The 109,214-nt window shown below is 67.5% G+C and carries 124 protein-coding genes and 1 pseudogene (1 of these 125 running past the window's edge); 54 read left to right on the top strand and 71 right to left on the bottom strand.

Annotated features, from left to right (window positions below):
- The 18 genes from Q0D93_RS05800 to Q0D93_RS05715 form a co-directional block, all read right to left on the bottom strand.
- On the bottom strand, nt 1-609 hold the 5' portion of the coding sequence (locus tag Q0D93_RS05800; RefSeq protein ID WP_294392007.1) for a hypothetical protein. The gene continues 291 nt to the left of window position 1, outside the view; the window shows 609 of its 900 coding nt (coding positions 1-609); its start codon is at nt 607-609; its stop codon lies beyond the left edge, outside the window.
- Nucleotides 606-3,629 carry a hypothetical protein gene (locus tag Q0D93_RS05795; RefSeq protein ID WP_294392006.1) on the bottom strand — a complete coding sequence of 1,008 codons (3,024 nt, stop codon included), beginning with the start codon at nt 3,627-3,629 and terminating at the stop codon, nt 606-608. Before Q0D93_RS05795 ends, Q0D93_RS05800 begins: the two co-directional genes overlap by 4 nt.
- Before the next feature lie 139 nt (nt 3,630-3,768).
- Nucleotides 3,769-4,278 carry a hypothetical protein gene (locus tag Q0D93_RS05790; RefSeq protein ID WP_294392005.1) on the bottom strand — a complete coding sequence of 170 codons (510 nt, stop codon included), beginning with the start codon at nt 4,276-4,278 and terminating at the stop codon, nt 3,769-3,771.
- A 67-nt stretch (nt 4,279-4,345) separates the two neighbouring features.
- On the bottom strand, nt 4,346-4,813 hold the full coding sequence (locus Q0D93_RS05785; RefSeq protein ID WP_294392004.1) for a hypothetical protein: 468 nt from the start codon (nt 4,811-4,813) through the stop codon (nt 4,346-4,348).
- Complete coding sequence (locus tag Q0D93_RS05780) at nt 4,777-5,187, bottom strand: hypothetical protein (RefSeq protein WP_294392003.1); 411 nt, start codon at nt 5,185-5,187, stop codon at nt 4,777-4,779. The genes Q0D93_RS05785 and Q0D93_RS05780 overlap by 37 nt, the downstream gene beginning before the upstream one ends.
- 133 nt (nt 5,188-5,320) lie before the next feature.
- Nucleotides 5,321-5,776, bottom strand: a complete 456-nt coding sequence (locus tag Q0D93_RS05775; RefSeq protein ID WP_294392002.1) for a hypothetical protein — start codon at nt 5,774-5,776, stop codon at nt 5,321-5,323.
- A gap of 58 nt (nt 5,777-5,834) precedes the next feature.
- Nucleotides 5,835-6,059, bottom strand: coding sequence for a hypothetical protein (locus tag Q0D93_RS05770; RefSeq protein ID WP_294392001.1), 225 nt, complete (start codon nt 6,057-6,059; stop codon nt 5,835-5,837).
- Nucleotides 6,060-6,075: 16 nt separating this feature from the next.
- Nucleotides 6,076-6,498: a hypothetical protein gene (locus Q0D93_RS05765; RefSeq protein ID WP_294392000.1), complete on the bottom strand. Its 423-nt coding sequence runs from the start codon at nt 6,496-6,498 to the stop codon at nt 6,076-6,078.
- Nucleotides 6,495-7,016 (bottom strand): HK97 gp10 family phage protein, encoded by a 522-nt coding sequence (locus tag Q0D93_RS05760; RefSeq protein ID WP_294391999.1) that lies wholly within the window; start codon nt 7,014-7,016, stop codon nt 6,495-6,497. Before Q0D93_RS05760 ends, Q0D93_RS05765 begins: the two co-directional genes overlap by 4 nt.
- Nucleotides 7,016-7,372: a head-tail adaptor protein gene (locus Q0D93_RS05755; RefSeq protein WP_294391998.1), complete on the bottom strand. Its 357-nt coding sequence runs from the start codon at nt 7,370-7,372 to the stop codon at nt 7,016-7,018. Before Q0D93_RS05755 ends, Q0D93_RS05760 begins: the two co-directional genes overlap by 1 nt.
- Nucleotides 7,372-8,481 (bottom strand): bifunctional DNA primase/polymerase, encoded by a 1,110-nt coding sequence (locus tag Q0D93_RS05750; RefSeq protein ID WP_294391997.1) that lies wholly within the window; start codon nt 8,479-8,481, stop codon nt 7,372-7,374. Before Q0D93_RS05750 ends, Q0D93_RS05755 begins: the two co-directional genes overlap by 1 nt.
- 55 nt (nt 8,482-8,536) lie before the next feature.
- Entirely contained in the window at nt 8,537-9,010 is a 474-nt protein-coding gene (gene ssb / locus Q0D93_RS05745; protein ID WP_294391996.1) for a single-stranded DNA-binding protein, read from the bottom strand.
- Nucleotides 9,007-9,519, bottom strand: coding sequence for a hypothetical protein (locus tag Q0D93_RS05740; protein ID WP_294391995.1), 513 nt, complete (start codon nt 9,517-9,519; stop codon nt 9,007-9,009). Before Q0D93_RS05740 ends, ssb begins: the two co-directional genes overlap by 4 nt.
- Nucleotides 9,516-9,905, bottom strand: coding sequence for a hypothetical protein (locus Q0D93_RS05735; RefSeq protein WP_294391994.1), 390 nt, complete (start codon nt 9,903-9,905; stop codon nt 9,516-9,518). Before Q0D93_RS05735 ends, Q0D93_RS05740 begins: the two co-directional genes overlap by 4 nt.
- 12 nt (nt 9,906-9,917) lie before the next feature.
- Entirely contained in the window at nt 9,918-11,021 is a 1,104-nt protein-coding gene (gene dnaN, locus Q0D93_RS05730; RefSeq protein ID WP_294391993.1) for a DNA polymerase III subunit beta, read from the bottom strand.
- A complete protein-coding gene (locus Q0D93_RS05725; RefSeq protein WP_294391992.1) occupies nt 11,018-11,575 on the bottom strand; it encodes a hypothetical protein in 558 nt (185 codons plus the stop codon). The genes dnaN and Q0D93_RS05725 overlap by 4 nt, the downstream gene beginning before the upstream one ends.
- The gene (locus tag Q0D93_RS05720; RefSeq protein ID WP_294391991.1) at nt 11,575-12,045 is read right to left on the bottom strand and encodes an XRE family transcriptional regulator; all 471 of its coding nucleotides are present in this window, start codon (nt 12,043-12,045) and stop codon (nt 11,575-11,577) included. The genes Q0D93_RS05725 and Q0D93_RS05720 overlap by 1 nt, the downstream gene beginning before the upstream one ends.
- On the bottom strand, nt 12,042-12,275 hold the full coding sequence (locus Q0D93_RS05715; protein ID WP_294391990.1) for a hypothetical protein: 234 nt from the start codon (nt 12,273-12,275) through the stop codon (nt 12,042-12,044). The genes Q0D93_RS05720 and Q0D93_RS05715 overlap by 4 nt, the downstream gene beginning before the upstream one ends.
- A gap of 93 nt (nt 12,276-12,368) precedes the next feature.
- Here Q0D93_RS05715 and Q0D93_RS05710 point away from each other — a divergent pair, with 93 nt between their 5' ends.
- The 3 genes from Q0D93_RS05710 (at nt 12,369) to Q0D93_RS05700 (ending at nt 14,226) form a co-directional block, all read left to right on the top strand.
- Nucleotides 12,369-12,938: an XRE family transcriptional regulator gene (locus Q0D93_RS05710; RefSeq protein ID WP_294391989.1), complete on the top strand. Its 570-nt coding sequence runs from the start codon at nt 12,369-12,371 to the stop codon at nt 12,936-12,938.
- Between the two features lie 425 nt (nt 12,939-13,363).
- On the top strand, nt 13,364-14,035 hold the full coding sequence (locus tag Q0D93_RS05705; RefSeq protein ID WP_294391988.1) for a hypothetical protein: 672 nt from the start codon (nt 13,364-13,366) through the stop codon (nt 14,033-14,035).
- The gene (locus tag Q0D93_RS05700) at nt 14,035-14,226 is read left to right on the top strand and encodes a hypothetical protein (RefSeq protein ID WP_294391987.1); all 192 of its coding nucleotides are present in this window, start codon (nt 14,035-14,037) and stop codon (nt 14,224-14,226) included. Before Q0D93_RS05705 ends, Q0D93_RS05700 begins: the two co-directional genes overlap by 1 nt.
- A gap of 14 nt (nt 14,227-14,240) precedes the next feature.
- Here the strand turns inward: Q0D93_RS05700 and Q0D93_RS05695 are convergent, their stop codons facing one another.
- Nucleotides 14,241-14,513: a hypothetical protein gene (locus Q0D93_RS05695; RefSeq protein ID WP_294391986.1), complete on the bottom strand. Its 273-nt coding sequence runs from the start codon at nt 14,511-14,513 to the stop codon at nt 14,241-14,243.
- Between the two features lie 533 nt (nt 14,514-15,046).
- Here Q0D93_RS05695 and Q0D93_RS05690 point away from each other — a divergent pair.
- The 4 genes and pseudogenes from Q0D93_RS05690 to Q0D93_RS05680 all read left to right on the top strand — a co-directional run bounded on the left by Q0D93_RS05690 (nt 15,047) and on the right by Q0D93_RS05680 (nt 17,257).
- Nucleotides 15,047-15,619 carry a hypothetical protein gene (locus Q0D93_RS05690; RefSeq protein WP_294391985.1) on the top strand — a complete coding sequence of 191 codons (573 nt, stop codon included), beginning with the start codon at nt 15,047-15,049 and terminating at the stop codon, nt 15,617-15,619.
- 59 nt (nt 15,620-15,678) lie between these two features.
- Nucleotides 15,679-15,987 (top strand): hypothetical protein, encoded by a 309-nt coding sequence (locus Q0D93_RS05685; RefSeq protein WP_294391984.1) that lies wholly within the window; start codon nt 15,679-15,681, stop codon nt 15,985-15,987.
- Nucleotides 15,984-16,136: pseudogene (locus tag Q0D93_RS14860) on the top strand (helix-turn-helix domain-containing protein); the annotation flags it as partial. The gene Q0D93_RS05685 and the pseudogene Q0D93_RS14860, both read left to right, overlap by 4 nt.
- Nucleotides 16,137-16,165: 29 nt before the next feature.
- Complete coding sequence (locus tag Q0D93_RS05680; protein WP_294391983.1) at nt 16,166-17,257, top strand: site-specific integrase; 1,092 nt, start codon at nt 16,166-16,168, stop codon at nt 17,255-17,257.
- A 310-nt stretch (nt 17,258-17,567) separates the two neighbouring features.
- Here the strand turns inward: Q0D93_RS05680 and Q0D93_RS05675 are convergent, their stop codons facing one another.
- Nucleotides 17,568-18,479: a MarR family winged helix-turn-helix transcriptional regulator gene (locus tag Q0D93_RS05675; RefSeq protein WP_294391982.1), complete on the bottom strand. Its 912-nt coding sequence runs from the start codon at nt 18,477-18,479 to the stop codon at nt 17,568-17,570.
- 175 nt (nt 18,480-18,654) lie between these two features.
- Between Q0D93_RS05675 and Q0D93_RS05670 the strand changes: the two genes are divergently transcribed.
- Nucleotides 18,655-19,215: a hemerythrin domain-containing protein gene (locus tag Q0D93_RS05670; RefSeq protein WP_294391981.1), complete on the top strand. Its 561-nt coding sequence runs from the start codon at nt 18,655-18,657 to the stop codon at nt 19,213-19,215.
- Nucleotides 19,216-19,264: 49 nt separating this feature from the next.
- On the opposite strand, the gene Q0D93_RS05665 is transcribed toward Q0D93_RS05670, so the two are convergent.
- The gene (locus Q0D93_RS05665; protein WP_294391980.1) at nt 19,265-19,399 is read right to left on the bottom strand and encodes an aa3-type cytochrome c oxidase subunit IV; all 135 of its coding nucleotides are present in this window, start codon (nt 19,397-19,399) and stop codon (nt 19,265-19,267) included.
- 268 nt (nt 19,400-19,667) lie between these two features.
- On the opposite strand from Q0D93_RS05665, the gene Q0D93_RS05660 reads away from it, so the two are divergent.
- The 3 genes from Q0D93_RS05660 to Q0D93_RS05650 all read left to right on the top strand — a co-directional run bounded on the left by Q0D93_RS05660 (nt 19,668) and on the right by Q0D93_RS05650 (nt 22,794).
- On the top strand, nt 19,668-20,798 hold the full coding sequence (locus tag Q0D93_RS05660) for a site-specific DNA-methyltransferase (protein ID WP_294391979.1): 1,131 nt from the start codon (nt 19,668-19,670) through the stop codon (nt 20,796-20,798).
- Between the two features lie 42 nt (nt 20,799-20,840).
- Complete coding sequence (gene folP / locus Q0D93_RS05655) at nt 20,841-21,902, top strand: dihydropteroate synthase (protein ID WP_294391978.1); 1,062 nt, start codon at nt 20,841-20,843, stop codon at nt 21,900-21,902.
- A gap of 76 nt (nt 21,903-21,978) precedes the next feature.
- Nucleotides 21,979-22,794: a hypothetical protein gene (locus Q0D93_RS05650; protein ID WP_294391977.1), complete on the top strand. Its 816-nt coding sequence runs from the start codon at nt 21,979-21,981 to the stop codon at nt 22,792-22,794.
- Between the two features lie 64 nt (nt 22,795-22,858).
- Here Q0D93_RS05650 and Q0D93_RS05645 read toward each other — a convergent pair whose 3' ends face one another.
- Together Q0D93_RS05645 and Q0D93_RS05640 are read right to left on the bottom strand one after the other, a co-directional pair.
- The gene (locus Q0D93_RS05645) at nt 22,859-23,383 is read right to left on the bottom strand and encodes a septal ring lytic transglycosylase RlpA family protein (RefSeq protein WP_294392109.1); all 525 of its coding nucleotides are present in this window, start codon (nt 23,381-23,383) and stop codon (nt 22,859-22,861) included.
- Between the two features lie 29 nt (nt 23,384-23,412).
- Complete coding sequence (locus tag Q0D93_RS05640; protein ID WP_294391976.1) at nt 23,413-24,072, bottom strand: ribonuclease HII; 660 nt, start codon at nt 24,070-24,072, stop codon at nt 23,413-23,415.
- 111 nt (nt 24,073-24,183) lie between these two features.
- Here Q0D93_RS05640 and Q0D93_RS05635 point away from each other — a divergent pair, with 111 nt between their 5' ends.
- On the top strand, nt 24,184-25,302 hold the full coding sequence (locus Q0D93_RS05635; protein WP_294391975.1) for an AI-2E family transporter: 1,119 nt from the start codon (nt 24,184-24,186) through the stop codon (nt 25,300-25,302).
- On the opposite strand, the gene Q0D93_RS05630 is transcribed toward Q0D93_RS05635, so the two are convergent.
- The 8 genes from Q0D93_RS05630 to Q0D93_RS05595 all read right to left on the bottom strand — a co-directional run bounded on the left by Q0D93_RS05630 (nt 25,241) and on the right by Q0D93_RS05595 (nt 34,142).
- Nucleotides 25,241-25,846 (bottom strand): ATP-binding cassette domain-containing protein, encoded by a 606-nt coding sequence (locus tag Q0D93_RS05630; RefSeq protein WP_294391974.1) that lies wholly within the window; start codon nt 25,844-25,846, stop codon nt 25,241-25,243. The two genes, Q0D93_RS05635 and Q0D93_RS05630, sit on opposite strands and share 62 nt — an antisense overlap.
- A complete protein-coding gene (gene modB, locus Q0D93_RS05625) occupies nt 25,836-26,528 on the bottom strand; it encodes a molybdate ABC transporter permease subunit (protein ID WP_294391973.1) in 693 nt (230 codons plus the stop codon). The genes Q0D93_RS05630 and modB overlap by 11 nt, the downstream gene beginning before the upstream one ends.
- A 223-nt stretch (nt 26,529-26,751) precedes the next feature.
- A complete protein-coding gene (modA, locus tag Q0D93_RS05620) occupies nt 26,752-27,495 on the bottom strand; it encodes a molybdate ABC transporter substrate-binding protein (RefSeq protein ID WP_294391972.1) in 744 nt (247 codons plus the stop codon).
- Nucleotides 27,496-27,503: 8 nt separating this feature from the next.
- Nucleotides 27,504-28,319: a bifunctional hydroxymethylpyrimidine kinase/phosphomethylpyrimidine kinase gene (gene thiD, locus Q0D93_RS05615; protein ID WP_294391971.1), complete on the bottom strand. Its 816-nt coding sequence runs from the start codon at nt 28,317-28,319 to the stop codon at nt 27,504-27,506.
- Nucleotides 28,320-28,324: 5 nt separating this feature from the next.
- Nucleotides 28,325-29,662, bottom strand: a complete 1,338-nt coding sequence (gene glmM / locus Q0D93_RS05610; RefSeq protein WP_294391970.1) for a phosphoglucosamine mutase — start codon at nt 29,660-29,662, stop codon at nt 28,325-28,327.
- A 10-nt stretch (nt 29,663-29,672) separates the two neighbouring features.
- Nucleotides 29,673-30,959 carry an amidohydrolase family protein gene (locus tag Q0D93_RS05605; RefSeq protein WP_294391969.1) on the bottom strand — a complete coding sequence of 429 codons (1,287 nt, stop codon included), beginning with the start codon at nt 30,957-30,959 and terminating at the stop codon, nt 29,673-29,675.
- Nucleotides 30,956-32,362, bottom strand: coding sequence for an amidohydrolase (locus Q0D93_RS05600; RefSeq protein WP_294391968.1), 1,407 nt, complete (start codon nt 32,360-32,362; stop codon nt 30,956-30,958). Before Q0D93_RS05600 ends, Q0D93_RS05605 begins: the two co-directional genes overlap by 4 nt.
- Entirely contained in the window at nt 32,352-34,142 is a 1,791-nt protein-coding gene (locus Q0D93_RS05595; protein ID WP_294391967.1) for a peptide MFS transporter, read from the bottom strand. Before Q0D93_RS05595 ends, Q0D93_RS05600 begins: the two co-directional genes overlap by 11 nt.
- A gap of 155 nt (nt 34,143-34,297) precedes the next feature.
- Here Q0D93_RS05595 and Q0D93_RS05590 point away from each other — a divergent pair, with 155 nt between their 5' ends.
- The 4 genes from Q0D93_RS05590 to Q0D93_RS05575 all read left to right on the top strand — a co-directional run bounded on the left by Q0D93_RS05590 (nt 34,298) and on the right by Q0D93_RS05575 (nt 37,248).
- On the top strand, nt 34,298-34,876 hold the full coding sequence (locus Q0D93_RS05590) for a nitroreductase (RefSeq protein ID WP_294391966.1): 579 nt from the start codon (nt 34,298-34,300) through the stop codon (nt 34,874-34,876).
- A gap of 40 nt (nt 34,877-34,916) precedes the next feature.
- A complete protein-coding gene (locus tag Q0D93_RS05585; protein WP_294391965.1) occupies nt 34,917-35,264 on the top strand; it encodes a GntR family transcriptional regulator in 348 nt (115 codons plus the stop codon).
- 54 nt (nt 35,265-35,318) lie between these two features.
- Nucleotides 35,319-36,248, top strand: coding sequence for an L-threonylcarbamoyladenylate synthase (locus tag Q0D93_RS05580; protein WP_294391964.1), 930 nt, complete (start codon nt 35,319-35,321; stop codon nt 36,246-36,248).
- Between the two features lie 64 nt (nt 36,249-36,312).
- Nucleotides 36,313-37,248, top strand: coding sequence for a ribose-phosphate pyrophosphokinase (locus tag Q0D93_RS05575; RefSeq protein WP_294391963.1), 936 nt, complete (start codon nt 36,313-36,315; stop codon nt 37,246-37,248).
- Here Q0D93_RS05575 and cutA read toward each other — a convergent pair.
- Genes cutA through Q0D93_RS05545 form a run of 6 tightly spaced genes read right to left on the bottom strand, consistent with a single transcriptional unit; the run spans nt 37,231 to nt 42,598 of the window.
- Nucleotides 37,231-37,551 carry a divalent-cation tolerance protein CutA gene (gene cutA, locus Q0D93_RS05570; RefSeq protein ID WP_294391962.1) on the bottom strand — a complete coding sequence of 107 codons (321 nt, stop codon included), beginning with the start codon at nt 37,549-37,551 and terminating at the stop codon, nt 37,231-37,233. The two genes, Q0D93_RS05575 and cutA, sit on opposite strands and share 18 nt — an antisense overlap.
- A 23-nt stretch (nt 37,552-37,574) precedes the next feature.
- The gene (locus Q0D93_RS05565) at nt 37,575-38,984 is read right to left on the bottom strand and encodes an amino acid permease (protein ID WP_294391961.1); all 1,410 of its coding nucleotides are present in this window, start codon (nt 38,982-38,984) and stop codon (nt 37,575-37,577) included.
- A 44-nt stretch (nt 38,985-39,028) separates the two neighbouring features.
- Nucleotides 39,029-40,243, bottom strand: a complete 1,215-nt coding sequence (locus Q0D93_RS05560; RefSeq protein WP_294391960.1) for an FAD-dependent oxidoreductase — start codon at nt 40,241-40,243, stop codon at nt 39,029-39,031.
- Complete coding sequence (gene fghA, locus Q0D93_RS05555) at nt 40,240-41,082, bottom strand: S-formylglutathione hydrolase (protein WP_294391959.1); 843 nt, start codon at nt 41,080-41,082, stop codon at nt 40,240-40,242. The genes Q0D93_RS05560 and fghA overlap by 4 nt, the downstream gene beginning before the upstream one ends.
- 18 nt (nt 41,083-41,100) lie before the next feature.
- Entirely contained in the window at nt 41,101-41,484 is a 384-nt protein-coding gene (locus Q0D93_RS05550; RefSeq protein ID WP_294391958.1) for a VOC family protein, read from the bottom strand.
- 1 nt (nt 41,485) lies between these two features.
- Entirely contained in the window at nt 41,486-42,598 is a 1,113-nt protein-coding gene (locus Q0D93_RS05545) for an S-(hydroxymethyl)glutathione dehydrogenase/class III alcohol dehydrogenase (RefSeq protein ID WP_294391957.1), read from the bottom strand.
- Between the two features lie 113 nt (nt 42,599-42,711).
- Between Q0D93_RS05545 and Q0D93_RS05540 the strand changes: the two genes are divergently transcribed.
- From Q0D93_RS05540 to Q0D93_RS05525, 4 genes are read left to right on the top strand one after another with little or no spacing between them, the layout of a single operon-like run.
- Entirely contained in the window at nt 42,712-46,038 is a 3,327-nt protein-coding gene (locus Q0D93_RS05540) for a transglutaminase family protein (RefSeq protein ID WP_294391956.1), read from the top strand.
- A 55-nt stretch (nt 46,039-46,093) separates the two neighbouring features.
- Nucleotides 46,094-48,610: a circularly permuted type 2 ATP-grasp protein gene (locus Q0D93_RS05535; protein WP_294392108.1), complete on the top strand. Its 2,517-nt coding sequence runs from the start codon at nt 46,094-46,096 to the stop codon at nt 48,608-48,610.
- Nucleotides 48,610-49,488, top strand: a complete 879-nt coding sequence (locus Q0D93_RS05530; RefSeq protein ID WP_294391955.1) for a transglutaminase family protein — start codon at nt 48,610-48,612, stop codon at nt 49,486-49,488. Before Q0D93_RS05535 ends, Q0D93_RS05530 begins: the two co-directional genes overlap by 1 nt.
- A gap of 10 nt (nt 49,489-49,498) precedes the next feature.
- A complete protein-coding gene (locus Q0D93_RS05525) occupies nt 49,499-50,002 on the top strand; it encodes a methylated-DNA--[protein]-cysteine S-methyltransferase (protein ID WP_294391954.1) in 504 nt (167 codons plus the stop codon).
- On the opposite strand, the gene Q0D93_RS05520 is transcribed toward Q0D93_RS05525, so the two are convergent.
- Both Q0D93_RS05520 and Q0D93_RS05515 read right to left on the bottom strand, forming a co-directional pair.
- The gene (locus Q0D93_RS05520) at nt 49,999-51,306 is read right to left on the bottom strand and encodes a dicarboxylate/amino acid:cation symporter (RefSeq protein WP_294391953.1); all 1,308 of its coding nucleotides are present in this window, start codon (nt 51,304-51,306) and stop codon (nt 49,999-50,001) included. The genes Q0D93_RS05525 and Q0D93_RS05520 overlap by 4 nt on opposite strands.
- Before the next feature lie 91 nt (nt 51,307-51,397).
- Nucleotides 51,398-52,507: a putative zinc-binding metallopeptidase gene (locus Q0D93_RS05515; RefSeq protein WP_294391952.1), complete on the bottom strand. Its 1,110-nt coding sequence runs from the start codon at nt 52,505-52,507 to the stop codon at nt 51,398-51,400.
- A 118-nt stretch (nt 52,508-52,625) separates the two neighbouring features.
- On the opposite strand from Q0D93_RS05515, the gene Q0D93_RS05510 reads away from it, so the two are divergent.
- The 4 genes from Q0D93_RS05510 to aroC are packed head-to-tail and all read left to right on the top strand — an operon-like array spanning nt 52,626 to nt 56,438.
- Nucleotides 52,626-53,579 carry a DnaJ C-terminal domain-containing protein gene (locus Q0D93_RS05510; protein WP_294391951.1) on the top strand — a complete coding sequence of 318 codons (954 nt, stop codon included), beginning with the start codon at nt 52,626-52,628 and terminating at the stop codon, nt 53,577-53,579.
- 30 nt (nt 53,580-53,609) lie between these two features.
- Nucleotides 53,610-54,551, top strand: coding sequence for a YihY/virulence factor BrkB family protein (locus tag Q0D93_RS05505; protein WP_294391950.1), 942 nt, complete (start codon nt 53,610-53,612; stop codon nt 54,549-54,551).
- The gene (fabI, locus tag Q0D93_RS05500; RefSeq protein ID WP_294391949.1) at nt 54,551-55,354 is read left to right on the top strand and encodes an enoyl-ACP reductase FabI; all 804 of its coding nucleotides are present in this window, start codon (nt 54,551-54,553) and stop codon (nt 55,352-55,354) included. Before Q0D93_RS05505 ends, fabI begins: the two co-directional genes overlap by 1 nt.
- Before the next feature lie 13 nt (nt 55,355-55,367).
- Nucleotides 55,368-56,438 (top strand): chorismate synthase, encoded by a 1,071-nt coding sequence (gene aroC, locus Q0D93_RS05495; protein ID WP_294391948.1) that lies wholly within the window; start codon nt 55,368-55,370, stop codon nt 56,436-56,438.
- A 277-nt stretch (nt 56,439-56,715) separates the two neighbouring features.
- Here aroC and Q0D93_RS05490 read toward each other — a convergent pair whose 3' ends face one another.
- The 20 genes from Q0D93_RS05490 to Q0D93_RS05395 all read right to left on the bottom strand — a co-directional run bounded on the left by Q0D93_RS05490 (nt 56,716) and on the right by Q0D93_RS05395 (nt 72,661).
- Nucleotides 56,716-58,695, bottom strand: coding sequence for an ATP-binding protein (locus Q0D93_RS05490; protein ID WP_294391947.1), 1,980 nt, complete (start codon nt 58,693-58,695; stop codon nt 56,716-56,718).
- Nucleotides 58,696-58,761: 66 nt separating this feature from the next.
- Complete coding sequence (locus Q0D93_RS05485) at nt 58,762-60,027, bottom strand: aminotransferase class I/II-fold pyridoxal phosphate-dependent enzyme (protein WP_294391946.1); 1,266 nt, start codon at nt 60,025-60,027, stop codon at nt 58,762-58,764.
- Nucleotides 60,027-60,275, bottom strand: a complete 249-nt coding sequence (locus Q0D93_RS05480; protein ID WP_294391945.1) for an acyl carrier protein — start codon at nt 60,273-60,275, stop codon at nt 60,027-60,029. The genes Q0D93_RS05485 and Q0D93_RS05480 overlap by 1 nt, the downstream gene beginning before the upstream one ends.
- Nucleotides 60,276-60,336: 61 nt before the next feature.
- Complete coding sequence (locus Q0D93_RS05475; protein WP_294391944.1) at nt 60,337-61,239, bottom strand: NAD-dependent epimerase/dehydratase family protein; 903 nt, start codon at nt 61,237-61,239, stop codon at nt 60,337-60,339.
- A complete protein-coding gene (proB, locus tag Q0D93_RS05470) occupies nt 61,236-62,381 on the bottom strand; it encodes a glutamate 5-kinase (RefSeq protein WP_294391943.1) in 1,146 nt (381 codons plus the stop codon). The genes Q0D93_RS05475 and proB overlap by 4 nt, the downstream gene beginning before the upstream one ends.
- Nucleotides 62,366-63,415 carry a GTPase ObgE gene (obgE, locus tag Q0D93_RS05465; RefSeq protein WP_294391942.1) on the bottom strand — a complete coding sequence of 350 codons (1,050 nt, stop codon included), beginning with the start codon at nt 63,413-63,415 and terminating at the stop codon, nt 62,366-62,368. The genes proB and obgE overlap by 16 nt, the downstream gene beginning before the upstream one ends.
- A 311-nt stretch (nt 63,416-63,726) precedes the next feature.
- Complete coding sequence (locus tag Q0D93_RS05460) at nt 63,727-64,152, bottom strand: hypothetical protein (protein ID WP_294391941.1); 426 nt, start codon at nt 64,150-64,152, stop codon at nt 63,727-63,729.
- Between the two features lie 162 nt (nt 64,153-64,314).
- Complete coding sequence (locus Q0D93_RS05455) at nt 64,315-64,842, bottom strand: GNAT family N-acetyltransferase (RefSeq protein ID WP_294391940.1); 528 nt, start codon at nt 64,840-64,842, stop codon at nt 64,315-64,317.
- 174 nt (nt 64,843-65,016) lie between these two features.
- Nucleotides 65,017-65,283 (bottom strand): 50S ribosomal protein L27, encoded by a 267-nt coding sequence (gene rpmA / locus Q0D93_RS05450; protein ID WP_294391939.1) that lies wholly within the window; start codon nt 65,281-65,283, stop codon nt 65,017-65,019.
- A 17-nt stretch (nt 65,284-65,300) separates the two neighbouring features.
- The gene (rplU, locus tag Q0D93_RS05445) at nt 65,301-65,642 is read right to left on the bottom strand and encodes a 50S ribosomal protein L21 (RefSeq protein WP_294391938.1); all 342 of its coding nucleotides are present in this window, start codon (nt 65,640-65,642) and stop codon (nt 65,301-65,303) included.
- Nucleotides 65,643-65,746: 104 nt separating this feature from the next.
- On the bottom strand, nt 65,747-66,097 hold the full coding sequence (locus Q0D93_RS05440; protein ID WP_294391937.1) for a hypothetical protein: 351 nt from the start codon (nt 66,095-66,097) through the stop codon (nt 65,747-65,749).
- 52 nt (nt 66,098-66,149) lie between these two features.
- Nucleotides 66,150-66,542 carry a hypothetical protein gene (locus Q0D93_RS05435; RefSeq protein ID WP_294391936.1) on the bottom strand — a complete coding sequence of 131 codons (393 nt, stop codon included), beginning with the start codon at nt 66,540-66,542 and terminating at the stop codon, nt 66,150-66,152.
- A 40-nt stretch (nt 66,543-66,582) separates the two neighbouring features.
- The gene (locus tag Q0D93_RS05430; RefSeq protein WP_294391935.1) at nt 66,583-67,107 is read right to left on the bottom strand and encodes a demethoxyubiquinone hydroxylase family protein; all 525 of its coding nucleotides are present in this window, start codon (nt 67,105-67,107) and stop codon (nt 66,583-66,585) included.
- Nucleotides 67,104-67,571: a disulfide bond formation protein B gene (locus Q0D93_RS05425; RefSeq protein WP_294391934.1), complete on the bottom strand. Its 468-nt coding sequence runs from the start codon at nt 67,569-67,571 to the stop codon at nt 67,104-67,106. The genes Q0D93_RS05430 and Q0D93_RS05425 overlap by 4 nt, the downstream gene beginning before the upstream one ends.
- The gene (locus tag Q0D93_RS05420; RefSeq protein ID WP_294391933.1) at nt 67,571-68,932 is read right to left on the bottom strand and encodes a S41 family peptidase; all 1,362 of its coding nucleotides are present in this window, start codon (nt 68,930-68,932) and stop codon (nt 67,571-67,573) included. Before Q0D93_RS05420 ends, Q0D93_RS05425 begins: the two co-directional genes overlap by 1 nt.
- 80 nt (nt 68,933-69,012) lie before the next feature.
- Entirely contained in the window at nt 69,013-69,816 is an 804-nt protein-coding gene (locus tag Q0D93_RS05415) for a M23 family metallopeptidase (protein WP_294391932.1), read from the bottom strand.
- Entirely contained in the window at nt 69,817-70,239 is a 423-nt protein-coding gene (locus Q0D93_RS05410) for a 23S rRNA (pseudouridine(1915)-N(3))-methyltransferase RlmH (RefSeq protein WP_294391931.1), read from the bottom strand.
- The gene (gene rsfS, locus Q0D93_RS05405; protein ID WP_294392107.1) at nt 70,240-70,656 is read right to left on the bottom strand and encodes a ribosome silencing factor; all 417 of its coding nucleotides are present in this window, start codon (nt 70,654-70,656) and stop codon (nt 70,240-70,242) included.
- A 17-nt stretch (nt 70,657-70,673) separates the two neighbouring features.
- The gene (locus tag Q0D93_RS05400) at nt 70,674-71,306 is read right to left on the bottom strand and encodes a nicotinate-nucleotide adenylyltransferase (protein WP_294391930.1); all 633 of its coding nucleotides are present in this window, start codon (nt 71,304-71,306) and stop codon (nt 70,674-70,676) included.
- A gap of 86 nt (nt 71,307-71,392) precedes the next feature.
- A complete protein-coding gene (locus Q0D93_RS05395) occupies nt 71,393-72,661 on the bottom strand; it encodes a glutamate-5-semialdehyde dehydrogenase (RefSeq protein ID WP_294391929.1) in 1,269 nt (422 codons plus the stop codon).
- A gap of 130 nt (nt 72,662-72,791) precedes the next feature.
- Here Q0D93_RS05395 and Q0D93_RS05390 point away from each other — a divergent pair, with 130 nt between their 5' ends.
- The gene (locus tag Q0D93_RS05390) at nt 72,792-74,351 is read left to right on the top strand and encodes a PAS domain-containing sensor histidine kinase (RefSeq protein WP_294391928.1); all 1,560 of its coding nucleotides are present in this window, start codon (nt 72,792-72,794) and stop codon (nt 74,349-74,351) included.
- A 116-nt stretch (nt 74,352-74,467) separates the two neighbouring features.
- The gene (locus Q0D93_RS05385; RefSeq protein WP_294391927.1) at nt 74,468-76,903 is read left to right on the top strand and encodes a TonB-dependent receptor; all 2,436 of its coding nucleotides are present in this window, start codon (nt 74,468-74,470) and stop codon (nt 76,901-76,903) included.
- Nucleotides 76,904-76,958: 55 nt separating this feature from the next.
- On the opposite strand, the gene Q0D93_RS05380 is transcribed toward Q0D93_RS05385, so the two are convergent.
- From Q0D93_RS05380 to Q0D93_RS05335, 10 genes are all read right to left on the bottom strand, one after another.
- Nucleotides 76,959-77,306, bottom strand: a complete 348-nt coding sequence (locus Q0D93_RS05380) for a hypothetical protein (protein WP_294391926.1) — start codon at nt 77,304-77,306, stop codon at nt 76,959-76,961.
- 118 nt (nt 77,307-77,424) lie between these two features.
- Entirely contained in the window at nt 77,425-79,383 is a 1,959-nt protein-coding gene (ftsH, locus tag Q0D93_RS05375) for an ATP-dependent zinc metalloprotease FtsH (protein ID WP_294391925.1), read from the bottom strand.
- A 70-nt stretch (nt 79,384-79,453) separates the two neighbouring features.
- Nucleotides 79,454-80,419 (bottom strand): tRNA lysidine(34) synthetase TilS, encoded by a 966-nt coding sequence (tilS, locus tag Q0D93_RS05370; RefSeq protein ID WP_294391924.1) that lies wholly within the window; start codon nt 80,417-80,419, stop codon nt 79,454-79,456.
- 13 nt (nt 80,420-80,432) lie between these two features.
- Nucleotides 80,433-81,377, bottom strand: a complete 945-nt coding sequence (locus Q0D93_RS05365; protein WP_294391923.1) for a tetratricopeptide repeat protein — start codon at nt 81,375-81,377, stop codon at nt 80,433-80,435.
- An 84-nt stretch (nt 81,378-81,461) separates the two neighbouring features.
- A complete protein-coding gene (locus tag Q0D93_RS05360) occupies nt 81,462-82,277 on the bottom strand; it encodes a helix-turn-helix domain-containing protein (protein WP_294391922.1) in 816 nt (271 codons plus the stop codon).
- A gap of 135 nt (nt 82,278-82,412) precedes the next feature.
- On the bottom strand, nt 82,413-84,689 hold the full coding sequence (gene ptsP / locus Q0D93_RS05355) for a phosphoenolpyruvate--protein phosphotransferase (RefSeq protein ID WP_294391921.1): 2,277 nt from the start codon (nt 84,687-84,689) through the stop codon (nt 82,413-82,415).
- 15 nt (nt 84,690-84,704) lie between these two features.
- Nucleotides 84,705-85,112 carry a hypothetical protein gene (locus Q0D93_RS05350; protein WP_294391920.1) on the bottom strand — a complete coding sequence of 136 codons (408 nt, stop codon included), beginning with the start codon at nt 85,110-85,112 and terminating at the stop codon, nt 84,705-84,707.
- Nucleotides 85,113-85,231: 119 nt separating this feature from the next.
- Entirely contained in the window at nt 85,232-85,864 is a 633-nt protein-coding gene (locus Q0D93_RS05345) for a PA14 domain-containing protein (protein ID WP_294391919.1), read from the bottom strand.
- Nucleotides 85,865-86,093: 229 nt separating this feature from the next.
- The gene (locus Q0D93_RS05340) at nt 86,094-87,077 is read right to left on the bottom strand and encodes a nitronate monooxygenase (protein ID WP_294392106.1); all 984 of its coding nucleotides are present in this window, start codon (nt 87,075-87,077) and stop codon (nt 86,094-86,096) included.
- Between the two features lie 141 nt (nt 87,078-87,218).
- Nucleotides 87,219-88,481: an aspartate kinase gene (locus Q0D93_RS05335; protein WP_294391918.1), complete on the bottom strand. Its 1,263-nt coding sequence runs from the start codon at nt 88,479-88,481 to the stop codon at nt 87,219-87,221.
- 76 nt (nt 88,482-88,557) lie between these two features.
- Here Q0D93_RS05335 and ubiG point away from each other — a divergent pair, with 76 nt between their 5' ends.
- Nucleotides 88,558-89,283, top strand: a complete 726-nt coding sequence (ubiG, locus tag Q0D93_RS05330; RefSeq protein WP_294391917.1) for a bifunctional 2-polyprenyl-6-hydroxyphenol methylase/3-demethylubiquinol 3-O-methyltransferase UbiG — start codon at nt 88,558-88,560, stop codon at nt 89,281-89,283.
- On the opposite strand, the gene Q0D93_RS05325 is transcribed toward ubiG, so the two are convergent.
- Entirely contained in the window at nt 89,280-89,735 is a 456-nt protein-coding gene (locus Q0D93_RS05325; RefSeq protein ID WP_294391916.1) for a universal stress protein, read from the bottom strand. The genes ubiG and Q0D93_RS05325 overlap by 4 nt on opposite strands.
- Nucleotides 89,736-89,847: 112 nt before the next feature.
- Between Q0D93_RS05325 and Q0D93_RS05320 the strand changes: the two genes are divergently transcribed.
- The 5 genes from Q0D93_RS05320 to Q0D93_RS05300 are packed head-to-tail and all read left to right on the top strand — an operon-like array spanning nt 89,848 to nt 94,388.
- On the top strand, nt 89,848-91,191 hold the full coding sequence (locus Q0D93_RS05320) for a pyruvate dehydrogenase complex dihydrolipoamide acetyltransferase (RefSeq protein ID WP_294391915.1): 1,344 nt from the start codon (nt 89,848-89,850) through the stop codon (nt 91,189-91,191).
- Nucleotides 91,188-91,589 (top strand): acyl-CoA thioesterase, encoded by a 402-nt coding sequence (locus Q0D93_RS05315; protein WP_294391914.1) that lies wholly within the window; start codon nt 91,188-91,190, stop codon nt 91,587-91,589. The genes Q0D93_RS05320 and Q0D93_RS05315 overlap by 4 nt, the downstream gene beginning before the upstream one ends.
- 28 nt (nt 91,590-91,617) lie before the next feature.
- Entirely contained in the window at nt 91,618-93,033 is a 1,416-nt protein-coding gene (lpdA, locus tag Q0D93_RS05310) for a dihydrolipoyl dehydrogenase (protein ID WP_294391913.1), read from the top strand.
- 52 nt (nt 93,034-93,085) lie between these two features.
- Nucleotides 93,086-93,439, top strand: a complete 354-nt coding sequence (locus tag Q0D93_RS05305) for a DUF3140 domain-containing protein (protein WP_294391912.1) — start codon at nt 93,086-93,088, stop codon at nt 93,437-93,439.
- A gap of 28 nt (nt 93,440-93,467) precedes the next feature.
- A complete protein-coding gene (locus tag Q0D93_RS05300; protein WP_294391911.1) occupies nt 93,468-94,388 on the top strand; it encodes a cation diffusion facilitator family transporter in 921 nt (306 codons plus the stop codon).
- 1 nt (nt 94,389) lies between these two features.
- Here Q0D93_RS05300 and Q0D93_RS05295 read toward each other — a convergent pair whose 3' ends face one another.
- The gene (locus Q0D93_RS05295; RefSeq protein WP_294391910.1) at nt 94,390-95,976 is read right to left on the bottom strand and encodes a hypothetical protein; all 1,587 of its coding nucleotides are present in this window, start codon (nt 95,974-95,976) and stop codon (nt 94,390-94,392) included.
- 388 nt (nt 95,977-96,364) lie between these two features.
- Here Q0D93_RS05295 and rpsL point away from each other — a divergent pair, with 388 nt between their 5' ends.
- The 22 genes from rpsL to rplR all read left to right on the top strand — a co-directional run.
- Entirely contained in the window at nt 96,365-96,736 is a 372-nt protein-coding gene (gene rpsL, locus Q0D93_RS05290; RefSeq protein ID WP_294392105.1) for a 30S ribosomal protein S12, read from the top strand.
- A 52-nt stretch (nt 96,737-96,788) separates the two neighbouring features.
- Entirely contained in the window at nt 96,789-97,259 is a 471-nt protein-coding gene (gene rpsG / locus Q0D93_RS05285) for a 30S ribosomal protein S7 (RefSeq protein ID WP_294391909.1), read from the top strand.
- 67 nt (nt 97,260-97,326) lie between these two features.
- The gene (gene fusA / locus Q0D93_RS05280; RefSeq protein ID WP_294391908.1) at nt 97,327-99,420 is read left to right on the top strand and encodes an elongation factor G; all 2,094 of its coding nucleotides are present in this window, start codon (nt 97,327-97,329) and stop codon (nt 99,418-99,420) included.
- A gap of 148 nt (nt 99,421-99,568) precedes the next feature.
- Nucleotides 99,569-100,759, top strand: coding sequence for an elongation factor Tu (tuf, locus tag Q0D93_RS05275; protein WP_294391907.1), 1,191 nt, complete (start codon nt 99,569-99,571; stop codon nt 100,757-100,759).
- 128 nt (nt 100,760-100,887) lie between these two features.
- Nucleotides 100,888-101,196, top strand: coding sequence for a 30S ribosomal protein S10 (gene rpsJ, locus Q0D93_RS05270; protein ID WP_167074487.1), 309 nt, complete (start codon nt 100,888-100,890; stop codon nt 101,194-101,196).
- 324 nt (nt 101,197-101,520) lie between these two features.
- The gene (gene rplC / locus Q0D93_RS05265) at nt 101,521-102,261 is read left to right on the top strand and encodes a 50S ribosomal protein L3 (protein ID WP_294391906.1); all 741 of its coding nucleotides are present in this window, start codon (nt 101,521-101,523) and stop codon (nt 102,259-102,261) included.
- Between the two features lie 2 nt (nt 102,262-102,263).
- Nucleotides 102,264-102,890, top strand: a complete 627-nt coding sequence (gene rplD, locus Q0D93_RS05260; protein ID WP_294391905.1) for a 50S ribosomal protein L4 — start codon at nt 102,264-102,266, stop codon at nt 102,888-102,890.
- Entirely contained in the window at nt 102,883-103,200 is a 318-nt protein-coding gene (locus Q0D93_RS05255) for a 50S ribosomal protein L23 (RefSeq protein ID WP_294391904.1), read from the top strand. Before rplD ends, Q0D93_RS05255 begins: the two co-directional genes overlap by 8 nt.
- Nucleotides 103,201-103,203: 3 nt before the next feature.
- Nucleotides 103,204-104,040, top strand: a complete 837-nt coding sequence (gene rplB / locus Q0D93_RS05250) for a 50S ribosomal protein L2 (RefSeq protein WP_294391903.1) — start codon at nt 103,204-103,206, stop codon at nt 104,038-104,040.
- 3 nt (nt 104,041-104,043) lie between these two features.
- Complete coding sequence (gene rpsS, locus Q0D93_RS05245; protein ID WP_294391902.1) at nt 104,044-104,319, top strand: 30S ribosomal protein S19; 276 nt, start codon at nt 104,044-104,046, stop codon at nt 104,317-104,319.
- Complete coding sequence (gene rplV, locus Q0D93_RS05240) at nt 104,319-104,696, top strand: 50S ribosomal protein L22 (protein ID WP_294391901.1); 378 nt, start codon at nt 104,319-104,321, stop codon at nt 104,694-104,696. Before rpsS ends, rplV begins: the two co-directional genes overlap by 1 nt.
- A complete protein-coding gene (gene rpsC, locus Q0D93_RS05235; RefSeq protein WP_294391900.1) occupies nt 104,696-105,391 on the top strand; it encodes a 30S ribosomal protein S3 in 696 nt (231 codons plus the stop codon). The genes rplV and rpsC overlap by 1 nt, the downstream gene beginning before the upstream one ends.
- A 65-nt stretch (nt 105,392-105,456) precedes the next feature.
- A complete protein-coding gene (gene rplP, locus Q0D93_RS05230; RefSeq protein WP_294391899.1) occupies nt 105,457-105,888 on the top strand; it encodes a 50S ribosomal protein L16 in 432 nt (143 codons plus the stop codon).
- A 4-nt stretch (nt 105,889-105,892) separates the two neighbouring features.
- Nucleotides 105,893-106,096 carry a 50S ribosomal protein L29 gene (rpmC, locus tag Q0D93_RS05225; RefSeq protein ID WP_294391898.1) on the top strand — a complete coding sequence of 68 codons (204 nt, stop codon included), beginning with the start codon at nt 105,893-105,895 and terminating at the stop codon, nt 106,094-106,096.
- A gap of 12 nt (nt 106,097-106,108) precedes the next feature.
- Nucleotides 106,109-106,375 carry a 30S ribosomal protein S17 gene (gene rpsQ / locus Q0D93_RS05220; RefSeq protein WP_294391897.1) on the top strand — a complete coding sequence of 89 codons (267 nt, stop codon included), beginning with the start codon at nt 106,109-106,111 and terminating at the stop codon, nt 106,373-106,375.
- Nucleotides 106,376-106,390: 15 nt separating this feature from the next.
- A complete protein-coding gene (gene rplN, locus Q0D93_RS05215) occupies nt 106,391-106,762 on the top strand; it encodes a 50S ribosomal protein L14 (RefSeq protein ID WP_116091443.1) in 372 nt (123 codons plus the stop codon).
- A gap of 1 nt (nt 106,763) precedes the next feature.
- The gene (gene rplX, locus Q0D93_RS05210; RefSeq protein WP_294391896.1) at nt 106,764-107,081 is read left to right on the top strand and encodes a 50S ribosomal protein L24; all 318 of its coding nucleotides are present in this window, start codon (nt 106,764-106,766) and stop codon (nt 107,079-107,081) included.
- Nucleotides 107,074-107,652, top strand: a complete 579-nt coding sequence (rplE, locus tag Q0D93_RS05205; protein ID WP_294391895.1) for a 50S ribosomal protein L5 — start codon at nt 107,074-107,076, stop codon at nt 107,650-107,652. Before rplX ends, rplE begins: the two co-directional genes overlap by 8 nt.
- 28 nt (nt 107,653-107,680) lie before the next feature.
- Complete coding sequence (rpsN, locus tag Q0D93_RS05200) at nt 107,681-107,986, top strand: 30S ribosomal protein S14 (protein ID WP_294391894.1); 306 nt, start codon at nt 107,681-107,683, stop codon at nt 107,984-107,986.
- A gap of 10 nt (nt 107,987-107,996) precedes the next feature.
- Nucleotides 107,997-108,392 carry a 30S ribosomal protein S8 gene (gene rpsH, locus Q0D93_RS05195; RefSeq protein WP_294391893.1) on the top strand — a complete coding sequence of 132 codons (396 nt, stop codon included), beginning with the start codon at nt 107,997-107,999 and terminating at the stop codon, nt 108,390-108,392.
- Nucleotides 108,392-108,925, top strand: coding sequence for a 50S ribosomal protein L6 (gene rplF / locus Q0D93_RS05190; RefSeq protein WP_294391892.1), 534 nt, complete (start codon nt 108,392-108,394; stop codon nt 108,923-108,925). The genes rpsH and rplF overlap by 1 nt, the downstream gene beginning before the upstream one ends.
- Nucleotides 108,925-109,214 (top strand): 50S ribosomal protein L18 (rplR, locus tag Q0D93_RS05185; protein ID WP_294391891.1); only part of this gene is annotated, 290 nt, incomplete at its 3' end. The genes rplF and rplR, both read left to right, overlap by 1 nt.

The following is a 109,214-nucleotide window of genomic DNA, read 5'->3' as shown; positions in this document are numbered from 1 at the left end:
GCCGCTTCCGGTTTTGCCGATGTCGAGCATGGCGCCGATCAGCAGAGTGCCGCAGGCAACCGGCATGGTGCTGCTCGCCCCCTCGATCGTCACCGTGTAGATGGCGTTGCGATAGGAGGGCAGATCGTCGAACAGCAGGCGCTCGCGCTTGCCGATTGGTGCGAACAGCCAGTCGTAGATGTTGTCGATCTCGCGACCTCCGACCTGGGTCAACTGCACCCGCCGCCAAACCTCCTGATTGTTGACCGTGGCGGCCACGGTTACCTTGGAGGCGGTCAGTTCAAGCAGGACCAGGCTGTCGATTCGTCCCGGCGTGAGAGTGACCACAATCGGGCCATCGCGGGTAGTAAGGGTGCCCTTGGCCTGGTCGAACATGGCCCATTGCCTGGTGGCGCCCATGTCGGCCCACTTCGACGCACCCGTCTCAGTCAGCGGGTCGGTGCCGGCCGGGATGGTGTCGGCCGCGCCTTCCCAGCAGCGATGCCCCCGGATGACCCGACTGCCCTTCACATAGGGTTTCGTTGCATCCCACAGCGGATACTCGTCCTCCGGCACATTGATGCTGGTCAGCACATCGGCGGTGACGGTGACGGGTTCGATCACCCTCATGCCGCCACCTTCACGGCCAGGCCTTCACCTTCACCCTGCTTCTGCACCATTTCCAGCACGTCGGTGCCGCGTCCGGTGACGGACAGCAGCTGTTCCATCAGGTTCACCATGTTGGCCTGCATGTCCGCGAGCTGCGTGCGCAATGCCCGCAGCTCGACCGCCATGTCGTTATTGGGGGTGGACGGGGTCGCCAGCACCGCCGTCTGCCAGGCGGCCGCATTGTCGTTCGACGGCAGCGGCACCATCGGCCCGAACGAGGTGGCGGCTTTGGCGGCATTGCCGCTCGCCGCCATGATCAGCTTGTACGTGTCCTCCAGGCTGTTCGCGGTCACCTTGCGGATGCGGTCCAGTTCCTGCTGGCTGGTGGCCGTGTCGGCGGCCGCGTCGAGCAGCTGGCGCGAAATGTCGGTCAGGCTCTTGGCCGCATCCTGATCGCCACCGCGCGCCGCCGTGGTCGCCGTGTTGAACTGGCCCAGCAGGGTGGCATAGCCCATCGCACCGGTCGTGTCGAACAGGCCACGGATGCGCTTCACCTCCTCCAGCAGCGTGTCGCCGACCCCGCGCCATGCGTCGCGCAGCTGCTCGGCGACGCGGGTCGCCTGCTCGGCCTCCTGCTGGCGTTCGCGCTCGGCCTCGGCCGCCTTGGTGGCGGCGGCCTGCGCGTCCTGGATCGCCCACAGCCGTTGCAGCTCGGCCCGGTTCTCCGGGGCGGTCGCCTCCAGCTGGCGGCGGCGGATCTCGGCGGTGTTACCCTGCGCCTGGAGGATCTGATCCTCGATATTCCGGCGCTCGGTCGCGAGCCGCTCGGACGCCTGCGCCGCCGCCGTGGCGGCCGCCTGTTCGTCCTGCCGGGCATAGATCAGCAGCTGGGTCGCGCGCACCTGCTCCGGCAAATCGGCCAGCTCGCGCCGTCGGATCTCGGCGGTGTCGCCGTTCAGCTGCAACAGCTGCCGCTCCAGCTGCTCGCGGCGATCGGCGATGGCGTTCGCCGCCTGAGTCGCGGCCTGCTCGTCCTTCAGCAGGTTGACGCGATCGAACAGCGACCGATTGTCATTGGCGACCCGCTCGCGCTCCAGTGCGCGCAGGCCAGCCTGGTCGCCCTCCAGCTCCATGATCTGGCGGGTGAGGTCCTGCCGCTCGCGCAGGATCGACGCGGCGCTAGTCGCATCCTGGAAGGCGGCATTGGCCTCGGCGAAGGCCGGCGCCAGCTTCAGCAGGGTGGCATAGGTCTCGCGGCCGGCGGCCGTGGTCAGATCCTGCGCCTCGACCAGCGCCCGGAACCCGGAAATGCTGTCGGGCATGGACACGCCCAGGCTGGTGAACGCGCCGGCCATCTGGCGGGTGCGCGCCTCGGCCTGCTCGGCTTCCGTGTAATAGGTCTCAAAATAGGCCGAGGTGGCGGATTGCAGATCGCCGACGCTGTCGAACAGACTGGCGAGCCCCATGCTGGCGCCGACGCCGATGCCCTGCGCGCCCTTTCCCAGCATGTCGAGCGAGGCGCTGACCGTCTCCACGGTGGACGCGACCCGCGTCGCGGTCTCGAAATACCCCTCGCCAACCTTCTGATAGGCTTCCAGGCCGGGCAGGGCTGCCCGCGCCATGTCGTCGGCGGCGGCGCCGAACACGGCCGTCAGGCGCTCCTGGATCTCCTCACCGGACAGACCCTGCAGGTCGACCTTGCCGATGCTGACGACGAAGCGGTTGAGCCGCTGCGCCACCGTGTCGGTCGCCTGACCCAGCGGCTCGGCGGCGGCGCCGATCGCGTCGGAGAAGTTGCGCAGGATCAGGGTGAACTGGCTCTCCAGCTCATCGCTGGCACCGCTATATTGCGTCGCATACTTGGTCGACGTGGTCAGGCCGAACAGCTTCTTCTTGCGCTGAACGTCGCTGTAATAGCTGGCGTCGTAGCCGTCCGAGAGCACGTCGCCGAGCGACTGGGCACCGCCATACAGGCCGCTTCCGACGATCTTGGTCGACGTGCCGAACAGCGACTTCAGCACGCCGCCGATCACCGGCACCGACCCCAGCACCGACCCGATCGCATCCGCCTTGAACCCGGTGGCGGTGCCGGCGGACGCGTTCACGTCGCCGGTGCGCACGATCAGGCTCGACAGCCCGCCGATGTTGGTCTCGATCGCCTTGAGGCTGGCCGCCATGCGGGCGCTATGCTGCATGGTGACGGTGTCGACATCGCGCAGCGCCTCGATCGCATTCTTGATGCTGGCGCTCTGGGCATCGCTGTCGCCCAGCACCGTGCCCTTGCCCTCATTCGCCTTGGGCAGGGTGTTGCCGCCCCCACCGAACCCGCCCACGGCGGCGACCCCCAAGGCGGCGATGGCGGCCGCCGTTGCGGCGCCGGCGGCGATGTTGGCGGGGAAGGGCAGGCTGCGGATGGCGTTCACCACCGCTTCCACCGCCTTGGTCGCGGTCGCGGCGACGCTGTTGCCCTGCTCGACCGCCGACCGCGCCGTGTCGGACGCCGCCATGGTGGTGTCGGACGCGACCTTGGCCACGGTGGTGGCGCCGATCAGGCCGATCTGCCGGGCGGCACCCTCGACCGCGAGCGCCAGCTCGATCGCGCGATAGGCCTTGGTCGCTGTCCCCATGACCTTCCAGCCATCGCTGCCCCGCTTGAAGAAGCCCTGCGCCGCCTCGGCCATGTCGCCATACAGGCCGACCTGCATGGTCGCGGTGCGGGTCGCGAACAGCGCGTCGTCACGGCGCTTCTGCGCGTCGGTCCGGTTCGACCGGGCGGCACGTTCCTGCTCGACGTTCAGCCGCTCCTGCTCGGCGCGATAATCGGCATGCTTGGTGACAGCGCCGGTGAGGTTGGCCAGGCTTTCGACGGCTGGCTTGGTGTCGACGGCCCTGCGGCTGGCATCCTCCATGCGCTCGAAACGGTTGACGCTGGTGGCGGTGACCTGCTCGACGCGCTGGCCGACGATGTCCAAGTTGACGAGCGCCTGATCAATATCGATCGTGAATCCCACGCCCATCGTGGCGGAACCTTCGAACTGCATTCACCGCCTCCTTGCATATGGGTTCGGCCGCCCGCGCTGATGCGCGGACGGCACTGGAAGAGCTGTCGCTCGGTTGATCTAAGTTCAGCCTTTCAGGTCGAGGCCAAAGCGGCGGGCATGGCGGGCTTGGCTGCGGAGGTTAAATCGACCGCTCCGTAAAGTCGGCAGTCGTCCAGGAACGGAACGCAAGCGGCCAGCTTATTTCGATCGACACACTATACGGCATGATCCACTTCTTCTTGGTGCCGACCTCCCAGCCACCTGTGATTTGGCCATAGCAAGCAACCGAAGCATCTGCGGGTACGTTCAATCGCGCCAGTTCAGTCCGATATCGGCGAGCTTGCGCTCTGCTAAAATATCCCGCCACGACGCCCGAGCCATTTTTTCGGACCACAGCGACAGCCACCGATGCGCCCATGTCATACGGATCATCGTCGTGCAGGATCACCGATGCCACGCAAGGCAGACAGTAATCGGCCGGCGGTGCCGGCCCGATCATTTCAGCAAGCTCGCCTTCATACACTCTGGGCCTACTCAACCCTGTCCGGTCGGTACTGATCCCGGCCAGCAGAACGACCAGCCCCGGATGCTGGAACGCCCGCCCGTCGACCAACGCGTCCCAGTTGCCCTTATTTACCTTGGTGAACATCGACTCTCCCCCTTTGCCCATCTTAGCGCGAGCCTGAAGGAACGGGAGTCGGTAGCCTCTATGTAGATCAGCCGAGCAGCGCGCGCAGGGCGGCATCCTCGGCATCGGCGTCGTCGTCGGTTTGCGGTCCTGCCCAGGGTGGACCACGATATTCATCCTCGGCGGCCCGGCTTTCGGCGAGATAATCGGAAGAGAGGCGGCGGATCAGCCGCTTTTCCCATGAGGAGAGCGGCGGCGAGACCGTCTGCCCATACTCATTGATTTCGCGCCAGCTGAGCGGCTGACGATCCATGCCGGTGCTTTCCACCAGCCCGATGTCGATCAGGCGGCGGACGAGGTGCGGCGATGGGTTGGGCGGATACTGCGGCGTCTTGCCGGCCCGCTTCATCTGCTCAAGCCGGCTGACCGGCTTGGGCAGCTGCGCGGGCTGGCCTTGCTGCCGGTCCGGATCAGGGCGGGGCACCGCATGGAGCCACGCCATCTGCCGGACGTAGAGGATCAGATCCCGCTCGAAGCGGGCGCGAAGTTTCCCCAAGCGAACGCGAACCTGTCGAACTGCTTGGTGAGATAGCCGAAGCGAGCATCCGCATAGAGCGCCATGACAGCGTCGCGGCCGTGCTTGCCGCCCGCATTCGGATGATCAAGGTAGAGGAGGCCGACAGTCAGATCAGCCAGGTCCTCGGCGGTACGCTGGCGCTGCTGTTCCGGGGTGAGGGTGGGAAGCTTGCCGTTATTGTCGGCACGCTCCTGCTCGGCGCGCTGCTCGATCTTGGTCTGGAGCGCTGCATAAGCATCGGACGCCGGGCCATAGAGGACGGCGCCGACCGGCTGGTTGTCGTCGGTGTAGAGCAGATTGCCCTTCACATCCTTGGCGTGACAGAAGGCGGTTTCGTTCGCCGCGATCTTCATGATGTCGAACGTGGACATGGTGGTGATCATCCTTCGTGGGAGGAGGGTGCACCGACCCGTTCCTCACCCCACGAGAGCGGAGCGGGCCGGTGCTGGTGATCCGGCCGAGGCCGGAACTGGTGGTGGGCTGGGGTTAGGTCGCGGCGACGCGGACGGTTTCGCGGTTCAATTCGATCCGGGGCGCGGCGGTGACGATGCTGTTCACCTGGCCGATCGTCTCGGGCATGCCGAATGCCCGACCCCCGTTGTACCGGGCGGCACCCGATTTCAGCAGCACCTTGGTCGATAGCTCGACGCCGCTCTTGGAGGAGGTGTAAAGCAGCGCCTGCCCGGCATCCGTCTCATCAACGCCCAGCGTGGGCGTAAGCGCGCCGTTATTGGTCGCGCCCTGATGCTTCTCGGTATTGCCGTCGAGGTCGGTGAAACTGACAACTTCGGTGCTGGCACCGATCGTGCCGATTTCCTGCACCCTGCCGACCTTGGTCCAGGTCAGCGCCTCATATCCCGTCTTGTCGAAGGTGGCGGGTACGGCGACTGAGACGAAAAGCTGTGCGCCCTTAACGGGCTGCGTACCAGGCTGGAGAGCCATTCTTTGTCACTCCTAAATGGTGCCCGTCGTGGGAGGGCGGATTGCGGTAAGGGTGGGGTCAGGCCGCCTTGGCGGCCGACTTGTCGGCGGCGGCCGCCTTGCGGGCTTCGGCCTTGTCCTCGTCGGTCGGGGTCCGGACGAGGCCAGCGGCTTCGTAGTTGAGGAACTCGCCCTCGGTGAGCTGCACGATGGTGCCCGCCTTGAAGTGCCGGCGCGGCTCGGTCGCCTCTTGGAAATAACTCGGTACGAATGCGTCCTGCTTCTTCACTTCCTGATCAGCCATGATCCTGTTCCTTTGCTCAGGCGGGTTTTTCGAACTCGACGGCGAAGTCTTCGCCGCCGTCGAAGGTGTCGCCGGGTCCGATCAGGTCCGGCCCTGATCCGGCCGTCATCACCACGACGTTGTGCAGGCCAGCGATCGTGCCGGCGGCATCGTTGCAGACCTGCTGCACCAGGCGTCGAAGGCGTTTGCGTCGGCGGTGCGTCTCCGCCCTGATCGATACCTCGATCCGCTCGCGCCGGCGGATGCCGTCACCGTCATCCAAGATGTGCTGGTCGACGCCGCTGATGGTCCGGATCAGGATCGTGTCCAGCGGCGTGCCGTCGCGCAGCCGCCCGATCGCCATCTGGCTGGCCGGCACCAGCGCCAGCATGGCGGCGCTCGCCCGCAGCAGCGCGTCGATCACATCCTCGCCGCCGGCGATGTCCGCGTCGTCGCTCATTCGTCGTCGCTTTCGATCAGGCTCGCGCCGGCCTTGCCGAGGCGGGTGGTGATGTAGGCCTGTCCGGCCCGCAGCGCGTCATCGAACGCGGTGTCGAGGGCAGGCCGTAGGAACGGCTCTGGATTGACGATGCCGGGGTGGAACACCGTCTCGCCCACGAACTTGCCGCCGATCTTCAGCGAGCCCTGGCGTAGCTGCTCGTTCAGCCGGCGGACGGTCCGCCCACCGCGCAGGTCCGCGCTGGCGGTGATGAAGTGCGGCTCGGTGCCATGCTCCAGCCACGGTGCCAGGAAGGCACCCGGCCCGCGCGTCTCGATCCGGACGATGATCCTGCCGTCGCGGACGCGGGAGGCGACCTTGATCGATCCCGCGACGCGCTTGGACGAAACCCGCCGCTTGGCATCTTCCGCAATGACTTTGCCCATCGCGCGACCCGCCCCCTGGAGCAGCTTGCCCGACAGCTGCGCGCGAACGAGGGCGGTATAGGCCTTGAAGTCTGCCGTCCGCCTGGTCGCCATCAGGCGTTCCCGGCCCCGCTATATTCCTCCACCACCAGCTCCAGCGCCTGCCGCCGGCCCAGTTCGGCCGGCCCGCCGACGATCTGCATCACGCTGCCATCGTCCAGCACCATGCGCATGGAGGCGTCGATGTCGCGGCGATAGTGGGTGATCACGCGCGCCTGCCGGGTCGCGATCCGCATGCCTTCGGCGAGGCGCTCATCACGGCTGGGCCGCTTGTCCTGCACCTCGGCCCGGACGGTCGCGACCTTTTCCCATGCCTCCTCGCCGGCGGACAGCGGGTCCACCAGCGGCACGCGGCGCTCGAAGCGCACCGTGCGATTGAGGCGGCCGACCGCCAGCTTGAAGCCCGCCATTACAGCCACGGCATCCGGTGCAAGCTGCACAGGGCAGTCACGGCCGCCGGCGGGGCGCCTTCGCCCTCACGGTCCGTGAACAGGTGCGCGACCATATGCAGGATCGCCATCTTGAGGTCGGATGGCACCGCAGCGGCCGAAGCATAGCCGGCCGTGGCGGTCACGGTGATCTCCTGCGACCAGGGCAGGCTCATCGCACCGGCAGAGCGCAGTTCCACAGGGCGGCGATCCAGATTGGCGCGGTACGCGGCGGGATCGAGCAGGCGCTCGACGCCGATGCGGCCCACCGCGAAGCCGCTGGCATTGCACTGATTGTTGCGGTTCCCCAGCGGCGTCGCCGCCAGCGTCTGGCACTCCGCGTCCAGCGCGGACAGGGCATAGCGGTGCACGGCGGTGGCACCGGCATCGACGCCACCCGCCGGGCGGGAAGACGATGTGGTCGCCGGCGCTTCCGCGCCGTCGGCGCTGGTTTGTTCGGCGCGCGCCTTCGGCGCCCGCAGGATCTCGATCAGGTTGGCGGGCGCGTCGACCGGCTTGGTATCCTGCCGGCCTTCAAGCCAGCGATAGCGCCCGCCGCCGGCCGCGTCGGCCATGCGGCTGGGCGGCGCGATGACGTAGCCACCTTCACCGCGCACATCGACATGCTCCGGAAGGTTGCCGCGATTCCGGATGGGGTCGCCGGCATCCGGCTGCCGGAAGAAGACATGCACGCCGCCCGACTGGGTGCGCGACGCCAGACTGATTGGCAGCGCGCAGCCCATCTGGGCTTCCAGCGCCGCCTTGAGGCTGTCGAGCGTGAACTCTTCGCCCGTCTCGGCGTCGTGGCGCGGATCGAAGTCGAGCGCGAACAGCCTGGTCGCGCCGCCCATTGGCAGGCCGATCAGCGCGTTCGGCCACTTCCGCCACCAGTCCATGATCTGGCGTTCGTCGGTGGTGGCATGCTTCAGCCCGCCCTTGCCGGTGTAGGGCGACTTGGCGCCCATCACGCGCGTTCGGCCCTTCTGATCGGTGAAGGGCTCGCTATCCGCCTCGCGGCAGGGAAAGACCGGCCAGCCCTGACGTGCGTATTGGAGCGCCGCCGTGCACATGGGCGACGGCAGCTGGGTCACGGTCGACACTCTATTCCCCCGAAGGAAGCTGGATCAGGCGGCGATCGGCCGCGCCTCAGAACGGCACGTCATCGTCCAGGTCGCTGTCGAAGGGCGGCGACTTGCCGCCGGCGGCGCCGCCCGATCCGCTTTGCCATTGGCTATCATCGCGGCTGTCGCTGCGGTTCTGGCCGCCTTCCTGCCGGTCGAGCAGCACCAGCTGCCCGTTATAGGGGCGCAGCACCACCTCCGTCGTGTACCGATCGGCGCCGGACTGATCCTGCCATTTGCGGGTCTGGAGCTGCCCCTCGACATAGACCTTGCTGCCTTTGCGCAGGTAGCGTTGCGCCACGTCGACCAGCCCTTCGTTCTGGATCGACACCGAATGCCATTCGGTACGCTCCCGCCGCTCGCCGCTGGCGCGATCCTTCCAGCTCTCCGACGTGGCGATCCGCAGCGTCGCGATCTTGCCGCCGTTCTGGAAACTGCGGGTTTCCGGGTCGCGGCCGAGGTGGCCGACCAAGATGACCTTGTTCACCGAGCCGCTCATGCGATCGGCTCGCCGTGTGCCTGACGATCATCGCGCCAGCATTCCAGCCCCATGTCGATGAGAGCCGTCACGAACGTCACTAGGTCACGTCCGTCGACCAAGCACGCTCGCTGCACGGCGGCGCTCACCCGAGGCTTCCCGCCCACCGCGACCTCGGGCGGTGTCTCCAACGTCGGCTTGGGAACGCCGCCCGGAAACCCGTACTTGGCCGCAAGCGATCGATGCCGTTCGACTGTCCAACCGCCCCCCGAGCGCGCCTCCTCCTTTAATTCGGCCGCTAACTGCTTCGGCAAGGATGCCGCGTCAGGAAAGGCCGCCATGAACGCGCGGACGCGCGCCGCCGTTTCCGGCTTCAAGGTGCCGCGTTTGCGCAACAGCGGGATGAAGCCGCCGTGATTGAGAACGATGGCCCCCAGTTCAGCAGCGGTGCGCTTGGTGGCACCGGTCCAAGCCTCGACCTCCCCCAGGAATTGATCGGCGGCGGGGTGCTGTGTCGCAGAAACGCTCATGCTGCGAGCCTTGCCTTGCGGCCGTAACGCCCGCGGTCGATCCATGCCTGGGCGGCGGGATAGTCGCGGTAGAGTCGGTCCAACGCACCCTCGGCCGCACCTCGATCGCCTATGCGAATGGCCTCGGCCAGCTCGATCAGGTCGCCCTCATGGAGGTCAGGCAGGTCGGGCTCATGATCGTCCCGGTCCGACAGCGCCTGTGCCAACGCCGCAGTTCTCGCAGAGTTGAGCAACTCGTCGTCATCGTAATCGGCTTCGATCGTCAGGTGATGGCCGGGAACCTCAGCGAACGCGCTGAGATCGACCTCAAGCCCCATCCGTTCTGCGAGCGCTGCAAGTTCCGTCAGGATGGAGGCGATATGCGCCTCCACTTCAATCACTGCCATGCGTCATCTCCTTCAGGCGCGCATCGGCATGCAGACGGCCACGAGATCAGGTTCGGCCTCTGCGCTGATGCGGATGGGGTGAGAAGGCTCGCCCAGTTCGAACCGAAGCACGCTGGCTTCGTGGAAGCTGCTGGCGAGGCTGATCAGATATTTAGCGTTGATGCCGACCGCCATCTGCGCTCCGGCATACTCGCCTGGCAGCGGCTCCACCGCGTGCGCGCCCATGCCATCACGCGTGATGAACTCGGGCTCGGCTCCATGCGTCAGTTCGATCCGCAGCGAGCGGACCTTTTCTCCGCTGATCGCGCTGGCGGCCTGCGCCGTAGCGATCAGCGCGTTGCGCCCGGCGGTCAGCACGTTGGCTCCGCCGCTTGGGATTGTCCGCTGGTAATCGGGATACGTGGCGGCGACGAGCTTGGCGGTGATCCGCAGCGGACCGGCGGCAACGACAATCCTGTCGCGGCCGGCTTCGATCGTCACGTCGGCATCGCCGCCGGCCACCAGCTTCCGCAGCAGGCCGATGGTCTTGCTGCTGACGATCATGTCCGGCATCCCGGCGGCATCATCTGGCAGGTCCACCTCGCATCGGAGCAAGCGATGACCGTCGCACGCGGCGCTCACCAGCTTGTCACCGACGACGTGTAGGAACACGCCCTTCAGGTAATAGCGCGCTTCTTCGCTCGACTGGGCCGCTTGGACGGTCTCAAACAACCGCTCGAATGTCCGTGCCGGCATGACAAAGCGCGTTGCGGCGTTCGTCACCGGAAGTTCAGGAAAGTCCGCGACCGGCAGCGTTGGCAGCGTCCGGGTCGACCGTCCTTGCTTGATGGCAAGAGCCCCCTTGTCAGCCACGAGTTCCATCTTCACGACGCCGGGCTTCAGGCTGTCGAGCGCGGCCTGCAATTTGCCTGCGGGCACGGTGATCGACAGCAAGCCTTCACCTTCGCACCCGGCGCGGACCTGGACATCAAGATCCGTACCAGCCACCTGGACACGCCCGCCGTCAGCCTCGATCAGCATATTGGACAGGATCGGGATCGTGTTACGCGCTTCGACAACCGACGTGACGTTGCGGACGATGCTCAACAGGGCATCGCGCTGGACTGTTAGGCTCATTCTGCGGTCTTCCTGGTAGGACGCCTGGTCGACAGCCCGTCGTCAAAGGTGACGACGCGCAGCCCATGCGCCACGTCGACCAGCTCGCTGGTCAGCTTGCCCGCCGTCCGCAGCTTCCGCTCCGCGTAGCGCGCCTGCTCCGCCGTCCCGATGCCGGTGATGCGCCCGATCGTCGCATAGGGCGGGCAGACATCGCCCGCCTTGGCGACGATGCGGAGATAGCGCAGCACCTTCATTGCCTTGGCGTCGAGCGCCGGCCCGGCCGTCACCGGCACCGTCCGCGACGGCCGCCGTCCGCCGGAGCGCACCGGAGCCTTGCGGCGGATCTCATAGTCCGTGCGCCCGTCCGGCTGGCGACGCTGGCGATGCCCGACCTTATGGGCGGCCAGCATCTTGCGGACGAGGGCGGCCGTCGCCGATTTCGGCGGCAGATGTTCGCCACGCGCATAGACCAGCACGTCGCCGGGAACCGCCTCGCGGATCCACCGCGCGACCAGGCCGGGCGCAGCCACGAAGCTGGCGAGGTCCGTTGCTTGGTAGTGAGCGGCCGCCATCATTCGGCTCCTGCCAGAGCGATACACACATCAATCGCCCGCCGCGCGTCGCGCAGGGATGGGAGCAGGGGGCGCAATTCGGTCGGGGTGGTCGCCACGCCCCCCTCGCTGTTCGGATGCTGGGTAGCCAGCAGCAGATGCAGCGCCGCCGACAGTTCCAATGGCGCGTTCACATCCACGCACACGCGCACATCCAACGGTAGGCTGCGGCCGCCGCCGAGGGCATAGAAGGGATCGATCGCACCCGGCCCGAACTCCGCCTCGATCGCGGCAAGGAACTTGCCCGAGAGGTCGCATGCCTCAGTCCGTGCGTTCTTGATCGTGCTTTCGGAGCAGCCGATCCGCTCCGCCAATTCGGCATCGTCCAGCCGGTGGTCCGCCTGCACCCGCAGGATGATCTCCTTCACCGCGCTGCGGTAAGACTTTGTGGTGGGGCGCGCGACGCGGGCCAAGACCTTGCCCCCGCTCATGCCGTAACGACCTCGGAATGAACGCTTGCAATGGCCTCATCGAAGTCGAACTCCGCTCCTTCACGGGCAGCGGCCAACCGCATATGATCCAGGCGTGCCCGCGTAAGCCCCACCCGCATCCAGCTGTGCACGGTCGTGACAGGAGCCTTGGTCATCTCAGCGACCTTGGGCGGACCGCCCAGGCCTTCGATGATCAAGCGAGCAGCTTCAGGGGGCGCGGTGTCGAACATGACGCCGCATATTCCATAATGGAATATCCCGCGCAAGCCAGAACATTCCACCTTAGAAATTTCTATAATCGTATATTGCTCTTAGATGCTGGTATGGATTTGGAAGCGATCAGGAGCGCCATGCGGCAGCAGGGCATGACCCAGGCGGAGCTGGGCGCGGCGATCGGTCTCACACAGGTTCAGATGTCGAAGTCGCTAAAGGGCGATCGGCGCTTCACTGTCCGAGAGATGGATGGCCTGCGCCGTTTGCTATCTGAAGGTGATGGGGCGACTGGAGCTATCCCGCTGCGGGCCATTCCGGTGATCGGCATGGTAGCCGCCGGCAACTGGCGCGAAGCTATCCAACAAACGCGCGACTATATGCCCGCGCTAGACCCCTCTGTTCCGCCGCGCGTCTTCTACCTGGACGTAGTCGGCGATTCGATGGACCTTCTCATTCCGGAAGGCGGTCGTGTTCTAGTCGACCCTGACGACAAGGCGCTCTTTCCCAATCGCTACTACGTGGTGGAGAATGCCGAGGGAGAGACGACCTTCAAGCAGTTGAAGATGGACCCGATGCGCCTTGTTCCCTGCTCGACAAACTCGGCGCATCAAGAGATTGCTATCGGGGAAGAGCCATTTTCGATTGTCGGCAGGGTGCTGTGGACTGCTGCCCGCGTTTAGAATTCTGACGACGCGGCCGCTTTAGCATCGAGCGGTCGACGATCACCACATCGGGTCCAAGCGCGGGCTCCAATGCTTCCCGCAAAATGCGCGTTTCAATCGTCAGCATCTGCACGTCACCCGGCACGACATGGAAGTAGCTCCCATGCTCGTCGTAATTGCCTAAGCCCAGCGCGATCGCGTCTCGGCGCGCCTGCTCACGCGTCGCCCTCCACGGCCCTTGAGCCTTGTTGAACGACACCACACGCCAAAAACTTACCGTCTGGTACATGCTCCAGCCTCGATTCGTGGAATACAAGCGAATGGAACATCACGAGAACACTCGTCAATCCTAACACACTATAATTCTATTATGGAAAGTTTTGCCTTGACCCATAACATTCCATAATCGAATAGTGCCGCCGTTCCCATGAACGGAGGCCAGTATGCCCGCACGTACCAAGAAGCCCGCTACCCAGCCGCAGACCGCGTCGGCGGGCTTCCGTTTCGATATCCACAACAATCCCCGTCCGGTCGGCGGCATTCTGGACGGGATCGTATGGCGGTCAGTTCCGCAGCGTCTTCCTGACGGCGTCCAGCTGTCCGAGGAAGTCGATAAAGGCGTCATCGCTAAAGGTGATGTTGGCGGTGTCGCCGCTCTCACCATCGATGAACTGCAAGCGCCAGAAATGGCCGTTGCGGGCATCGGTCTCCCCGATCTCGCAGGAGCTGGGCGCGATGTTGACGGTCATTGCCAAGACAAGTTCTCCTCTGATGGCGGCAGCAGCGTAGCCGACGCGATCGAGCAGCGCGATCCCGCAGCCGCTGCGATCATCGCCGATACGGTGATCGACCGCTGGGCTGACGCCCGCACCACCAGGGCGGTGACCCCGGTCGGCTACACGCCGGTGTCCGACCTCTATGCCGACTTCGCCAGCTGGCATGAGGTCGCCTTCCCAGAAGCCGAAGCGCCCACGCCGGAGGCGTTCGACCTCGTACTGGCAAAGCTGCCCAAGATCCGGTTCGAGGTCGTCGGCACCCGCGCCACCTTCCGGGGTACGGACATGAAGCGGGGAGCCAGCCTGATCCTCACGCGCCCGACCCGGTCGGCCGCCTGATGTCCGCGAACATCATCCCCCTCCCGCGCCGCGTCGACCGGCCGGAGCCCCGCCGGCCGATGCCGATCGTGCCCATGGTGTACGCCAAGCAGCGGCCCATCGTCATCGATCTGCACGGCGCCGTGCGCGGCCTGGCGATCGGAGTGCCCTTGGCCCTGCTGATCTGGGCGTTGCTGGTGGTGCTGCCGTGAGGCGCCGCGTGATCTCAGCCCACCGGGAAGTCACCTTGGCCGACCAGCAGCCGGACCACGTGCCCGCTCAGATAGCCCTGCAAGCCCAGGCGGCCTTCAATCCGCACCGGAACTGGCTTGTGCAGCCCGATACCCGATCGGCTCATGCGGTCGCGGTCCATGGCAAGGATCGCCTCCACTGCATCGCCGAGAGCCATCTTGCTACGCAGGATGCGAAGGGACGGCAGCTTGTCGGGCTCGAACAGCTCGACTTCCATGTTCCAGTCAATCGGCGGTGGCTCCGTCATGCGGGCCTACAGTCGCACGGGGGGAACACACGGGAAAGATTTAAGCGGTCAACCTTTGCCGCTCATGCCTTAGTCCGTTCGCATGAGAGGGAACCGACGCTGCACGATTTGAACAGCGCTCTCGATAGCTCGCGTCATTTCAAACGATCCGCTGCATTGCCTCAGTCTCCCGCCAGCCTGTCCGTCGTCAAAAACGATCGTGGCTGCTTCGACCTGCCCAATGTGCGCCAACAAGTTTTCTTCGGAGAACGTGCAGAGCTTGCTCGCGTTACGGGCGATCTCACCCCGCAATGTCTGTGCGCTGGGCAATCGAATCGACATGCGCCTAGAAGTGTCGTGTTCAAGGAACATAATCAACACCTTAGCTACTTCGGACTGTTGGATCGCAGCGACCAAACGCTAACTGCGGCATTGGGACTACGTACGTGCGGCCAAGCGAACCGGATCTACGACGCAATGCAAAACGACTGGGCTGCTGACATGGTCCGCAGGCTCGATGTTGAAAGTGAACTCGCTGTCGGCAGGGCGCGAGCATGACGGCCGCGCTCTACATCAACGAGTCCGCCGTCCTGCTGAAGACGGCCAGGGCCGTGCTGGTCGAATGCGAGCGGAACTTCCCGGCCTGGGTCGCGGCGGGCCAGATGACCCAGGCGCAGGCGGACAAGGATCTGCGCCGGCTCGCCGCGATCGTGGCCGACTGGCGCCGCATCGCCGCGCTCCGCGTCGGTCAGCCGGCCGAGCCACTGGACACCAGCGTCGGCACCTTCGCCAAATATGCTCTGCTGCGCCACCTGCATGAGCGCGAGCAGCAGCAGCTCGCCGCCGATCGGCAGGCCGTGCGCCAGGCGCTCGATCCCGCGATCGTCAACGCGATCATTGCCGGCGACCTCGACCGCCCGACCATCCAGCGCAACTGGAAGGAACGCCGCGCCGGCTTCACCAGCCCGACCCTCGGTGTCCTGTTCGACCGCGAACGCCGCGCCTGGACGATCGAGGCGCTCCTCTGGCATGCCGATCGCTGGCCGCGCGCCATGGACATGGCCGAAACCCAAGCCGCCCTGATCGCCCGCGATCGGCCGGCCGAGCCCGCGAGGGCGGCGGCGTGATCATGGCCCGTTGCCAACACGTCTCCGCAAACGGCCGCTCAGCGCCGAACGGTTCTGTCGTGCACCTTTGCCCGGAATGCCTGTGCGGCGTTCTCAGCGGCCCTGAGCGGCGGGTTTTCTGTTCCCCCGCCCACAAGAAGGCGTGGGACAATCGCCAGCGCCTTCGCGGCCGCCAGCTGTTCCCCTTCGCCGCCGTCGCCCGCGTTACCCGTGGTGGTACACGCGGCAACCGCGAGACGGGTCACCGCGCCCAGGCCGATCAGGACATGCTGCTCGGCCGGTGGAACGAGGAAGACGCGCGCGACAACCGCATGAGCCAGTCGGACTATCTGACCTTGCTCTATCACCTGGGGTTCGATCGGCCATGACCGTGGTCTTGCTCACCCCCGAGGAGGCGGCGGACCGGCTGGGTGTCTGCACGAAGCTCTTGCGCCAGCTCCGGCGCGAAGGTCACATTCGCTACGTTGCCATCACGAACCGCATGATTCGGTACCGACCGGAAGACTGCGACGACTTCGTGCAGAGCCGCGTGCGGAAAGAGGTCGAATGTCCGTCTACAAACCGGCGCGGTCGCCGTACTTCCACTACGATTTCGTCTGGCAAGGTCGTCGCTTTCACGGCTCGACAGGCTGCCGCACGAAGCGGGACGCCGAACGGCACGAAGAGCGCGTAAGGGCGAAAGCTCGCGACGGCGACGCCAAGCGCCCGCCGATCACCGTGGACGAAGCGGCCGGGCTCTATCAGGAGAAGGTCGAGGAAAAGCCGTCCTGGCCGACCACCCGTTATATCCTGGCCGCCGTGATCGAGGGGCTGGGCCAGCATGTCCTTTTGAGCGAGGTGACCCAGCGCGACCTTGAACTGCACGTCGCGAAGCGCCGCAACGGTCGGTCGAACGCGAGCGTCAATCGCGAGACGGAGGTGCTGCGCGCCATGTGGCGCCGGGCCGAAAAGGCGCGGTTCGACGTGGGCGAAATGCCGGACTGGGGCGCGCTGATGCTGAAGGTGCCCCGCACCGATCCCCGCGAACTAAGCCTGGACGAGGAAGACGCGCTCTTCCCCGAGATCCGCGCCGATCTCTACGACTTCTGCCTGTTCGCGTTGAAGGCAGGGTGGCGGCGGGGCGAGGTGATGGGCCTGCGCTGGTCCGATCTGGATCTCGGTCAGGGCACCGCCCGCACCAAGATCAAGGGCGGCGACGTGATCAAGCGGCCACTCACCCAAGAAATGGTCATCATCCTCGCCAACCAGCCCAAGAAGGGGCCGTTCGTCTTCACCTACGAGGCGCAGCGGACCAAGGGCGCGCTGGTCGACAAACTCGGGCGGAAGCAGCCCGCGCGCAAGAAGGGGGATCGCTATCCCCTTACCGCCACCGTGCTGCGCAAGCCGTGGGCGGAGGCGAAGAAGCAGGCGAAGGTTGAGAACTTCCGCTTTCACGATCTACGCCACACGCGGGGCACCCGCATCCTGCGGGCGACCGGCAACCTCGCCGCCGCCAAGGCCGCCCTCGCGCACCGTTCGATCAAGACAACGCTCCGCTATGCGCACGCGGCAGACGACGACATCCGCCAGGCGCTGGAAGTCAGCGACTCCCGGACTATTCCCGAACGGACCGGCAGGGGTGCGACAAAAGCTAAGTGAAAACAGCGGGTTAACTGGCGTGCACACGAACCGTGTAAACGAGATGCTCTACCAACTGAGCTAACCGCCCTCCCGCAGGAGAGGCCCGGAAATACCGGCTTTTGCCGCCGACGCAAGCCGCCTTGTCGGGATCACCCGGGTTGCGGGGCGACAGGGCGATGGGCAAGCGGTCCGGCGCGGCCGATCCCGCGCGCGCCCGGCGACCGCCGGCGCCGGCAGGAGCCTCGCCACCGTACCGGCCGCGCCCGCGCCTCTCGCGATCACTATCAGGGACGGACACGGCCCGCGTGGGCCCGATCTGGTCGCGGCCTTATGCCAGGGTCGTGCCGATCCGTTCCAGCGCGTTGAAATAGGATGCCATGCTGTTGGCGGCGGCTTCCGACAGGTCGATGAATACGCGTCGCCCGTCGCGCGGGTCCGCCGTGCGGACAAACACGCCCTCGTCGGTCAGGCGCTTGATCCAGCGCAGCGCCGTGGTCGGCGGAACGGCGGCGGCGATGCACAGGCTGGACACCGCGACGGTGCGCCCCTCCAGCCGGGCCAGCATCAGGTCGAGCAGCATGTCCCAGGCCGGATCCGCGAACAGGTCCGGCGTGAAATACTGGTCGCGCATTCGCCGCGCGCGCAACGTCATGCGCAGCGTGGCGGCGGAAGGCAGCGTCCCGGGCACCACCGGCGCACGCGCCAGGGTCAGCGGCGCCGCGGGCTCCTGCGCGGTGGACAGTTGCGCCAGCGCGCGGGCGATGCGGTTCACCTCCTCGCTCAGGCGGCGCAGCTCCGCCTCCTCGCCTTTTTCGCGCAGGCCCTGGCGGGGTATGGCCAGCGCCAGGCCGAGCGCGGCCGCCGCCTCGATCTCCCCGGTGTCGCACAGCAAGGCCACGCCCGCGGATTGCAGGCGGGCCGTGGTGCAGTCGAGCAGGGTGCTTGAGATGCTGACCACCGAGCGGAAGCTGTTGCCCGCCGCCCCGTCCTCGATCCGGTCGAGCAGTTCGTCGAGCGCCGCGCCCGGATCCTCCGTCAGATCGAGCAGCACCGCGTCGGCGGCGGCACCTGCCGCCAGCGCCGCATTGGCCTCCGCCAGCGACCCCAGGGGGCGTGCCCGAACCCCGATCACGTCCAGCAGGCGCCGGCAGCGTTCCAGACCGAGCGGGCTGTCCGCAAAGAATTCGACGGTTGGACCGGCTTCGTAGCTCAGGTGTGATGCAGTTGCACTTCCGTTCATCGATTGTGGGGATAAGCCAACAATATCAGATTGAAAGCAGATCCCTCCGCTCCGGTCACGTCTCCCATCGCCCCTTCCTTGATCCATGTGAATCGGTCCGTTTTGGATTCGAGAGCTGCGGAGGAACGTCCGCCCGCGCTTCTCGTTGATCGAGCACTGGATAGAGGTTGTTGATATGGCGGGAAAATATTCGGCACGCAATGACAGTGGTCATCATGTCATCGCCCAGGACGATCCGATTGCGCTGCACGTCCTGAAGCAGGAGCATCATCGCTTTCGCGAACTGTTCGATGCGGCGGAGGCATCGGACGGGGAAGAGCGGGCGGCGATCGCGCGCGAATTGTGCATGCGGCTGGGCGTCCACATGACGATCGAGGAAGAGCTGCTCTATCCCGCGCTCAAGAGCGTGATCGGCGCGGACGAGATCAACGAGGGCATAGTCGAACATGCCGCCGGCAAGGTGCTGATGGCGGAGATCGAGAACCTGTCCGGGGACGAGGAATTGTACGAGGCCAAGGTGCACGTGCTGGGCGAGGAAACCATCCACCATATCGACGAGGAGGATGAAGAACTGTTCGAATATGCCAAGCAGGCGCATCGCGACGGCAAGGTCGACCTGGACGAACTCGGCCGCACGCTGGAGGCGCGCCAGGCGGAACTCTACGCCAACCTCGAACAGTTCGGCGATGAAGGCGACACGCACGAGGCGGTGGCCGAGGAAATCCCGGCCGCCTGATCGGGGCCGCGATCAGGCGCCGTCCGGGCCGGATGGCGACGGCGCATGCCTACCGGCTGATTACCAGCACGATGATCGCGGCCAGGATGAAGACGACGATCGCGCTCCATTTGAACAGGCCGAGGAAGCGGCCATAGGTTCGCGCATGCGCGGGAAGATCGATCTCGGCACCGTCCTCGGCCATCGTTCATCCTCATCGGTCGTTTGCGGGCGAGACTAACCGCGCGGCCGCCCCGGCTTCAAGCGCAGATCGGACGGCGGCTGAGTCTTTCCGGCAACACCACTAAAGATTGAGTCCGGCACGCGCGCTGGACTCCACATGCTGTGGATAACTTTGCACGCATCGTCGCGAATCCGGCCCCCGCCGCCCGTCGGCCCTCATCGACGCTCTTGACCGCGGAGTCCGCGCGCCCGCATCAGGCGCGCTTCACACATCGGAGGGGAGCCAGCACATGGGTGCGCTGAGGGCGATCAGAAAGGGCGAACGTGTCGCCGCGCCGTCGCTGGCGCTGTTGCCGCTGGACACGATCCTGATGGGCGATTGCGTGGCGGAAATGGCCAAGCTGCCCGACCGGTCGATCGACATGATCTTCGCCGACCCGCCCTACAACCTCCAGCTGGGCGGCGACCTGCATCGGCCGGAAGGCGGCAAGGTCGATGCGGTGATGGACCATTGGGACCGGTTCGACAGTTTCGAGGCCTATGACCGCTTCACCCGCGCCTGGCTGACGGAGGCGCGCCGTATCCTCAAGGATGACGGCAGCCTGTGGGTGATCGGCAGCTATCACAACATCTTCCGCGTCGGCGCGGCGTTGCAGGATGCGGGCTTCTGGATTCTGAACGACATCGTCTGGCGCAAGGCCAACCCGATGCCAAACTTCAAGGGCACGCGCTTCACCAACGCGCATGAAACGCTGATCTGGTGCAGCAAGGGCGAGAAAGCGCGCTACACCTTCAACTATCGCGCGATGAAGGGGCTGAACGACGACGTGCAGATGCGCTCCGACTGGAGCCTGCCGATCTGTTCGGGCGGCGAGCGGCTGAAGGACGAAGGCGGGGCCAAAACCCACCCGACGCAGAAGCCGGAAAGCCTGCTCTACCGGGTGCTGCTGGCGGCGAGCAAGCCGGGCGACATCGTGCTCGACCCCTTCTTCGGCACGGGTACGACCGGCGCGGTGGCGCGGCGGCTGCGGCGGCGCTGGATCGGGATCGAGCGCGAGACCAAATATGTGGAGGCCGCGCGGTCGCGCATCGCCTCCACCCTGCCGCTGGACGAAAGCGCGATGATGGGCGTGCCGGAAAAGGCCGCGCAGCCGCGCGTCGCCTTCGGCCTGCTGGTGGAAAGCGGCATGATCGCGCCGGGCACGCTGCTGACCGATGCCAAGCGGCGCTGGGTGGCGGAGGTTAAGGCGGACGGCAGCCTGGTGTGCGGCGTGCAGGGCGGATCGATCCACCGGCTGGGCGCAACCCTGCAGGGTGCGCCGAGCTGCAATGGCTGGACCTTCTGGCATGTGGAGGAGGCGGGCGCCTTGTCCCCGATCGATGCGCTGCGGCAGAAACATCTGGCGGAGTTCGCCGCCTAGCGAAAACGGGCCTCCGCCGCATTGGAGCAGGTGAGACGATCGATGAGCCAACGCCTGTATCTTCGTCCGACCGGCTTCGTGGACGCGCCCTTCGGCCATGACGGGCAGGTGCTGCGGCTGGCGGGGGGGCTGTGCTGGTTCTCGGCGGTGGAAATCATCGCGGTCGAGGGCTTGCGGCGGGTGCGGCGGCAGCTGGTGCCGGTCGAGCGGCTGGACGACATGCTCGATGCCGAAGGGCGGGCGATCCTGGCCCGCCTCAACGCGCCGCGCGCTGCCCTGACGCTGGGCGCGCGGGTGATCCGGCTCGACCAGCCGCAGGTGATGGCGATCGTCAACGCCACGCCCGACAGTTTCTCCGACGGCGGTGCCTATGATCCGGTCGCCCACGCAATGGATGCGCTGACCGCCGGCGCGGCTCTGGTCGACGTGGGCGGCGAATCGACCCGGCCGGGCGCGCAGCCGGTGTGGGAAGGCGACGAGATCGCGCGGGTCCGGCCGGTGGTGGAACGCCTGGCGACGGCGGGTGCCGCCATCTCGATCGACACGCGCAAGGCCAGCGTGATGGAGGCGGCGCTGAATGCCGGCGCGGGGCTGGTCAACGACGTTTCGGCGCTCACCTGGGACGATCGCGCGCTGGCGGCGGCGGCTGCGCGCGGCTGTCCGGTGGTGCTGATGCACCATCAAGGGCAGCCCGAGACGATGCAGGCCGATCCGCATTATGACGATGTGCTGATCGAGGTCTATGACTGGCTGGAGGCGCGGATCGAGGCAGCGGTGGCGGCGGGCGTCGCGCGCGACCGCATTATCGTCGATCCCGGCATCGGCTTCGGCAAGACGCTGCGCCACAATCTCGCTCTGCTGAACGGCTTGTCCCTGTTCCACGGGCTCGGCTGCCCGGTCTTGCTGGGGGCCAGCCGCAAGCGCACCATCGGCGCCTTGTCGGGCGAGGCACCGGTCGATCGCCGCCTGGGCGGATCGGTAGCGCTCACCGTCCTCGGCGCGACCCAGGGCGTGCAACTCCACCGCGTCCACGACGCGTTCGAGACGGTACAGGCCCTTCGCGTCTGGCGGGGCCTGCGCGACGAGGCGCTTTCGCCCGCCTGAAGCGGGTTCGTTGATCGCGCTTAAACCTGATGCTCCCAGATGTTGCGGACGGATAAACAGGGAGTGACGGTCACCAATGTCGAGGTCTTACATACGATCCAAGAACATCAAGCGCGCCGGGCGGCCCTATCATGCCAGAGGCGGCACACCGACCCAGGGCTGGATGCTGGAAACTGCTGCCGACGCGGGCAAGCTCGTCGTAGCTTTTGGCATGGCGGGTTATCTGCTGAGCCTTGGTTATTTCATGTCATTCGATGCATCGTTAATGAGCGCATTCTCGCTCATCGAATTAACGATCATCGGTTTCTCCCACTTGGCGGCCGGATTTACCGGTTTGCTGTTCGTTATATTCTTCATAGTTTTTACGACTGCGTTGTTGCAGCGCAAGTCGCGGCCGAAAAAAGCAAGTCGCAGAGAGAATATCGCTGTCGCCCTGCTAACACTCGCAACACCGATTTATGGCATAGCTGTTGCGAAGGAACTTGGCTTCTCAGGCGTCATTCTGGTGGGCGTTGCCAGCATATTGACCGTCGTGATTGGAATAGCGTTCCTGCTCAACTTGCAGGATCAGTTGCGTCGCAAAATGTACCCGCTGCGCTGGTTTATGGCTGTTTTGATCGCCATCTTGGGCCCGCTGGCGCTGGGCGAGGCCGGCTATTCGGCAGCCACGGGCAAGAACGCGACCTACATCACTCTCAAAATTGACAAACAATCGGCCAAGGCCATCCTGATTGCCGTCGGATCGAGCGCGATGGTCGTGAAGGTCGGCGACGTCTTCTACCTGGCGGGGCCGCGCGGGGAAAATCCGCTGCCGTTCGGCCATAACTTGGTCCAGCCCTGTCCAGGCACCGGTGTTCCGGCAAAGGCCGGAACCCAGGAGTGCAAGGGCTGAGGCTGGCCAACGCTCCGGCCTGCGCCGGAGCACGGACGCTGCGGCGCGGATCGAGACCCGGTAATCAGCCGCCCGCCGCAAGTTGCGCCCGCAGGCCCTGCAATATGCCGGACGGTACAGGCGGCAGGTCGCGGGCGGGTCCGCCGTGGCGCAGGCGCTCCCGGTCCTTGTCCGACGGGTCGGCCAGACGCAGGCGGACGGGTGCGGTTCCGCGCGCGCGGATGCCGAGCTGTTCCGCCGCACCGCGCGACAGGTCGATGATGCGCGGCCCCGGCACGAACGGGCCGCGATCGTTGATCCGGACGAGGATGCGGCGTCCCGTCTCCAGCGCGGTCACCTCGACATAGGTCGGCAATGGCAGGGTAGTATGCGCCGCCGTGATCCAGGCGGGGCGGAAGCGTTCGCCGTTGGCGGTGCGCTTGCCCGATTCGCTGCCATACCAGCTGGCATAGCCCAGCATGTCGTAGGTCGGGTCGGCCGCCGGGACGAAGGTACGGCCGGCCACGCGATAGGGCTTCCCGATCCGCACCGGCATGTCGCTGACCGGCCGGAAATGGCCGCCTCCGCAGGCGGACAGCGCGAGCAGCATCGCGCCGCCGAAGATCGCGCGGAGGCGGATCAAGCCGCTTCCCGCGCCTCCGTCACGGCCAGCACCGCCGCCGCATCCCCCGACGACAAGGTGGAGAACAGGTCGCCGAACGAACAGCGATGATGGCGGGTGTGGCCATGCAGGCGGATGGCGTCGCGATGCGCCTTGGTGCCGTAGCCCGCATTCTGTTCCCAGCGGTAATGGACATGCCGCTCGGCCAGCTTGGCCATCAGCCGGTCGCGCACCACCTTCGCCATGATGGAGGCGGCGGCGATCTGGGGCACCTTGCCGTCGCCCTTGACCACTGCCTGCGCGTCACCCGACAGGCCCTTGGGCACGTCGATCCCGTCGATCCGGACGGGTGCGGCCACCGCCAAGCGGGTGACGGCCTGGTGCATCGCCTGCAGCGTGGCGTTGCGGATATTGTAGACGTCGATGTAGCGGGCCGAACGAGCGGCGAAGCTGACCTGCGCCGCGCGCGCGATGATCGGAAACAAGGCCTCGCGCTCCGCCGGGTCGATCCGCTTGGAATCGTCCAGCCTGCCGAGCAGCCCTTTGGGTAAGTCCTGCGGATCGAACCACACCGCGCACACCACCACCGGGCCGCACAGCGCGCCGCGCCCGACCTCGTCGCAGCCGATCACGGGCGGAAACAGGCTGGCGCGGCGGCGGGCGAAGGGACGGTTCACGGACACGATTCCCTTATGTCAGCGTCGGAGCGCGGCGTCACGGGGCACCGGCGTACCCCACGCTCCATCCGTCGCTTGCGCCCGCGACGTACCGCGCGCACATCGGGCACCATGCACGCTACGCCCGATCCGAATGTCCGCCGTCAGCTTTGGGCGCGTCTGGTGCTGGCGATCACGCTGGTCGCCTTTGCGGTGTGGCTGAGCGCGACCTTCATCCCCTCTCTGCTGTGGGCCGGCGTGATCGGGATCGCAATCGATCCGCTCTATACCCGGGCGGAGGCGCGCTGGCCCGGCGGGCGCGGCCTGGCGCTGCCGGCGATCGCCACCTCCCTGATCGCGCTGGTGGTGCTGATCCCGCTTGCCTTGGGGCTGGTGGAGGCGGCGCGGGAGGCGCGGGTGCTGATCGCCTGGTTCGAGGCGGCGCGCGCGCACGGCGTGCCGGAGCCGGCGTGGCTCGCCCGCCTGCCCTTCTCGCACGATCTTGCCGCCTGGTGGCAGGCGCATCTGGCGACGCCGGAGGCCACTGCGCAGGAATGGGCGCGGTTGCGCGGCGTGCTGCTGGCCGAACAGTCGCAACTGGTTGGGCGCAGCCTGCTCCATCGCGGCATCATCTTCCTGTTTACGTTGGTCACCTTGTTCTTCCTGCTGCGGGAGCGCGACCGGCTGGTGGCGCAACTGAACATCGCCGCGCGCAAGCTGCTGGGCCCGTCGGGCGAGCGGATCGGCCTGCAACTGGTGCGGTCGGTGCGCGGCACGATCGACGGGCTGGTGCTGGTCGGCATCGGGGAGGGCGCGGTGATGGCGGTGGTCTATATCGTCGCCGGCGTTCCGCACCCGCTGCTGCTGGGATTCATGACGGCGATCGCGGCGATGATCCCGTTCGGCGCGGCGGTGCTGTTCGCCATCGCCTGCGCGTTGCTGATCGGGCAGGGCGCGGTCGGCTGGGCGGTGGCGGTGTTCGCGATCGGCATGGTGGTGGTGGGGATCGCCGACCATTTCATCCGCCCGGCGATGATCGGCGGATCCACCCGCCTGCCGTTCCTGTGGGTGCTGATCGGCATCCTGGGCGGCGTGGAGACGCTGGGGCTGCTCGGGCTGTTCGTGGGGCCGGCCGTTATGGCGACCCTGATCATGCTGTGGCGCGATTATGTGGGGGAGGGGGCGGGCGTCACCGCTGCACCGGCACCACCTGCGTCGCCAGCCGCGCCACCTCCGCCCGATCATGGCTGACATACAGGATCGGCAGGCGCAGTTCGTCGCGCACGCGCTCGATCATGCCCATGATCTCCTCGGCGCGGGGCGCGTCCAGCGAGGCGAGCGGCTCGTCCATCAGCAGGAAGCGCGGGCCTGACAGCAGCGCCCGGCCGATGCCGACCCGCTGCGCCTCCCCGCCCGACAGAGTGCGCGGCCAGCGATCGAGCAGCGCCCCCAGGCCGAGCAGGTCCACCACCTCCCCGAACGGATACAGCGTGCCGCGCCGGCCGTAGCTGAGGTTGGCGCGCACCGTCATGTGCGGAAACAGCCGCGCATCCTGAAACACATAGCCGGCACGGCGGCGCTCCGGCGGCAGGTCGATGCCATCCCCGAACAGGGTTTCGCCATCCACCACGATCCGTCCGCGATCGGGGCGGAGCAGGCCGGCGATCATGTTGAGCAGGCTGGTCTTGCCCCCGCCGGAAGGCCCGAACAACGCCGTCAGCCCGGCGCCGGCGGTGAAGGCGATGTCGATATGCGCGTCGCCCAGCCGGCGGGTGACGTCCACCTCAAAGGACATGGACGCGGCCTCCCTGACGGCGCACCAGCCATTCGGACGCGACCAGCGCGCCGAGCGACAGCACGACCGAGACGATGGCGAGGCGGGTGACCGTCGCCTCCCCGCCCGGCACCTGCAGGGCGGTGTAGATGGCGATGGGCAGGGTGCGCGTTTCACCCGGTATGTTGGACACGAAGCTGATCGTTGCCCCGAACTCCCCGATCGAGCGCGCGAAGCCCAGCACCGTGCCGGCGAGGATGCCGGGCAGCGACAGCGGCAGGGTGATCGTCAGGAAGGTCCGCACCCGACCTGCACCGAGCGTTCGCGCCGCGCCCTCCAGCCGGCGGTCCACCGCCTCGATCGACAGGCGCATGGCGCGCACCATCAGCGGCAGCGCCATCACGGCGGCGGCCAGCGCCGCACCGGTCCAGCGGAACATCAAGGTGACGCCGAACAGTCGGTCCAGCCAGAGGCCGACCGGCCCGGTGCGGCCGAAGGCGAGCAGCAGCAGCCAGCCGGTCACCACCGGCGGCAGCACCAGCGGCAAATGCACCAGGGCGTCGAGCAGGATGCGTCCGGGAAAACGCCCGCGCGCAAGCAGATAGGCCAGCGCGAACGCCACGGGCAGGGTCAGGCCTACCGCGACCAAAGCGACCTTCAGCGACAGGTCGATCACCTGCCAATCGTCGGCGGTCAGGGTCATGGATGCAGGTGCGGTTGGGGGCGCATGGTGCCTGCTTGTCGCAGCGGGCAGCAGGGGGCAAGTCGCGTCGAAGCGGGCGCGGCGTTTACCCTGCCTTGCTCCCGCCTCCCCACCCTCGTGCTCCCGCGAAGGCGGAAGCCCAGGATTGCGAGCGACACCCTTCCGCCTCCTGCGCTCCCCCCTTCGCGGGAGCACAACCTTTTCCCTCTCCGCCGGCCAGTGGCTAGCGCGGCTGGAAGCCGTGGCGGCGGAAGATGGCCTTGCCCGCGTCCGAGATCAGGAAGCGGCGGAACGGCTCCGCGTCGCGGCTGGTGGCGGTGGTGAGGGTCGCGACCGGATAGGTGATGGGGGCGTGGCTGGCGGTGGGAAAGGTGCCGACGATCCGCACCCGGCGCGATGCCAGTGCGTCGGTGGCGTAGACGATGCCGAACGGCGCCTCGCCGCGTTCGACCAGCGCCAGCGCGGCCCGGACATTCTCCGCGCCCGCGACCTTGGACGCGACCGCCGGCCAGATGCCCAGGCGGGTGAGCGCCTGGCGCGCATATTTGCCGGCCGGAACCGATGCCGGCTCCCCCATCGCCAGCCGTCCGGACCCCAGCATGGCCGCGAGCGGGAAGCCGGGCCGGATCGCGACCGGACGGGCAGCGGCTGCGGGCGCGATCAGGACCAGGCGGTTGGCGAGAAAGGCAATGCGCGTGCCGGGCCTGACCCGACCCTTCTTCTGCACATCGTCCATCCACGGTTCGTCGGCGGAGATGAACAGGTCCGCCGGCGCACCCGCGTCGATCTGCCGGGCGAGCGCGGAGGAGGCGGCGAAGGACAGGACAGGACGCTCATGCCCGGCCTTCGCCCAGGCTGCCGCCGCTTCGGTCAGCGATTCCTGCAGGCTGGCAGCGGCGAGGATTGTCGGCGGCTTGGCCCAGGCCGGGACGGCGAGCAAAGCGAGCAGCAGGAACAGGATACGCATGGCGGATCTCAGGCGGGGGTGGCGGGGAAGTGCGCGCGGTCGAGCCCGTGCCCCATCGGGCCATGCCCCCGGCCGAGGCCCGGCGCGGCGAACAAGGCGGCACGGACATAGGCGCGGGCCTGCGCGAAGGCGTCGGCAAGGGACAGGCTCGCCGCCAGCCCCGTGGCGATGGCACTGGACAGGGTGCAGCCTGTGCCATGCGTGCTGGATGTGTCGATCCGGGCGGCGGCGTGGCGCACGGGCTCGCCCTCGGCCGTCACCAGCAGGTCGGCCACGTCGGCGCCGTCGAGATGGCCGCCCTTGGCGACCACCGCAATGTCGTGGCGGCGGGCGAGCAGGCGGGCGGCGGCGACCATCCCGGCTTCATCCTCCACCGCCATGCCGGACAAAGCCGCCAGTTCGGGGGTGTTGGGCGTCACGACACCCGCCACGTCCATCAGCGCGGCAAAGGCACGCACCGTGTCGGCATCGGCCAGCACCGCGCCGCTGGTGGCGATCATTACCGGATCGAAGACGATGGCGGCGTGGGCCAGGTCCGGCCGGACCAGCCGCTCCGCCACGGTGAGGGCGGTGGCGGCGGCGCCGATCATGCCGATCTTGACGGCGTCCACGCCGATATCCGCGACCACCGCGTCCACCTGCGCGATCACCATCTCGGCAGGAACAGGCAGCACGCCGCTGACGCCCAAGGTGTTCTGCGCGGTCAGCGCGGTCACCGCCGTCATGGCGTGGCCGCCGAGCATGGTGATGGTCTTGATGTCGGCCTGGATGCCGGCGCCGCCCCCCGAATCGGAGCCGGCAATCGCCAGGACACGCGGGATCATATGGCTCAGCCCGCCTTGCGGACGGCGTCGCAGATGCGATCCACCACGTCAGCCACCAGCGCCTGGTCCTCGCCCTCCGCCATGACGCGGATCAGGGGTTCGGTGCCGGACTTGCGGATCACCAGCCGGCCGGTGCCGCCCAGCTCCGCCTCGGCTGCCGCAATGGTCGCCTTGACCGTGTCGCCGTCCAGCGGCGCGCCGCCGGTGAAGCGGACATTCTTGAGGAGTTGCGGCAGGGGATCGAACTGGCGCAGCAGGCGGTGCGCCGGCTGTCCGCTGGCGACCAGTTCGGCCATCACCTGCAACGCCGCGACCAGCCCGTCGCCGGTGGTGGCGTGATCGGCCAGCACGATGTGGCCGGATTGTTCGCCGCCGATGTTGAAGCCGCCCTGGCGCATCGCCTCCACCACATAACGATCGCCGACGGGGGTGCGGTGAAGGGTGATGCCCTTCTCCCCCAGCAGCCGTTCCAGGCCGAGGTTGGACATGATGGTGGCGACCACGGCATTGCCGTTCAGCCGGCCGTCGCGCGCGGCGGCGGTGGCGATCAGCGCCATCAGCTGGTCGCCGTCGACGATCTGCCCCAAGTCATCGACCACGATCAGTCGGTCGGCATCGCCGTCCAGCGCGATGCCGATGTCGGCGCGGGTTTCGACCACCTTCGCCTGCAACGCCTGGGGCGCGGTGGAGCCGACCTTGTCGTTGATGTTGACGCCATTGGGGTCGACGCCGAGCTGGATCAGTTCCGCCCCCAATTCCCACAAGGCGGTGGGCGCCACCTTGTAGGCGGCCCCGTTGGCGCAATCGATCACCACCCGCAGCCCGTCCAGCCTGAGATGTTCGGGGAAGCTCGATTTGGCGGCGTGGATATAGCGGCCTTGCGCGTCGTCGATCCGGCGGGCGCGGCCGATACCCTCCGATGGCGCGAGCGGCGGCGCGCCGTCGATCATCCGCTCGATCTCCGCCTCGGCCTCGTCCGACAATTTATAGCCGTCCGGCCCGAACAACTTGATGCCGTTGTCGGCGAACGGATTGTGGCTGGCCGACACCATCACGCCCAGATCGGCGCGCATCGAGCGGGTCAGCATCGCCACCGCCGGGGTCGGCATCGGCCCGACCAGCACCACGTCCATGCCGACGCTGGTGAAGCCGGCGGTCAGCGCCGACTCCACCATATAGCCGGACAGGCGCGTATCCTTGCCGATCAGCACGCGATGGCGATGCGAGCCGCGCAGGAAATAGGCGCCCGCCGCCTGACCCACCTTCATCGCGATCTCGGCGGTCATCGGCGGCTGGTTGGTGCGGCCGCGTATGCCGTCCGTGCCGAAATATTTGCGGGTCATGAATGTCGCCTTACCGCTCATAGGCCTTGGGAAGCGCGCCTTCCTGCGGGGTCAGGTAGCGATCGCGCAGGCGGGTCTGGCGGCTGACCATCGGCTGCGCCACGCCGTCGATCCACACCGCCACCGGCGCGGAGGTGACCTCCAGTGGATCGCCGTCCCACAGCACCACGTCGGCGCGGCGGCCGGCGCGGAGCGACCCGATCTCCCCATCCATGCCCAGCGCCTGCGCCGGCCTGGAGGTGATGGTGGCCAGCGCCTCGCCCCAGTTGAGTCCGCTCGCGCCCGGCACCTTCTGCAAGGCGACGAGGTTGCCGGCATATTGACGCAGATAGGATTCGTACGGCCCCTCCGAAATGTCGACGGTGGAGATGGCGACGGTCACGCCGGCCCGCGTCAGCCGGCCGACATTGGACTGGGTCGCGGCCAGCCGCTCGAACGATTCGGGCAGGTCGACCAAAGCGGCCGCGATCACCGGCACGCGCGCGGCGGCGATGTCGGACGCGACCATCCAGCCCTCGCTCGCGCCCAGCAGGACGAGCTTGATGCCGGGGAACTCGCGCGCGATCTGCAGCGTGGCGCGAATGTCGGCGATCCGTTCGGCATGGACCAGCAGCGGGATCCGGCCCGCCAGCACCGGCTGGAGCGCCAGCGCATCCTGCCGGGTGACGAGCGCGCCCTGGTCCAGCCCGGCCGCCTGCGCCGGGTCGCGCGCGGCGCCGAGCGCGGCCCGCAGCAGCACATGGGCGGCCGGCCGGCTGCCTCCGCCGAGGTTCCTGGCATTCTCGCTCAACTCCACGAACTGGAAGGCGCGCGCCTTGGTCAGCGGATCATGGTCGGACCCGAGGTCGATCACCGCGCCCTGGCCGCCGAAGATGGTCCGGCCCGGCAGCGGCGAGACGACCGCGCGGGTGGTGCCCATCGACCGCTCGCTCGCGATCAGCTGACTCTCGGTGTTGATCGCCGGCGACACGTCGATGGCGGCCGAGAAGGGGGACTTTTCGGCGGATGCGTCATTGGTCTCGTCCATGCCGTAACCGTCGACGATGCCCAGCGTGGTGTAGCCGGCGACGATGCCGGGCGAGACCCACTTGCCCGATGCGTCCACGGTGCGCGCGCCGGCGGGAACGGCCACGCCCGCGCCCGCCGCCACCACCCGGCCATCGCGGATCACGACCGTGCCGTTCCGGATCGGCTGCGATCCGTCGCCGATCGCGACGGTGCCGCCGGTGATGGCAATGGTGTCGGCGCAGGCCGGAGCCACGATCAGCGCGGCGGCGGCAAGAAGAAGATGCCTCACTTCACGTCCCCCTCGCCGGGCTGGCCCAGCTCGAAATCGGATACGGGCCGTCGTTTCGGATCATTGATGTCGTACAGCAAAGCGCCGTCGATCCACACCTTTTCGGGCCGCGTATAGGTGCTGAACGGATTGCCGTTCCACAACACCGCGTCCGCCATCTTGCCGGGCTTCAGGCTGCCGGTGCGATCGGCGATGCCCAGCGCGCGAGCCGGATTGATGGCCAGCCAGGTCCAGGCCTGCTCGTCGGGGATCGCGACCCCGGCGCGGCGGCCGGCGGCAAGCGCCTTGGCCACTTCCTGGTTCAGCCGCTGGATGCCGTTCTGGTCGTCCGAATGGATCATCGCGCAGGCGCCGGCCTTTTGCAGGATCGCCAGATTCTCGCGGATGCCGTCATAGCTTTCCATCTTGAAGCCGTACCAGTCGGCCCACACGGCGGCGCAGATGTTGTTGGCCTTCAGCATGTCGGCGATCTTGTAGGCTTCCACCGCGTGGTGGAACGCCGTGACGTGATAGCCGAATTCCTTCGCCATATCGATGACGTTGCCCATCTCGTCGGCGCGGTAGCAGTGATTGTGGACCAGGATCTTGCCGTCGATCACGCCCGCCAGCGTGTCCATCGCCAGATCGCGACCGGGGATGTCGCCGCCGTCCTTCTCGTACTTGTCCCACTTGCGCTTATATTCGACCGCCTTCTGCCAGGTCATGCGATCGACCGCGACATTGCCCATGCGGGTGGCGGGCATGCGGCCCTTGGAGCCGTAGACGCGCTTGGGATTTTCGCCGCACGCCATCTTGAAGCCATAGGGCGCGCCGGGGAACTTCATGGCCTGCGCCGTGCGGGCATAGACGTTCTTCACCGTGACCGAACGCCCGCCCATCAGGTTGGCCGATCCGGGCAGGATCTGCAGCGTGGTGACCCCGCCATTGGCGAGCGCCCGGCTGAAACCCGGGTCCTGCGGCCAGACGCTGTGTTCCGCCCATACCTCGGGGGTGGTGGGGGACGTCGCCTCGTTGCCGTCGGACAAAGCCGCCACGGCGGGCGAGGGATAGTCGCCCAGGTGGCTGTGCACGTCGATGATGCCGGGCGTCAGATATTTGCCGGTGCCGTCGATCACCGTCGCACCCGCCGGCGCGGCGATGCTCTGGTCGACCTGCACGATCTTGCCGTCCGCGAACAGGACCGAGCCGCCGTCGATCCGGCCGCCTTCGCCGTCATAGATGGTGACGTTGGTCACCAGGGTCGGCGTGCCCGGATAGGCGCGGTAGGTCGACGGGTAGGGATCGGTCGTCCACGGCGCCGGCACGCGCGGCTCGTCCGACGCCTTCTTCGGCTTGGCCGCCGGGGCGCTCGCGCAGGCGGCGAGCGCCAGCGCGATCAGGGAAACCGCAAGCTTATTGGACACCGTGCATCCACTTCTTGATGAGCGGGGAGAGGAGAAGAAGGATCGCGCCGATGATCGCCGAGACGATGCCGATGGTCCAGAATACGTTGTTGTAGGTGTTCAGGCTGACCTGGAGGTTGGTGACCTGGCCGCCCACCGTCTCGACGCTGGCCACCTGGGCGATGATGCCGGCGACATATTGGGCGCAGCTGATCGACAGGAACCACACGCCCATCATCAGCCCGACGATCCGCGCCAGCGACAGCTTGGTGATCATCGACAGGCCGACGGGCGAGATGCACAGCTCCGCCGCCGAGTGGATGGCGTAGAGCAAGGCCAGCCACCACACCGACACCTTGAAGTCGGGCCCGGCGAAGCGCGCGCCGAACACCAGCACCAGGAAGCCCAGGCCCACCCCGATCAGGGCGATGCCGAACTTGACCGGCGTCGACGGCTCGCGCCCGCGCCGCGCCAGCCCGTTCCACATGATCGAGAAGATCGGCGCCAATGCGACGATGAAGAAGGCGTTGAAGAACTGCGTCTGCCCCGCCTTGAGGTTGAACAGGCCGAAGATGCTGAGGTCGGTGTTGCGGTCCGCGAAGAGGGTCAGCGACGATCCGGCCTGTTCGAACAACGTCCAGAAGACGACGTTGAACACGATCATCACCATCGCCGCCAGCATCATCTGGAACTCGGCGCGGTTGCCCGCGCGCGCGGCCCAGATCAGGATGCCGGGCACCGAAATCAGGAAGGTCGCGAACAGCACCTTGCCCATGATCGGCAGCGCCACGAGATAGCCGAGGATCCCGCCCCCCGCCTCCGGCTTGGGCGCGGTCATCAGGTTGTAGAACAGGAACCAGGCGACCGGCACCGCCAGCGCCGACAGGAGGTAGATCAGGGACGACCGGTCGCGCGCCTGCCCGGCGGGCGGCTCGCCATAGCCGGCGAGCTTGCCGCCATCGAACTGGATGAGCGAGAAGGACACCATCATGCCGATCGCCGCGAGCAGGAAGCCTGCCCACCAGCCCAGCGCCACCGCCAGGAACGGGCACAGCAGCTGCGAGAACAGGCTGCCGAGATTGATGCCCATGTAGAAGATGGTGAAGCCCGCATCCCGCCGCCTGTCGCCCGGCTTGTAGAGCGTGCCGACGATGGTGGAGATGTTCGGCTTGAAGAAGCCGTTGCCGACCGTGATGAACGACAGGCCGAGCAGCGCCAGCGCGATGTAGAACTGGTTGCGGTCGCCGCCGGGCTGGAACCCGCCCTTGGCGACCGTGCGCGCCACCTGGCCGTCGGGCGCGGTCAGCGTGACCGATCCGTCCTCCTGCCCCTTGATCGCGAAACGGCGGCCCTGGTCGACCACATATTGCGTCTCCGTGCCGGACACGTCGTCGATCTGGACCTCGTAACGCTGGCCGTCGATCGTGGCATAGGGGGTGGCCGTAGGTCCGCCGAAGCACAGCAGCAGATAGCCGAACGACATGAAGATCGCGCCGAACTTCACCGATCGCTTGGAGCCGAGATAGCGGTCCGCGATCAGCCCGCCGACCAGCGGGGTCAGGTAGACCAGGGCCGTGAAGCCGCCATACAGGCCGTTGGTCGTCCGGTCGTCGAACAGGAAATGCTTGGCAAGGTAGAGCGTCAGCAGCGCCCGCATGCCGTAGAAGCCGAACCGCTCCCACATTTCCGTCGTGAACAGGCGGGCAAGCTGGCGGGGGTGGCCGAACCACGTCTTTTCCTCGGCGGGATTGACGTGACTGATGTCGGGCTCGGCCGGGGAGGAGTCGGTCGGGGTCTCCATGCGGACCTTTCGGAAACGAATACGGATGCGGATGCGCGAAAGCGCGGAGACTAGCGGTGAAATTGCGCGTGTGAAGAAGATTGTTGCGTGACGACGCGGGGTTGCCTTGCGGCGCGCGTTCGTGCTGTGCGGTCAGGGACACAGTTGGAGGGCGCATGTTCAACGATCTTTCCTCCCCCGCCGCGCTGATGGCGACGCGCCGTTCGGGCAAGCCGCGCGACATGACCGGGCCAGGGCCGACGGTGGAACAGCTCGACCGCATCCTCCATGCCGCGACCCGCGTGCCCGACCATGGCAAGCTGGCGCCCTGGCGGCTGGTGGTCGTGCCCGACGACAGGCGCGCGGCCTTTGCCACCCTGCTGGAGCGGGCCTATCGCGCCGAGCGGCCGGAACCGGGCAAGGTCGAGCTGGAGGCGGTGCACCAGTTCGCGATGCAGGCGCCGGCGCTGGTGGTGGTCCTGTCCGCCCCGGCCCATGCCAGCCACATCCCGATCTGGGAGCAGGAATTGTCGGCCGGCGCCGCGTGCATGGCTTTGCTGGTCGCAACCCATGCCGAGGGGCTGGTGGGTGGCTGGCTGACCGGCTGGGCGGCCTATTCCGACATGGTGCGGGGTGCGTTCGGTCAGCCGGGCGAGCGGATTGCCGGCTTCATGTTCCTCGGCACGCCGTCGCGCGCGCTGGACGAACGGCCCCGGCCGGAGCGCGCCTCGGTGGTCCGCATCTGGCAGGGCTGATTGCTCTTTCCGAGGTGCTGTGTTAGCACAGCATGACGCCATGCCGATGCCCGAACGTCCCGTCTACCTCCGCCTGCGCGACGAGATCGTCGCCATGATCCTCGACGGCCGCATCCGCGAAGGCGATGCCTTGCCCTCCGTACGAGCCTTTGCGGCGGAGCAGGGGGCCAATCCGCTGACCGTCGCCAAGGCCTATCAAAGCTTTCAGGACGATGGGCTGGTCACCGTGCGGCGCGGCGTCGGCATGTTCGTGGAGGATGGCGCGACCGAGCGGCTGCGCTCCGCCGCGCGCGCGCAATTCCTCGACGGGGAATGGCCGGCGATTGCGGCGCGGATCCGCCGGCTCGGCATCGATGCCGCCGACCTGCTGGAGCGGGTGCAGGTCTGAACGCGCGCGTTTAAGCGATTGGGCTTGGGGCGGCAGGGCTGCTAGGCGCGCGGCGTGAAGACGGAGCACATTCCTTTCGGCCCTGATGCCGTCGCCCGCGCGGCGGAGCTGATCGCGGCGGGGCAGCCGGTGGCGGTGCCGACCGAGACGGTCTACGGCCTGGCGGCGGACGCAACCGACGGCGCGGCGGTGGCGGCGATCTATGCGGCCAAGGGGCGGCCGTCCTTCAATCCCCTGATCGTGCATGTCCCTGATGTCGGGCAGGCGCGGGCGCTGGCGTCGCTGTCGGACGCGGCGGAACGGCTGGCGCGGGCATTCTGGCCGGGCCCGCTGACCATGGTGCTGCCGTTGCGCGAGGGGAGCCGGGTGGCGTCGCTGGCGACGGCGGGGCTCGCCACGGTCGGCCTGCGCGTGCCCGCCCATCCGGTGATGCGGGCCGTGCTGGCGGCAGCGGGCGTGCCGCTGGCGGCGCCATCGGCCAATGCCAGCGGCACGATCAGCCCGACGCGCGCCGACCATGTCCTCCGCTCGTTGGAAGGCCGCATCCCGCTGGTGATCGACGGGGGCGCGAGCGCGATGGGGCTCGAATCCACCATCGTCGCGGTGGAGCCGGACCGCCTGCGGCTGCTGCGTCCCGGACCGATCGACGCGGCGGCGCTGGCGGCGGCGGGCCTGCCGCTCGCGGAGGCGGCAACCGGCCGGATCGAGGCGCCGGGGCAGCTGACGCAACATTATGCCCCGTCCAAGCCGGTGCGGCTGGAGGCGGAGGCAGCGGAGCCCGGCGAGTGGCTGATCGGCTTCGGCCCGGTGCCGGGCGATGATACGCTCTCGGCCTTCGGCGACCTGGTGGAGGCGGCGGCGCGGCTGTTCGACCTGCTCCATGCGGCCGACCGGTCGCCGGCGCGCGCCATCGCCGTGGCGCCCGTCCCGCATGTGGGGCTGGGTTTGGCGATCAACGACCGGCTGCGGCGGGCCGCCGCGTGATGCCTTTCTTATGCCTGCCCCACTCGCTAGAGGGGCGACAGGCAATGCGGGGATATACTGATCGATGAAGCTGATGACCGGAAACGCCAATGCGGTGCTCGCGCAGGCCGTGGCGAACTATCTGGAGATCAAGCTGACCGATGCCTCGGTCCGTCGCTTCGCCGATGAGGAAGTGTTCGTCGAAATCCACGAAAATGTCCGCGGCGAGGACGTGTTCGTGCTGCAGTCGACCGGCTATCCGACCAACGACAATCTGATGGAATTGCTGATCATGATCGACGCGCTGCGCCGTGCGTCGGCCCGGCGGATCACGGCGGTGGTTCCCTATTTCGGCTATGCCCGGCAGGACCGGAAGCCCGGCCCGCGCACGCCCATTTCCGCCAAGCTGGTGGCGAACCTGATCACGGCGGCGGGCGCCAACCGCGTCCTGTCGGTCGACCTCCACGCCGGGCAGATCCAGGGTTTCTTCGATATTCCGACCGACAATCTCTATGCCGCGCCGGTCATGTCGGCCGACATCAAGGCGCGGTTCGCGGGGCGCAACCTGATGGTGGTGTCGCCCGACGTCGGCGGCGTGGTGCGCGCGCGCAGCCTGGCCAAAAGGCTGGACAATGCCCCGCTCGCCATCGTCGACAAGCGCCGCGAACGCCCGGGCGAGAGCGAGGTGATGAACATCATCGGCGACGTGGCGGGCCGTTTCTGCATCCTGGTGGACGACATCGTCGATTCGGCCGGCACGCTGTGCAACGCGGCCAAGGCGCTGCGCGCGGCGGGGGCGGAGGATGTGGTCGCCTATGTCAGCCACGGCGTGCTGTCTGGCGGCGCGGTGGCAAGGGTCGACCATTCCATGCTGCGCGAGCTGGTGATCACTGACTCGATCGCCGCGCCGCAGGCGGTGCTGGACGCGGGCAAGATCCGCCACCTCCAGATCGCGCCGCTGCTGGGTGAGGCGATCCGCCGCATTTCCGACGAAAGCTCGGTCTCAAGTCTGTTCGACTGACGCCGCGATCCAGGCGAGGTAATCGGCCGATCCGCCCAGGATCGGCACGATCAGGATTTCCGGCACGTCATAGCTGTGCAGCGCGCGGAGGCGGGCGGCGGCGGCCTCCGCCCGATCGGCCGTGGTCTTGATCTCCAGCCGGATTTCCTGCGCATGTTCGATCGCGCCCTGCCAGCGGTAGCAGCTCTGCACCGCCGCCATCTGGACGCAGGCGGCGAGCCCGTCCGCAACCAGCGCGTCGGCGATGCGCGACGCCTCCTCCGGCGAGGCGGCGGTGGAGAGGATCAGGACGGCGTCGCTCATCATCTCCTCCGCTCGGCTTGGGCTCAGGCTTCGTGCCAGGGGCGCAGGATGCTGCGCCGCCGGCCATACACGACATACAGCGCCAGCCCGGCCGCGTTCCACACCAGGCACCACAGGATGGTCTTGGTCGGCAGGCTGGTGAACAGGTAGGCGCAGCCGATCACCGCCACCGGCCCGACCAGCCACACCAGGGGCGTGCGGAACGGGCGGCGAATGTCGGGCGCGCGGCGGCGCATCACCATCATGCAGATGGCGACCGCCGAAAAGGCGATCAGCGTGCCGGCATTGGCCAGCGCGGCGATCTGGTCGATCGGCAGCACGCCGGCGATGATCGCCACCAGCACGGCGGTCAGCACGGTGATCCGCACCGGCGTGCCCCGGCTGGAAATGGCTGCCAAGCGCGGCGAGAGGAAGCCGTCGCGCGCCATCGCCAGGAAGATGCGGCTCTGCCCGTAGAGGAAGCCCAGCAGCACGGTCGGCAGCGCGATCACCGCCGCGATCGCGACGATGCGGCCGATGCCGGGCCGGCCCATGTCGCGCAGGATCAGGGCCAGCGGCTCCGGACTGTCCGCGAAATGGGTGTAGGGCAATGCGCCCACCGCCGCCGCCGCCACCAGCACGTAGATCAAGGTGCAGATCAGCATCGATCCGACGATGCCGATCGCCAGGTCGCGTTCCGGGCGCTTGGCCTCCTCGGCCGCGGTGGAGATGGCGTCGAAGCCGTAGAAGGCGAAGAAGATGATCGCCGCCGCCGCCATCACGCCGCGTGCCACGCCGTCGCCCTCGATCGTCTTGGCGAAGCCGTGCGGCATGAAGGGATGCAGGTTCTGCGCGTCGAAGGCGGGCAGGGCGACGCCCACGAACAGGGCCAGCGTCACGATCTTGATCGCGACCAGCACGGTGTTGAGCCGCGCGCTTTCCTGCGTGCCCAGGCTGAGCAGGCCGGCCACCACCGCGATGATGAAGATGGCGGGCAGGTTGACGATCCCGCCGAGCGCCGGCCCCGCCGTCAGCACGACGGGAAAGCCGATCGCGGTCAGCAACGGCGCGGCATAGCCGGACCATCCCACCGCCACGGTGGAAACGACCAGGCTATATTCCAGGATCAGGCTCCACCCGACCACCCAGGCGATCACCTCCCCCAGCACGGCGTAGCTATAGGTATAGGCGCTGCCTGCGGTCGGCATCATGGTCGACATTTCGGCATAGGCCAGAGCCGCGCAGGCGCAGATCGCGCCGGCAATGGCGAAGGAGACGAGCACGGCCGGCCCCGCCCGGTCCGCGCCGACCCCGATCAGGGTGAGGATACCCGTGCCGACGATCGCGCCCACGCCGAGTGCCACCAGATGCGGCCAGGACAAGGACGGGACCAGGCGTTGCGCGCCCCCCGGCGGCGCGGTTTCGATCGGCTTGCGCCGGAACCAACTGTTCATGTGACTTCCCATGATGGACGCTTACCACCCCCCGGCGGCGCGTTTCAAAGATCCTTGAGCACGACGCCCGTATCCGCCAGCCGGACGGGATCGGGCGCGGCGCGGTTCAGCACCAAGGCGCGGCCCTGCACATAGTCGCGGGTGGCGTTGACGCAGTCGAGCGCGATCACCCGACCCTGCTGCAGGTAGACCAGCGAGAAGCTGCGCGTGGCCGGATCGCCCCGCAATATCGCCCGGTCGTGGCCGAGCGAGAGGCCGACCGTCTGCAGCCGCAGATCATATTGGTTGGACCAGAACCATGGCACTGCATAATAATCCGTTGCCGTGCCGGTCAGCGTCCTGGCCACCGCATTCGCCATGTCGTTGGCGTTCTGGACCGATTCCAGCCGGATCTCCGCGCCGTCGGCAAAGGCGTTGGCGTGGAGCGCGCAGTCCCCGATCGCAAAGATGTCTGGCAGGGTGGTGCGGCACTGCCCATCGACCCGCACGCCATTGCCGCCCTCCGCCCCGGCCGCCAGCAAAGGTTCGACCGAGGGCGTGATGCCGATGCCGACGATCACCATCTCGCACGGCAGCAGCTCGCCACTGTCCAGCCGGACGCCACGGGCGCGGCCGTCTTGCTGCTCGATACAGTCCACCGTGACGCCCAGCCGCAGGTCGACGCCGTGCGCGCGATGCTCGCCTTCGTAGAAGTGCGACAGGGCTTCGCCGGCGACGCGGGCGAGGACGCGGTCCTGCGCTTCCAGCACGGTCACCTGCTTGCCGAGCTTCGTCAGGACGGCGGCCGCCTCCAGCCCGATATAGCCGCCGCCGATCACCACCACGCGGGTGGTGGCGGGCAAGTCCCCGACCAGCCGATCGACGTCGGCGCGGGTGCGGATGGCGTGGACGCCCGCCACGTCATGCCCCGAACAGACCAGCGAGCGGGGCCCGCCGCCGGCGGCCCAGACCAACGTGCCATAGCCGATCCGATCTCCGGCCGTGACCGCGTGCGCCGCTGCATCCACCGCGGTCACGCGCCGGCCGAGCAGCATGGTGACCCCGCGTTCCTCCCAGAAAGCCGGTGGGCGGATCAGCAGCCGCTCGAACGGCTTGTCGCCCGCCAGGTAATCCTTGGAGAGCGGCGGGCGTTCGTAGGGCGGTTCGGATTCGTCGCCGACGATGGCGATGGAGCCCGCAAACTTGGCCTGGCGGAGCGCGATCGCCGCCTGCGCGCCGGCATGGCCCGCGCCGACGATCAGGACGTCATGGTGGCTCATGCGAGGCGCTGCGCCGCCCAGGTGAGATGATCGGCCATGAAGGTGGAGATGGAATAATAGCTGTGGTCGTAGCCGGGCTGGAGCCGCAGGGTGAGCTCGATACCCGCCGCGTCGCAGGCATGGCGCAGCAGATCGGGGCGGAGCTGCTCGGCCAGGAACTGGTCCGCCTCCCCCTGATCCACCAGCAGCGCCGGCACGCGCGCGCCATCCTCGATCAGGGCGACCGCGTCATGCCTGCGCCAGGCGGCCTGATCGGCGCCCAGATAGCCCGCCAGCGCCTTCTGCCCCCACGGTACCCGCGACGGCGCGACGATCGGCGCGAAGGCGGATACCGCCCTGAACCGGTCGGGAAAGGTGAGACCGATGGTGAGCGCGCCGTGGCCACCCATGGAATGGCCCATGATCGCCTGTCGGGCCAGATCGACGGGGAAGGACGCGCCGACCAGTTCCGGCAACTCTTCCGTGACATAGGTCCACATGCGGTAATGCTCCGCATAAGGTGCCTGCGTCGCATCGACGTAGAAGCCCGCGCCGAGACCGAAATCATAGGCCGCGTTGGGATCGTCGGGCACGCCCGCCCCGCGCGGCGAGGTGTCGGCTGCGACGAAGATCAGGCGATGTTCGGCGCAGGCGCGACGATATTCGCCCTTTTCCGTCACGTTGGCGTGGGTGCAGGTGAGGCCGGACAGATACCATACCACCGGCAACCGCTCGCCCTCCACATGGTCGGGCACATAGACGGAAAAGGTCATGTCCGTGCCCGTTGCGGCGCTGGCGTGGCGATACACGCCCTGCGTTCCGCCGAACGCGCGGTTGGTGGAGAGGGTCTGGAGGCTCATCGGAACACCATGGTCATGTCAGGACAGCCGATGCGTCGCGCACAGCTTGTTGCCGGCGGGATCGCGCAGATAGGCGAGGTAGAGGGTGCGCCCGCCGGTCGCGTGGCGGATGCCGGGCGGATCCTCGCACGGCGTGCCGCCGTTCGCCATCCCGGCGGCGTGCCAGGCATCGACCGCTCCGGGCGACGCGGCGGCGAAGCCGATCGTGCCGCCATTGGCGGGGCTGGCGGGTTCGCCGTCGATCGGGCGGGTCACCAGCAGGCGTCCGCCGGCATGGACGTAGACCGCCCGCTTGCGCTCGTCGACCTCGCCCGCCGCGATGCCGAGCGCGCCCAGCGCCGCGTCGTAGAATGTGCGGGACGTGTCCACGTCATCGGCGCCGACCACGATATGGCTGAACATGTCAGAACAGCACGACCGAACGGATGCTTTCGCCGGCATGCATCAGGTCGAATCCCTTGTTGATCTCCTCCAGCGAGAGGACGTGGGTGATCATGGGGTCGATCTCGATCTTGCCGTTCATGTACCAGTCGACGATCTTGGGCACGTCGGTGCGGCCCTTGGCCCCGCCGAACGCGGTGCCGCGCCAGTTGCGGCCCGTCACCAGCTGGAACGGGCGGGTGCTGATCTCCTTGCCGGCTTCCGCCACGCCGATGATGATGCTGGTGCCCCAGCCGCGATGGCACGCCTCCAAAGCGGTGCGCATCACCTCGGTATTGCCGGTGCAGTCGAAACTGTAGTCCGCCCCGCCGTCCGTCAGCGCCAGCACCTCTGCGATTACCGCCTCGCGGCTCTTGCCCTTGGCCGGGATGAAATGGGTCATGCCGAAGCGGCGGCCCCATTCCTCGCGATCGGGGTTGATGTCCACCCCGACGATGGTGGCCGCGCCCGCCAGCTTCGCGCCCTGGATGACGTTGAGGCCGATCCCGCCCAGCCCGAACACCACGACGTTCTCGCCCACCTGCACCTTGGCCGTGTTGACCACCGCGCCGACGCCGGTGGTGACGCCGCAGCCGATGTAGCAGCTGGTCTTGAACGGCGCGTCCTCACGGATCTTCGCCACCGCGATCTCGGGCAGGACGGTGAAGTTGGAGAAGGTCGAGCAGCCCATATAATGGAAGATCGGCTGCCCCTTGTAGCTGAACCGCGTGGTGCCGTCCGGCATCAGCCCCTTGCCCTGCGTCGCGCGGATCGCGGTGCAGAGGTTGGTCTTGCCCGACAGGCACGACTTACACTGGCGGCATTCGGGCGTGTAGAGCGGGATGACGTGGTCGCCCGGCTGAACCGACGTCACGCCCGCGCCCACCTCGCGCACGACGCCTGCGCCTTCATGGCCGAGGATGGAGGGGAACAGCCCCTCGCTGTCCAGCCCGTCCAGCGTATAGGCGTCCGTATGGCAGATGCCGGTCGCCATGATTTCCACCAGCACCTCGCCCGCCTTGGGGCCTTCCAGATCGACTTCGACGATCTCCAGCGGTTGCTTGGCCTGGAACGCTACGGCGGCACGCGTCTTCATACAGATGTCCTGATTGGGATTTCGGAGCAGAGACAGGGGATGGCGATGGCAGCATCAAAAGGCAAGGTTGGGCCCGCTTGTGGTAAGGGCGGCACTGTGCTGCAATCACGCCCGTGATCCAGGCCGCGCTCCACCACGTCACCTCCTACCGCTATGACCGGCCGATCCGGCTGGGGCCGCAGATCGTGCGGCTCCGCCCCGCGCCGCACAGCCGCACGGAGGTGCCCAATTATTCGCTGACGATCCTGCCGGAGCAGCATTTCATCAACTGGCAGCAGGATCCGCACGGCAACTGGCTGGCGCGCATCGTCGTGCCGGAGCCCACGGCCGAGTTCCGGGTCACGGTGGACCTGATCGCAGACCTTGCCGTGATCAACCCGTTCGACTTCTTCGTCGAGGATTATGCCGAACGGCGGCCGTTCCACTATGCGCCGGACCTCCACACCGACCTGTCCGCCTATTTCGAGGTGGAGCCGCAGGGCCCGTTGTTCGATGCCCTGTATCAGCGGTTCGCGGGCGTGGAGATGCGCTCGATCGACTTCCTGGTCGAACTCAATCGCGCGGTGAACGAGGCGCTGGGATACGTCATCCGGCTGGAGCCGGGGGTGCAGATGCCCGAGGAAACGCTGACCTGCGGAACAGGATCGTGCCGCGATTTCACCTGGCTGCTGGTCCAGCTGCTGCGCAAGCTGGGCTTCGCCGCGCGGTTCGTGTCGGGCTATTCGATCCAGCTCACGCCCGACGTGATGCCGGTGGACGGGCCCAAGGGCGTGGCGCAGGACGTATGCGATCTCCATGCCTGGGCGGAGGCCTATATTCCCGGCGCGGGCTGGATCGGGCTCGACCCCACCTCCGGGCTGTTCGCGGGCGAGGGGCATATTCCGCTCTGCGCGACGCCGCATTACCGCTCCGCCACGCCGATCGAGGGCACGTTGCTGGAGCCGGCGCATGCCGACTTCGACTTCCACATGGACGTGCAGCGCATCGCCGAGGCGGTGCGGATCACCAAGCCGTTCACCGACCAGCGGTGGGACGCGCTCGACGCACTCGGCCGCCGGGTGGACGCGGACCTCCAGGCGCAGGACGTGCGCCTCACCACCGGCGGCGAGCCGACCTTCCTGGCGGCGGATGATCCCGAAGCGCCGGAATGGAATGCGGACGCGGTCGGGCCGACCAAGGCCCTCTATGCCGATCGGCTGATCCGACGGATGCGCGACCGCTTCGCGCCCGGCGGCCTGATCCACCACGGCCAGGGCAAATGGTATCCGGGCGAAAGCCTGCCGCGCTGGGGCTATTCGGTCTATTGGCGGCTGGACGGCGTGGCCGTGTGGCGCGATCCCTCCCTGCTGGCGAGCGAGGATGCGGGGCAGGCTTCGCTTGATGCCGACAGCGCCGAGCATTTCCTGAAAGCCGTGGCCGACGCGCTGGCCGTACCCGCCGATTTCGTCGAGCCGGCCTTTGAGGATCCGGCCGAATGGGCGCTGAAGGAAGCGGAACTGCCCGCCAACGTCACGCCGACCGATCCCAAGATCGAGGATCCGGAAGCGCGCGCGCGGATGGTGCGCGCGTTCGAGCGCGGGCTCGCCCGGCCGGTCGGCTATGTGCTGCCGATCCAGGCGTGGCAGGCGGCGCAGGCGCCCGAACCCCGCCGCTGGCGGAGCGAACGCTGGAACGTGCGGCGCGGCAAGCTCTTCCTGGTGCCCGGCGACAGCGCGGTCGGCTATCGCCTGCCCCTGGGATCGCTGCCTTATGTGCCGCCGGCCAGCTATCCCTATCTCCACGTCCGCGACACGACCGAACCGCGCGAGCCGCTGCCCGATTATCGCGCGCAGCGGATGGAGAGCGTGGCGCCGGCGGCGGGCGCGGGCGCGCAGGAGCGGGTCGAGCAGGTGCCGATCGAGGGCGCGGTCCGCACCGCTTTGTCGGTGGAGGCGCGCGGGCACTACCTCGCCGTGTTCCTGCCGCCGACCGAGCGGCTGGAAGATTATCTGGAGCTGGTGTCCGCGATCGAGCGGGTGGCGGAGGCGACCCGCATCCCCGTCCGGATCGAAGGCTATGCACCGCCGCCCGACCCGCGCCTCCAGGTGCTGAAGGTCACGCCCGATCCCGGCGTGATCGAGGTCAACGTCCAGCCGACCTCCACCTGGGAGGAGACGCGCGCGCTCACCACCACGCTCTACGACATGGCACGCGAGGAGGGGCTGACCGCCGACAAGTTCCTGGTCGACGGGCGTTCGGTCGGCACAGGCGGGGGCAACCACCTGGTGCTGGGCGGGCGATCGGTGAGCGAGTCGCCCTTCATCCGCCGCCCGGACCTGTTGAAGAGCTTCGTCCTCTACTGGCAACGGCATCCGTCGCTGTCCTACCTTTTCTCCGGCCTGTTCATCGGCCCGACCAGCCAGAGCCCGCGCATCGACGAAGCGCGGCATGACGGGCTGTACGAGCTGGAAATCGCGCTGGCGCAGGTGCCGAATCCGTTTGCAAGCGGGGTCGGCACGGGCGACGCGCCGCAGCCGTGGATGGTGGACCGGCTGTTCCGCAACCTGCTGGTCGACGTCACCGGCAACACCCACCGCACCGAAATCTGCATCGACAAGCTCTTCTCGCCCGACGGACCTACCGGCCGGCTCGGCCTGGTCGAGTTTCGCGGGTTCGAGATGCCGCCGGACGCGAAGATGAGCCTGGCGCAGCAATTGCTGGTGCGCGCGCTCACCGCCTGGTTCTGGCGCTCGCCACAGGCGGGCGGGCTGGTCCGCTGGGGCACGGCGCTGCACGACCGCTTCATGCTCGGCCATTTCGTCTGGGCGGATTTCCTGGAGGTGCTGGGCGACCTGCGCGGCGCGGGCTACGATTTCGATCCCGCCTGGTTCGAGGCGCAGCGCCAGTTCCGCTTTCCGGTGCACGGCAGCGTGACCGCCGGCGGCGTGACGCTGGAGATTGCGCACGCGCTGGAACCCTGGCCGGTGCTGGGGGAAACGGGCGCCATCGGCGGCACCGTGCGCTATGTCGACAGCTCGACCGAACGCCTGCAGGTGCGGGCGACCGGCCTGGTGCCGGGGCGCCACATCGTCGCGTGCAACGGCCGCCATGTGCCGATGACGCCCACCGGCGTGCAAGGCGAGGCGGTGGGCGGCGTGCGCTACAAGGCGTGGGAGCCGGCCAATTGCCTCCACCCGCGCCTGCCCGCCGACGCACCGTTGACCTTCGACCTGCTCGATCGGTGGAACGGGCGGTCGCTGGGCGGCTGCGTCTATCATGTCGGGCATCCGGGCGGGCGCAACTATGACAGCGTGCCGGTGAACGATTACGAGGCGGAGGCACGGCGCAAGGCGCGCTTCGTCGATCATGGCCACACCCCCGGTGCGATCGCCATGCCGGCGGAGGAACGGGCGGGCGACTTTCCGATGACGCTGGACCTGCGGCGGCCGGCGGACCTGTGACGAAGGCGTCGCCTGCCGCTTGCGCGGGAGAATGAGACGCGTAGGGCATGACGCCATGTGGGGCACCAACATGGCGCAGCTGCCCGGTATGCCCTCGTGGGGGCAGGGCTGGCTGGAAAGCTATATCGCGCAGGCGGGCGGCGGCGACGTCGTGCGCGACGACATGGGGCGCGGCGCGCGCTGGTGGCATCACCTGTTCGACGGGGTCGCGACCCTGACCGAAGGGCGGCTGCAACGGTTGCAGGACCGGGTCGGCCGCCAGGTGAACGAGATCGGCACCACCTTTCGCCTGCCCGGCGACCCGGCCGAACGGCCGTGGCCGCTGTCCGCCTTGCCGCTGCTGATCGGCGAGGATGAGTGGAGGGGGATTGCCGACGGGGTCGCCCAGCGCGCCGAACTGCTGGAGCGGGTGCTGGGCGACATCTATGGTCCGGCGACGCTGGTGGCGGACGGGCATCTGCCCGCGCCGCTGGTGACGGGATCGCGCCATTTCTGGCGGTCCATGATCGGGATGGAGCCGCGCGGCGGCCATCGCCTCCACATCTACGCGGTCGACCTTGCGCGCGGGCCGGACGGCGGGTGGCGCGTGCTGGCCGACCATGTCCGCGCGCCGGTCGGCGCCGGCTATGCGCTGGAGAACCGGCTGGCCGCCAGCCGGGTGATGGGGGCGTTGCAGACGCGGCTGAACCTGCACCGGCTCGCCGGCTTCTTCGCCGATTTCCGCGAAGGCCTGGCCGCCGCCTGCAAGCGCGACGATCCCCGCATCGGCCTGCTGACGCCGGGACGCTATAATCAGAGCTATGCCGAGCAGGCGCACCTCGCCCGCTATCTCGGTTTCCTGCTGGTGGAGGGCGACGACCTCGCCGTGCGCGACAATCGCCTGTATGTCCGCACGATCGAGGGGCTGAAGCGGGTCGATGCGCTGTGGCGGCGGATGGATGCGCGCTTCCTGGATCCGCTGGCGTTCGACAGCGCGTCCAGCATCGGCGTGCCGGGCCTGATGGACGCGATCGCCGCCGACGACGCCGTGCTGGCCAATGCACCGGGCGTGGGCGTGGTGGAATCGCCTGCCTTTGCCGCTTTCCTGCCGAGGGTGGCGCGCAAGCTGCTGGAGCAGGACCTGACATTGCCGAACATCGCCACATGGTGGTGCGGGCAGGCAGGGCCGTGCGGGGAGATGCGGGCGCGGCTGGACGACCTGCTGGTCAGCCCCGCCTTTGCCGATCCGGTCGTCGGCCTGCCCAATGGCCCGGTGCTCGGCGCCAGCCTGGACACGGCGGGCCGGACCGCGCTGGAGCAGGCGATGGCGCTGCGTCCGCAGGATTATGTCGGGCGCGAGGTGGTGCGCCTGTCGACCATGCCGGTGGTCGCCGACGGGCGGCTGGTGGCGCGCCCCTTCACCTTGCGCGCCTTTGCGGTGCGCGACGGAACGGGGGCATGGTCGGTCATGCCGGGCGGCTTCGCGCGGATCGGGGAAGGGGCCGACGAACGCGCGGCCGTGATGGGCGAAGGGGCCTTTTCGGCGGATGTCGGCGTGGTCGCGTTGCACGCGGTGGAGCCGGTGTCGCTGTTGCCGCAGCATGTCGCCGTGCGGCGCAATCCCGGCACGCTGCCCAGCCGCGCGGCGGACAATCTCTACTGGCTCGGCCGCTATCTGGAGCGGGGCGAGGCGACGTTGCGGCTGGTGCGCGCCACGTTGGGCGGCACGATCGACGCCGATACCGGCGCAAACCTCGTGCCGGTGACGCTCGACCGGCTGGCGACCCTGCTGATTTCCACCGGCGCGTCGCAACTCGTGTCCTGCGAGGAGGATGAGGAGGAGGCCGGGGGCGTGATCCACGACCTCGCCGAGCTGGCGGCGGCGGCGCTGGACGGCCCCGGACTGGCCGGCATCCGCACCCTGTTCGGGACGATCCACAATATCGCGTCCGGCATCCGCGATCGCCTGTCGGCGGATGTCTGGCGGCTGGTGGACATGCCGCTGCCGCCCGCGCAGGGCGAGGATGCCGGTGCGCTGCTGGCGCGGGTGGGGGCGTTGCAGGAACGATTCGCGGCGCTGGCGGGGCTGGCGGCGGAGAATATGGGCCGCACCGCCGGCTGGCGCTTCCACGATCTCGGTCGCCGGATGGAGCGCGCGCTGGTGGCCTGCCGCCTGTGCCGCAATTTCGGGACGGAGGCGGCGACCGCCGACGACCTGACCACCCTGCTCGACCTGATGGACAGCCAGATCAGCTATCGTTCGCGCTACATGACCGGCCTTGCGCTGGTGCCGGTGCGCGACCTGGTGGCGCTCGACCCGTTCAATCCGCGCAGCCTGGCCTATCAGATGGTGCGCATCCGCGAGCATCTCGCCGCTTTGCCGTCGCTCCGTGACGACGGGATGGAGGAGGAGCAGCTGGCCGTCGCCAACGAACTGGCGCTGATGGTCACCACCGTGCGCGCGGAGTCGCTGTCGCGCGCGACGTTGCTGGGGATCGAGAACCGGCTGATGGCGCTGAGCGACGCGATCGCCGCGCGCTTCTTCCTGCAAGGCGCCGAAACGGTGCGCGCGCCGGGCATGGTGCTGGCGTGATGCGCTACGCCATCAGCCACCGCACGCGCTTTCGCTATGATTTTCCGGTGCGGTTCGCGCGCTGCAACCTGCGGCTGCGGCCGATCGACTGGGACGGGCAGCAGGTGGAGGATCATGCCCTCGCCATCGGCCCCGCCGCCACCGTCACCGCCGGACGCGACAGCGGCTATCCGGTCGTGACGCACCGGATCGTGGTGGACAAGCCCGCGACCGAGCTGGTGATCGACAGCCGCGCGCTCGTCACCGTCGACCGGGTGCCGCCGGAGCCGAAGCCGGACGACTGCACCGTGGCGGCGGCGGCGCGTCTGGGGCGGGACGTGCGCGACCTCGGCGACACCGCGCCGGCCTCTTATCTCTATCCATCCCCGCTGATCGCCGCCTTTCCGGAGATCGCCGCCTGGTGCGCGCAGGAATTGCGGCCGGAGCGCGGGGTGGTGGAGGCGGGACTGGCGCTCGCCCGGCGGATCCAGGCCGACTTCCACTATGACGGCAGCGCCACGCAACTGGATACCAGCCCGGCCGAGGCCTTCGCCAAACGCCATGGGGTGTGCCAGGATTTCGCGCAGATCATGATTTCCGGCGCGCGCTCCGCCGGGCTCGCCGCCGCCTACGTCTCCGGCTACCTCCGCACGGTCCCGCCGCCCGGGCGCGCCCGGCTGGTGGGCGCGGACGCGACCCACGCCTGGGTGCTGCTGTGGTGCGGGCCCGAGCGGGGGTGGATCGGCTTCGACCCCACCAACGGCGTGGCAATAGGGCAGGACCATATCGTGACGGCGGTCGGCCGCGACTATGGCGACGTGGCGCCGATCGATGGTATCTTTCTGGGGCAGGACGGACAACGCATCGACGTCGCGGTCGATGTCGAACCGTTGGACTGAGCAGACGCCGATGCTGGCGCGGACCGTTATCGACTCGCCGGTCGGGCGGCTGACCCTGGTGGCGGGGGATGAGGGGCTGGTTGCCGTGTTGTGGCCGGACGACGATCCGGCGCGCGTCCCGCTACCGTCCTCGACCGAACGGGCCGACCATCCCGTGCTGGTGGAGAGTGCGCGCCAGCTGGCCGACTATTTCGTGGGACGGCGGGAGAGCTTCACCATCGCGCTGGATTTCCGGGGCACCCTTTTTCAGGTCGCGGTGTGGCGTGCCCTGCTCGACATACCCTTTGGCGAAACGCGGACCTATGCGGACGTCGCGCGGCGAATCGGCCGCCCCGATGCGGTGCGCGCGGTGGGTGCCGCCAACGGGCGCAACCCCATCTCGATCATCGCGCCCTGCCACCGCGTGGTCGGCTCCGGCGGCGCGCTGACCGGCTTTGCCGGCGGGCTGGCGGCAAAGCGCGTGCTGCTCGACCTGGAACGGCGCGACCAGCAGCTCTGGCGGGTGATGGATTAGGCCGACAGCGCCGGGGCGGGAGTCCGCCGATTCGGCGCGGGCAACATCCCCTCGCGCTGCGCGACGATGGTCGGCACCAGCATCTGCCCGGCCACATTGACGGCGGTGCGGCCCATGTCGAGGATCGGGTCGATCGCCAGCAGGAGCCCCGCCCCCTCCAGCGGCAGGCCGAGGGTGGACAGCGTCATCGTCAGCATGACGGTTGCGCCGGTCAGCCCTGCCGTCGCGGCCGAGCCCAGCACGGATACGACCGCGATCAGCAGGTAATCCGACAGGTGCAGCGGCAGGTTGAAGAATTGCGCGACGAAGATCGCGGACACCGCCGGATAGATCGCCGCGCACCCGTCCATCTTGGTCGTCGAACCCAGCGGCACCGCAAAGGCGGCATAAGCGCGCGGTACGCCCAGCGCGCGCTCGGTCGTTTCCTCGGTCACCGGCAGCGTGCCGACCGACGACCGCGATACGAAGCCGAGCTGGATGGCGGGCCAGGCATTGCGGAAGAACCAGCTCGGGCTGAGGCCGTGCAGCACCAGCAGGGTCGGATACACCACCAGCAGCACCAGCCCGAGGCCGAGATAGATCGCACCGGCAAAGGCGCCGAGCGAGGACAATGTCTCCCACCCGTAACGCACCACCGCGTCGCCGATCAGGGCGGCGGAGCCGATCGGGGTCAGCGCAATCACCCAGCGGAGCAGCCGGCGGAAGATCGCCAGCGCCGACGCGTTGAAGGCGAGGAAGGGCGCCCCTGCTTCGCCCACCCGCACCGCGGCGGCACCGATCGCGATCGCCGCGACGATGATCTGCAGGACGTTGAAGTTCAGGACAGTCGCCGCGCCGCCGTCGTTCAGCGTCGTCTTGGCGGTGAGGCCCAGCAGGTTGGCGGGCACCAGCCCCTTCAGGAAATCCAACCACGATCCGGTCGTCGCGGGCACAATTGCGGCGGCCGGGTTCGCACCCGCGCGCACGCCTGGTTCCAGCAGCAGGCCCAGCGCAATGCCGATCACCACCGCGATCAGGGCGGTGATGGCAAACCACAACAGGGTCTGCGCCACCAGCCGGGCGGCATTCTGGAGGTCGCGCAACGCCGCGATCGACCCCACGATGGCGGTGAACACCAACGGCGGCACCAGCGCCTTCAGCAACTGGATGAAGATCTGGCCGACCGTGTGCAGCGTCGTGCCCAACACCCCGTCCGCCCCGGATAGCTGCCGGGCGAGCAGGCCGAGCGCCAGCCCGGCGATCATGCCGAGGGCGACTTGCATCCCGAACGAGAAGCGCGGCTGGCGGGCGAACGTCGTGGTCATGCTACACCAAGTGGCGGTACGATCCCGCCGTAACAAACAAGCATTTCTGCGCGGTGGCCAAGCGGATCAGGGCCCGTCGGCGCCGCGCGGCTCATTCGGGGCGATATTGCGGATCTTTCGAGGCGATGTCGCCCTGGCCGGCGCGTTGCAGCAGCCGGTTGATGTAATCCAGCTTGGCGACGATCGTTTCCGACAGGTGGAAGGGGTAGAGATCGGGCTGCCCCATCGATCGGTTGATCGCATTTTCGGCAAAGGCGAATGGGCCCCATTCGGCCACCAACGGGCCGGTTTCGGCGGCATAGGGATCGAAATCCACCGATGGCTGCTCTTCATGTCCCGGCCATTGCGTCATGCGCATGCCGAAGCCGCCGATGGTGGCCAGCGCATCCATGATATGCATCAGGTGCGCGAAGGTTTCGGCGAAATCCTCCCACGGATGCATGGTGGCATAGGCCGAGACATAGTCGGTCGACCAGCCGGAGCCGCCATCGCCATAATGTTTGGACTTGGCCTCCTCGTAGCTCATCCGTTCGTCGCCGAACAAACGACGGAAGTTCAGCACCTCCGCCGTCCCTTCGATCAGGCGTGCGAAGTAATAATGGCCGACCTCGTGCCGAAAATGGCCGAGCAGGGTGCGATAGGGCTCGCCCAGCGAGGTCCGCATCCGCTCGCGCTGGACGTCGTCGGCCTCGATCAGGTTCAGCGTGACGAGGCCGTTTTCGTGGCCGGTGGTGATCTGCACCGTGCCGGTCTCCTCCCCCACCGGATCGTAGAGGAAGTCGAACGTCAGGCCGGGGGTGGTGCCGTTCGCCTCCGCCTCCGCCTGCGTCTCGATCGGCAGGCGCAGGCGCAGCAGGGTGTGGAACAGCCGGCGCTTGGCGGCCTCGATCCGGGCCCAGCGTTCGGGCACGGTCGGCGCGGTCAGATCGGGGATGGTGCGGTTGTGCCGGCACGCGCGGCAGAGCGGCTGTTCGCCCGTCGCCGGCACCAGCCAGTTGCAGATCTGATAATCGTTGTTGTTGGCGCACACGACCAGGTCGTGCGCCTCGCCCCCCGAGTCGCGCCAGGTGGTGGCATTGTCGCCCAGGAACAGCAGCAGGTCGCTGTCCGGATCGTAACCCAGCGTGAAAGCGCAATTGGGGCAGACCCGCACCTCGAAATGCGTCGGCCGGCCGCAATTGGGGCAGGGATAAGGCTTCATGCGCGTCACCTGGGAATTGGGGGTGGAGACGGCCGGACAACGCCGCCGCTTGTGCTTTGTGCCACTTTGCCCTTGTGGAACGCCCATCCGCCCCGCACATCGTGGGCGAGGAGGGCTGATGGCAGATCTGTATTCGACTTTGGGCGTGGCGCGCAGCGCGGACGAGGCCGCGATAAAGAAGGCCTACCGCAAGCTGGCCAAGGAGCTCCACCCCGATCGCAACCAGGACAATCCCCAGGCCGCCGCCCGCTTCACGGAGGTGACGCAGGCCTATGATCTGCTGTCCGACACCGGCAAGCGCGCCCAATATGATCGCGGCGAGATCGACGAGCAGGGCAATCCCAAGATGCCGTTCGGCTTCGGCCAGGGCGGCGGCGGTGGCGGCTTTCGCGCGACCCGCGGTGCACCCGGCGGGTTCGAGTTCGGTGACGCTGGCGGCGGCGGGGATTTCAGCGACATTTTCGAAGGGCTGTTCGGCGGCGGGCGCCAGCAGCGCGGCGGCGCTGGCGGCGGCTTTGGCGGCTTCGGCGCGCGATCCCGCCCGCAAAAGGGCGCGGACGTGGCCTATCGCCTGGCGGTGGAGCTGGACGAGGCGGCGGCGCTGAAGCCGCAGCGCATTACCCTGTCGTCCGGCAAGACGATTGATCTGAAGCTGACGGCCGAAGCGGTCGCCGGCACGCCGATGCGGCTGGCGGGGCAGGGCGAAGCGGGCGCGGGCGGCGCCGGCGACGCGATGGTGACGGTGGAGGTGAAGCCGCACCGTTTCTTCACCCGCGACGGCGACGATGTCCGCGTCAACCTTCCGATCCGGCTGGATGAGGCGGTACTGGGCGCCAAGATCAGGCTGCCGACGGTGGAGGGCGCTGTCATGATGACCATCCCGCCGGGCTCCAATTCCGGCAAGGTGCTGCGCCTGAAAGGACGTGGCTTTCATCGCCGCGACGGCACGCGCGGCGATCAGCTGGTGACCCTGATGGTGGACGTGCCGGCCGACGACCCGGCGCTGAAGGCGTTCGCCGAGGGCTGGGGCGAGGAAAGGGACCGCAACCCGCGCGCCGATCTGGGCGTATAGCCACCGCGGAAGCGGTGGAAGGGCGCGGATTTGCAAAAGGTTTCCCCGGCGTCGCCGGAACAGCGGGCGCAACGGGGCAATCCGGAGGCGCTGGACCATATTCCGCGCTATCGACGCGGGTGGGAGATCGTGAAGCGGGTCGGTGTTGGCGTCTATTCGGACGGCTTCATCCACGCCGGCAACCTCGCTTACCTCGCGCTGATCTCGCTCTTTCCCTTCTTCATCGTCACCGCCGCTTTGGCCCATGCGCTGGGACGGGGGCCGGATACCACGCTGGCGGTGGAAAGCTTCCTGCGCACCCTGCCGCGGTCGGTGCGGGAATTGATCCGCCAGCCGATCAGCGACGTGCTGGCGCAGCGCACCGGATCGCTGCTGTGGCTGGGCGGATTGGTCGGGCTGTGGACCACCGGCAGCTTCATCGAGACGATCCGCGACATCCTGCGGCGCGCTTATGGTGTCTCTTATTCCAAGCCGTTCTGGCATTATCGCCTGATGTCGGTGGCGCTGGTAATGGGATCGGTGGTGCTGATGCTGCTCGCTTTCAGCCTGCAATTGCTGCTGACCGGCGTGGAGCAGCTGGTTGCGCGCCTGCTGCCCGTATCGGATGAGGTGCTGAACTGGATCGGCTGGTCGCGGCTGGCGCCGGGATTGGCACTGTTCGTGTCGCTCTACCTCGTCTTCTACACGCTGGCGCCGAGCAAATATCGTTGGGCGCGCTGCCCGAAATGGGCGGGTGCGGCCTTTACCGCCGTGTGGTGGGTGGTGACCACGATGGGGCTGCCGCGCGTGCTGGCTGCCCTGGGGGGCTATGACCGGACCTATGGCAGCCTTGCGGGCGTGATCATCGCCTTGTTCTTCTTCTGGCTGGTGGGCTTTGGGCTGGTGATCGGCGCGCATCTCAATGCGGCACTGGCGGAAACCCCGCAACGCAGCGTAAGGAGCGGGCAAAGCTATGCTCAGCAGGAGGAATGATGGCCGGGCTGATGGAGGGTAAGCGGGGGCTGATCATGGGCCTCGCCAATGATCGGTCGCTTGCCTGGGGGATCGCGCAGGCGTTGGCGGCGCAGGGCGCCGAACTGGCGTTCAGCTACCAGGGGGAAGCGCTGGAGAAAAGGGTGCGCCCGCTGGCGGAGCAGGTCGGCTCCGACCTGCTGATCGATTGCGACGTGGGCGACATGGATGCGTTGGACGCTGCGTTCGCCAAGCTGGCGGAACGCTGGCCGACGATCGACTTCGTCGTCCACGCAATCGGCTTTTCCGACAAGAACGAGCTGCGTGGGAAATATGTCGACACCAGCCTCGACAATTTCCTGCTGACGCTGAACATTTCGGCTTACTCGTTCGTGGCCGTGACCAAGCGCGCGCGGGCGATGATGCCCAATGGCGGGTCGCTGCTGACCTTGAGCTATTATGGCGCGGAAAAGGTGGTGCCCCATTACAACGTGATGGGCGTGGCCAAGGCGGCGCTGGAAACCAGCGTGAAATATCTGGCGATGGATCTGGGGCCGGAGAATATCCGGGTGAACGCCATTTCGGCGGGCCCGATCAGGACGCTGGCCGCCAGCGGCATCGGCGACTTCCGCTACATCCTGAAGTGGAACGAGCTGAACTCGCCGCTGCGCCGTAACGTGACGATCGAGGATGTGGGCGGCGCGGGCCTGTACCTGCTGTCCGACCTGGCGAGCGGCGTGACCGGCGAGATCCACCATGTCGACGCCGGCTACAACGTCATCGGCATGAAGGCCGAGGACGCGCCGGACATCGCCCTCGCGTGAACCGGGGCAGCGCGTGAGCTGGAACAGCTTCGGCCGGGTGTTTCGCTTCACGACCTGGGGCGAAAGCCACGGGCCGGCGCTGGGCGTCGTCGTGGACGGGTGCCCGCCCGGGCTGGCGTTGAGCGAAGCGGACATCCAGCCCTTTCTCGACAAGCGCCGGCCGGGCACGTCGCGCTTCACCACGCAGCGACAGGAGCCGGACCAGGTCCGCATCCTGTCGGGCGTGTTCGAGGGGCGGACCACCGGCACGCCGATCAGCCTGATGATCGAGAATGTGGACCAGCGGTCCAAGGATTACTCTGAGGTCGCCCGGGCCTATCGCCCCGGTCATGCCGATTATGCCTATGACGCCAAATACGGCTTTCGCGACTATCGCGGCGGCGGGCGATCATCGGCGCGCGAGACGGCGGCGCGGGTGGCGGCGGGTGCCGTGGCGCGGCTGGTGATACCGGAGGTGACGGTCCGCGCGTGGGTGGAGGCGATCGGCGGCGACGCGATCGACCGCGCCCATTTCGATGCGGACACGGTCGACGCCAATCCCTTCTTCTGTCCCGATCCCGTGGCCGCGGCCCGATGGGAAGGGCTGGTGGACGAGGCGCGCAAGACCGGTTCCTCGCTCGGTGCGGTGATCGCGGCCGAGGCAACCGGCGTACCCGCCGGCTGGGGCGCGCCGCTCTACGCCAAGCTCGACAGCGAACTGGCGGCGGCGGCCATGTCGATCAACGCGGTCAAGGGCGTGGAGATCGGCGACGGCTTCGCCGCGGCGGCGCTGTCCGGCGAACAGAATGCCGATCCGATGCGTCCGGGCATCGACGGGCCGGACTTCCTCGCCAACCATGCCGGGGGCATTGCGGGTGGCATCTCCACCGGTCAGCCGGTGACGATGCGGGTCGCGTTCAAACCCACCAGCTCGATCCTGACTCCGGTGGAAACCGTAACCCGCGAGGGTGAGGCGGCCGAGATCCGCACCAAGGGGCGGCACGACCCCTGCGTCGGCATTCGTGGCGCGCCGGTGGTGGAGGCTATGATGGCGCTGGTGTTGGCCGATCAGAAATTGCTCCACCGGGCGCAGACCGGCCGCTAGCGGGGGTTCTCAACGATCTAGCGCGTGCTCCTGCGAACGCAGGAGCGCAGGTGGCGAGGGATTTTGCCTGGTGGTTCTGGGCTCCTGCGTTCGTAGGAGCACGGGGCGTGGTAGCCTGGAAACGCCAGTGCCGGTCGCGATTCAGGGTTGCGCTGGTGTAACAGCGCGCCGGTGCTAGCGCGAAGGCGGGAGCCTGGCAGTCCGGGCCACATCGCTCCGCCTCCTGCGCTCCCGCCTTCGCGGGAGCATTGCGTCAATTCGAACGGGCGGAAAGATCCTAAGCCGCGCGGGGCGTGGCGGGGTTGAGCGCCTGCAGCGCCTCCGCCAAGGCCCGCAGGGTGAAGGGCTTGCGCAGCACCTCCGCGCCCTTGAAGTTTTCCGCTTCGCCGGCTTCCCCGACATAGCCGGTGACGAACAGAACCCGCAGGTCGGGATAGCGGGTGTGCACCGTGCGGACGAGTTCCGGGCCGGTCATGCTCGGCATCACCACGTCGGTCATCAGCATCCCGAACCGCTCGCCCGCATCCAGCCGCTGGATCGCCTCCGCGCCCGATCCGCACAGGACGTGGCGATAGCCCAGTTCCTTCAGCGCCTCGCCGGTGGCGGCACGCACGCGGGCATCATCCTCCACCACCAGGATGACATCGTCGAACGCGATGGTCGCGGTCCTGGTCCCGGCGGCGACGACAGGCTCCGCCGGCTCGGGCGGCCGCGCCGTGCCCGCGCCCTGGTGGCGGGGCAGGTAGATGGACACGGTGGTGCCCTGGCCGACCACGGAGGAGATGGCGACATCGCCCCCGGACTGGCGCGCAAAGCCCAATATCTGGCTGAGGCCCAGCCCCGTGCCCTGTCCCACCGGCTTGGTCGTGAAGAACGGCTCGAACACGCGTTCCAGCGTCGCCTGCGATATGCCGGAGCCATTGTCGCTCACCGCCATGCGGACATATTCGCCGGCGGGCAGGGTGCCGACCTCCTGATCGGCCAGCCGGCTGTTGAGCGCGCTCATCTCCACCCGTCCGACCCCGTTCATGGCGTCGCGCGCATTCACGGCCAGGTTCAGGATCGCGTTTTCCAGCTGATACGCATCGACCCACACCGGCCAGACATTGGCGGCGGACAGGATGCGAACCTCAATCCGTTCCCCGATCGTGCGATCGACCAGATCGGACATGTCGCGCAGCAACTGGCCCGGCTCCACGGCGGCGGGCAGCAGCGGCTCGGCGCGGGCGAAGGAGAGCAGGCGGCGGGTCAGAGCGGCGGCGCGGGTGGCGCCTTCCATCGCGCTGTCCAGATGGCGGCTCGCCTCCTCTGCCTGTTCCTCGACCCGGCGCTTGGCCATTTCCAGACCGCCCAGCACCACCGCCAGCATGTTGTTGAAATCGTGGGCGATGCCGCCGGTCAGCTGACCGACCGCGTCCATTTTCTGCATTTGGCGCAATTTCTGTTCGGCGACCTCGCGGGTGCGGGCCTCCTCCACCAGCCGCCGATTGGCTTCGCTCAGTTCCAGCGTGCGTTCCTCCACCGCATGGGCCAGGGCGGCAGCGCGATCCCCTTCGCTGTCCGCGCGTTCGCGCGCGGTCCGGCGGCCGGCAAAGGCGAAGATCAGCAGATAGCCGAGCGCGAGCACGGACAAGGCCAGCAGCACGCCCACGACCGAGAGCAACCGGGCGAGCGTGTTGGCACGATCGGTGCGCGCGGCGGCGACATCGGCCCGCACGTCGAGCAGGGTGACCTCCGCCTCCGCAACCTCGTGCAGGGTGCGGCTGATCAGCGGCAGCGTGGGCGACCGGCCGGCGCGGGCAAACAGCGACAAAGCGGGCCAGCCTTGCTGGTAATTGGCGCGGGTGGCGGGCAGCGCCAGTTCCTGGCCGCGCCTGGTGTAGAGCTGGTGCAGCAGGCGCATGCGTTGCGCCTGCTTGGAATCGTCGCGGATCAACCGGTCGAGATCGTCCAGCAGCCGCCCGGCCTGCCGCCAGGCGTCGTAATAGGATGTGCCCGTGCGCCGGTCGCCGTCAATCACGAACCGGCCGAGCGCCGCCTCCGCCCGCGCCAGCGCGCCGTCCACGTCATGGGTGAGCAGCACCACCTGATAGCTATGCTGCTTGCGGGCGAGGGCGGAGTCGCGCTCCTCGTTGGAGCGTTGCACCAGGACCAGCAAGGCCACCAGCAGAAACGCCGCCATGAACGCGACAATGCCGACCAGCACCTTGGCGCGCAGGTTCGGCATATCGCCTGACCGGGCCGAAATGTTCTCCATCTGCATCCGCCAAATTAAACCTCCTCCGCATTAGCGGAAAGGCTTGAAGCGAATGTTAACCTCGAGTCAGGCGATGCAGCCCACGCTCCGCCCCGCCGCGGCGAAGATTTCCAGGATCTGGCCGACCTCCTCGTCCGAATGTTCGGCGCAGAGCGAACAGCGGAGCAGGAAGGTGCCCGCCGGGGTCGCCGGGGGACGCGCCAGATTGACGTACACGCCGCCTTCCAGCAGCGCCTGCCACAAGCTAACCGCCGTTTCCTGATCGGGCAGCATCACCGCGATGATCGCGGATTGCGCCGTCTCGGTCGCGATCCGGTAGCCAAGGTCGCGCAGGCCCTGGTGCAGCCACTTGCTGTTCTTCCACAGGTGCGCGCGCTTGTCGCCGGCGTGCATCAGCTTGCGGATCGAGGCGGCGGCAGTGGCGACCACGCTCGGCGGCAGGCTGGCAGTAAAGACGTACGGGCGGCAGACGAGGCGCAGCACCTCGAAATCGGGATGGTTGGAAACGCAGAATCCGCCCACCGTGCCCACCGACTTGGAGAAGGTGCCGACCACGAAGTCGATATCCTTCTCGCAGCCAAGCTCCTCATACACGCCACGGCCATTGGGGCCGAAGAAGCCCATGCCGTGCGCCTCGTCGCACAGGATCATCGCGCCATGCTTCTTGGCGACGGCCACCATCTCCGGCAGCGGGGCGATGTCGCCGAACATCGAATATACGCCTTCCAGCACGACCAGCTTGCCGGCGTCCTTGGGCAGGCGGCCGAGGCGCTTGTCCAGATCCTCGACGCTGTTGTGGCGGAAGCGCACGATCTCCGCATTGCCCAGCCAGCAGCCGTCATAGATGGAGGCGTGGCTGTCGGCATCGAGGATGATGTAGTCGCCCTTGCCCGCAAGCGTGGAGATGACGCCGAGATTGGCCTGGTAGCCGGTCGAGAAGACGATCGCGTGTTCGGTCCCGTAGAACGATTTAAGCGCGTCCTCGCATTCCTTGTGGCCCTGATAGGTGCCGTTGAGCACGCGGCTGCCGGTTGTACCGGCGCCATATTCGTCCAGCGCCTTCTTGCCCGCCGCGACCACGTCCGGGTCGAACGTCATGCCCATGTAATTGTAGGTGCCGAGCAGGATCGTCTCCTGGCCCTTGATGATCGCGCGGGTCGGCGACAGCACCTGGTCCATCACGATCGCGAACGGATCGCGCACCCCGGTGGCGAGCAACGCCTCGCGCTCCTGGATCAGCGGGCGGAACTTGGCGAACAGGTCGCGCGCGCCCGCCGGGGTCGGCAGGTCGGCCAGGGTCAGGTCGTCCGGCGTGTCGATCGCGTCGGTCATCAGGCGGCGGCCTTCAGCTTGGCGATGGTGTCCACCAGCTGGCCGACCGTTTCGATATCCGCCTGCATGTTCATGGTGATGAGGATGTCGAATTCGTCCTCGACCGCCGCCACGAAGTCCATCACGGTCAGGCTGTCCCATTCGAGGTCGCCGGCGAAGGTAGTGGATTCGGTCAGGTCGATGTCCTTCTTGTTGAAGGGTTCGATCTGTTCGGCAACGCGCTCAAAGATTTCGGGATGCTGGCTCATGGGTGGCTCTTTGGGACAGTGGCGGGACGTTGCCAAGCGATTGCGGCGGCGGTGCGGCGGTTCAAAGCCAGTTGTGGGCGCGATACCACCGTGCCGTGGCGGCCAGGCCCTGTTCGGTCGGGATGCGCGGTTGCCACAGCTCCGCCGGCGGCAGGGCATGGGCGGATGCCGTCCAGTCGGGATGGGTGAAATAGTTGATGCGGTCGCGCGTCAGCTTGGCCTTGCGTCCGCGCACCAGCCGCTCGGCCGCGCTGACGCCGACCAGCAACCGGCGCGACAATGGCAGCGGCAACACTTTGGTGCCGACCGCGGTGCCGATGGCGCGCGCCAGTTCGGTCGTGCCCCAGCCGCCAGGCCGGCCATCGTCGGGCTCGAACGTGCGGCCATGGCTGTCGGCGCGGTGGAGGCAGGCGAGGATCAGGTCGCACAGGTCGGTGACATGGATCACCGACAATCGCCCGCCCGGCGGCAGCGGCACGACCCGGCGCCTGGCGAGGCGGAACAGTTCCAGCATCTCGCGGTCGCGCGGGCCGTAGATGGCGGGCGGGCGGATGATGGTCCAGTCGCCCCCGGCGGCGATCACCGGATCCTCCGATTCGCGCTTCGACCAGCCATAGGCCGATAGTTGCGGCTCGCGCGCGGCGAGCGAGGAGATGTGGATGAAGCGCGTAATGCCGGCCCCGGCCGCGGCATCCAGCATGGCTTCGGTGCCGACGATGTTGCCGAGTCGGAACGCGTCCGGGCTGCCGTTGATGACGCCCGCGACATGGATCACCGCCTCGCACCCCTCGACCAGGCGGGCGAGGGCATCCGGCCGGTCCAGCGCCCCCTCGATCCAGCTGACGCCCGGCCGTTCGGATTGCGACCGGCGGGCGAGCGCGCGGATCGCATGCCCCGCCGCCACCGCGCGCTCGATCAGGTGCGAGCCGACAAAGCCCGTGCCGCCGGTGATCGCCAGCTTCACAGCAAGGCCATGTGGTTGCGATGGACCAGGGCCGCGCGCGGGGCATAGCCGAGCCGTTCGGCATGATCCTCGCGCCGGGTGCCGGCAATCCGCGCGGCATCCTGGTCGCCATATTCGATCAGGCCGCGCGCGACGCCCATGCCGTCCGGTGCGATCACCGCCACCAGATCACCGCGCGAAAATCGGCCTTCGATGCGGGTGGCCCCGGCGGCAAGCAGGCTCTTGCCCGCGCGCAATGCCTCGACCGCGCCCGCATCGACATGGATCATGCCCTTGGCGGTCAGCCCGCCCGCCAGCCACGCCTTGCGGGCGGGCGCGGCCTTTTCCGCCGCGAACAGGGTGTGGCGGGCGGGGGTGGAGAGCGGTCGGTCGATCCGGCCGGACGCGATCGCCAGCTGCGCGCCGGCGGCATTGGCGATGCGCGCCGCCGCGATCTTGGACACCATGCCGCCCGATCCCATGCCGGAGGCGGAGCCACGGTCGGCCATGGCCTCGATCGCCGGATCGATCCGCTCCACGCGTGGGATATGGACCGCGCCGGGCAAAGCGGGGTTGCGATCGTACAGCCCGTCAATATCCGACAGCAGGACCACCCCCTGTGCTCCCGCCGCCTGCGCCACCCGCGCCGCCAGCCGGTCGTTGTCGCCGAACCGGATTTCCTCGGTCGCGACCGAGTCGTTTTCGTTGAGGATCGGCACCACCGCCAAGCCCAGCAGCCGGTCGAGCGTGGCGGCGGCGTTCAGGTAGCGGCGGCGCTCCTCCAGATCGTCCAGCGTCACCAGCATCTGCGCGGCGACCAGGCCGGATGCGCCCAGCACCTCCGCCCAGACCTGGCTCAGCGCGATCTGGCCGGTCGCGGCGGCGGCCTGCGCATCCTCCAGGCTGGCGCGTCCGCCCTTGGGCAGGCCTAGCCTCCGCGCGCCCAACGCAATCGCGCCGGAGGACACGACGATCACCTGCTGACCGGCCCGCGCGCGCGCGGCGATGTCTGCGGCAATGCCCTCCAGCCAGCCGCGACGCACGCTGCCCGCCGGATCGACCAGCAGGGCCGACCCGATCTTCACCACCAGGCGCGGGCAGGACGATGGCGGGAAGAGCGCCGCGTTCCAAAGGTCGGCAGGGGTGGCTAGAGCGGGCTCCACTCGATCACATCCTCCGTCTGGTCGTCGTCATCGACGCTCGACCCCTCGCTGCCGATCGCCGCCTGCAGGCGGTCCAGCACCGGCTCCAGCCCGATCGCGCCCGCGCCGGAGATGGCGAACACCTCCGCGCCGCTCGCCTCCTGCAACTCGGCGGAAAGGGCGGCGATCAGTTCCTCGTCCAGCGTGTCGATCTTGTTGAGCGCGACCACGAACGGCTTGTCGACCAGCCCCGCGCCATAGGCCTCCAGTTCGTCGCGCACGACGCGGTAGCTGGTGGCGACATCCTCGTCATTGGCATCCACCAGGTGCAGCAGCACGCGGCAGCGTTCGATATGGCCGAGGAAACGGTCGCCGATGCCCGCACCATCAGCCGCCCCTTCGATCAAGCCGGGAATGTCGGCCACCACGAATTCACGCTCGCGATGACTGACCACGCCCAGCTGCGGGCGGGTGGTGGTGAAGGCGTAGGCGCCCACCTTGGCGCGCGCATTGGTGACGGCGTTGATGAAGGTCGACTTGCCGGCATTCGGCAGGCCCACCAGACCGGCATCGGCCAGCAGCTTCAGCCGCAGCCAGACATACATTTCCTCGCCCGGCCAGCCGGGACCGTGCTGGCGCGGCGCGCGGTTGGTGGAGCTCTTGTAGCTGGCATTGCCGCGCCCGCCATCGCCGCCACGCAGGAAATTGATCCGCTGCCCGGCCTTGGTCAGGTCCGCCATCAGCGTGCGGTCTTCGTCGTCCGTCAGGATCTGCGTGCCGATCGGCACCTGAATCACCAGATCCTCGCCGCCCGCCCCGGTGCAGTTGGAGCCGGCGCCGTTCTGCCCGCGCTGCGCCCGGAAATGCTGGGCGTAGCGGAAGTCGATCAGCGTGTTGAGGCCGGACACCGCCTCGAAGATGATGTCGCCGCCCTTGCCGCCATTGCCGCCGTCGGGGCCGCCATATTCGATGAACTTTTCACGCCGGAACGACACGGCGCCCGGTCCGCCCGCGCCGGAGCGGATGAAGATCTTGGCCTGATCGAGAAAATGCATGTCCGCTGCCTAGAGCCTGATCGTCGATGGGGGAAGCGCCACGCGCATTCCCGGCGGCGATCAGGCCCGTTGCAGGGATGGACGATCAGGCTGTCAGGCGTGCGCCGAGCCTGTGCGGCGGCCGCCGCGCAGCGCGCCGCCGGTCACGCCGAAGCCCAGCACCATCATCGCCCGGTGGCGGCTTTCGGCGCCGGCGCGTTCTGGGTCAGGCCCCGCGCCACGGAGGCATGATCGTTGTAATTGCAGTCGTCCTTGACGTCGCCGGTGGTCGTATTCTCGAACCCGAAGAAGGTGCCGGTCGGTACGCCGCTTCACGGGTCGGCGAGGTGCGTGCTGGCGTAGAGGTGCTGCAGGCCATCCGCATTGTTCGCGACGACGGAGGAATAGGTGCCGAGGTGCGTATCCCTGGCGTCGCGATCATCGACGTCGATGAAGAACTCGATCGAGTCGCCGGCCAGGACCTTGCCGAGATTGGTGGCCTTGAAGTCGCGCGACCCGGACGGCAGGATGCCGCTGGCGATCGTCTTGCCGATCACCTTCACGCCCAGCTTGCTGAGGTAGGTGCCGGTGGAGGTCATCGTGTACATGGTCAGGTCGCCGTTCGCCGCCGCCCAGAACGCGTAATTGGCGGGGTTCAGCGTACCCTGCTGGTTATGGCGATAGCTGCCGACGGTGCCGGATGCGGCCGTGCCGACCAAAGCGGCCGCGATCGCGGCACCGAAACCCGCAAAGCGCATGAACAACCCCACACTCCGCAGGCGACACTGCCCGCGGGGCGGGTGTCAGGGCCGGGCAGGCGCGCAAAGGGGAAAGGCGCGCTGCAACCACGCAGGCAAACCGGCTCTAACATCCGCGCAACGCGTCGGTACGGCGCGGTTGCGCGGACGCCAGGCGGAGCGTCACGCCGCCAGTGCGTGCGACGGGCGTGTCCGTTCCCGCAGGCAGACCCGCGCGTCGAGCGTTGCGCCACGGCCGGCGCCGACCAGCCGGGCGATCTGCCCGGTGCAGTGGAAGCCCAGCGTGCGCAGCACGCGGGCGGAGCCGAGATTGTCGGTGGCGCACCGCGCCTTCACCCGGTCGAGTCGCAAGGTCGAATCGGCGAGTGCCAGCACGGCCCGGCCGGCCTCGGTGGCGTAGCCTCGGCCGCGATGGTCGCGTGCGATCCAGAAGCTCAGTTCCGCCTCGCTGTCGCCGGACAGGGCGACTCCGCCGATCACGCGATTGCCGTCGCGCAAGGCGACCAGGAAACGCGGCCGATGGGGCGACGGCGATTGCGACAGGAATGCTTCGGCATCCTGTACGCCAACGGGCCAATGGACGTGATCCAGGTTGGCGGTGTCGGCTCCATCGCCGATCGCATGCGCCAATGCTGGTGCATCCTCGACCCAGCCCGGCCGCAACAGCAGCCGTTCGGTTACTGCGAACATGCATCTTCTCCCTGCGTGGGCCCTTGCCAGCAAAGCGTGACGCTCCGGCGACAAGGGAAGTGTGAGGTCAGGGAGATATGAAAAAAGGGAGGCGGGGCGACCCGTCTCCCTGACGATCCGGCCTGGCCGGATCTCGGGTCGCCCACTGGACGACCCGTTTACACGTTCGTCCGTTTATTCGGCCGCGATGGCCGTAATAACGCTGACGTACGATCGGCCAAGCTTGCCCTGATGGAAGGCAACGCGGCCCTCGGTCAGCGCAAACAGGGTGTGATCCTTGCCGATCCCGACATTGGTGCCCGGATAGACTTTGGTGCCGCGCTGGCGCACGATGATGTTGCCGCCGATGACGGTTTCGCCACCGAACTTCTTCACGCCAAGGCGACGGCCGGCCGAATCACGACCGTTGCGCGACGAGCCGCCTGCTTTCTTATGTGCCATTGCTCGCTAGCTCCTGATTAGGCTTCGGCGGCCGCCGGGGCGGCCTTGTTCTCGGCCTTGTGATCGCCGATCGCGGTGATCTTCAGGACCGTGTGATACTGACGATGGCCGTTGCGGCGGCGATAATTGTGGCGACGGCGCTTCTTGAACACGATCACCTTGTCGCCGCGCCCCTGCGCCACGATTTCGGCCGAAACGGTCAGCCCGTCGACCGACTGGAGGTTCGCACCGTCGCCCGCGAGCAGCACGTCGCCCAGCGTGACAGTGGCGCCGGCGTCACCGTCCAGCTTCTCGACAACGATCTTGTCTCCGGCGGCGACGCGATATTGCTTGCCGCCCGTGCGCACGATTGCGAACATGGCTCTCTCTACTTTCGATTCCGGATCCCAGGCGCACCACGAAGGGGACCTGCGAAAGCGCGCCAGCTAGGTCCAATTGCCCCCACTGTCAAGGTCGGGCTGGTTCAGCGCCGGTTCTCCTGCAGGAACCGCTGGAAACATCCGCTCTGGCCATAGCTGCCGATGGGCGAGCAACTGTTGGGCAGGCCCTGGCGACTCACCATCTCCAGCACCTTGGCGGTGCCGGACCAGCTGCCGTCGCGCGCCTCGTTATAGGCGTGCTTGCGCAGATTCTTCGGGATTCGGTATCGGTCCCCCTCCGGCTGGCGGGCGCACACCACCACCTCGTCCTCCGTCGATTTGGGGCAGGGGTCGTTGCCGAACACCAGCATGGTGGAAACACGCTGCGGCGGCGGATCGGCCGCCAGTGCCGCCACCGCCATCATCAGCGCCGGTGCGAGGAGGAGGGCCTTCATGCGGGAAATCATCGTCCCGCCCCGCTGAGCGGAGCATGAACGATGCGGTGGCTCAGCGCGGCTCCGGCGAATCGGCGGCCGCCGCCGCGCTCTGGTCGTTTTCCTGGCGGGCCTGTTGCATGTCCCTCTTCCAGCAACCGGTGAAGCCGCCGCCGCCGACATTGCTGCAACTGCCCGTGCCGGTCGCCGCGCCGGCATTGGCGACGCTCTTGGCGCGCGCCGACCAGGGCTGGTCCTTGGGCGCGAGCGGGGCCGAGCGGAGCGTGCGCGGGATACGAAAGCGTTCGGATTCCAGCGCGCGTATGCAGACGGTGTTGGAGGGACACTTGTCGTTGCCGTAGATGATCAGCGCGCTGCCGCCCGCCTGCGCAAAGGCCGGTGCGGCTACTCCCAACGTCAGGCCTAACGCGGCTGCGGCGGGAAGCAAAGCAAGCTTGAACATCACCAAAACTCCTTGATCGCAGGACGAACGCACCGCCGCCGCATCATATCCGCTCGGACAGGCGGATCGCCGCGCGGCAGCCCAGCCGGATCGCCGCCGACAACAATGGATAGCCGGGCGCACGCTCCGCACCGGCGGCCATGGCGGCGTCGTGATGCTCCACCTCCTCGGCGCGGAATTGAGTAATGATGCTGGTCAGTTCGGGGTCGCTGTCGCCCAGTTGGTCAAGCTGGTCGCCATAATGGAGGTCGATTTCCGTCTCGACGGCGGCGGTGCAGGCCATCGCCGCCTCCGGCCCGATCAGGGCGGTGGCGGCCCCCAGCGCAAAGCCGGCGATGTTCCAGAGCGGCGCCAGCGCGGTCGGGCGCACCCGGCGTTCCACGATCAGCGCGTCGAAGCGGGCGCGGTGCGCCTCCTCCTGCGCGGCCATGTGGCTGATCGAACGCGAGATGGGATGGCGATCGCCCAGCACCGCCAGCTGGCCCGCATAGATGCGGGTCGCGCCATATTCGCCGGCCTGATCCACGCGCACCATGCCGGCACGCGCCTTTGCATCGGATTGGGTCATCGCACGCGCCTTATGCTCAAGGCCAGCACCGCCACGGCGCCGGCGACCGAAAACAGGAAGTTCCAGCCGGCCAGGCTGATGCCCGCCAGCGTCCATTGCGGCACGTCGCAGCGCACGATCGGCGCGGCCATGATCTGGCGCAGCAGGTCCGCGCCGTTGCTCGCGACCAAGCCGGTGCAATGCTGCGGCCCCTTCCACCAGCCATATTCGACCCCGGCGTGGAACCCGCCCAGCAGGCCGCTGGTCAGGATCAGCAACCCGGCCAGAACGGTCAGCGGCCGCGACAAAGCCGTGCGGCGAGCAAGGATGGCTAGTGCCGCCGCGACGATGGCGGCATAATGCGGCCAGCGTTGCCACATGCACATCTCGCACGGGGCCAGCCCGCCCCAATATTGCGACCCCAGCGCGCCGGCCATCAGCAGCAGCGGCAAAGCAAGTGCCAGCAGGCGGGCAGGCGCCAGCATCAGCGGCGCTTGCCCGCGCGCGCCGGGACCGGAGCCGCCGTAGCGGTCTGCGCCGCCGGCATGCCGAGCCGCGCCACCGTCTTCACCGCATAATCCATCTGGAAGTCGGTCACCCCCGCTTTCTTCAGCGAATCGGGCGTGGCGGCAAAGCGCGGATCGGGGTTGGTGTCGGTTTCCAGCACGCTGTTGTCGACCTTGGCCTGGTTCAGCAGGTGACGGCGCAGGTCCGCTTCGCGCAGGCGCGGGCGGGCCTTGTAATCGGAGTCGCTCAGCTGCGGCACCAGGATGTCGGGCTCGACCCCGCCTTCCTGCACCGATCGGCCGGATGGCGTATAGTAACGCGCCGTGGTCAGGCGCAGCGCCGTTTCGTCGCTCAAGGGCAGCACGGTCTGGACCGATCCCTTGCCGAAGCTGCGCTCGCCCAGCACGATCGCGCGCCGCTGATCCTGCAATGCCGCCGCCACGATCTCCGCTGCCGACGCGGAGCCGGCATCGACCAGCACGACGATGGGACGGCCCTTGGCCAGGTCGCCGCGCACCATCCGCTCCGCGAAATAGCGCTGTATGTCGGTTTTCTCGCGCCCGCGCTGGGACACGATCTCGCCATGGTCGAGGAAGATGTCGGACACCTCGATCGCCTGGTCGAGCAATCCACCGGGATTGTTGCGCAGGTCGATCACATAGCCGAGCACATGGCCGGCGGTCTTGGCCTCGATGTCGGAGATGGCCTTTTGCACGCCGGGTCCGGTCGGCTTGGAGAAGCCGTTGATGTTGATCACGCCGACATTGTTCTTCACCTCCCACTTCACCAGCTTGATCTCGATGACCTCGCGGGTGAGGGTGACGTCGAACGGCTTGTCGCGGCCGGGGCGGACGATGGTCAGGCGGATCTGCGTGCCCGGCGTGCCGCGCATCTTCTCCACCGAATCCTCCAGCGAATCGCCGTAGATCAGCTTGCCGTCGATGTTGGTGAGGTAGTCGCCGGGCTTGATGCCGGCGCGGAAGGCGGGGGTATCCTCGCTCGCCGCGACCACCTTGACCGCGCCTTCGTCCATCTGGACCGTCAGGCCGAGGCCGCCATAATTGCCCTCGGTCGTGGTCTGCATGTTCTTGAAATCGCGTTCGTCCAGGTAGGACGAATGCGGGTCGAGGCTGGCGAGCATGCCGTCGATCGCACCCTTGATCAGGGTCTTGTCGTCGACCTTGTCGACATAATCGGCCTTGATCCGCTCCATCACCGCCATGAACTGGTCGAGCTGGCGATAGGTATCGGTTTCGGTCTGGGCGAGGCCGGCGGTCACGGCGGGCAGCAGCGCCATCGCCCCGACAAGGCCGGCACCACGGAGCAGAATCTTACGCATGGAAGGCGGGATCTTTCATCGGTCGACCATGCCTGTAGCGCGTCTGTGGCGCGCACGAAACGGTCTTGCATCCAGGGGGACTAACCACGTTGCGCCGCCATGCCCGCCACATCCACCGCGCGGCCATGATGGCGCAGCTCCAGCGTCAGGCGCGGGGCCTCCCGCCCCATCCGGCCGAGCAGGGCACCCTGCGCCACCTGCTCGCGCGCGGCCACCGTCGCCAGCGACAGACCGGCGAGCAGGGTGGCCCAGCCGCCGCCATGGTCGATCAGCACGATGTCGCCATAGCCCCGGAACGGGCCGGCATAGGCGACCCGCCCGGCGGCCGGCGCGCGCACCGGGGCGCCGCCTGCGGTCGCCAGCGCGATGCCTTGCGCCCGGCCGCCCTCCACCTGGTCGCCCGTGCCCAGGACCACGCGGCCCGCCGCCGGCAGCCGATATACCGGGCCGCCGACCGCGCGCGGCGTTTGCAACAGGGGCGTGGGCAAAGCGGCAAGGCGGGTGTTGAGCGCGGCCTGCTCCACGCTGCCGAAGCGGGCGCGGGTTTCGGCGCGGCGCGCCACCTCCTGCGCCAATTGCGCGCGGGCAGCCTGGGTGGTGATCATCCGGCGGCGCAGCTCCGCCGTCTGGCCGGCGATGGCGGGCGCCAGCGTGCGCAGCAGGGCCCGGCTGCGCACCAGATCCTCTGCCGACTTCGCATCCACCAGCGCCATCGCCGGCGGGTGCAAGGCGGACCGCTGGATGCGGGCGGCGAGCGCGATCAGCGGCGCCTGCGCGGCGGCGAGGCGCTGTTCCTGGCGCGTGGCTTGCCGCTCCAGCGCCGCGAGACGGGATTCGGGGCTGGCGGCGGCGGTCGCCAGCATCAGGGCGAACGCGACGCCCACTCAGCCTTCGCGATGATAGGGGTGGCCGGCCAGGATGCTGGTGGAGCGCCACAATTGTTCGGCCAGCATGACGCGCGCCAGCATGTGCGGCCACGTCATCCGCCCGAAATTGATCAGCAGATCGGCCTCACCCCGTTCGGCATGGTCGAAACCGTCGGCGGCCCCGATCAGGAAGCGCGCCTCCCGCATCCCGTCGTCGCGCCAGCGGCCCAGCCGCTCGGCAAAAGCAACGGAGCCGAGGCTGTCGCCTTTCTCATCCAGCATAACGGTGACGGTGGAAGGCGCCAGCGGCGGCACCCGTCCGCCGCGATCGGGCAGTTCGGTGACGCGCGTGGGCCAGTTTACGCGCGTCAGATAGCGTTGGACCAGCTCGGCTTCGGCACTCCTGCCGATCCGGCCCCGCGCAACGATATGCAGCAGCACTCAGGCGGCGCCGATCGCCTCGTTCGGGGCGGCCTCGCTCGGCGGGCGCGGGGCATCGCCGAACGCCCACATCCGCTCCAGATTGTAGAAGCTGCGCACTTCCGGGCGGAACAGGTGCACAATCACGTCATTGGCGTCGATCAGCACCCAGTCGGCCGTGGGCATCCCCTCCAGCCGCGGGCTGCGACCGGTTTCGGCCTTGATCTTCTCGACCAGCTTGCCCGCCATGGAGCCGACATGGCGGCTGGAGCGGCCGGACGCGACCACCATATAGTCGGCGATCGAGGATTTGCCGGCGAGCGGGATGGACACGGTTTCCATCGCCTGGTCGTCGTCCAGCGACTCCAGGATCAGGCGGTGCAGCGCGTCGATACTGTCGGCCGGCTCGGCCGGGGATTCGACGGAACGCGAAGCAATGGCAGGCAAGGAACCTCCTAGGGGAGCGGCCGGCGCGACACGCGATCGCGCAAGCCTCGGGTTGTCAGGGATGAGTGCCAGTCGGGCCGAATGGCGCGCACCTGCGTGGCGGAAGACGGATCGGGGCGGAAGCGCAGCAGCACGAGCGCCGGCGAACTCCACATCGTCCATTGTTTCGCATGGCTTGGGCGCCGGACGAAGCGCCTGAGCCAGCCCATTGCGGGGGCACGGAGGGCGCGACCATCATAACCCGGACGCGCGATTACCGCAATCGGCATGGTGCGGGCAATTTCGCGCCAACGCTGCCAATGGTGGAATTGTGCAAGATTGTCGGCACCCATCAGCCAGATGAAATGGTGATCGGGGAAGCGGCGTACAAGCTTGCGCAGCGTATCGGCCGTATAGCGGGTCCCCAGTTGCTGCTCGATCGCGGTCGGCCGGATCCGCCCACCGCGCGCTTGGGCGTGCGCGGAGGCGAGGCGGGCGGCCAGCGGCGCCATGTCGCGCGCGCCTTCCTTCAGCGGGTTGCCCGGCGACACCAGCCACCACATTTCATCCAGCCCCAGCGCGCGGATCGCCTCCAGGCTGATCCGGCGATGGCCGCCATGCGCGGGGTTGAACGATCCGCCGAGCAGGCCGGTGCGGATCATGCGGCGGCTCCGCGATGGCGTGGGCAGGTCACCGTGGGACAACGGGGTTGTTCATGTCGCCCATGTGTCGCTTGCCCGTGCCCGCTTCAAGCACGCGTCTGGCCGTTGCCCCGCACCTGCCATTTGTAGGTGGTCAGTCCTTCCAGCGCGACCGGGCCGCGGGCGTGGAGGCGGCCGGTGGCGATGCCGATCTCCGCGCCCAGCCCGAACTCGCCGCCGTCGGCGAACTGGGTGGAGGCGTTCCAGGCGACGATGGCGCTGTCCACCTCCGCCAGGAAACGTTCGGCGGTGGCCGCATCCTCCGTTACGATCGCGTCCGTATGGTGCGATCCGTGCGCGGCGATGTGGCGCATCGCATCCTCCACCCCGTCCACCAGCGCCACCGACAGGATGGCGTCAAGATATTCGGTGCCCCAATCTTCCGCCGTGGCCGGGACGGCGCGGGGTTCCAGCGCACACACGTCCGGCGTGCCGCGCAGCGCGCAGCCGCCGTCGATCAGCGCAGACAGGATCGGGCGCGGATTGGCAAAGGCGCGATCGATCAGCAAAGTCTCGGTCGCGCCGCAAACGCCGGTCCGGCGCAGTTTGGCGTTGAGCGCGATGGCGCGCGCCATCTCCGGGTCGGCCGCGCGATCGACATAGAGGTGATTGATCCCGTCGAGGTGGGCCAGCACCGGCACGCGCGCGTCCGCCTGCACGCGCTCCACCAGCCCCTTGCCGCCGCGTGGGATGATGATGTCGATCAGTCCCGCCGCCGCCAGCATCGCGCCTACCGCCGCCCGGTCGGTGGTGGGAACCAGCTGGATGGCGGCGGCGGGCAGGCCGGCCGCCTCCAGGCCCCGCAACAGGCAGGCGTGCAGCGCGCGGTTGCTGGCGCTCGCCTCGCTGCCGCCGCGCAGGATCACCGCATTGCCCGCCATCATCGCCAGCGCGCCCGCATCCGCGGTGACGTTGGGCCGGCTTTCGTAGATGATCCCGACCACGCCCAGCGGCACGCGGACGCGCGACAGGCGCAACCCGTTGGGCCGCTCGCTCCGGTCGATGATCGTGCCCACCGGGTCGGGCAGCGCCGCCACCGCCTCCAGTCCCGTCGCAACTCCTTCGATCCGCGCGGGCGTCAGCGTCAGCCGGTCCAGCATCGCGCCGGAGAGCTGCGCCGCCTGCGCGCGCGCCACGTCGTCGCGATTGGCCGCAAGGATCTGGGCCCGGTCGTCCCGCATCGCCGTGGCCGCCGCGTTCAGCGCCGCCGCCTTGGCATGCGTCGGGGCCGTCGCCAGCACCGTCGCCGCCGCGCGTGCGTGCTGGCCCATGGTTGCGATCAGGGCGGCGGGATCCCGTGCTGCTTCGTCGGTCATGGCGGCGCGCCTAGCATGAAAGCAGGTCAGGCCGCACTGCCGCTGCCCGGCTTACTATGGTAGATTAGTGGTCGATTGACGCTACAAGCGGACGCCTCCGGACAGTGGATAAGGAAATATCGTCGTTCCGATGAGCCAGCTAGACATACTTGGGGGCGACCGCCGGTTCGAGCTGCTGGTCGGCGCGGTCAGCGACTATGCGCTGTACCTGCTGGATCGCGGCGGCCATGTCGCCAGCTGGAACCCCGGTGCCGCGCGGTTCAAGGGCTATACCGCCGATGAGATCATCGGCCGCCATTTCAGCATCTTCTACACGGCCGAGGACCGCGCGTCCGACCTGCCGCGCCGGGCGCTGGAAATGGCGGCGCGGGGCAAGTTCGAGCATGAGGGCTGGCGCGTCCGCAAGGACGGCACCCCGTTCCGCGCCAGCGTGGTGATCGATCCGGTGCGCGACGAAACCGGCGCGCTGATCGGCTTTGCCAAGATCACCCGCGACCTGACCGAACGCTGGCAGGCGCAGCAGGAGGTGCAGGCCGCGCGCGAGGCACTGGCCCAGGCGCAGAAGATGGAGGCGATCGGCCGGCTCACCGGTGGCGTCGCCCACGACTTCAACAATCTGCTGACGGTGATCCGCGCGTCGGCCGAACTGCTGCGGCGGGACGATCTGCCGGATGCCAGGCGCCGGCGCTATGTCGACAGCATCGTGGAAACGGCGGAGCGGGCGGCGCAGCTGACCAGCCAGTTGCTGGCCTTCGCCCGGCGGCAACCGCTGCAACCCGAACGGTTCGACATTGCCGCTCGCGTGCGCGGCATGGAGCAGATCGTGGACACCACCGTGGGATCGCCGGTGGCGGTCACCTATGACGTCCCGGACGATGTCGGCCGCGTCAATGCCGATCCCAACCAGTTTGAAACCGCGATCCTGAACCTCGTCATCAATGCGCGGGACGCCATGCCGCAGGGAGGGCGTCTGTCCATCTCGGCGCGTCGGGCGGATCAGGTGCCGTCCGTCCGCCGGCATGCGGCGGTGGCGGGTGCCTTTATCGCGATCACGGTGCAGGACAGCGGCTGTGGAATAGCGCCCGCCACCCTTCAGCAGATTTTCGAACCCTTTTTCACCACCAAGGAGGTGAACAAGGGCACCGGGCTCGGCCTCAGCCAGGTCTACGGCTTCGCCAAGCAATCGGGCGGAGAGGTGGCGGTGCAGAGCCGGGTGGGGGAGGGAAGCCGTTTCACCCTGTATCTGCCGCAGATCGGCGGAGAGCGGGTCGATCCGGACGGGATTGCCGCGCCGCGGGTTTCGGTGCAGCCCGCCGCACGGCGATCGGTGCTGCTGGTCGAGGATAATGACGTGGTCGGCCGTTTCGCCCACAGCCTGCTGGGCGAACTGGGGCAGGACGCAACCTGGGCAACCGGTAGTGCCGAGGCGCTGCGCATTCTGGAGGATCGGCATGGCACGTTCGACCTCGTCTTTTCGGACGTGGTGATGCCCGGCATGACCGGCATCGAATTGGCGCATGAAATCCGGCGGCGCTGGCCCGATCTGCCCATCGTGCTGACCAGCGGCTACAGCCATGTGCTGGCGCAGGAAGGCAGCCACGGCTTCGACCTGCTGCAAAAGCCCTATACCATCGATGCGCTGCTGGCGGTGCTGGGCGATGCCGAGGCGAAGGGCGGCAGCGGACTGTGACGTCTTGAGCGCCAACGCGCTCCCGCAAAGTCAGGCTATGGGGCGGACAAGGATCTGCTTCATTGTCTACTTGTCCGTAGGGAAATAGGTTTCTCCGACCAGGGAGAAAAACAACCATGTCGTTGACGCTTGCCATGCTGTTCGCAGCACAGAGTATCACTGCGTCGCCCGTGCCGCCGCAGGAAGCGTCCGATCCCGGCGTCGCGGACACGCCGGCCGCGCAGCAGGCGGTGGCACCGCCCATTCAGGACGGCGCGGCGGGCGAGGTGGTGGTGACCGCGCGTCGCCGCAGCGAATCGGTGCAGCGCGTGCCGATCGCCATCTCCGTGGTGAACGACGCCGCGATCCAGGCGACGGGCGCCTTCAACGTCAATCGCCTCCAGCAGCAGCAGCCGGCGCTGCAATTCTATTCCAGCAACCCCCGCAACAGCGCGATCAACATTCGCGGACTGGGTGCGCCGTTCGGCCTGACCAATGACGGGATCGAGCAGGGCGTCGGCTTCTATGTCGACCAGGTCTATGTCGGGCGGATCGGCGCCTCCACCTTCGACTTCGTGGATGTGGACCGGGTGGAGGTGCTGCGCGGCCCGCAGGGCACGCTTTATGGCAAGAACACCACTTCCGGCGCGATCACCGTCACCACCCGCGCGCCCAGCTTCACGCCCGAGGCGCGGGCCGAGGCGACCTATGGCAATTACGATTTCGTGCAGCTGAAGGCATCGGCCTCCGGTGCGCTGATCGACGACAAACTGGCGGCGCGGCTGTCCACTTCCTTCACCAAGCGGCGCGGCACGATCTACAATATCCGCAGCGACGAACGCCTCCACCGCCAGGACAATTTCGGCGTGCGTGGGCAATTGCTGTGGAAGCCGACCGAGACGAACGACCTGACGCTGTATGGCGATTTCAACCGCCAGAACCCGCTGTGCTGCGTCCAATATTATGCGCGTACCGGCACCACCCAGCGCCCGCTCAGCCGCCAATATGCCGCGCTGGCGGCGGCGTTCGGCTATGCCCCCCCCAGCACCAATCCGTTCGACCGGGCGACCGATCTGGATGCCGACATCAACTCGCGCCAGGAAGTGGGCGGCGCCTCGCTGGTCGCCAACTGGGATATCGGCCCGGCCACCATCACCTCGGTCACGGCCTGGCGTTATTGGGACTGGCAGCCGGCCAACGACCGCGACTTCATCGGCCTGCCGGTGACCACCGTGTCGCAGAATCCGTCGCAGCAGGACCAGGTCTCGCAGGAAATCCGCATCGCCTCCAACGGCGACAACCGGCTGGGCTATACGTTCGGCGCCTATTTCTTCCACCAGACGATCGATACGCAGGGGTCGCAGGTGCAGGGATCGGCGGCGAGCCGCTATCTGCTCAATCCTACCAGCGCCAATGCCGCCATCCCGGCGGTGCTGGACGGTCTGACCTCCACCAACACGATCGGTTTCAAGAACACCAGCGCCGCTCTGTTCGGCAAGCTCGACTGGCGGGTCACGGATGCGCTCCACCTCCAGCCGGGCGTGCGGGTCAATTACGACAAGAAGAGCGGCTCCTACGTCTCGGTCGTGACGACCGGCACGGGCAGCACCACGCTCAACAGCGACCAGCGCGGCGTGCTGGCGCCGCAAAGCTACGATCCGCGCTTCGACGACTGGAACCTGTCGGGCGACGTCACCCTGTCCTACGATCTCGCGCCGACGATCCACAGCTATGCGACCTATGCGCGCAGCTTCAAGTCGGGCGGCATCAACCTGTCCGGCCTGCCGCTGGACGCGAACAACAATCCGATCCTGGGCGTGGCGACGGTGAAGCCGGAAAAGGTCAACCATTACGAGCTCGGCCTGAAGACGCAGCTCGCCGATCGCCGCATCACCTTCAACCTCGCCGGTTTCTGGACCGAGGTGTCGGACTATCAGGCGACCGTCACCAACGGCCAGCTGGGCGTCATTCGCGGCTATCTCGCCAATGCCAGCAAGGTGCGCAGCCGTGGCGTCGAGTTCGACAGCGCCTTCCGCCCGAGCGCGCGCGTGAACCTCTACGTCAACGGCGCCTATACCGACGCCAAATATGTGAAGTTCCAGGACGCGCCATGCCCGCCCGAACTGGCCGGCGGCACCACCGCCAGCGCCGCCAACCCGGCGAGCCCGGCCGGCACGCCCGGCGGGTTCAGCCCGGCCTTCTGCGACGTGTCGGGGCAGTGGCTGCCCGGCATCTCCAAATGGGCCTTCTCGTTCGGCGGGGAATATAATCTGCCCGCGCGCCTGCTCGGCACCGATGGCCAGGTCTATGTCGGCTATGACGGCAGCTACCGGTCGAAGTTCTCGTCCAACCCGTCGCGCTCGGCCTATATGGACATCAACGGTTACTCGCTGTCCAACTTTCGCCTGGGCTTCCGCGCGGACCAGGGGCTGAACATCTTCGGCTGGGTCCGCAACGCCTTCGACCGCAATTATTTCGAACTGCTATCGGCCCAGTCGGGCAATACCGGCCTGATCGTCGGCCAGCCCGGCGACCCCCGCACCTATGGCCTGACGGTCGCCCGCTCGTTCTGAGCCGGCATGTCTCCGCTGTCCGGCGCCGGCGCATGCCGCGGGCGCCGGTGGCGGGCTAGCTGCTGAAGATGTGCAGCAGGCAGTATGCGCCACGGATCGCCGCGAGTGTAAACAGCCCGGCCGCAATGACCATCAAGGCGGCGGACCATCCGTCGACAGCCGCTTGCCTGGCGGCGACCCACCGGTTCACCATCCAGCGAAGCGCGCATCCACACGGGACGGCTGCCATGATCGCGGACAGAACGATCCCGCCGAAGTGACGCTCGGCCGCGACCTGGCATGGTGGGGCGGGATCGCAATGCGCGCCGCCCCATGCCATGGCAATGAACGCAGGCAGGCAGATGGCGGCGCCCGTCAGCGCGCCGCAGATGCAGCCCAGCCGTGTCCCCACGCTCACCGTCATGTCGGCAGGATGTAACGGGCCGGGCCGATCAGCAAGGGCGAACACAATTCACCTACAGCAGAACGCCCGCACGGATGATCCGCGCGGGCGCTTCGCTCGTCATAACAAGGATCGGGGCTCAGGCGCCGGCTGGCGTCGGCTCGCCCCACCCACCGGGGCGGCGGCTCTTGGGGATGGAGGAGCCGCCCGTGTCCAGTGACCGGATCGGGCGCGTGGTCGGGTTCTCCCGGCCGATATCGTCGCCCCGGATCACCTTCTTGGACTCGTCGCCGGTCAGCGTCTCATATTCTAGCAGGGCCGAGGCGAGCCGGTGCAGCTCGTCCAGATTGTCGGTCAGCACCTGGCGGGCATGCGCCTCGCCTTCCTCGACCAGGCGGCGCACTTCGCTGTCGATCAGGCGCGCCGTCTCTTCCGACATATGCTGCGAGCGGGAGACGGAATGGCCCAGGAACACCTCGTCCTGATTGTCGCGGTAGCGCAGCCAGCCAAGCTTGTCGCTCATGCCATATTCCATCACCATCGCGCGGGCCATGTCGGTGGCCTGCTGGATGTCGTTGGAGGCGCCGGTATTGAGCGCGTCGGCGCCGTAGATCAGCTGCTCCGCGATGCGGCCACCGAAGGCGAGCGCCAGGCGCGCCTTCATCTGCTTCATCGACATGGAATAACGGTCGCGCTCCGGCAGGTTCCAAGTCACGCCCAGCGCCCGGCCGCGCGGGATGATCGTCACCTTGTGCAGGGGATCGCAACCCTCGACATGGAGCGAGACCAGCGCATGGCCCGCCTCGTGATAAGCGGTGGCGCGCTTCTCTTCCTCGGTCATCACCATGGACTTGCGCTCGGCGCCCATCATGACCTTGTCCTTGGCCTCCTCGAACTCGCGCATCGCGATCAGGCGCTTGCCCTTGCGCGCCGCCAGCAGCGCCGCCTCGTTGGCGAGGTTGGCGAGGTCCGCGCCCGAAAAGCCCGGCGTGCCGCGCGAAATGGTGCGGATGTCCACGTCCGGCGCCAGCGGCAGCTTGCCGGTGTGGACGGCCAGGATCTTTTCGCGCCCTTCGATGTCGGGACGCGGCACCACCACCTGCCGGTCGAAGCGGCCCGGCCGCAGCAATGCGGGATCCAGCACGTCGGGGCGGTTGGTGGCGGCGATGATGATGATGCCTTCGTTCGCCTCGAAGCCGTCCATCTCGACCAGCAGCTGGTTCAGCGTCTGTTCGCGCTCGTCATTGCCGTTGCCCAGGCCCGCGCCGCGATGGCGCCCGACCGCGTCGATTTCATCGATGAAGACGATGCACGGCGCGCTCTTCTTCGCCTGCTCGAACATGTCGCGTACGCGGCTCGCGCCCACGCCCACGAACATTTCCACGAAGTCGGAGCCGGAGATGGTGAAGAACGGCACCTTGGCCTCGCCGGCAATGGCGCGGGCGAGCAGGGTCTTGCCCGTGCCCGGCGACCCGACCAGCAAGGCGCCCTTGGGGATCTTGCCGCCGAGCCGCGCAAACTTGGACGGATCCTTCAGGAAATCCACGATCTCCTGCAATTCCTCGCGCGCCTCGTCGATGCCGGCGACGTCGTCGAACGTGACGCGGCCATGCTTCTCGGTCAGCATCTTGGCGCGGCTCTTGCCGAAGCCCATCGCGCCGGAGCCCGCATTCTTCTGCATCTGGCGCATCACCAGCCAGCCGATGCCGACGATGATCAGGAACGGCATCGCCTGAACCAGGATATACTGCCACAGGCTCGCCTGCTCCTGCGGACGGCCGCGGAAGGTCACGCCTTTGCCGGCCAGGCGCTGCGGCAGTGCCGGGTCGGCCACCGAATAGGTCTTGAACGCCGATCCGTTGCTGTATTTTCCGGCGATCACGCCATCGCCGATATCGACTTCCTTGACCGAGCCGGCATCCACCGCCTGGAGGAAATCGGAATAGGCGATCGTGTCGCCCGCCGGTGCGCGGTTGCCGCCTTCAAACAGCGACACGAACAGGACGATGGCGAGCAGGATGCCCATCCAGATCGCCAGGTTCTTCACCAGCGGATTGCCACCTCCGCCGCCGCCTTGCGGTTCCTTGTCGTCCTTCATCGTCTGCTGCCGCCTTTCTTCACCTGTGAAGATAGGGATGCGGGCGTCAATGGCAATGGAACAAGGCCGATCAGCCTGATCGCCTCGGCGGGGCGACGGACAGCCGCCAGACCGGCCCTGCTTCGATCCGGATGCCGGCGAGGGTGGAGGTGTCGCCCGCATCCAGCCGGTCGAGCAGCCGGTCGACATCGTCGCCGCGCGGATCGGCGCCGTGCGTCATCCGGGCGAGCGCCATCAGCAGCAGCCGCCGCCGCAATTCCCGCGGTAGATCGGACGGGTCGAGTCGCCCGCGGCCATCGCCTACGGTCAGCCGCGCGCGCGCGAGGCGTTCGGTCTGCCAGTGGAGCGCGGCCTCGGCCTCTCCCAGCCGGGTGGCGACCGCGGCCAGACGTTCCGGCGTGGGCCAGCCTTGTGTCAGCAGGGCACGCGCACGGGTGCGATCGAAGCGGGGATCGCGGTTGGAGGGATCGTCGACCGGCGTCAGCCCCGCCGCCGCCGCCGCCGCCACCTGCACCAGTTCCGCCTTGCGCCAGCCGAGCAGGGGTCGCACCAGCGACAGGTCGCGGCCGAGCCTGCGTGACGGGCGGATGCCGGACAGGCCGGTCACGCCCGATCCCCGCGCGAGCCGCATCAGCATGGTTTCGGCCTGATCGTCGAGGTGGTGGGCGGTGGCGAGCCAGTCCGCCGCTTCGTCACGGGCCCAGCGGGTCAGTGCGGCATAGCGCGCCGTCCGGGCCGCCGCCTGGATACCCTCGCCCCGCGCCTCCACGGTGATCCGGCTGACATGGTGCGGGATCGACAAGGCACGGCACAGGTCGGCGACCATCGCCGCTTCGCCGGCCGACTCGGGACGCAGGCCATGATCCACCGTGGCGGCGACCACCCGGCCCGGACGCGCGGCGGAGGCGAGCAGCAGCAGCGCCAGACTGTCCGGCCCCCCCGACACCGCCACCGCCAGCTGGCCGCCGGGCGCGATGCGATCCAGGTCAGCGGCGAAGCGCGCCACCCGCTCCGGCAATGGCGCCCGGACGATCACGATCGCGCGTGCGTCACTTGCACTTGGCGTCCTTGCGCGCCGTCGCCACCCGCGTCTTCAGCCCCGCTTCGGCGGTGGTGCCGTAGGCGGCGGTGAACTCGTCATAGACCCGGCACGCATCCGCCGCCTTGTTGAGCTTCACCAGCGACTGGCCGAGATAATAGAGGCTGTCGGGCGCGCGCTCGCCACGCGGGTTGGTCTGGTAATTGGCGGCGAACGCCTCCGCCGCATTGGCGGGCCGGCCGGCATCCAGATAGGCGCGGCCGAGCAGGTTCTGCGCATAGCTGGCGCGGCGGCCCTTGGGATATTTCTTGACCACTGCCTGCAACGCGGCCTGCGCCTCGGGATATTTCTTCTGCGTCCACAGGCGGTAACCGGCCATGTAGGCCTCCTCCGCCGGGTCGTCGCTGGCGACGAGCGCAGCTTCGTCGGCCGCGGGCTCGTCAGCGGGCGCCACCACGGGAGCGGCGGGTGCGGGCCTGGCCTGCTTGCCCGGGCCCGGACGCGGCGCGGCGGGCACCGGCGTGACCAGCGGGGCGGCCAGTTCGGCGCCCACCGCCGGCTCGGCGGCGGCGCTGCTTTGCTCCAGCACTTGCAGGCGGTTGGCGAATTCCTGCCGGTCCTTGGCCGCCTGTTCGGACAGGATGGTCAGGCGGTGATCTGCCTGCTCCACCTGGGCGGTCAGCTGCGCGATCGACTGTTCCAGCGAATCGACCCGCGCGGTCAGGTCGTTAAGCGGCGCGCTGGCGGGAACGCCGGTCGGGGCCACCACCTCCGGCGCGCTGATCTCCGCCTGCGAAAAGGATTGGTCGCCGCCTGGGAAGACCTTGCGCTGCACCGCGCGCAATTCCTTCTCCACCCGCTCAAGGCGCGTGTCGATCGGTCCCCGTTCGGCGGCCATGACCGGCAGCGGCAGGGCCGCGATGGTCAAGGCGAGGAGGCTGGACAAGCGAAACATGCAATCTCCGGAACTGGCGGTCTGCAGCACGGGACCGCACAACGCCCTTCAAGCATAGCCAAGCTGAAGCGCGGGTGAAGCCGCTCAGGCCGGACCCGCGCCGTTTTCAACGGGAGTCGCGGCGCCCGCCGCCGGCTGCGTGGCGGGCGGCGGGGTCGCCACCCGGGCAAGCAGCGCGTCGGCCTTGAGCGACACGTTCTTGGCCGCGCGATCCGGATCGCCCACCGACGGGATCGGCGTCTGCCCCACGGTGATGGTGGTCGAGCCCGGCCGCCCGGTGGTGAGCAGCGGATCGACCGCGTCGGCCGGCACGTCGAACCGGTTGCCCGGCTTCAGCGTGCCCATGAACAGGGTCTTGCCGCCGTCGGACACGCGCACCCACACGTCCTGGTTTGCGCCGATCGCCACCGGGCCGCCGGTGGGTGCGGGCGTGGGCGCCATCGGCTGGGCCGCCGGTTGCGCGCGGTTGGGCGCGGCCGCCGGCGCATCGCTGGCCTGTGCGGCAACTTCGACCGGTTCGTCGCGCGCGCCGCGCCAATAAAGGTAGCCGAGCCCAACCACCATCGCGACCAGCAGAGCGAGCAGCGCCAGCCCGATCGGCGGGGTGCGGCGCGGATCGGCCGGTTCATAGGGCTGTGGCTTGTGCGACTCCACCGTGGCCGTGCCGATCTCGGTCCGGAACTGGTCGGACAATTCGCGTCCGTCCAGCCCCAGCAGCCGGGCATAGGTCTTGATGAAACCGGCGCTATAGGTCGGCGCGGGAAGACCGGCATAATCGCCCCGCTCGATCATGCGCAGATGCCGGGTCGGGATGCGCGTGCGCGACGCGATATCCTCGACATCCAGGCCTTGCGCCTCGCGCGCGATGCGCAGGCGTTCGCCTACCGTGGAACCGCTCAATCCGTTTTCCATCATCGCCTTGTCGCTCAACCATCCCCCGAGGCACGCCGCACGACCTAATATATGTAAACAGACGCAGAAAGCATCGCGTGTGTCAAACCTGCACCTGCGCCTGTCGTCGGGCCGTGCGTCCGGTCAGGCGATGCGTACATCGTGATCGCTCGCCCACTGCTGCAGCACGGCGCGCAGGTCGCGCGGCGGGGCGACCAGCAGATCGGGCATGAAGGCGCGCAGCGACGCCAGGTCGAGCGAGCGGATCATCGCCTTGACCGGGCCGACCGCCGCCGGGGTGATCGACAGCCGGTCGATGCCCAGCCCGATCAGCGCCATCGCCTCCAGCGTGCGCCCGCCCATTTCGCCGCAAATTCCGATCGGCACACCCGTCGCCTGCACCTGCCCCGTCACTCGCGCGATGAAGCGCAGGATGGCGGGGCTCAGCCAGTCATAGCGTTCCGCCAGCTTGGGGTGCGCGCGATCGGCGGCGAACAGGAACTGGGTCAGGTCGTTGGTGCCGATCGACAGGAAGTCCAGCCGCGGCAGCAGCAGGTCCAGGCTTTCCGCCAGCGCCGGCACTTCCAGCATCGCACCGTAGCGAATGGCGAGCGGCAGCGGCTTGCCCTTGCGTGCGACGACGTGGCGCTGCGCCTCGAACAGGTCGCGCGCCTCGTCAAACTCCCATGGTTCGGACACCATCGGGAACATGACGTTCAGCGTGCGCCCGCCGGCGGCCGTGATCAGCGCCTCGGCCTGCGCCTTCATCAGCGCGTCGCGTTCCAGCGCCAGGCGGATGGCGCGCCAGCCCATGGCGGGATTTTCCTCATCGGCCGAATCGGCGTTCATGTAGGGCAGCACCTTGTCGCCGCCGATGTCGACCGTGCGGAAGATGACGGGCCGATCGCCCGCCGCCTCCATCACGTCGCGGTAGAGGCGCATCTGGCGCTCGCGCTTGGGGAGTTCGGCGGAGATCAGGAACTCGAACTCGGTGCGGAACAGGCCGATGCCATCGGCGCCGGTGGTGTCGAGCGCGGCCACGTCGTCGCGCAGCCCGGCATTCACCATTAGGGTGATGCGCGTGCCGTCCCGGGTTTCCGGCGGCAGATCGCGCATCGCGGCGAATTCGGCGCGGCGCTTCTGTCCCAGCTGCAAGCGGGTCTCGAACGCCTCGTCCATCGCCGGGGTGGGGCGGACAAAGGCCGCGCCCTGGCTGGCGTCGAGCAGGATCATGTCGCCGTCGCCGATCATGCGGCGGGCATCGCGCACCCGGCCGAGCACCGGCACGCCCATCGCGCGGGCGACGATCACCACATGGCTGGTCAGCGATCCCTCTTGCAGCACCACGCCCTTCAACCGCCGGCGATCATATTCCAGCAGCTCCGCCGGGCCGAGATTGCGGGCGATCAGGATCGAATCCCGCCGCAGGCCGAGTTGCGCGGCCGTGCCGAGCTGCCCCGACACGATCCGCAGCAGCCGGTTGGACAGGTCCTCCAGATCGTGCATCCGGTCGGCCAGCAGCGGATCGTCGATCTCGCGCATCCGCATCCGGGTGCGCTGCTGCACGCGCTCGATCGCCGCCTCGGCGGTCAGGCCGCTGTCGATCGCCGCATTGATCCGGCGCGACCAGCCTTCGTCATAGGCGAACATCTTGTACGTCGCGAGGATGTCCTGATGCTCGCCCGCCACGCCGAATTCGGCCTGGCTCATCATGCGGTCGATCTGTTCCCGCATCTTGTCGAAGGCGGAATAGACGCGGTGGCGTTCGGCCTCGATATCCTCGGCCACCGTATGCTCCACCACCACGCGCGGCTGGTGGAACACGGCATAGCCCGCGCCCATGCCCTCGACCAGCTTCAGGCCGGTCAGGCGCGCCGGGCCGGCATCGCGCGCATCGGGGCCGCGCGCGGTCGCCTCGTCGATCAGCTCGGCGCCGGCGATCAGCTCGGCCAGCACCATCGCCACGGTCTGCAACGCCTCGATCTCGACATCGGCATAGCGGCGCGGCTCGACATGCTGCACCGTCAGCACGCCCACCGACCGCTCGGCCCGCACGATCGGCACACCGGCGAAGCTGTGGAACAGTTCCTCGCCGGTTTCGGGATTGTAGACGAAGTCGGGGTGGCTGGTCGCCTCCGCCAGGTTCAGCGTCTCCACCCGCTCGGCAATGGTGCCGGTCAGCCCTTCGCCCAGGCCAAGGCGGGTGACGTGCACCGCTTCCTTGTTGAGGCCGCGCGTGGCGAACAGCTCCAGCTGGCCCTCGCGCAGCAGGTAGATGGAGCACACTTCGCTGTTTAGCGCCTGGCCGATGATGTCGACCACCTGGTCCAGCTTGGCCTGAGCGTGGGCGCGCGACGCCATGACGTCATGCAGGCGGGTCAGGATTTCGCGCGCGGCGACGGTTGCGGAGGCGGTGCCCATGTCGTCCGATGGCTATCAGAAACCCTTTCGCCGGTCCAACGGCGCTTGCTGCCGCGGCGGGAGGGCGTCCGGGGCGAGCGGCTGTACCTGTTGCAGCCTGGTATCGACCGCGTAGCTGACGAGCCCGCCCGCATGATCGCGGCAATGGATGGCGAAGATGCCCTGTTCGCGTGCCAGCGGCTCGACACTGTCGATCCGCTGGCACGCAAATCCCTTGGCCGCGATCAGCATCAGCAACGGGTCCCCCGATGCGGCGCGGGACAGCATGACGACGGTCCCGGCAGCGGGCGAGCCCGTGGCAGCTGCTTTCCTGTCCACCGCGTGGACTGCCGCTTCCGTGACCGCGCGGGGCGTTCGTACGCCGTTCGGCGTGGCGCCGTTCAGAAAGGCCGCATAGCAGGCGCCCACGGCCAGCAGCAGCATCAGGCCGCGGAAAAAGGTCATGCGGCCCGTTTGGGCGGACAGGCCTTACCGGAGGCTTGGCTTTGCTCCGCTTCGGTGCGGATCGGGGTTCGTGCCGCCGCAGGATCCGGCTGCCCCGGTCAGGCGAGGAGCGGCTGCGCCCGGCGGCGGCGGAGGGCGGCCCCCGCCATGCCGAAGCCGCCGACCATCAGCGCCCAGGAGGCCGGTTCCGGAACCGCGCCCTCCGTGGAAAGGAAGCTGCCGCCCAGCCCTTCGCCGTTCAGCAACACGGACAGGCCGGTCCCGCCGCCATTGTCGAAGTGGACGAGGCGGAAGCTGTGGCTGCCCGCCGCCAAGGCAAGCCCCGTCGTCACATAGCCGAAGGGGTGCCCGAAATCGTTGTCGATCGCGACATTGCCGTCGATGTACAGGCGCGACCCGTCATCCGAGCCCAGCGCGAACGTGTAGGTGCCGGTCGTCGCGATGTTGAGGAAACCCGTCAGCTCCAGCACGCGATTGACCAGACCTTCCGGATCGGCCGACAGATCGCGATAATGGCCTGCGCCCAGGAAGGTGGATAGATGCTCGTGCGTGCCGATGATCTGGCCGCAGCCGGGGAAGCAGACGGTGGTGGCCGTGAAGGTAGCGGCAAGGCTGCCTTCCTCGATCCGGTCCTCCGCCGCGTCGATGCTGCCGGACGGCCCGCCGAAGTAACGGCCGTTCAAGCCCTGCGCGGCCTGAACGGGTCCGGCGAGCGCAACGCTCAGGATCATGGCGGTTCCGGCAAGAAAAGCACGAAGTTTCATGGGTTCACCCGCTGTGGCTGTTAGGCGGGGCTTGGTTAACCTGAAGATGGAACCTGCCTCAATTCGGCATCGGGATTAAGCCGATGGCCCGAATTACCACCCGGCATTCCAGCTCCATGCCGCTCTTGCTCCGAAGGAGTAGAAAAAACGGTCCGGTGCCGTGGCGCGTCCTTGCGGCGCACGGCACCGACCCGTTTCAGCGCCGCCGCGCCAGCGCCGCTTCGGCTTGGTCGAGCAGGGTGGCGATGATGTCGGCGATCGGTTCTTCCCGGGTCACCATGCCGACCGACTGACCGGCCATCACCGAGCCATGCTCCACATCGCCGTCGATCACCGCGCGGCGGAGCGCGCCCGCCCAATAATGCTCGATCTGCAGCTGCGCCTCCGTCATCTCGACCTTCTGTTCGTCGAGAGCCAGCGCCACCTCGCGCTGCTTGGCGGTGAACAGCTCGCCGCCGGCATTCTTGAGCGCGCGGACGGGAATCACGGGCAGGCGCGCGTCGATCTGCACGCTGGCGACCGCGTCGCGGGCGGACGCGCGGATGAACGCCTTCTTGAAATTGGGATGCGCGATCGACTCGGTCGCGCAGACGAAGCGCGTGCCCAGCTGCACGCCGGCGGCGCCCATCTCCAGATAGCCGGCCATCGCCTCGCCCCGGCCGATCCCGCCCGCGACGAACACCGGCAGCTGCTCGGCAATCTCCGGCAGCATTTCCTGCGCGAGGACGGAGGTGGAGACCGGGCCGATATGGCCGCCCGCCTCCATCCCCTCGATCACCAGCGCATCCACGCCGGAGCGGACCAGTTTCTTGGCAAGCGCGAGCGCGGGCGCGAACGCGATCAGCTTGGCGCCGGTCGCCTTGATCGCCTCCAAACTGCCCTTGGGCGGCAGTCCGCCGGCCAGCACGACATGGCCGACCTGGTGGCGGCCGCATACCGCGATCAATTCCATCAGATCGGGGTGCATGGTGATCAGGTTCACGCCGAACGGCCTGTCCGTCAGCGCCTTCGTCGCGGCGATTTCCGCATCCAGCAAAGCGGGCGTCATCGCCCCGCACGCGATCACGCCGAAACCGCCGGCGTTGGACATGGCGGAGACCAGGTTCCGTTCCGACACCCACGACATGGCGCCGGCCATGATGGCATGGCGGCTGCCGAGAAACTCCGCGCCGCGCGCCATCAAGGCGTCGGTTCTGGGGTGCGCTGCGCTCAATTCAATCTCCGTCGCCCCTGCGGAGGAAGGGGTCTTGTTGGCCGAATCATGCATCGTCCCACGTCCCGGTGGACGTGGGAACCCGGCCTCCGCGCGGGCGACGGGCCCTTAGGCGGCCTCGTCCGTCGCGTCGAGCCCATAGGCGGTGTGCAGCACGCGTACCGCCAGTTCGGTATAATCCTCGTGGATCAGGACGGAGACCTTGATCTCGCTGGTGGTGATGGCCAGCACGTTGATGCCGCGATCGGCCAGGCTCTTGAACATCTGCGCCGCGACGCCCGCATGGCTGCGCATACCGACACCCACGACCGAGATCTTGGCGACGGAGGTGTCGTGGACCAGCTCCTGATAGCCGATCGCGTCCCTGGACCTGGCCAGCACGTCCAGCGCGCGGGCCAGCTCAGCGGCGGGCACGGTGAAGGTCACGTCGGTCGATCCGGTCGCGTGCGCCACGTTCTGCACGATCATGTCGACGTTGATGTTGGCATCGGCCAGCGGCGTGAAGATCCCGGCGACCGCGCCGGGGCGGTCGGGCACGGCGGTCAGCGTGACCTTGGCCTCGTTCTTGTCGTGGGCAATGCCGGTGATGAGCTGGCGTTCCATCTTGCTTCCTTCGATCTCGTCTTCGTCCACGATCATGGTGCCGGGCAGGTCGCCGCCGTCCGGCGCGTCGCCGAACGAGGACAGGACCTGGACGCGGACCTTTTCCTTCATCGCCAAGCCGACCGAGCGGGTCTGCAGCACCTTGGCGCCCACGCTCGCCAGTTCCAGCATCTCTTCATAGGTGACGTGGGCCAGCTTGCGCGCCTTGGGTACGATGCGCGGGTCGGTGGTGTAGACCCCGTCCACGTCGGTATAGATGTCGCAACGGTCGGCCTTCATCGCGGCGGCCACCGCGACCGCCGAAGTGTCCGATCCGCCCCGGCCGAGGGTGGTGATGCGCCCCTCTTCGGTCATGCCCTGAAAGCCGGGGATCACCGCAACCTCGCCGCCGCGCATCGCTTCGCCCAGCTTGTCGCTGTCGATCGTGGAGATGCGGGCGGTGGAATGCGCCTCCGACGTCGCGATCGGCAGCTGCCAGCCGAGCCAGGACCGCGCCTTGACCCCCATCGACTGGAGCGTGATGGCGAGCAGGCCGCTCGTCACCTGCTCCCCGCTCGCCACCACCACGTCATATTCGCGGGGATCGTAGAGCGGGCTCGCCTCGCGGCAGAAATTCACCAGCCGATCGGTTTCGCCCGCCATGGCGGACACGACCACCGCGACCTCGTTGCCGCGTTCCACCTCGCGCTTGACGCGCGCGGCCACGTTCCGGATGCGCTCGATCCCGGCCATGGAGGTGCCGCCGAACTTCATCACGATGCGTGCCATGGAGCTGAGATCTTCGTAATTAAATTGCGGGAATGCGCTTGGGCGCAGTGTTCGGCCCTGCTAGCGAGCGCGTGTCATGAACGCAACCGACACGATCAATCCCGCTGAGGCCGCGCATTTCGGCAGGCTTGCCGCCGACTGGTGGGATCCCAAGGGCTCCTCCGCCATGCTGCACCGGCTCAACCCGGCGCGGCTGCGTTACGTGCGGGGGCAATTGGATGCGCTGTGGGGCTTCGATCCGAAAGCACGCCGGCCGCTCGCGGGCAGGCGCGCGCTCGACGTGGGTTGCGGCGCGGGCCTCCTGTCCGAACCGCTGGCACGGCTCGGCGCGGCGGTGACGGGGGTGGATGCCGCGCCGGAGAATATCGCCGCCGCCCGCCTCCATGCCGAAGGGCAGGGCCTCGCCATCGATTATCGCGCGGGCGAGGTGGCGCAGCTTGCGGGCGAACATTTCGATCTGGTCGCGTCGATGGAGGTGGTGGAGCATGTCGCCGACCCCGCCCGCTTCATCGCGGCGCTGGCGGGGTTGCTGGCGGACGATGGGGTGATGATCCTGTCCACACCGAATCGCACGCCTTTGTCGCAGCTGGCGCTGATCACGGTGGGCGAGGGGCTGGGAATGGTGCCCCGGGGCACGCATGACTGGAACAGGTTCCTGACGCCCGACGAACTCACCGCGCATGTGACGGCGGCGGGGCTGGTGGTCACCGACGTGAGCGGCCTGTCGTTCGATCCGCGCGCCGGCTTTGTGCTCTCGGACAACACCAATCTGGATTACTTCATTGCCGCGCGAAAGTCCTAGCTCAGGTGATCAAGAGCCTCGTCGCTGAGTGATCCGGGGATGATCATGATCGGGCAGGGCAGCTTGCCCGCGCCCGATCCGGTGAAGAAGTCGACCAACGGCCCCGGTGCGCCGTCCGGCGCCGCGCCCAGCACCAAAGCTGCGATCTCCGGCCTCTTATCAAGCAGTTGGCGGATCACCGTCGTGCCCTCGCCCTGGCGGACCATGATGTCGGGGGTGATGCCGGTTTCCTCCAGCAGCGCGCCGGCCGCCTGGTGGACCATCGCCTCCACCCGCAGCATTTCCTCTTCCTCTATCGCGTCCTGCACACCCTGCCAGTGGACGAACTCCGTTTGGGGCACGAGTGCGAGGATGGCGATGGCGCCGCCGGTCTTGGCGGCACGGCGCGCGGCGAAGCGAAGCGCGACTCGCGCTTCGGGCTTGTCGTCGACGATGGCGAGATATGTACGCACCGTTGCAGGATTGCGCGTTCCCGTTGCCAAGACAAGCGGACCTTGACCCCCAACGCGTGCTGTCCGAAAGGGACCGCCGCACATCTATCCTGCCCGGAGAGGCCGTTTTCCCATGCCGATCGAGATCAAGATGCCCGCTTTGTCGCCGACGATGGAGGAGGGCACCCTCGCCAAGTGGCTCGTGAAGGAAGGGGATACGGTCAAGTCCGGCGACATCCTCGCCGAGATCGAGACCGACAAGGCGACCATGGAATTCGAGACCATCGACGAAGGCACCGTGCAGAAACTGCTCGTGCCCGAGGGGACGGACGGTGTGAAGGTGGGCTCCGTGATCCTGATCATGGCCGGCGAGGGGGAGGATGCTTCCGCCGCGCCCGCGCCCAAGGCCGAACAGCCGGCCGCGCAGGCGAAATCCGAAGGCAAGGAGCCGCCGGTGGCCGAAAAGGGCTATGGCGCCTCGCCCGCGACCGATCCGACGCCGTCGCAGACCAATCCGGGCAGCCAGCCCGCCGCCCGGTCGTCGTCACAGCCCTCCACCCAGGGCGGCGACCGCGTGAAGGCGAGCCCGCTCGCCCGCCGCATCGCGGAGCAGAACGGCGTCGACCTGTCCGGGCTGTCCGGCTCCGGTCCCAACGGCCGCATCGTCAAGGCGGATGTCGAGGGCGCCAAGGCCAGCGGTGCCAAGCCCGCCGCCGCTGCTCCGGCCGCCGCTGCCGAGGCGCCCAGGCCGGCCGCCGCGCCGACCGTGGCCGCCGCGCCGGAAGGCGTGCCGTCCGAAGCCGTCAAGCTGTCCAACATGCGCAAGACCATTGCGCGCCGCCTGACCGAATCGAAGCAGCAGGTGCCGCACATCTACCTGACGGTGGACGTGAACCTGGACGCGCTGCTGAAGCTGCGGACGGAGCTGAACAAGGGCCTGGAAAGCCGCGGCATCAAGCTGTCGGTCAATGACATGCTGGTGAAGGCGCAGGCCGCCGCACTGATGGAAGTGCCGGTGTGCAACGTCCAGTTCGCCGGCGACAGCCTGATCCAGTTCAAGCGCGCCGACATCTCGGTCGCCGTGTCGATCCCAGGTGGCCTCATCACGCCCGTCGTGACGGGTGCAGACACCAAGTCGCTCTCGACCATCGCCACCGAGATCAAGGATCTCGCCGTCCGTGCGCGCGAGGGCAAGCTAAGCCCGCACGAATATGCCGGCGGCACCGCGTCGCTCAGCAACATGGGCATGTACGGGATCAAGCAGTTCGAGGCGATCATCAACCCGCCCCAGGCCATGATCCTGGCGATCGGCGCGGGCGAGAAGCGGCCTTATGTCGTGGGTGACGAACTCACCGTGGCGACGGTGATGAGCGCCACCGGCAGCTTCGACCATCGCGCGATCGACGGTGCCGACGGCGCGGCGTTCATGGCGGCGTTCAAGCGGCTGGTGGAAAACCCGCTGGGGATGCTCGCTTGAGCGAATCGACGGAAAGCCCGCCGACGCATGAGCCCGCCATCCGGGTCACGGCCATGCCGCAGGATACGAACCCCTATGGGGACATATTCGGCGGCTGGCTGATGGCGCAGATGGACCTGGCGGCGGCGTCCGTCGCCTCCCGCCATTCGGGCGGGCGGGCCTCCACCGTCGCGGTCGACGCCATGGCCTTTCACCGGCCGGTGGCGATCGGCGACGAGGTGTCGGTCTATGCCAAGCTCGTTGCGGTCGGCCGCACGTCGATGAAGGTCGATGTCGAGGCGTGGCGGCGCACGCGCAACGAGAATGTTTTTCACAAGGTAACGCAGGCCCAGTTCACCTTCGTCGCCATCGGTGAGGACCGCCAGAAGCGCGTCGTCCCGCCGATGGTCCAGAACTGACGGCGGCCGGGACGGTTAGGAGACAGACGTGGCGGACACTTACGATCTCGCAATCCTCGGCTCGGGCCCGGGCGGCTATGTCGCGGCGATCCGCGCGGCGCAGCTTGGCATGACGGTCGCGATCGTCGAGCGCGAGCGGCTGGGCGGCATCTGCCTTAACTGGGGCTGCATCCCGACCAAGGCGCTGCTCCGCACGTCCGAAGTCTATCACTACATGACCCATGCCGCGAATTACGGCCTGTCGGCGGAAAAGACCGGGTTCGACCTGCCCAAGATCGTCGACCGCAGCCGCAAGGTCGCCGGGCAGCTGAATGCCGGCGTCAAGGGCCTGATGAAGAAGAACAAGGTCACCGTGGTCGAGGGCGTCGGCACGCTCACCGCCAAGAACAGGATCACGGTCAAGACCGGCGACGCCACGACCGAGGTGCAGGCCAAGGCGATCATCCTGGCGACCGGCGCGCGCGCCCGCGACCTGCCGTTCGCCAAGTCGGACGGCGACCGCATCTGGACCTATCGCCATGCGATGACCCCGAACGAGATGCCGAAGGAGCTGCTGGTCATCGGTTCGGGCGCGATCGGCTGCGAATTCGCCAGCTTCTATTCGGACATGGGCGCCAAGGTGACCATCGTCGAGATGCTGGACCGCATCCTGCCGGTGGAGGACCATGAGGTCTCCGCCTTCGTGCAGAAGCAGTTCGAGAAGCAGGGCATGACCATCCTGCCCAAGCACGGCGTCGAGAAATTGGACGTGAAGCCCGGCCGCTCCGTCACCGCCACCATCAAGCAGCCCGACGGCAAGACGCTGACCAAGGAGTATAGCCACGTCATCGTCGCGGTCGGCATCGTGCCCAACACCGAGAATATCGGGCTGGAGGCGCTGGGCGTGAAGACCGAACGCGGCCATGTCGTGATCGACCCGATGTGCCGCACCAATGTCGACGGCGTTTACGCGATCGGCGACATCACCGGCGCGCCCTGGCTGGCCCACAAGGCGAGCCACGAAGGCATCATCGCGGTGGAGGCGATCGCCCAGGCCGCCGGCAACAAGGACGTGCACCCGCACGCCATGGACGTGCGCAACATTCCCGGCTGCACCTATTCCCGCCCGCAGGTGGCGAGCGTCGGCTATACCGAGGCCAAGGCCAAGGAGCTCGGCTACGAGGTCAAGGTCGGCAAATTCCCGTTCATCGGCAATGGCAAGGCGATCGCGCTTGGCGAAGCGGAAGGCTTCGTGAAGACGGTGTTCGACGCCAAGACCGGCGAACTGCTCGGCGCGCACATGACCGGCCCGGAAGTGACCGAGCTGATCGAGGGCTATACCGTCGCCAAGCAGCTGGAAACAACGGAGGCCGACCTGATGGCCACCATCTTCCCGCACCCGACATTGTCCGAAGCGATGCACGAAAGCGTGCTGGCCGCTTATGGTCGCGTGATCCACATGTGACGGAGCCGATCGTCCGCCCGCCCGTTGCCTGCACTCACACAGGAGTGCGGGCATGGCTGACGCGGACGATCAGGCACAAACCAGGAAGGCGTTCGGCGAGGCGGTCAACATGACCCCCGCCGAACTCGAACGCTGGCTCGACAGCGAAGACAGCCAGCGCGTCGGCTGGAAGGGCGAGGATGGCGATGGGCCCGGCGAAAGCGTCGGCCATAAGTCCGGCACGCGGATCATCGCGATCAAGCGCACCAGGCAGGCCGACCTGACCGACGACGATTATACCCATATGCGCAAGGTCGTTGGCTACGTGCACCGCCACATGGCGCAGGGCGGCCCGGCGGAGGACAAGGATCACAGCGACTGGCGCTATTCGCTGATGAATTGGGGCCACGACCCCATGAAGAAGTGAGCGCCCCCCTTATGTCCGGGCCGCGCTGATGGCGGCGCAGGCACACGGCGGCAACGGCAAGCTGGTCCTCTACGCGGCGCTGGCCGCCAATCTCGGCATCGCCGTCGCCAAGTTCGTGGCGGCGGTCTTTACCGGATCGTCGGCGATGCTGACCGAGGGGTTCCACTCGGTGGTGGACAGCCTCAACCAGATCCTGCTCCTCTATGGGGAGCGGCGATCCCGTCAGCCCGCCGACGCCATCCACCCGCTGGGCTATGGCCGCGAACTGTATTTCTGGAGCTTCGTGGTCGCGATCCTGATCTTCGCCACGGGCGCGGGCCTGTCCATCTACGAAGGCGTGCTGCACATCCTCGATCCGGAGCCGCTCGGCAGCCCGATCGTCGCCTATGTGGTGCTCGCCATTAGCATCGCCATGGAGGGCACGTCGTGGCTGGTGGCGGTGCGCGAATTCTCCGAGTCGCGCGGCGACATGGGCTGGTGGCAGGCGATCCGCGTGTCCAAGGACCCGACCACCTTCGTGGTGCTGTTCGAGGATAGCGCCGCGATCTTCGGCCTGATCGTGGCGGCGATCGGCATCACGCTCGCGCAGGTGACCGGAAATCCGATGTGGGACGGCGCCGCCTCCGTCGTGATCGGTGTCGCATTGGCCTTTGTCGCCTTCATGCTGGCGCGGGAAAGCAAGGGGCTGCTGATCGGGGAGCGTGCCAACCCCGCTCTGATCGAGGCGATCCGCACCGCGTTCGACGACCAGCCGGAGGTCACCGCCGTGCAGGAGGTGGTGACCATCCACACCGCCCCGGACCGGGTGTTCGTGGCGGCCAGCGTGGATTTCGAGGATGCGGTGGCGGTCGGCCGGATCGAGCAACTGATCGCCGACACCGAGGCCAGGCTGCGCCAGGCCTGGCCCCAGATCGCGAACGTCTACATCAAGCCCAAGGCGCGGACCTGATTCAGGCGGGCGGGCGCGCCGCGATGCGGTACAGCGTGCTCGCCCCGTTGGACCAGATCGGGGTCAGCCGCCGTTGCCACGGGCCGGCGGGCAGCCGCTCCTGGATGGTCCACAGATAATCCGCGCCGTCGAGCGGCAGGGTCGGCGCGATCTGCGCCAGGGTGCGCCGCCGGCTGTGCCACTGCTCGGCGGTGCGCGGCGGCTTCTTGCGCGCCACGCAGCGCGGCGAGGACACGAATTGCGAGGGGTCGTCGTAGAAATCGGGCGAGGGGCGGTAGAGGATGCGCAGCAGGTGGATGTCGCCCACGTCCCAATGGGCGTTGACCCAGGCATCGCGCTCCACCGTCACCATCGACGGCAGGTGATCCAGCCGCCGCATCCGCCAATGCTTCCAGGATCCGCACTGGCGCGGAACCAGGGCCAGCACCCTGGCGCCCCGCTGGATGTGCGGCAGGGCCGGAAGCTCGGCGGCATAGACGCGCTCATAGGCGATGAAGCCCGCGGTCGTGGCCCCCATCCGCACCAGAAACACAGCGAGCCCGGCGATGGCGAACCCCCGCGCCACCTTGGGCGGCACGGCCGACCAGTCCTGCAGCACCAGCGCCGCGATCATCAGCGCCGGAACCAGCCGCATGTCGCACAAGGACGCGCCGGCCATCTGCGACGGCATGATCAGGAACAGGGCGCCGATGGCGATCACCACCGCCGCATTGGCGGGGGTATAGCGCGCACCCAGGGCCCGCCCGATCAGCGGCACCGCAAGGATTGCGACGATGCTGGCAATGTCCAGCGCCCGCGACTGATCGCGCAGCGCCAGCGCGATGGCGTTGAACTTGGCGCCGATCGTGTAGCTGGTCTCCAGCCCCCTCGGCGGCTGGTTGAGTTTCCACAGCAGCACCAGCGCCATCGCGCCCAGGACCGGCCGCGCCTCCCTTATCAAGGCACGTAAGCCCTCCCGGTCGATGGCGACGAACGGCGCGGTGGAACGCAGACGCGCATGGCGCGTGGCCGCCGCAATCCCGATCATCACCGGCAACAGGATGCCGCCGACCGCATGGAACAGCAGCAGGATCGGCATCAGCGGCCAGAACAGGGCCTCGCGCAGGCGGGGCCGATCGGCCAGTTCCAGCCAGGCGGCATAGCCGAGCAGCGACAGCGCGGCGGTCAGCGTATAATTGAGGAAGCCATAGTTGAACGGATAGCTGTAGGCGAACGGCAGGGCCCAGCTTGCCGCCGCGGCGCGCGGATTGCCCGCCCGGGCCAGCCGCCAGATCGCCGCCACGGTCACGGCGGGGATGGTCAGCACCACCAGCCAGAAGGCGCGGACAAGGCCCAGCCACGGTGCCAGCGCCTCCATCAGCAGGTCGACGGCGAGGTTGAGGCGCATGCCCCACTGAAACTCGAAATAGCGGCGCAGTGGGCTGTCGGGCCCCGCCAGCTGGATCGCATATTGGCCGAGATGGCCGGGCGCATCCACCAGCGGAGGAAAGGTCACGAACAGGAACGGCAGGATCGCGGCGGCCAGCGCCATGATCCAGGCCGGTCCGCCGACAAGAGACGGGCGCACCAGGTGATTGATCCTTGCCATTCCGTTCGTCACCACTCCATCCGGCACCGGCCCCGGCCGTTACTGCCGCGAGGAAGAGGCGACACGCCCGCTCGCACCATCGATATGCCTTGTACAGCCGGAAGGTCCAGCCGCATGAGCGGAGGATTGTGTCGCTGGTATGTCATTGTGGGGAGGACGGAACCATCCGGCCCCACCCTTGCCCCGGTTGACCATGTATGCCCCGCCGGTTATAGGGCGGCACGCTTGCGAGACTCCGATGGGCTCGCCTGTGTGCTGAACATTGCCAATGTCTGCAGGGCCGGGGCGGCGCGATGCCACCTTTGGCCTTTCCTTGTTCCGTCCGCATCGAGGCTGGCGGCAACGGGTTGCGGACAGGGTAAAGTAACCCCGGAAGGTGAAGGGCTTCATGCCAACGATCAATCAGCTGATCCGCAAGGGTCGCGAACCGCAGATCACCAAGTCCAAGGTGCCTGCGATGGAAAAGAATCCGCAGAAGCGCGGCGTCTGCACCCGCGTATATACCACGACCCCGAAGAAGCCGAACTCGGCGCTGCGCAAGGTGGCCAAGGTCCGCCTGACCAACCAGCGCGAAGTGATCAGCTACATCCCGGGCGAGGGCCACAACCTGCAGGAGCACTCGGTGGTGCTCATCCGCGGCGGCCGTGTGCGCGACCTTCCCGGCGTGCGCTACCACGTGCTGCGCGGCGTGCTCGACACGCAGGGCGTGAAGAACCGCAAGCAGTCCCGTTCCAAGTACGGCGCAAAGCGTCCGAAGTAAGCCGATCGGCATATCGTCCGATCATCAGGCTGAAGTTTAAAGGAAGAAAAAGATGGCTCGTCGTCGTCGTCCAGAAAAGCGCGAAATCCTGCCCGATCCGAAGTTCGGGGATGTCGTGCTCAGCAAGTTCATGAACAGCGTCATGCTTGACGGCAAGAAGTCCGTTGCGGAAAGCATCGTCTATGGCGCCCTCGACACGATCGAGACCCGTGCCAAGCGCGAGCCGATCGGCGTGTTCCATGACGCGCTCAACAATGTCCGTCCGGGCATCGAGGTCCGCAGCCGTCGCGTCGGCGGTGCGACCTACCAGGTTCCGGTCGAGGTCCGTGCCGAGCGCAGCCAGGCGCTCGCCATCCGCTGGCTGATCACCGCGGCGCGTGGCCGTTCGGAGCATACCATGTCCGCCCGCCTGTCCGGCGAGCTGATGGATGCCGCCAACAACCGCGGCAATGCGGTCAAGAAGCGCGAAGACACGCACCGCATGGCGGAGGCGAACCGCGCCTTCAGCCACTACCGCTGGTAACAAACCGTCCCTATATCGCGGGGAGCCGGACGGTCCGGCTCCCCGCATCGCTAAGGAACTGACGATCATGGCCCGCAGCCATCCGCTCGAGCGCTATCGCAACATCGGCATCATGGCGCACATCGACGCCGGCAAGACGACCACGACCGAGCGCATCCTCTATTACACCGGCAAGTCCTACAAGATCGGCGAAGTGCATGAAGGCACGGCGACGATGGACTGGATGGAGCAGGAGCAGGAGCGCGGGATCACGATCACGTCCGCCGCCACGACCTGCTTCTGGCGGGCCGAGGAAGGCAATGGCGAAGAGCACCGCATCAACATCATCGACACGCCCGGCCACGTCGACTTCACCATCGAAGTCGAGCGTTCGCTGCGCGTGCTGGATGGCGCGGTCGCCTGCTTCGACGGCGTTGCGGGCGTTGAGCCGCAGTCGGAAACGGTGTGGCGCCAGGCGGAGAAGTACAAGGTTCCGCGGATGTGCTTCGTCAACAAGCTCGACCGCACCGGCGCCAACTTCAACATGTGCGTCGACATGATCAAGGACCGTCTGGGCGCCCGCCCGATGGTGCTGTATACCCCGATCGGCCTGGAAGGGCAGTTCAAGGGCCTGATTGACCTGGTCGAGAATCGCGCGATCGTGTGGCTTGAAGAGAGCCTCGGCGCGAAGTTCGAATATCAGGACATTCCGGCCGACATGGCCGACGAAGCCGCCACCGCGCGTGCCGAGCTGATCGAAATGGCGGTCGAGCAGGACGACGACGCGATGGAGGCGTATCTGGAAGGCAATGAGCCCGACAGCGTCACCCTCAAGAAGCTGATCCGCAAGGGCACGCTGAACTTCTCGTTCGTGCCGGTGCTGTGCGGCTCGGCCTTCAAGAACAAGGGCGTGCAGCCGTTGCTCGACGCCGTGGTCGATTACCTGCCGAGCCCGCTCGACATTCCGGCCGTGGAAGGCGTCAAGCTGGACGGCGAGACCAAGGATACGCGTCCGGCCGACGATGCCGCGCCGACCTCCGCGCTGGCGTTCAAGATCATGAACGATCCGTTCGTGGGCTCGCTCACCTTCGCGCGCATCTATTCGGGCAAGCTGGCCAAGGGCTCGTACCTCAACTCCGTCAAGGAGAAGGACGAGAAGATCGGTCGTATGCTGCTGATGCATGCCAACAGCCGTGAGGACATCGACGAGGCCTATGCCGGCGACATCGTCGCGCTGGCCGGCCTCAAGGAAACGACCACCGGCGACACGTTGTGCGCCAAGTCGGCTCCGATCATCCTGGAGCGGATGGAATTCCCGGATCCGGTGATCGAGCTGTCGGTGGAGCCGAAGACCAAGCAGGACCAGGAAAAGATGGGCATCGCGCTCAATCGTCTGGCTGCCGAGGATCCCTCGTTCCGCGTTTCGACCGATCACGAATCGGGCCAGACCATCATCAAGGGAATGGGCGAGCTCCACCTTGAAATCCTGGTCGACCGCATGAAGCGCGAGTTCAAGGTTGAGGCCAATGTCGGCGCGCCGCAGGTGGCGTATCGCGAATACCTCAAGAAGCCGGTCGAGCTGACCTACACCCACAAGAAGCAGTCGGGCGGCTCCGGCCAGTTCGGCGAAGTCAAGGTGCAGGTGAAGCCGGGCGAGCGGGGTTCGGGCTTCGTCTTCGTGGACGAGGTCAAGGGCGGCAACATCCCGCGTGAGTACATTCCTTCGGTCGAGAAGGGTATGCGCGAGACTGCCCAGACGGGCGCGCTGATCGGCTTCCCGATCGTGGACGTCGAAGTGCACCTGATCGACGGCAAGTATCACGACGTCGACTCGTCCGCCCTGGCGTTCGAAATCTGCGCCCGTGGTGCGATGCGTGAAGCGGCGCAAAAGGCCGGCATCACCATCCTGGAGCCGGTGATGAAGGTCGAGGTGGTGACGCCCGAGGATTACCTCGGCGATGTGATCGGCGATCTCAACAGCCGCCGTGGTCAGATCCAGGGCACCGACACGCGCGGCAATGCCCAGGCGGTCGAGGCGATGGTGCCACTGGCCAACATGTTCGGCTACGTGAACCAGCTGCGCTCCTTCACCCAGGGTCGCGCGCAGTACACCATGCAGTTCAGCCACTATGACGAAGTTCCCGCGAACGTCGCCGAAGAGGTGAAGGCCAAGATGGCGTAACCGATTGCGATGCGGCCGTTCCCGTGGGGAGGGGCCGCATTGCAAGTCGGTGACGGAGGCTGGCATAAGCCGAAAAAGCTGCTATGGGCGCACCCCGTCTGGAGGTGCGTTCCGTCACTCCCAACATCGGAAAGCAAGGTAGGAAGCAATGGCTAAGGCTAAATTTGAGCGGACGAAGCCGCACTGCAACATCGGCACCATCGGCCACGTCGACCATGGCAAGACGTCGCTCACGGCCGCCATCACCAAGGTCCTCGCCGAAACCGGCGGCGCGACCTTCGTTGACTATGCGAATATCGACAAGGCTCCGGAAGAGCGCGAGCGCGGCATCACCATCTCGACCGCGCACGTCGAGTATGAGACGGACGCGCGTCACTATGCGCACGTCGATTGCCCCGGCCACGCCGACTATGTGAAGAACATGATCACCGGCGCCGCGCAGATGGACGGCGGCATCCTGGTCGTGTCCGCGACCGACGGCCCGATGCCGCAGACCCGCGAGCACATCCTGCTCGCCCGTCAGGTCGGCGTGCCGGCTCTGGTCGTGTTCATGAACAAGGTCGACCTGGTCGACGACGCCGAGATCCTGGAGCTTGTCGAGCTCGAGATCCGCGAGCTGCTCTCGTCCTACGACTTCCCGGGCGACGACATCCCCGTCATCCAGGGTTCGGCCGTCAAGGCGCTCGACGGCTCGAACGATGCCATCGGTCGCGACGCGGTTCTGAAGCTGATGGCCGCTGTGGACGAGTATATCCCGCAGCCGGAGCGTCCGCTGGATCGTCCGTTCCTGATGCCGATTGAAGACGTGTTCTCGATCTCGGGCCGTGGCACCGTGGTCACCGGCCGCGTCGAGACCGGCACCGTGAAGGTGGGTGAGGAAGTCGAGATCGTCGGCCTCAAGGACACCAAGAAGACGACCGTCACCGGCGTTGAGATGTTCCGCAAGCTGCTCGACTCGGGCCAGGCTGGCGACAACATCGGCGCGCTGATCCGTGGCGTCGGCCGTGAAGAGGTCGAGCGTGGCCAGGTTCTTTGCAAGCCGGGCTCGATCAAGCCGCACACCGAATTTTCTTCGGAGGTCTATGTCCTCTCGAAGGAAGAGGGTGGCCGTCACACCCCGTTCTTCGCCAACTATCGTCCGCAGTTCTACTTCCGCACGACCGACGTGACGGGCGAGGTGAAGCTGCCGGAAGGCACCGAGATGGTGATGCCGGGTGACAACGTGCAGCTCGGCGTCAAGCTGATCGCACCGATCGCGATGGAAGAGGGCCTGCGCTTCTCCATCCGTGAAGGCGGCCGCACCGTGGGCGCCGGGGTTGTCAGCGCGATCTCCGCGTAATATAGCCCGCACACGCTAACGAGCCGGCCGGCTCTCTTCGGAGAGTCGGCCGGTTTGCTTTTTATGAGAGGTCCCCGCATCCGCAAGGATCGCTGGCGGGCCCAGGCTCTTTCGCATCGGTAGGAACCATGGACAGCAACATCCGCATTCGCCTGAAGGCGTTCGATCATCGTGTACTCGACCAGGCGACCGGCGAGATCGCCGACACCGCCCGACGCACCGGCGCGCTGACCCGTGGCCCGATCCCGCTGCCGACCCGGATCGAGAAGTTCACGGTCAATCGCGGCCCGCACATCGACAAGAAGAGCCGTGAGCAGTTCGAGGTCCGCACCTACAAGCGCCTGCTGGACATCGTTCAGCCGACCCCGCAGACCGTCGACGCGCTGATGAAGCTCGACCTCGCCGCGGGTGTTGATGTTGAGATCAAGCTGGCGTAAGAGGCTGACACCGCCGGCATGGGTGATTCCCCTGCCGGCGCTTTTCGCTTCCCGCTGAGACGATCGTTTCCCGGTTGAAGTAGAAAGCTAGGATACCGAACGGCGTGAACCTCGCGGTTTGTCCGTTGCCTGCGTCCCCGCTTTCAACATCCTGGTGATCCGTCACCATCATGTTGGACATTGGCCCTGGCGGGGCATGCAGTTTCGTTGGGCCAGGCATTCGGTGCCGTGTTGCCGGGAAGCCGGCCGATACGGTGGCGGATGCCTTTTCGTTGGCACGCCCGCCGGGACATGGCGGGCCTCTGTTTGGGAAGGAACCGGATCATGCGCTCTGGCGTGATCGCAAAGAAAGTTGGGATGACCCGGCTGTTTCAGGACGATGGGCGCCACGTGCCCGTCACCGTCCTGCAGCTCGAAGGCGTCCAGGTCATTGCTCGCAAGGAAGTTGATCGTGACGGCTACGTCGCGGTTCAGCTTGGCGCGGGCGTGGCCAAGGCCAAGAATGTCGCCAAGCCGCAGCGCGGCCACTTCGGTAAGGCCGAGGTTGAGCCCAAGGCGTTCGTGCACGAATTCCGCGTGACCGAGGATAATCTCCTTGATGTCGGCGCGGAGATCTCGGCCGATCACTTCGTCGCCGGCCAGTATGTCGACATTCAGGGCCGCACCCAGGGCAAGGGTTTCGCCGGCGCGATGAAGCGTTGGGGCTTCGGCGGTCTGCGCGCGACGCACGGCGTGTCCGTGTCGCACCGTTCGCACGGCTCGACCGGCAACCGCCAGGATCCGGGCAAGGTCTTCAAGAACAAGAAGATGGCCGGTCACATGGGCGACCGCAACCGCACCCAGCAGAACCTCGAGATCGTCCGCACGGACGCCGAGCGTGGGCTGCTGTTCGTCCGTGGCTCCGTGCCCGGCTCGAAGGGTGGCTGGCTGCTCGTCAAGGATGCGGTCAAGGTGCCGGGTCATGCCGATGCGCCCCGTCCGGCTGGTCTGAAGGCCGCCGTCAACAGCAACACCGCTGCTCCCGTCGTCGAGACGCCGGAAGCCGGTGAGACCCAGGAGGGCTGATCATGAAGGTTCAAGTTAAGAACCTCGACGCGTCGGCCGCCGGCGACATCGAGCTGAACGACGAGGTCTTCGGTCTCGAGCCGCGTGCGGACATCCTGCACCGCGTGGTCACCTGGCAGCTGGAAAAGCGCCGGGGCACCGCCCGTGGCACGCGTGAGCGCGCCGATGTCGCGCGGTCGGGCAAGAAGCTCGGTCGCCAGAAGGGTGGCGGTACCGCCCGTCACGGTGATCGCCGCGCGCCGGTGTTCATCGGCGGCGGCAAGGCGCACGGCGCCCGCGTTCGCGACTTCAATCCGGGCCTGAACAAGAAGGTTCGCGCGCTCGGCCTGAAGATGGCGCTGTCGGCGAAGGCCAAGGACGGCAGCCTGGTCGTGATCGACGTGCTGGACGTGGCCGAAGGCAAGACCAAGACGCTGGCGACGCAGCTGCTGGGCCTCGGCTTCGGCAAGAAAGCGCTGGTGATCGACGGCGATGCGATCAACATCAGCTTCGCGCATGCGTCGGGCAACCTGCGCGGCGTCAATCTGATGCCGGCCGTGGGCGCCAACGTCTACGACATCCTGAACCACGACACGCTGGTGCTGACGCGCGCCGCCGTCGAGAAGCTGGAGGCGCGTTTCAATGGCTAAGAAGCCGGCCAACGGGGCGGTGGACAACCGCCATTACGACGTGGTGCTCGCGCCCCACATCACCGAGAAGACGACCCTGCTCAGCGAGCATAATGCGGTGGTCTTCAAGGTGGCGCAGGATGCGTCGAAGCCCGAGATCAAGGCAGCGGTCGAGGCTTTGTTCTCGGTCACCGTCACGGGCGTGAACACGATCGTGAGCAAGGGCAAGACCAAGCGCTGGAAGGGCGAGGCCTACAAGCGTTCGGACTCCAAGAAGGCGATCGTGACTCTGGCCGAAGGCCAGACGATCGATATCACGACGGGAATCTAAGCGATGGCGCTCAAGAATTACAATCCGACGAGCCCGGCGCGTCGCGGCCTGATCTTGATCGATCGGTCGCAGCTGTTCAAGGGCAAGCCGGTCAAGGCGCTGACCGAGGGTCTGCGCAAGTCAGGCGGCCGCAACAACATGGGTCACGCGACCGCGCGCGGCATCGGCGGTGGTCACAAGCAGAAGTATCGCTTCGTCGACTTCAAGCGTCGCAAGTGGGACCAGCCGGCGACGGTCGAGCGGATCGAATATGATCCCAACCGTTCGGCGTTCATCGCCCTCGTCAAGTATGAGGACGGCGAGCTGGCCTACATCATCGCGCCGCAGCGCCTCGGCGTCGGCGACACGGTGGTAGCGGCCAAGAAGACCGACGTTAAGCCCGGCAATGCGATGGAAGTCGGCCAGGCTCCGGTCGGCACGATCGTCCACAATGTCGAGATGAAGCCCGGCAAGGGTGGTCAGATCGCACGGGCGGCCGGCACCTACGTGCAGATCGTCGGTCGCGACAAGGGCATGGTGATGGTTCGCCTGAACTCGGGCGAGCAGCGTTATGTCCGCTCGGACTGCATGTGCACGGTCGGCGCGGTGTCCAACCCGGACAATGCCAACCAGAACCTGGCAAAGGCAGGCCGCAACCGCTGGCTGGGCTATCGTCCGCTGACCCGCGGCGTCGCCAAGAACCCGGTCGACCACCCGCACGGCGGTGGCGAAGGCCGGACCTCGGGCGGCCGTCACCCGGTTACCCCGTGGGGCAAGCCGACCAAGGGCCACCGTACCCGCAAGAACAAGTCGACGGACAAGATGATCATCCGGTCGCGTCACGCAAAGAAGAAGGGCTGATAGATGGCTCGTTCTGTTTGGAAGGGCCCGTTCGTCGAACTGAGCCTGCTGAAAAAGGCCGAGACGGCACAGGAAGGCGGCGCCCGCGCGCCGATCAAGACCTGGTCGCGTCGGTCCACCATTCTGCCGCAGTTTGTCGGCCTGACCTTCAGTGTCTACAACGGCCGCAAGTTCGTGCCGGTGTCGGTCAACGAGGACATGGTCGGCATGAAGCTTGGTGAGTTCGCGCCCACGCGCTACTTCCCGGGTCACGCCGCCGACAAGAAGGGCAAGCGCTGATGTCGAAGCCAGCATCCCCCCGCAAGGTTGGTGACAAGGAGGCTCTCGCCGTCGCCACCGCCGTTCGCGGCAGCCCGTACAAGCTGAATCTGGTTGCGGGCCTGATCCGCGGCAAGAAGGCTGGAGAGGCTCTCAACATTCTCGCTTTTTCCAAGAAGGCGATGGCTGTAGACGTGCGCAAGTGCCTGGCCTCGGCGATTGCAAATGCCGAGAACAATCACAATCTGGACGTCGACGCGCTGATCGTGCAGGAAGCGTCGGTGGGCAAGGGCCTCGTCATGAAACGCTTCGCCACCCGTGCTCGCGGCCGCAGCACCCGCATCGTCAAGCCGTTCAGCCGCCTTCGCGTGGTCGTTCGCGAGCAGGAAGAAGCATAATGGGTCAGAAGTCCAACCCGATCGGCATGCGGTTGCAGATCAACCGCACCTGGGACAGCCGGTGGTATGCCGACGGCGCCGATTATGCGCGCCTGCTGCTGGAGGATCTCAAGATCCGCCAGTACATCTTCAAGACGCATCCGCAGGCCGCGATCTCCAAGGTCGTGATCGAGCGTCCGGCCAAGCTCGCCCGCATCTCCGTCTATGCCGCACGCCCGGGCGTGATCATCGGCAAGAAGGGCGCGGACATCGAGAAGCTGCGCAAGACGCTGAACGCGATGACCTCGTCCGACGTGAGCCTGAACATCGTCGAGATCCGCAAGCCGGAGATCGATGCCAAGCTCGTGGCGCAGGGCGTTGCCGATCAGCTCGAGCGCCGCATCGCATTCCGCCGTGCGATGAAGCGCGCGGTGCAATCGGCGCTGCGTCTCGGTGCGGAGGGCATTCGTATCACCTGCGCCGGCCGTCTGGGCGGCGCGGAAATCGCGCGGACCGAATGGTATCGCGAAGGCCGCGTTCCGCTGCACACGCTGCGCGCGAATGTGGACTATGCCGAGGCCGAGGCGCACACCGCCTATGGCGTTTGCGGCGTCAAGGTCTGGATCTTCAAGGGTGAGATCCTGGGCCATGACCCGCTCGCGCAGGACCGCCTCATGATGGAAGCTCAGACCTCGGGGGTCCGTCCGGCGCGCTGAGGGATCACCTGATCCATCAGCCAGCCTGATCGGCCGTCGTTACGGTGTCAGAAGGTTAGAAACACATGCTGCAACCGAAGCGCACCAAGTTCCGCAAGGCCCACAAGGGCCGTATCCATGGCGACGCCAAGGGCGGGACCGCGCTCAACTTCGGCGCATTCGGCCTGAAGGCCCTCGAGCCCGAGCGTATCACCGCTCGCCAGATCGAGGCCGCTCGCCGCGCAATCACGCGCCACATCAAGCGCCAGGGTCGTCTCTGGATCCGCATCTTCCCGGACGTTCCGGTCTCCACCAAGCCTGCCGAGGTCCGCATGGGCTCCGGTAAGGGTGCGCCCGAATATTGGGCCGCGCGCGTGAAGCCGGGCCGCATCCTGTTCGAGCTGGACGGCGTGCCCGGCCCGCTCGCCCGCGTCGCCTTCGAGCGCGCGATGGAAAAGCTGCCGATCAAGACCAAGGTCGTCGCCCGCCTGGGCGAGTCCGTGTACGAGGCCGAGTAAGACCATGGCGAAGATTGCCGATCTCAAGGTCGCGACCGACGACCAGCTCGCCACCCAGCTTTCCGAGCTGAAGCGGGAACAGTTCAACCTGCGCTTTCAGGCCGCCACCAACCAGCTCGAAAAGCCGAGCCGGGTCAAGGAGGTGCGCCGCACGATCGCGCAGATCAAGACGCTGCAGACCGAGCGTACCCGCTCGGCTGCTAAGTAAGGAGGCCACACGATGCCGAAGCGCGTGCTGACGGGCACTGTGGTGTCCGACAAGACCGACAAGACGGTGGTTGTGCTGGTGGAGCGTAAGGTGAAGCACCCGCTCTACGGCAAGATCATCCGCCGTTCGAAGAAGTATCATGCCCATGACGAGGGCAACACGTTCAAGGAAGGGCAGACCGTCCGCATCGAGGAATGCGCGCCGATCTCCAAGCTGAAGACGTGGACGGTTATCGGCGCGGTGGATACCCACCGGGCGCCTGAAACCACCGCAGCGTAAGGAAGGACTGGTTCCATGATTCAGATGCAGTCCAACCTGGACGTCGCCGACAATTCGGGCGCCAAGCGCGTCCAGTGCATCAAGGTGCTCGGCGGCTCCAAGCGTCGCTTCGCCAGCGTTGGCGACGTGATCGTGGTGTCCATCAAGGAAGCCGCGCCGCGCGCCAAGGTCAAGAAGGGCGACGTTCACCGTGCGGTGATCGTCCGCACCGCCAAGGACATCAACCGCGCGGACGGGTCCACGATCCGCTTCGACGGCAATGCCGCGGTGCTGATCAACAAGAATAACGGGGAGCCGATCGGCACCCGTATCTTCGGCCCGGTAGTGCGCGAACTGCGCGCAGCTGGTCACATGAAGATCATTTCGCTCGCGCCCGAGGTGCTTTGAGATGGCTGCTGCCAAGATCAAGAAGGGTGACCGCGTCGTCGTCCTGTCCGGCAAGGACAAGGGCAAGACGGGCGACGTCACCAAGGCCTTCCCCAAGGAAGGCAAGGTGATCGTGTCCGGCGTGAACGTCGCGACCCGTCACCGCAAGCCGAGCCAGGCCGACCCGCAGGGTGGCCTGGAGCGCCGCGAGGCTCCGATGCACATTTCCAAGGTTGCGATCGCGACCGCGGACGGCAAGCCGACCCGCGTGCGGTTCGAGACCCAGGACGGCGCCAAGGTTCGCGTCGCCGTCAAGACCGGGGAGAAGATCGATGGCTGATGGCTACACGCCCCGGCTGCGAAAGCTGTACGACGACACCATCGTCAAGGCGATGACGGAAAAGTTCGGCTACACCAACGCAATGCAGGTGCCTAAGCTCGAGAAGATCGTGCTGAACATGGGCGTCGGCGAAGCGACGCAGGACAAGAAGAAGGTCGAGCAGGCCGCGTCGGAAATGACGGCGATCGCCGGCCAGAAGGCCGTCGTGACCAAGGCCAAGAAGTCGATCGCGCAGTTCAAGCTGCGTGAAGGCATGCCGATCGGCTGCAAGGTGACCCTGCGCCGCGAGCGGATGTACGAGTTCCTCGACCGCTTCGTGACCATCGCCTTGCCGCGCGTCCGCGACTTTCGTGGCCTGAGCGACAAGTCCTTCGACGGCCGCGGCAATTACGCGACCGGCCTGAAGGAGCAGCTGATCTTCCCGGAAATCAGCTACGACCAGGTCGACAAGACCCGTGGCATGGACGTGATCGTCACGACCACCGCCCAGACCGACGAGGAAGCGCGCGAGCTGCTTCGCCTGTTCGGTTTCCCGTTCCCGCAGCCGCAGGCTGAGAAGCAAGCCGCCTGAGGCGCAAAGGACAAGAGAGCTTAAGTCCATGGCGAAACTGAGTTCGATCAACAAGAACGAGCGTCGTAAGCAGCTCGTGAAGAAGTATGCCGGCAAGTATGCCCGCCTGAAGGCGATTGCCGACGATGAATCCCTCGACGAAACCGAGCGCCTAATCGCGCGGCTGAAGCTGGCGGAAATACCGCGCAACGGAAATCCGACGCGCGTCCGCAATCGCTGCCAGCTCACCGGTCGTCCGCGTGCCGTGTACCGCAAGTTCGGTCTGGGCCGCGTGATGCTGCGTCAGCTGGCCACCCGGGGCATGATCCCGGGCGTGGTCAAGTCGAGCTGGTAAGGGTAGGAATATGGCGATCAACGATCCCCTGGGCGATCTGCTCACCCGCATCCGCAACGGCCAGCGCGCCCGCAAGGACAGCGTGCTGTCGCCGGCGTCGAAGCTGCGTGCCCGCGTGCTGGATGTGCTGCAGCGCGAGGGTTACATCCGTGGCTACAGCGAAGAGCAGGTGTCCGGCCACCCCGGCCTCCGTATCGAGCTGAAGTATTTCGAAGGCCAGCCGGCGATCCAGCATGTGGCGCGCGTGTCCAAGCCGGGCCGCCGCGTCTATTCCGGCTCGCAGGAGCTGCCGCGGGTCCGCAACGGCCTGGGCATGACCATCGTCTCGACGCCGCGTGGCGTGCTTTCGGATGCCGAAGCGCGCGACCAGAATGTCGGTGGCGAAGTGCTGGCGGAGGTGTTCTGATGAGCCGCATCGGTAAGAAGCCGGTCACCGTCCCCGCGGGCGTGACCGCGAACATCGAAGGCCGTACGCTGACGGTGAAGGGCGCCAAGGGCACCCTGTCCATGCCGCTGGCCGACGAGGTCACCTACGCGGTCGAGGACGGCAGCATCTCGGTGCAGCCGGCCAACGACACCAAGCGCGCCCGCTCCTTCTGGGGCATGCAGCGCACCATGGTGCAGAACCTGATCACCGGCGTGACGGACGGCTATTCCAAGCAGCTCCAGATCACCGGCGTCGGCTATCGCGCCAATGTTCAGGGCAAGAACCTGAAGCTGCAGCTGGGCTACAGCCATGATGTCGACTTCACGATCCCCGAGGGGATCACGATCGCGACGCCCGATCAGACGACCGTGAACATCTCGGGTGTCGACAAGCAGAAGGTCGGCCAGGTGGCCGCGGAGATCCGCCGCTGGCGCAAGCCGGAGCCCTACAAGGGCAAGGGCATCAAGTATGCCGGCGAGTTCATCTTCCGCAAGGAAGGGAAGAAGAAGTAATGGCGAAGCTTTCCCTGTTCGCGAAGCGGCGCCAGCGCGTTCGCACCGCGCTGCGCGCCAAGGGTGCGGTCCGGCCGCGGCTGTCGATCCACCGTTCGGGTCGCCACATCTACGCCCAGGTGATCGACGACACCGCCGGCCGCACGGTCGCTGCCGCGTCGACGCTGGAGAAGGACGTGCGCGACACGACCGGCGCCACTGCGGAGGCGGCGACCAAGGTCGGCCAGCGCGTGGCGGAGCGGGCCAAGGCCGCTGGTGTCACCTCTGTCGTGTTCGACCGCGGTGGTTT

The organism is uncultured Sphingomonas sp., from assembly GCF_934560975.1.
Taxonomy (GTDB): domain Bacteria; phylum Pseudomonadota; class Alphaproteobacteria; order Sphingomonadales; family Sphingomonadaceae; genus Sphingomonas_I.
This window is presented reverse-complemented; position numbering and strand designations above follow the sequence as displayed.

Coding starts and splice junctions, on each gene's coding strand:
- dnaN (WP_294391993.1), bottom strand. CDS start 11,021: ATGAGCCTAACAGTCCAGCGCGATGCCCTGTTGAGCATCGTCCGCAAC.
- Q0D93_RS05430 (WP_294391935.1), bottom strand. CDS start 67,107: ATGACCCAATCCGATGCAAAGGCGCGTGCCGGCATGGTGCGCGTGGAT.
- Q0D93_RS05670 (WP_294391981.1), top strand. CDS start 18,655: ATGGCGGGAAAATATTCGGCACGCAATGACAGTGGTCATCATGTCATC.
- rpsG (WP_294391909.1), top strand. CDS start 96,789: ATGGCTCGTCGTCGTCGTCCAGAAAAGCGCGAAATCCTGCCCGATCCG.
- Q0D93_RS05255 (WP_294391904.1), top strand. CDS start 102,883: ATGGCTAAGAAGCCGGCCAACGGGGCGGTGGACAACCGCCATTACGAC.
- Q0D93_RS05735 (WP_294391994.1), bottom strand. CDS start 9,905: ATGGCAGTGATTGAAGTGGAGGCGCATATCGCCTCCATCCTGACGGAA.
- rpmC (WP_294391898.1), top strand. CDS start 105,893: ATGGCGAAGATTGCCGATCTCAAGGTCGCGACCGACGACCAGCTCGCC.
- fusA (WP_294391908.1), top strand. CDS start 97,327: ATGGCCCGCAGCCATCCGCTCGAGCGCTATCGCAACATCGGCATCATG.
- rplU (WP_294391938.1), bottom strand. CDS start 65,642: ATGTTCGCAATCGTGCGCACGGGCGGCAAGCAATATCGCGTCGCCGCC.
- Q0D93_RS05575 (WP_294391963.1), top strand. CDS start 36,313: ATGAAGCTGATGACCGGAAACGCCAATGCGGTGCTCGCGCAGGCCGTG.
- Q0D93_RS05630 (WP_294391974.1), bottom strand. CDS start 25,846: ATGTCCTTTGAGGTGGACGTCACCCGCCGGCTGGGCGACGCGCATATC.
- rplD (WP_294391905.1), top strand. CDS start 102,264: ATGAAGGTTCAAGTTAAGAACCTCGACGCGTCGGCCGCCGGCGACATC.
- Q0D93_RS05770 (WP_294392001.1), bottom strand. CDS start 6,059: ATGGCTGATCAGGAAGTGAAGAAGCAGGACGCATTCGTACCGAGTTAT.
- Q0D93_RS05510 (WP_294391951.1), top strand. CDS start 52,626: ATGGCAGATCTGTATTCGACTTTGGGCGTGGCGCGCAGCGCGGACGAG.
- thiD (WP_294391971.1), bottom strand. CDS start 28,319: ATGATCCCGCGTGTCCTGGCGATTGCCGGCTCCGATTCGGGGGGCGGC.
- Q0D93_RS05345 (WP_294391919.1), bottom strand. CDS start 85,864: ATGATCCTGAGCGTTGCGCTCGCCGGACCCGTTCAGGCCGCGCAGGGC.
- Q0D93_RS05455 (WP_294391940.1), bottom strand. CDS start 64,842: ATGTTCGCAGTAACCGAACGGCTGCTGTTGCGGCCGGGCTGGGTCGAG.
- Q0D93_RS05295 (WP_294391910.1), bottom strand. CDS start 95,976: ATGGCAAGGATCAATCACCTGGTGCGCCCGTCTCTTGTCGGCGGACCG.
- Q0D93_RS05665 (WP_294391980.1), bottom strand. CDS start 19,399: ATGGCCGAGGACGGTGCCGAGATCGATCTTCCCGCGCATGCGCGAACC.
- folP (WP_294391978.1), top strand. CDS start 20,841: ATGAGCCAACGCCTGTATCTTCGTCCGACCGGCTTCGTGGACGCGCCC.
- Q0D93_RS05660 (WP_294391979.1), top strand. CDS start 19,668: ATGGGTGCGCTGAGGGCGATCAGAAAGGGCGAACGTGTCGCCGCGCCG.
- Q0D93_RS05725 (WP_294391992.1), bottom strand. CDS start 11,575: ATGGCGGCCGCTCACTACCAAGCAACGGACCTCGCCAGCTTCGTGGCT.
- Q0D93_RS05545 (WP_294391957.1), bottom strand. CDS start 42,598: ATGAAGACGCGTGCCGCCGTAGCGTTCCAGGCCAAGCAACCGCTGGAG.
- rpsS (WP_294391902.1), top strand. CDS start 104,044: ATGGCTCGTTCTGTTTGGAAGGGCCCGTTCGTCGAACTGAGCCTGCTG.
- Q0D93_RS05440 (WP_294391937.1), bottom strand. CDS start 66,097: ATGAAGGCCCTCCTCCTCGCACCGGCGCTGATGATGGCGGTGGCGGCA.
- Q0D93_RS05305 (WP_294391912.1), top strand. CDS start 93,086: ATGGCTGACGCGGACGATCAGGCACAAACCAGGAAGGCGTTCGGCGAG.
- Q0D93_RS05585 (WP_294391965.1), top strand. CDS start 34,917: ATGCCGATGCCCGAACGTCCCGTCTACCTCCGCCTGCGCGACGAGATC.
- rplB (WP_294391903.1), top strand. CDS start 103,204: ATGGCGCTCAAGAATTACAATCCGACGAGCCCGGCGCGTCGCGGCCTG.
- Q0D93_RS05460 (WP_294391941.1), bottom strand. CDS start 64,152: ATGCGCTTTGCGGGTTTCGGTGCCGCGATCGCGGCCGCTTTGGTCGGC.
- Q0D93_RS05645 (WP_294392109.1), bottom strand. CDS start 23,383: ATGCTGCTCGCGCTGTCCGCCTGCGGAGGCGGCCATTTCCGGCCGGTC.
- Q0D93_RS05765 (WP_294392000.1), bottom strand. CDS start 6,498: ATGAGCGACGACGCGGACATCGCCGGCGGCGAGGATGTGATCGACGCG.
- Q0D93_RS05590 (WP_294391966.1), top strand. CDS start 34,298: ATGTTCAACGATCTTTCCTCCCCCGCCGCGCTGATGGCGACGCGCCGT.
- Q0D93_RS05365 (WP_294391923.1), bottom strand. CDS start 81,377: ATGTTTCGCTTGTCCAGCCTCCTCGCCTTGACCATCGCGGCCCTGCCG.
- modA (WP_294391972.1), bottom strand. CDS start 27,495: ATGCGTATCCTGTTCCTGCTGCTCGCTTTGCTCGCCGTCCCGGCCTGG.
- Q0D93_RS05340 (WP_294392106.1), bottom strand. CDS start 87,077: ATGGCGCGCGGCGCGGAGTTTCTCGGCAGCCGCCATGCCATCATGGCC.
- rpsL (WP_294392105.1), top strand. CDS start 96,365: ATGCCAACGATCAATCAGCTGATCCGCAAGGGTCGCGAACCGCAGATC.
- cutA (WP_294391962.1), bottom strand. CDS start 37,551: ATGAGCGACGCCGTCCTGATCCTCTCCACCGCCGCCTCGCCGGAGGAG.
- Q0D93_RS05780 (WP_294392003.1), bottom strand. CDS start 5,187: ATGAAGATCGCGGCGAACGAAACCGCCTTCTGTCACGCCAAGGATGTG.
- Q0D93_RS05480 (WP_294391945.1), bottom strand. CDS start 60,275: ATGAGCCAGCATCCCGAAATCTTTGAGCGCGTTGCCGAACAGATCGAA.
- Q0D93_RS05380 (WP_294391926.1), bottom strand. CDS start 77,306: ATGACGGTGAGCGTGGGGACACGGCTGGGCTGCATCTGCGGCGCGCTG.
- rpsC (WP_294391900.1), top strand. CDS start 104,696: ATGGGTCAGAAGTCCAACCCGATCGGCATGCGGTTGCAGATCAACCGC.
- Q0D93_RS05680 (WP_294391983.1), top strand. CDS start 16,166: ATGTCCGTCTACAAACCGGCGCGGTCGCCGTACTTCCACTACGATTTC.
- Q0D93_RS05490 (WP_294391947.1), bottom strand. CDS start 58,695: ATGGAGAACATTTCGGCCCGGTCAGGCGATATGCCGAACCTGCGCGCC.
- Q0D93_RS05320 (WP_294391915.1), top strand. CDS start 89,848: ATGCCGATCGAGATCAAGATGCCCGCTTTGTCGCCGACGATGGAGGAG.
- Q0D93_RS05520 (WP_294391953.1), bottom strand. CDS start 51,306: ATGACCACGACGTTCGCCCGCCAGCCGCGCTTCTCGTTCGGGATGCAA.
- rplX (WP_294391896.1), top strand. CDS start 106,764: ATGGCTGCTGCCAAGATCAAGAAGGGTGACCGCGTCGTCGTCCTGTCC.
- Q0D93_RS05795 (WP_294392006.1), bottom strand. CDS start 3,629: ATGCAGTTCGAAGGTTCCGCCACGATGGGCGTGGGATTCACGATCGAT.
- ubiG (WP_294391917.1), top strand. CDS start 88,558: ATGAACGCAACCGACACGATCAATCCCGCTGAGGCCGCGCATTTCGGC.
- Q0D93_RS05695 (WP_294391986.1), bottom strand. CDS start 14,513: ATGACGGAGCCACCGCCGATTGACTGGAACATGGAAGTCGAGCTGTTC.
- ssb (WP_294391996.1), bottom strand. CDS start 9,010: ATGAGCGGCTCGGTGAACAAGGTCATCTTGGTCGGCCACCTCGGCCGC.
- Q0D93_RS05650 (WP_294391977.1), top strand. CDS start 21,979: ATGTCGAGGTCTTACATACGATCCAAGAACATCAAGCGCGCCGGGCGG.
- Q0D93_RS05550 (WP_294391958.1), bottom strand. CDS start 41,484: ATGTTCAGCCATATCGTGGTCGGCGCCGATGACGTGGACACGTCCCGC.
- rplC (WP_294391906.1), top strand. CDS start 101,521: ATGCGCTCTGGCGTGATCGCAAAGAAAGTTGGGATGACCCGGCTGTTT.
- Q0D93_RS05565 (WP_294391961.1), bottom strand. CDS start 38,984: ATGAACAGTTGGTTCCGGCGCAAGCCGATCGAAACCGCGCCGCCGGGG.
- Q0D93_RS05715 (WP_294391990.1), bottom strand. CDS start 12,275: ATGTTCGACACCGCGCCCCCTGAAGCTGCTCGCTTGATCATCGAAGGC.
- rpsQ (WP_294391897.1), top strand. CDS start 106,109: ATGCCGAAGCGCGTGCTGACGGGCACTGTGGTGTCCGACAAGACCGAC.
- Q0D93_RS05515 (WP_294391952.1), bottom strand. CDS start 52,507: ATGAAGCCTTATCCCTGCCCCAATTGCGGCCGGCCGACGCATTTCGAG.
- Q0D93_RS05560 (WP_294391960.1), bottom strand. CDS start 40,243: ATGAGCCACCATGACGTCCTGATCGTCGGCGCGGGCCATGCCGGCGCG.
- Q0D93_RS05740 (WP_294391995.1), bottom strand. CDS start 9,519: ATGAGCGTTTCTGCGACACAGCACCCCGCCGCCGATCAATTCCTGGGG.
- Q0D93_RS05775 (WP_294392002.1), bottom strand. CDS start 5,776: ATGGCTCTCCAGCCTGGTACGCAGCCCGTTAAGGGCGCACAGCTTTTC.
- Q0D93_RS05760 (WP_294391999.1), bottom strand. CDS start 7,016: ATGGCGACCAGGCGGACGGCAGACTTCAAGGCCTATACCGCCCTCGTT.
- fghA (WP_294391959.1), bottom strand. CDS start 41,082: ATGAGCCTCCAGACCCTCTCCACCAACCGCGCGTTCGGCGGAACGCAG.
- Q0D93_RS05420 (WP_294391933.1), bottom strand. CDS start 68,932: ATGCGTAAGATTCTGCTCCGTGGTGCCGGCCTTGTCGGGGCGATGGCG.
- Q0D93_RS05300 (WP_294391911.1), top strand. CDS start 93,468: ATGGCGGCGCAGGCACACGGCGGCAACGGCAAGCTGGTCCTCTACGCG.
- rpsJ (WP_167074487.1), top strand. CDS start 100,888: ATGGACAGCAACATCCGCATTCGCCTGAAGGCGTTCGATCATCGTGTA.
- Q0D93_RS05675 (WP_294391982.1), bottom strand. CDS start 18,479: ATGAACGGAAGTGCAACTGCATCACACCTGAGCTACGAAGCCGGTCCA.
- fabI (WP_294391949.1), top strand. CDS start 54,551: ATGGCCGGGCTGATGGAGGGTAAGCGGGGGCTGATCATGGGCCTCGCC.
- Q0D93_RS05425 (WP_294391934.1), bottom strand. CDS start 67,571: ATGCTGGCGCCTGCCCGCCTGCTGGCACTTGCTTTGCCGCTGCTGCTG.
- Q0D93_RS05525 (WP_294391954.1), top strand. CDS start 49,499: ATGCTGGCGCGGACCGTTATCGACTCGCCGGTCGGGCGGCTGACCCTG.
- tuf (WP_294391907.1), top strand. CDS start 99,569: ATGGCTAAGGCTAAATTTGAGCGGACGAAGCCGCACTGCAACATCGGC.
- rplF (WP_294391892.1), top strand. CDS start 108,392: ATGAGCCGCATCGGTAAGAAGCCGGTCACCGTCCCCGCGGGCGTGACC.
- Q0D93_RS05395 (WP_294391929.1), bottom strand. CDS start 72,661: ATGACCGACGAAGCAGCACGGGATCCCGCCGCCCTGATCGCAACCATG.
- Q0D93_RS05635 (WP_294391975.1), top strand. CDS start 24,184: ATGCACGCTACGCCCGATCCGAATGTCCGCCGTCAGCTTTGGGCGCGT.
- Q0D93_RS05400 (WP_294391930.1), bottom strand. CDS start 71,306: ATGATCCGCACCGGCCTGCTCGGCGGATCGTTCAACCCCGCGCATGGC.
- Q0D93_RS05535 (WP_294392108.1), top strand. CDS start 46,094: ATGTGGGGCACCAACATGGCGCAGCTGCCCGGTATGCCCTCGTGGGGG.
- Q0D93_RS05530 (WP_294391955.1), top strand. CDS start 48,610: ATGCGCTACGCCATCAGCCACCGCACGCGCTTTCGCTATGATTTTCCG.
- obgE (WP_294391942.1), bottom strand. CDS start 63,415: ATGCATTTTCTCGATCAGGCCAAGATCTTCATCCGCTCCGGCGCGGGC.
- rplP (WP_294391899.1), top strand. CDS start 105,457: ATGCTGCAACCGAAGCGCACCAAGTTCCGCAAGGCCCACAAGGGCCGT.
- Q0D93_RS05485 (WP_294391946.1), bottom strand. CDS start 60,027: ATGACCGACGCGATCGACACGCCGGACGACCTGACCCTGGCCGACCTG.
- ftsH (WP_294391925.1), bottom strand. CDS start 79,383: ATGAAGGACGACAAGGAACCGCAAGGCGGCGGCGGAGGTGGCAATCCG.
- Q0D93_RS05720 (WP_294391991.1), bottom strand. CDS start 12,045: ATGAGCGGGGGCAAGGTCTTGGCCCGCGTCGCGCGCCCCACCACAAAG.
- rplN (WP_116091443.1), top strand. CDS start 106,391: ATGATTCAGATGCAGTCCAACCTGGACGTCGCCGACAATTCGGGCGCC.
- Q0D93_RS05710 (WP_294391989.1), top strand. CDS start 12,369: ATGGATTTGGAAGCGATCAGGAGCGCCATGCGGCAGCAGGGCATGACC.
- rpmA (WP_294391939.1), bottom strand. CDS start 65,283: ATGGCACATAAGAAAGCAGGCGGCTCGTCGCGCAACGGTCGTGATTCG.
- modB (WP_294391973.1), bottom strand. CDS start 26,528: ATGACCCTGACCGCCGACGATTGGCAGGTGATCGACCTGTCGCTGAAG.
- Q0D93_RS05690 (WP_294391985.1), top strand. CDS start 15,047: ATGACGGCCGCGCTCTACATCAACGAGTCCGCCGTCCTGCTGAAGACG.
- Q0D93_RS05385 (WP_294391927.1), top strand. CDS start 74,468: ATGTCGTTGACGCTTGCCATGCTGTTCGCAGCACAGAGTATCACTGCG.
- Q0D93_RS05335 (WP_294391918.1), bottom strand. CDS start 88,481: ATGGCACGCATCGTGATGAAGTTCGGCGGCACCTCCATGGCCGGGATC.
- rpsN (WP_294391894.1), top strand. CDS start 107,681: ATGGCGAAACTGAGTTCGATCAACAAGAACGAGCGTCGTAAGCAGCTC.
- Q0D93_RS05390 (WP_294391928.1), top strand. CDS start 72,792: ATGAGCCAGCTAGACATACTTGGGGGCGACCGCCGGTTCGAGCTGCTG.
- Q0D93_RS05350 (WP_294391920.1), bottom strand. CDS start 85,112: ATGCTGCTGCTGGCCGTGGGCGCCTGCTATGCGGCCTTTCTGAACGGC.
- Q0D93_RS05700 (WP_294391987.1), top strand. CDS start 14,035: ATGTCCGCGAACATCATCCCCCTCCCGCGCCGCGTCGACCGGCCGGAG.
- glmM (WP_294391970.1), bottom strand. CDS start 29,662: ATGACCCGCAAATATTTCGGCACGGACGGCATACGCGGCCGCACCAAC.
- ptsP (WP_294391921.1), bottom strand. CDS start 84,689: ATGGGCACCGCCTCCGCAACCGTCGCCGCGCGCGAAATCCTGACCCGC.
- Q0D93_RS05595 (WP_294391967.1), bottom strand. CDS start 34,142: ATGGAGACCCCGACCGACTCCTCCCCGGCCGAGCCCGACATCAGTCAC.
- Q0D93_RS05755 (WP_294391998.1), bottom strand. CDS start 7,372: ATGGCGGGCTTCAAGCTGGCGGTCGGCCGCCTCAATCGCACGGTGCGC.
- Q0D93_RS05705 (WP_294391988.1), top strand. CDS start 13,364: ATGCCCGCACGTACCAAGAAGCCCGCTACCCAGCCGCAGACCGCGTCG.
- rpsH (WP_294391893.1), top strand. CDS start 107,997: ATGGCGATCAACGATCCCCTGGGCGATCTGCTCACCCGCATCCGCAAC.
- rplV (WP_294391901.1), top strand. CDS start 104,319: ATGTCGAAGCCAGCATCCCCCCGCAAGGTTGGTGACAAGGAGGCTCTC.
- Q0D93_RS05790 (WP_294392005.1), bottom strand. CDS start 4,278: ATGTTCACCAAGGTAAATAAGGGCAACTGGGACGCGTTGGTCGACGGG.
- rplE (WP_294391895.1), top strand. CDS start 107,074: ATGGCTGATGGCTACACGCCCCGGCTGCGAAAGCTGTACGACGACACC.